Below are 113,297 nucleotides of genomic sequence, written 5' to 3'. Positions count from 1 at the left end.
CAGTACCAGTTTGATTTTGGTCTTCGCCCGGTGGTTTCTTATTTACAGTCGAAGGGTAAAGACTTGGGTAATGGCCAGAGCGATCAAGATCTGGTTAAATATGCTGAAGTCGGCGCAATCTATTACTTTAATAAAAACATGTCCACCTACGTTGATTATAAAATAAATCTACTGGATGAAGATAACGCGTTCTATAAAGACAATGGTATCGGCACCGATGACATCCTTGCCGTAGGTTTGGTTTATCAGTTCTAATCTTTGCAGCCCGCATTCATATGCGGGCTTATTTAATTGTTGCAGACACGAACGACATAATACTTTTGTCTTGCATAAACAGGCCATCCTGATGGATGATAAATCTCCTGTTACAAGCTGTAAGGGACACCATCATGGTCCATCACCCTGTAAGATCGTCACGCATTGCATCCATTGGCTATGATGAGCGTAGCGCGACGCTGGAAATTCGCTTTCTCGATCGCCGCACTCTGCGGTACCAACATGTTCCCGCCCGCGTCTACAACGATTTTTTGCAGGTGGTATCAAAAGGCCGTTTTTACGATGGCGTGGTTAAAGGGAAATTTAACGAAGTCAAAGTGTAGCAAAGACAACGTTCTCAGCGATTACTTCTTCGCCGCTCGAAAAGACAAATAACCCATCACACCATCGCTCGCCCCATCCTTTGGATGATTGACGCCATCCATCACTTCAATCTCGGCAAAATCAAAAGGTGAAACGCCTTCAATGCAGGCGACATTGATACCGTACTGATCCGGGTTGGATCGGCGCTGGTGGAAAGTATAAATACCGCAGACGGAGCAGAAAAAATGACGTGCTTCCTGTGTGTTAAAACGGTATTCCGTAAGTTTGTCCTGGCCTTTTGTCACTTCAATTCCCGACAGCGGAGCAGAAACCACAACCGCCCCGCGCATCCGACAAAACGAACAGTTACAGCGCCGGGCTGTGTTAAATCCATCAGACAGTTCAACCGTAAACGCAACCGCGCCACAATGGCATTGTGCAGCTAGCTTTTGGGTCATACATTTTACTCCTGAGAGAAACTGCTGTTTAGCATGGTCCGAAACCGAGAAATGTTCAATATTCTCTCAATGCCCCGGCTGATTAAGAGCTTAAACGTACTGACAATCAGGCCAGGAATCCACACCATACCCGCCATCAGATATCCATCGGATGGCTGGAACATCTACCGACACAGGCGGTCCATAAATCCCTATCGTGGCTCGTGATAAACCGCCTCAATATTGTATCCATCAGGATCAAGGATAAACGCGGCGTAATAGCCAGGGTGATAATGGGGCCTGTATCCCGGCGCACCATTATCTTTTCCACCAGCCAGTAAAGCTGCGCGGTAGAATGCATCCACTTCCTCTTTGTTTTTTGCACTGAAAGCAAGATGCATCCGGGGCGTAGAGGGGGTGCCCAGTGTTAACCAGAATGCACCTCCAGGATCTCCCCTTTCATCAAGTACAGCGGGGCCAAAACCTACCGCCTTATTCGGGAATTCAAGCCGGATAATATAACCAAGACTTGCAAGAACGCTCGTGTAAAAGAGTTTACTGTCTTCAAGATTTGTGACGCTGAATCCGGTGTGATCAATCATGTTTATACTCCTGTCAGCAAAGAAGAGTATGCAGTAAAGCACTCAACAATCGAGCGATGTTTGATTTGGTGTAAGAATGGGTGATATTGCATGACACCTCGGCGACACCGAAGCTAAAGATCCCCCTCGAGTCGAGTATTCACTCACCGAACGGGGAAAAGCTTTTGAGCGGTCAATAGCTGCCCTACAAGACTGGGCTTTACTACGCAGGGAAACGCCTGGCATAAGAAAACACAAGTAATTGATACGTTAAACGTGTATCGTAGACGTCCCTTATATCAGGAGATGCCTATGTCAGTTCGTAAAAACACACAATCCCGCCGTAATTACTTAGTCAAATGCCCGTGCCCAAACTGTTCAAAAGATTCAGAGCATAGTTTTAGCCGAGTCCAAAAAGGTTCTCAACTCGTCTGCCCATTTTGCAATACTTTATTTAAACCATTAAAATGATTGCAGAAACATTCCTGAAGATATGATAATCGTTAAATAAATTAGCGACCCCGCCTTAAGCTACGTTTTAGGGGGGGGGAACCAAATAGACTCTACACAGTGATGCTACTGTAGGCAGTCTAATTAGAGGCGCACGTGACTGTTTGTACAGCACGTCCACACCTGCTAGTTATCACAAAGTATTACGTTAGAAGCTGCGGGACCTTTGGTACGATTGAAAATCGTATACTCAACTTTCTGTCCTTCAAACAGGGTTTCTAAATTATCCCCCCGAAGATCGGACACGTGAACAGAGATATCTTTGCTTCCATCAAGAGGAGAGATGAAACCGAAACCTTTGTCTTCCTTATACCACTTTACCAGGCCTCTGATTCTTGAGGACATACTGACTCCAGTTATATCTGACGGGAAGGGTAATAAACGTATTATAATAAAGTATAGACTCAAAAGGAGGGATATCAGCGATAACACCTGGTAATGAGGACTGCCCAATAAAATGTTTACGTTCGCTTGTAGATCGAACTGATGAGCACATTAAGGCACGGACAGTGACAATAAGCAAAGTATTCTTTACCTTTCGGCACTCCCGCTCTGGTAGTGGTCACTGTCCTTGAGGACAACGCTTGAAACGAGGGTTGCTTTACTCAGGCCGCTTTCATAGGGTTTGTATGCCAAACCAATGACACAGAATGAATTCTTGTGGGGGTAATAATGATAATGGGTTTTGTCTGTGATTTGTGGGTAAAACTCACACCCAAAGGGTATTTGAGTAATCTTAAAAGCCCTGACCATTGCAGCCAGGGCTTTTAAGGTACTACAGACTTCAGATTTGACATTAATGGACTTAATAGAGTGATACTGCTATTTATACTGCTTTTAAATGCACCCGTTTACTACAGATAATATTGGGTATTAATACTAAAAAACCTCCCTCTATTTATCTCGTTATATACACACCTGCGCTTTCAAAAATTAAGCGTGGCAATTTAAACAAGTACATCCCCCATCGCGACATATACTCTTTGATGCGTTGCCCTTTGCTGGTACAGTTATAAAAAACAAACTAAACCGCCAGCATCAATTAGAAAAACAAGGCCTTACATCGTCGCGCAAACACTACCATTTTGCGAACCAGCACAAACACTTCGAGACCTTAAAGCACACTACATCCCAAATAACAAACTTCGTGGCCCGTTTAGCAAAATGGTTTTACCCAGTACTTTTTACTGCTCACTAACTTCTTTCATTGTGCGGCTAAGTGCTAATTTACTCATTCAAGATTTGAAGTCAATACTGTTTTTTAAAACATGTTTTTATTAACAGCAACATACCACTTCAAGAATAAACCTGTTGACCACTGGTTCTGTCACCTGAAGCTGCAAGGGAATAGATGAGGCAGGATGTTAGCGGTAGAGAAGCAAAAGATATTATCTCTGACGGTACTGTGCAGGCGGACAACTTCATTTGGCACGCGGTTTCGCGCTCGGTGGGGAATGTGAAAAATCAATGTCCAGCGCTAATCGAAGCTGCCCACTGAAACGCAACCAGACTAAGCGTTCAAGTCTGCTTTGAGCTGTGAGTTCAACCGATTGATGCAACACACTTATCGAACCGTTCTGCGGGTGATTCATAGTCTCGCACTTTTCTCGGCCTTTCGTTGAGCTGACTGGCAACACTGTTAAGCCTTTGTTGGCTGTGAAAAGATAAGTCGTCCGATCGGTTACGACGTGACCTACCGCATCGGCGATCAACAGGGTAAAATCCGGATGGATAAAGACCCCGGCACGCAGCCCCACTGGATGAGAAAGGCCAGTTAGTTTTGAATAAAATTTAACGGCTATATTGACACCCCGTGATTTTTTATAATCGGGGTGTGTTTATCTTCAGAACCTATTAACTCCAACCTTTTTTACTGCGACGGATATAAGGTAATACGGATAATAGAGCCAGTACCGCTAATGCCATTCCAATCCATAAAGCTGAACGTAAACCGAATCCTGATGAAATTGCCATCCCACCTAAATAAGAACCGCCACCTAATCCAATATTGATAACGGAAGTATGAACGGCATTGACCATTGGACCTGGATGTGCCACGCTGACAATTCTTGCCATCATTGCCGGATTCATTGGAACCCCTGATAAACCGATAAGTATGACAGCCAGAATAGCAATAACCTGATATTGAACAAATAGTGCCATGCCGAGCAAAGAAATACTCAATATTGTTAATCCGACAACCATAACAGCTAAACTATGGCGATATGCAAGACGTCCCGTTACCATATTTCCGATGATATTGGCTAGTCCATAAAGCATCAGAATGAAGGGAACCGTCTGCATTGTAAATTTACTGACATCAGTCAGCACGGGAACAAAATAGCTGAATGCCGCAAAACTTGCGCCCAAAATCAAACAGCTGGTTGCACAGGCTTTCCAATAGGCCTTATTTTTAAATGCCTTAATCTCTTCAGCCATCTTGATAGCACAGCCGCCGCTCATATGTGGCAATAAGCGTACTAATGCTAACAGGCATATGAAAACCAGGACGGCGACCAGCCCAAAACTCATTTTCCAGCCCCAGTGCTGGTCAATGATTGTCGCGATAGGTACACCAAAGACATTGGATACCATAAAACCTGCTATCACTATTGATGCGGCACGAGGGCGATTTTCTACAGATACAAGAGCCATACTTGTCGCGAGTGAAAGACTTAAACACCCTGCACACAAAATACCTGTCACGATTCGAATAGCAACTAACACATTGTAATCAGAGACAAAAATACTTAACCCTTGTACGATAACATATAACCCTAACAACCATAATAACGTTGATCGATAGGGTGCTTTAAACTTAAGAAAGGCGTAAGTTAATACCGGGCCACCTAGCATTACACCGAATGCATAATATGAAATCAAATGACCGACTTCGCCGACTGTAACACCAAATGCTTCAGATAGCGTGGTCATCATACCCGCCACCATTAACTCTGCTGTACCTAATGAAAAAATGGCTAACCCTAAAATATATACGACTAATGGCATGGTTTTTTATTCCCCTCCGTATTGGAATGATCGTTACAAAAATGAATGAAAGTAATTAATGACCTTTTTCGCTTAAATTTATAAATTGATTAACAGACCAGCGACGACATCTTCGAGGATTTTTCTATCTGAAATGTTTTTATTCAGTACACGTAAACCGTAATAGCCTGCCATAAAGCCTCTCGCCATTTCGACGGCTGATGCTTTATTGTTTAGCTCACCGCTTCGTTGACCTTCGATAAATACCGCCACCAGCGTTTGTTCTAAATGCTGACGATATTCATTATTCAGCCTTGCAACGGCTTCATCTTTACTACCCATCTCCAGGGCTGAAAATAAGACCATCGCATCATGCTGTTCTGGCTGAGAAAGATCTTCGGCAATACCCCAGAGCAGAAGGGTATGCAATCGCTCTTTTACCAGACCTGATTGTGTGAGTATTGCTAACTGTGCTGACATAGTTTGTTCATGGCTGCGCAACAAAGCTTGCTCGTAAAGGGCTTGCTTGCTTCCGAAGGCATTGTATAAGCTTCCCCGCCCTAATCCCGTACCATTGCATAAATCTTGCGCAGAGGTGCCTGCATAACCATTGGCGCTGAAAACAGCGACGGCAGCATCAATGACATCCTGATCTTCGAACTTTCGTGGACGACCCGGAAAGGTTGGTTTTTCAGCACTCATAGGGATGTGGGACTTGAAATGAGTTGAGGCGGCATAGTATTGATTATGGAACGATCAGTCAAATAATTTTCATAAATAAATCAGCGGTGATGCGCAGACAGAGTAGAAGGCGTAAATTTTGGGTTGAGGTAGTGAACCGTAAGGCGAGCTATGTGGCTACAGCGATGACCGGCATGCGTCGACTCCGTTCCCTACCCGGCCAGGCCTCCTGATATCGGAATATCAATTTTCTTTAACCGGCATCCTTTTCAGAGCTATGTGAATTTTGGACGAGCATGAAAGAGACTGAAATTACCGCAAATGCAATTCTGGTCATCGAGTTATCGCTCTATTAGAGCCAGCACTTGAGGCCCTTAAAGCACTGTGTAAGTTGACAGCGCTACAGCCTAAAACCGAGATTGTTTTTCATCATCGCAAGTATGGCGCGATAGAACATCATGGCGTGCGATTTGTTTTCATGCCCCGGATGCGCAAGGGTGAACAAAAAGCCGACTACTCTTTATCGAGTGTCGGCGCGAGATTTAACGCCGCCGTAAAACGTGCTGGTATTCGCCGTCGGAATCCGTACCATACGCGGCATACTTTTGCCTGCTGGCTTTTATCCGCCGGTGCTAACCCGTCTTTACATAGCCAGTCAGATGGGGCATGGAAACGCGCAAAGGGTTTATGAAGTCTACGGTGCGTGGATTGAAGAAATGAATGGCGAACAGGTGCTGATGCTGAACGATAAGCTGGCACGCTGAAAAAACTTTGCCCTATTATGCCCTTACTGGTTCCAAAGGTAGTAATAAATGCAACAAAATCAAGAGATTAACAAGAAAGAACAATACAACCTAAACAAGCTGCAAAAGCGTTTGCGTCGTAACGTGGGCCAGGCCATTGCAGATTTCAATATGATTGAAGAAGGCGACCGGATTATGGTTTGCCTTTCGGGTGGAAAAGACAGTTTCACCATGCTTGAGATTTTGCGCAATCTTCAGCAGAGCGCACCGGTTAATTTCTCACTGATTGCGGTCAACCTCGATCAGAAACAGCCGGGCTTCCCTGGGCATATTCTTCCGGAATATCTTGAGCAACAGGGTGTCGAATATAAGATTGTTGAAGAAAATACCTACGGCATCGTAAAAGAGAAGATCCCAGAAGGTAAAACAACCTGCTCGCTCTGCTCTCGCCTGCGTCGCGGCATTCTCTATCGCACGGCAACGGAGTTGGGTGCCACTAAAATTGCGCTCGGCCACCATCGCGACGACATTCTGCAAACGCTGTTCCTGAACATGTTCTATGGCGGCAAGATGAAAGGTATGCCACCAAAGCTGATGAGTGATGACGGAAAGCATATCGTGATTCGCCCACTGGCTTATTGCCGTGAGAAAGACATTGAGCGATTTGCCCAAGCGCGTGAGTATCCCATCATCCCTTGCAACCTGTGCGGCTCTCAGCCTAACCTTCAACGTCAAGTCATTGGCGACATGTTGCGCGACTGGGATAAACGCTATCCGGGACGGATCGAAACCATGTTCAGCGCGATGCAAAACGTAGTGCCTTCACACCTGAGCGATGTTGAACTGTTCGACTTCAAAGGGATTCAGCACGGTTCTGAAGTGGTGGACGGCGGTGATTTAGCGTTCGATCGCGAAGATATCCCGATGCAGCCAGCGGGCTGGCAGCCGGAAGAAGATGACTCTCAACTTGATGAGATGAGACTGAATATCGTCGAAGTGAAGTAATATGTTAGCGTCTCAGAGATAAGCTCTGAGACGCTTTAAAAGTCCTATTTCAGTAAACGTACCCGGCACGTCTTCCCTTTGATTTTACCGTTCTGCAACTGCTTCCAGGCCTTGTTCGCTACCGACTGGCGCACCGCAACATAAACATGCGCCGGATGCACCACGATTTTGCCTATATCAGCGCCATCGAGACCAATATCACCGGTCAAGGCTCCTAAGATATCGCCTGGACGCATTTTGGCTTTTTTACCGCCATCAATGCACAGCGTGACCATTTCGGCTTTCAGCGGGACAATCGCCACATTAACCGGTGCGCTTATCCAGTCCAGTTTCAACTGTAGCATCTCAGACAAAATGTTAGCGCGCTGCGCTTCTTCTGGTGCGCAGAGGCTAATCGCCAGACCGCTATTACCTGCACGAGCAGTACGACCAATGCGGTGAACGTGAACCTCAGGATCCCACGCCAGTTCAAAGTTGATGACAAGCTCTAGTGATTTGATATCCAGGCCGCGCGCCGCAACATCCGTCGCAACCAGGACACGGGCGCTTCCATTTGAGAAACGTACCAACGTCTGATCGCGATCGCGTTGTTCAAGATCGCCATGGAGTGCAAGTGCGCTCTGACCTGCCGACTCAAGTGCGTCACAGACGGCCTGACAGTCTTTTTTCGTATTACAGAACACCACGCAGGATGCTGGCTGATGTTTGCTGAGCAGCTTTTGCAGCAGTGGGATCTTGCCGTTCTGCGAGGTTTCATAAAACTGTTGTTCAATGGCCGGGAGCGCATCCACTGAATCAATTTCGATGGTGACCGGGTTTTGCTGCACTCGCCCGCTAATGGCGGCGATCGCCTCAGGCCAGGTCGCAGAAAACAGTAGCGTCTGGCGAGAAGCCGGTGCAAATCGGATAACTTCATCAATCGCATCGGTAAAGCCCATATCCAACATTCGGTCGGCTTCATCCATCACCAGAGTTTGCAGCGCATCCAGAGAAACGGTGCCTTTCTGCAAATGATCAAGCAATCGGCCAGGCGTCGCGACGATGATATGCGGTGGATGTTGCAAAGAATCGCGCTGTGCGCCGAACGGTTGCCCGCCGCACAGGGTTAAGATTTTAGTATTTGGCAAAAATCGCGCCAGACGACGTAGCTCACCAGCGACCTGATCGGCCAGTTCGCGGGTAGGACAAAGGACCAGCGACTGGGTCTGGAATAAACCCGCATCAATGCGCTGTAAAACGCCAAGACCAAATGCAGCCGTTTTTCCACTGCCGGTTTTTGCCTGCGCACGAACGTCGCGTCCTTCCAGGATCGCCGGAAGCGCGGCAGCTTGTACAGGGGTCATCGCGAGGTAACCCAACTCGTTAAGGTTATCGAGTTGGGCAGCGGGCAAAACATTCAGAGTCGAAAAAGCGGTCACAATATATTCTCGTGGTAAAAGTCACAGTCAGTTGGCGCGTATCCTCGCAGATCTGAGTGACCGATGCGACAATTTAATCGGTTCTTCATCAGGTGGCGGATCCGGCATCGGCTGTGGACGAGGAATAGGATCGGGGACAGGCACCGGGTCGGTTGGGATCGAGTTTGAAAGCGGCGGTTGCCACTGAAGCAATGCATGTAGACAGCTCATGTTACCCTCCGGGTGATCGGAATGACTCTATTAGGGTAGACGCTGTGATTCTACAGGCAAAAAAAAGCCGACTAATTTAGTCGGCGTCGTACGAATCAATTGTGCTATGCAGTAATTCAAAAAAGGAAGTAAGACAATATGGAGCGCAACGCCCATCGCTTGACGTTGCATTCACCTGCGGGAGTAATACTGCACCGAACGAGGTAGGTGTTTATTGACTTCGCTCAAACAAAATAGCGTTTTGAAGCGTGAGTTCACCGAAAATAGTGTAAATTTACAGCCATTTACTACGATGCAACCACCACGCAACACCACCAATCAAAACAACTAACATGATGCAAAAAGCGGAAAAGCCGAACCGATAAGCACCTCCTGGGATCCCCCCCAGATTAACGCCGAATAACCCTGTCAGAAAAGTGCTGGGCAAAAAGACCATGGCCATCAGTGACATGGTGTACGTTCGACGTGACAGTGACTCCTGCATCACCTGGGCGATTTCATCGGCCATTACCGCCGTACGGGCAATGCAGGAGTCAATTTCATCTAGCCCCCTCCCCATACGGTCCGCAATATCCTGCATTCTGCGACGCTGATCGTCGTTCATCCAGGTTAGCCGCTCGCTGGCAAGACGCGCATAAACATCACGCTGTGGCGTCATATAACGGCGCATCACAATGAGCTGTTTGCGCAGCAGTGCCAGAAAACCCCGTGGCGGAATTTGCTGATCGAGCAAGTTATCTTCAAGATCGATAATTTTGTCGTGCAACTCTTCTATAAATTCACTGGCATGATCGGTTAAGGCATCACACACATCTACCAGCCAACCGCCGCAGTCAACGGGACCGGTGCCTTCCTTTAAATCATTGACGACATCATCCAGGGCCAACACTTTACGCTGGCGCGTCGAAACAATCAGACGTTCATCCATATACAGCCGCATCGCGACTAACTGGTCAGGACGCTCGTCCGTGCTGCCGTTAATGCAACGCAACGTAATGAGCGTGCCGTCACCCAGTCGACTAACCCTGGGACGCAGGCTCTCACCCGCCAGAGCATCGCGCACATTGTTAGGCAACAGCGGCGTGGATGCGAGCCACTGCGCGCTCTCCGGCTGCGTGTAGTTCAGATGCAGCCAGCACGGATGTTCACTATCAATAAGATCGCTATCTTCCAGCGGCGCCGCCCCGCCCTTTCCGTCCAGTAACCACGCAAACACCGCGTCCGGAACGTTAACCTCGGACCCTTTAATGCCTTCCACAGCGCCTCCACCATTTCGCAATCATGGTTGTCAGTCTAGCCATCGCCCAATGTTAATCAACATTTAACCGTGGCAGCGCGCTGAATTTGTTAAGGAAATGTTTATCAAAAAGTAAAAAGCCTGGCGAACCAGGCTTTAATCTCCACTATCAGAATACGTGCTCAGTGCGCCGGGAGTAGATGGCGGAATGTTGTCGAAGGCGTTCTTGTCCAGCAAACTCAACGCTATCGTCAAGCCTGAAATTACGGGTGCGGGCCTGAAGTTCAATAACCTGATTTTTCAGTACATCCGATGAACCGGATAACTCGTCTACCATCGCAACGTTACTTTGCGTCACGCGTTCTAGCTCAGAAAGTGCCTGAGTGATTTGTGAGATACCTTTTTCCTGTTCCGCCGTTGAGGCAGAAATTTCATCCATCAGCTTACTGACCTGCCCGGAACCGTTGACGATTTCATGCATGTTCTTTTCCGCTTCAGCCACGACCGTCACGCCCTGGGTCACGTTATTAGTGGTGACATCAATCAGCGTTTTAATACTTTTTGCCGCTTCTGCACTGCGATGTGCAAGATTGCGTACTTCACCCGCAACGACGGAAAACCCTTTGCCGTGGTCTCCGGCTCTGGCCGCTTCAACGGCAGCATTCAACGCCAGAATATTGGTCTGGAAAGCGATGCCATCGATCAGCGTGATAATCTCTGTCATCTGCTGCGCACATTCCGTAATGGACTGCATATTGTGCGCAACCTGCCCCATCAGCTCGCCCCCTTTACTCGCCTGAACCGTGGCACGGTTTGCCCGATCGCTGGCCAGACGCGTATTGTCAGCATTATTTCGGGTACTCGCTGCCATCTGTTCCATACTGGCAGCGGTCTGGATAAGTGAGGCCGACTGCTGTTCCGTTTTTACCGACAGTTGCGCGCTACGGTTAGAAAGTTGTTCAGAAAGGGTCATCGCCGTTTGTGAAGAGGCTCTGATTTCGCGGACTAATGTGGCTATATTGCTCGACAAACTATTGATCCCGGGAATCAATCTTCCGGCACAGTTATTACCAAACTCAGGAATAGAAACGGCAAGGTTGCCTGAAGTGACTTCTTCAATACTTTTTTTCACGGTATTGATCGGCGTCACAAGATATTTTGTCATGTAGGTCCAAAGTAACAAAACCGCAAGCACATTAACAATATTAACCAATATAAAAAGCATTGTACTTTTTGAAAAAGCCAAAACCAACCCATCAATGATTAAAAGTACGACGAGTAGAAAATAAAGTATAAAGGTCCTTACGCTGACATTTCTGAGCATAATTTATCCCGCACAACGAATTGCATTAGGTATTATGTTTATAGCATTCGCAAATACTTTTTCCAGTACATTTTTAATAGCCTTCTTGTTTCGCATGCCGCTCTTTTCAGTTTTACTTAAGTGCGAACTTCGCACCGCCAAAAATCCAACGGCAGAATATAATATCGTTTTATCTCAATCCCTCACCTGACAGCAATGACATCTCTGCTATTATTCTAATATCCAAATGGCCTTTATTCAGGCAAGATACAGCCTTAGCATAATAATGTTTAGCGGCGCTTAACTCATTAATTGAAGAATATATCCTGCTAGCATTTTATGCCGTAGAAATTAACACAACATCTCAATTTTTGAGCGTGGGATTGCATAATGCTGGATGTATCGTGGGACCCTGTACTTATCGCCATCTCGTTCCTGGTGGCCTTTATCGCATCATTCGTGGCATTGGACAGCGCGGGCAAAATCACCGGCGCCAGCCGAAAAGCGGCGCTGTGCTGGCGCGTTGCAGGAGGCGCAACCTTAGGTATAGGGATTTGGTCCATGCACTTCATTGGCATGCTGTCGATGAAAATGCCGATGGTGATGAGCTATGACCTGTGGCTAACCATTGGTTCGCTGGCTATCGCGGTTGTGGCGGCCACGATGGCTATCAACATCGTTGTTCCTGGAAATACCCTTTCTCTTGTTCGGCTGTTTTTCGCGACGCTGATCCTCAGTGCAGGCGTGGTTTCCATGCATTATGTCGGTATGGCGGCGTTAATGCTTCACAGCGGTATCAGCTGGAATATGACCATCGTATCGTTGTCTGTCTTAATCGCCGTCGTGGCCTCCGGTACGGCACTGTGGCTGGCATTCCATTTACGTCACAGCCACAAAGGCGTATTTATTAATCGTATTGCAGCCGCTGTGGTGATGGGTATCGCGATTTGCGCGATGCATTACACGGGCATGTACGCTGCCAGTTTTCAACATACGATGCCCGCGATGCCCAACGAGGTAAGCGAGCATGGGTTGTCAATATGGGTCTCAGTGACAACATTGGTATTGCTCGGGATCATGCTTATTATTTCTCTCGTGGATTCCCATTACCGCACCAGTCGCCTGACCGAAAATTTGCGCCAGTTGAATAAACAACTGGAATTACAGGCACGCTTTGATGCACTCACCGGTCTTGCTAATCGTCACCAAATGGACCTCAAGCTACAGGATTGCCTGCACGGTGCGCTGCTAAACAAAAAGCAGTTTGCGGTAATGTTTTTAGACATTGACCATTTCAAGATGACGAATGATACCTGGGGTCATCATGTCGGCGACGAATTGCTGATCAACATTGCACAACGCCTCACCGCCAGGTTGGTCCCGGGGATGACGCTTGCAAGGTTAGGTGGCGATGAATTCATTCTGCTGCTTACCGACAGCGATGATGAGAAACTCGCTACGCTTGCCACAACAATGCTTGAGGATATTCGCCGTCCGTTTTCTATCTGTGGACATACGCTCAATATCACGATGAGTGTCGGGGTCAGCCTCTACCCTCAGCATGGTGAAACGCTGCACGAACTTAAGTTTAAAGCGGACGCGGCGATGTACCACATCAAACAGGAAGGCCGTAACGGTTGGGCTATTTATCGCCCGGAGATGTCAAAAGCTATCTCCGCAGAGCCAAGCTTCCTGCAGGACCTGAGCCAGGCACTTGAACGCGAGCAGTTCGAGCTTTGGTATCAACCAACCTATATCGTTGAGCCGCATGAAATTCACGGATTTGAGGCGCTGCTGCGCTGGCATCATCCTGAACAAGGCGTGCTGTTGCCGAACGTGTTTTTGCCGTCACTCGAAAAAACCGGACTCATCATTCCGGTAGGGGTTTGGGCAATTGAACAAGCCTGCCGACAGTTGCGTTTCTGGACCGAGCAGGGATTTAGTCAATGGACACTGTCGATTAATTTGTCACCTATTCAATTTGAGCAACAGGATATATTCAACGTTGTCTCCGCTGCGATGCAAAAATATAATCTTGATCCTTCACGATTGATTCTTGAAGTCACTGAAAGTACTGCGCTTAAAAACCTGGAACGCAGTATTGAATTGTTAAACGAATTTAATCAGGCAGGCTACATCGTCTCTATTGATGACTTTGGCACCGGCTATTCAAACCTGTTGATGCTCAATGTTCTTCCGGTGAAAGAACTTAAAATCGACAAAAGCTTTATTGACTGCATGTTTGAAAATGAAAAGAGTAAGAAGATCATTGAAACCATTATTCACGTAGCGCGGACCATGGATATGGTCGTGGTTGCGGAAGGCATCGAAACAGAAGAACAACGGCAGATACTTGCTGAGCTGGGATGTGATTACTTACAAGGTTATCTTTTTTCTCGTCCACTTCCTGCGGAGCAGGTGCCGTGGCTGGTCTTACAAAATAAATCCGATAAACAAATTATACCGATCGGTAAAAATCACGTGGAGTACCCCGTTAATTCACAAAAAAATCATGCCTGAATTGGCGAACTGGAGTATGTTTCAAAGAAGACCACGCGTGCAGATTCCGGCGTGACTATCAGGCACAGAAACCGATGAACGGGAAATATCCATGTCGCTACACAGTTTCGATGCGCTGAATCTAATCAAAACGCCTGTATGGCTGGTATCCCCCGTTTCTGAACAGGTTATTTTTGCTAACGTCGCGGCTGAAGTTCTGATGCTTGAGAATTCATTGGATGACATGCGCAAAGGGATCTTTTCCGCCAGTGCGCAAACTCAGCTTTCAATGTATGTATCCGATCTGAAGTCAGATCTCGAAATCGTTGAAATCTGGACTATTCTGCGAGGGAAACATCATACCACCCTGAGTTGCCGTCTTTCAGTGACCCACTATGACAGCATAGGTGACGTGATTGTTTTTGAAGGCATTGTTTCTCAGGTGCCGTCGGGGCTCAAGGCAACGCGATCAGCGAACTATCAACGTAAAAAACAGGGTTTCTACGCGCGTTTCTTTTTGACTAATAGCGCACCGATGCTGTTAATCGACACCGCAAGAGACGGTCAAATTGTTGATGCCAATATGGCCGCACTGAATTTTTACGGCTACAACCATGACGATATGTGCAGTAAACATACATGGGAAATTAATACGTTAGGACGCGATATACTGCCGATCATGACGGAAATTGCGCGCTTACCTGGCGGACATAAACCGCTTAATTTTGTCCATCGTCTCGCGGACGGTTCTACGCGGCATGTACAAACTTATGCGGGTCCAATCGAAATTTACGGCGATAAATTGATGCTCTGCATCGTTCACGATATTACCGAACAAAAACGGCTTGAGCAGGAACTGGAACATGCCGCAATGCGTGATTCGATGACGGGGCTGTTAAATCGTCGTCAATTTTATCGGATAACTGAACAAACCAACCCTTCTTATTTACCGGTCCAGAACCAGTTCAGCTTATTGCTGGTGGATACCGATCATTTCAAAAATATCAATGACGTATTCGGACACCTCAAAGGCGATGAGGTTTTAATTTCGCTTTCCCGCACGCTGGAAGCCTGTAGCCGGAAAGATGATTTTGTTTTTCGCTGGGGCGGAGAGGAATTCGTGATTCTGCTGCCACGTACACCGCTGGATACAGCGATGCAGGTCGCTGAGACCATTCGTGCCGCTGTGGCGCGCATCGCTATTCCTGGTCTTCCCCGCTTCACGGTGAGTATCGGCGTTGCGCGACATAACGCAGAAGAAAGTATCGACGAGTTGTTTAAACGCGTGGACGACGCGCTCTATCGCGCCAAAAATGATGGACGTAATAAAGTGCTGGCGGCCTGAATACTGGTTAATTAATCAAAGCCTCGTTACAATGCCCGACGCTATGATACATATTTGAGATGGGTAACAGTTTGCTATGGGAAAAACGGAATTTGTACTCATCTTGATTATTTCATGCCTAATGATATTTGGTTTGTGGTTTATTTTGAGTGGAGAGATGTGGCATCTGGTGAGTTATCTCGAAAACCGTCTTTATCCTTCAATTGATGCCCCATAGACTAAAATAAACCCGCGCTCAGGCGGGTTTTTAAGATTAATGTTTTTCGATATACATTGTCCGGCTGTAGGCAACATCTTCTGCATTATTAATCGGATACCCTTTTACCCACGGCTTGATCAAGCGCCCGTTGGTGTATTGGTAAATGGGCGCGATCGGTGCTTTTTCAGCAAGGATTTTCTCCGCCGAATTGTAATCGTCATTACGCGCCTTAGCGGTGGCTTCTAGCGACGCCTGATTGATAATTTTATCGTAAGCAGGATCGTTAAAACGTGAAATATTACCGCTGTGTGTTGACGTTAGCAGCGACAGGAACGTAGATGGCTCATTGTAATCGCCCACCCAGGATGCGCGGATAACATCAAAATTCCCGGTGTTACGGCTATCAATGTAGGTTTTCCATTCTTGGTTTTGCAACTTCACATCGACGCCAAGATTTTTCTTCCACATCGAGGCGACGGCAATCGCGATTTTCTGATGGTTCTCAGAAGTGTTGTACAGCAGCGTCAGTTTAAGTGGACGTTGCGGACCATATCCCGCCGCCTGGAGCAACATTCTGGCCTGAGCATTTAGCTCATCCTGAGACATTTGTTCGAACGGAGAAACCTCTGGCGTGAAGCCTGCCGTCACATCCGGAGTGAAATGCCACGCTGGTTTTTCACCGGTACCCAATACCTTCTCGGCCATGATCCGGCGATCGATGGTCATACTCAGCGCCAGACGCACGCGTGAATCTGCCGTTGGTCCTTTCTGTGTGTTGAACGCGTAGTAGTACGTCCCGAGCTGTGGCGGCGTATACACTTCCCCAGGAATATCTTTCATCAGCTTTTGATACAGGTTTTTTGGGAAAGACTCTGTTATATCAATATCACCCGCGAGATAACGTTTGGTCGCCGAGGATTCCTGATTGATGGGAATAAACGTCACTTTTTTCAACACCGTTTTAGCATTGTCCCAGTAGCTGGCGTTGGGTTCCACAACCAGCTTTTCATTTACCACCCGGTCCTTCAGAACATATGCTCCATTGCCGACCAGCGCACCAGGGCGAGTCCAGTCTTTGCCGCTTTCAACATTCGCCTTCTGCACGGGATAAAAAGCAAAACTTACCGTCAGGTTAGCAAACCACGGCAGCGGCTTATCCAACTGCACTCGCAGCGTTCGGGCATCCACTGCGGTCACGCCAAGCGTATCGGGCGCGGCTTTCCCGTCGATAATGTTTTGCGCGTTGGTCATACCCGCCAGCGCAGCGAACCAGGCAAAAGGTGAAATGGTTTTCGGATCGACCAGACGCTGCCAGCTATAGACAAAATCCTGCGCGGTAACTGGCGAGCCATCTGACCACTTCGCGTTATCGCGCAATGTAAAAGTCCAGACGCGATTGTCGTTACTCTGCCATTTCGTTGCCACGCCAGGAATCAACGCCCCTTTTTCGTTCTGATTAACCAGCCCTTCAAATAAATCGCGAATGACCTGAATTTCGGGCAGGCCAACGGCTTTGGCCGGATCCAGCGATGCCGGTTCGTCTTTAATATGACGAACCAATTCCTGTTGCTGCGCCAGCACGGTTCCCGCAGGCACGTCGGCAGCATAAGAGAGTGAAGAAAGTCCGCACAGCCACAGCGCAGAACAAAGCAGCGAAACAGGATGCTTCATGGGATCCCCTTTAAGATGATGGGTAACGAGCAGATGCGTAATTATTTGTTTCGAAACGGAGAAATGCAAATATCTTAGGCCGAAAAGTTGATATCTCGCCGTTTTCTACCAATGCTGAAACTATTTGATTAAGCGCGGTTTTTACACAACACTGGCATGAAAGCACTCATTATCAGGATTTCGTATGTCACCGACCCGACCAAGAACGGAGCGTGGAGCATTCCCGCCCGGTGCCGAACACTATGGCCGCTCTTTTTTAGGTGCCCCGCTTATTTGGTTTCCGGCACCGCAGGCCGATCGCCACAGCGGTTTGATCATCGCAGGCACACATGGTGATGAAAACTCATCAATAGTGACCCTTTCCTGCGCTTTGCGCACGCTTAAGCCGGAACTGCGACGCCATCACGTTGTCCTTACGGTCAACCCGGATGGCTGTCAGTTAGGGTTACGCGCCAACGCGCGTGGAGTCGATCTCAACCGTAATTTCCCGGCAGCAAACTGGCGCGAGGGAGAGACGGTTTATCGATGGAACAGCGCAGCGCAAGAACGGGATGTGGTTTTACTCACGGGCGATAAGCCCGGCTCAGAACCGGAAACGCAAGCACTCGCCAAATTAATCCATCATCTTCATCCTGCATGGATCGTGTCGTTTCACGATCCTTTAGCCTGTATTGAAGATCCTGGTCAAACGGAATTAGGACAGTGGCTGGCGGATGCGTTTACGCTGCCGCTGGTAAGTAGCGTCGGATACGAAACGCCTGGCTCGTTTGGCAGCTGGTGTGCCGACCTGGGCTTATACTGCATCACGGCAGAATTCCCGCCTGTGTCATCCGATGAAGCGAGCGAGAAATACCTGAGAGCAATGACCGACCTGTTACGCTGGCAATCTCACAGGTGAAGTGAGCCGGTTGTAAAATTCAGCGCTGGCGAGACATCGACCGCCAGCCAGGTTGGGCCATCGAGATCGGCGAAGCTCACCTGGCCCGTCAACGGTAGCGCAGCGTTAATCGCTCTGGAGGTGCAGAGCATACAGCCGAGCATTAGCGAAAATCCTTCTTCGCGGGCCTGCTTAGCCAGCGCCAGCGCCTCGGTTAGCCCGCCCGTTTTATCGAGCTTAATGTTGACCATTTCGTAGCGCCCTTTCAGGCTGGACAAGCTCTCACGCGTATGACAGCTTTCATCTGCGCAGATGGGTAGTGGATGAATAAAGTTCTCCAGAGCAGCATCATCCTTTGCAGGCAGCGGCTGCTCAAGCATCGCCACATCCAAATCCGCCAGCAGCTGGCAGCGCGCCGCCAGCCCTTCTATTTGCCAGGATTCGTTCGCATCGACAATGAGGGTCGCCAGTGGAACGGCGGAGCGTATAGCCACCATACGTTCGCTCAGGAGATGATCGTCGAGTTTAACCTTGAGCAATCGCGCGCCGGCGTCGTATAACGCTTTTGCGCTGGCGGCCATCTGAGCAGGTTCACCGATGACCACGGTTTGCGCGGTCACGATAGTCTGCGGTACCACCACTCCCAGGAAACTGGCGATACTTTGATTTTTTTGCTGCGCTTCGAGCGACCATAACGCGCAGTCAACGGCATTACGCGCTGCCCCTGCCGGTAAGGCTTGTTGTAAAGCATCGCGCGAAAGTCCTTTTTCGAGCTCGGGCAAGATAGTCATAATTTGCGCCATGACGGAAGCAAGGTTCTCACCGTAGCGCGGATAAGGGGTGCACTCCCCTACGCCTTTTATACCGTCCTCTTCTATCTCAACCACCACCACGCAAGCCTCGCTACGACTGCCGCGAGAGATCACGAAGGGGGAATGCAATGGCCATGCTTCTTCATAGACTTTGACGGTTCTCATCACTTGCTCCCGTACGCGAAAAATTGGTTTGCCGTGTTATCCGCTGATGTCATACACTAGCTGCGACGTTAACTATTTGTAAACAGGAAGATATCTATGTCACAACTCGTTCATTTTCAGGGCAACCCGGTTTCTGTTGCAGGTTCAATTCCGCAGGCTGGCAGCAAAGCGCAGGCTTTTACCCTCGTGGCAAAAGATCTGTCTGACGTTACCCTGAGCCAGTTTGCTGGCAAACGCAAAGTTCTGAACATTTTCCCAAGCATCGACACCGGCGTATGCGCGGCATCCGTGCGTAAATTCAACCAACTGGCCACCGAAATGGATAACACAGTCGTGCTGTGCATTTCTGCTGACCTGCCGTTTGCCCAGTCACGTTTCTGCGGCGCAGAAGGTCTGAGCAATGTCGTAACCCTTTCCACCCTGCGTAGCCCGGATTTCCTCGAAAACTACGGCGTGGGTATTTCTGAAGGCGCACTAAAAGGCCTGGCAGCACGTGCAGTGCTGGTTATTGATGAAAACGATACCGTTGTTTTCAGCGAACTGGTTAACGAAATTACCACCGAGCCAGATTACACTGCGGCTCTCGATGTACTGAAAGCCTAAGTGCGAAAAAAGCCTCTACTCAGAGGCTTTTCCTTTTCTACTCTTCCGCTTTTTTCTGGTTTAGTCCGTACTCACGTAATTTATTGGCAATCGCGGTATGCGAAACGCCCAGGCGTTTTGCCAGCTTACGCGTGCTGGGATAGTTACGATAAAGCTGCGTCAGAACCGAGCGTTCAAACCGACTGGTAATGTCGTCAAGCGATCCTTCCATCGCCTCTTCGCCAACAGAAACCGAGCCTGCGTCATAATCCGGCAACAGCACGTCCTGAGGGCGGAGTTCGTATCCTTCAAGCTGCGTCAATGCACGGTAGATAGCATTTTTGAGCTGTCTGATATTTCCCGGCCAACCGTAGCGCGTCAGCATTGTCCCCAGGTCAGAGGAGAGTTTTGGTCGCGGAACGCCCTGCTCGTCGGCAAAGCGCGCAACGAAAAGCTCGGTTAACGGCATGACGTCCTGTGGGCAATCACGCAGCGGCGGGATATTGAGCGTCAGTACGTTTAAACGATAATAGAGATCTTCGCGGAACACACCCTTTTGCACCAGCTCAACCAGGTTTTTCTGCGTGGCGCAAATCACACGAACATCGACATGCACCTCATGATCTTCCCCCACGCGGCGGAACGTCCCGTCATTGAGGAAACGCAACAGTTTGGCCTGCATGCGGGGTGACATTTCGCCGATTTCATCCAGCAGCACGGAGCCGCCGTTGGCCTGTTCGAAGAACCCTTTTTTGCCTTCAGGCGCATGACCAAAAAGCTCGCTTTCGACGGCATCTTCCGGAATCGAGGCGCAATTGAGCGCGAGATAAGGCTTAGCCGCGCGCGGGCTGGAAGCATGTACTGCATGTGCAAGTAAATCTTTGCCCGTCCCCGTATCGCCGGTAATTAACAGCGGCGCGGTGAGATTAGCCAGCTTACGCGCCTGATCGACCACGTGACGCATTTTCGGGCTAACGGCGATAATCTGGCTAAACGCCCCCACATCCTGGCTGGACAGATTTTGTAACTGACGGCCCATACGAACGGTTGAGCGCAGCATGATCACCGCGCCCGTCAGCACGCTAACGCCGTTTTCGCCCTGCAAATGGACCGGGGTAATTTCCATCAGGAAGTTTTGTCCGTTTATCACCACATGTTCGCTGTGCGTGCCTTGCGGATTACTGTCGATCCAGCGCTGGAAGTTGAACCCAGGGATGAGCTGCGAAGCAAGATGATTGCTCAGCTTGTCCTGGCTTTGCCCAAAAAGCTGGCAGCTCGCCAGGTTGGTTCGTTCGACCTTACCTTTAAGATCCAGGGACAGGAATGGCTCTGGCATCGCTTCAAGCAGCGCGCTCAGCGCCAGATGCTCCCGCTCTGAGGGCATCCACGGCACGGTACGCACATCCGTAACGCCAGCGATACGGCGTATTTCCGCCATCAGGCTGCTAAAGGTATTAAATTCAATTTCGGCAAAATTGAGGTAAATTCGCCCGATAGGATCGATGTCGATGCCGCGTAAATCAATATCACGCAAAACAAGGAGATCGAGTAACTCGCGAGTCAGACCGATACGGTCCTGACAGAACACTTCCAGACGCATGGGAAAACCACTCTATTAGCCAGTAACCCTAAAATAATAAGTCAGATATCGTCTGGCTGGAAGCTCGCTGTCAACAAATATTGACAGCGAGACGATTTACCAGGCTTTTACTGCGGTTTTTTGCTGAGCGTCTCTTTCAACTGGCCGATTAATTCGCGACGGAAGTCCCCAAGACGGGGTTTATCGTTATCGATCCACGGCAGTGGACGACAAAGCTCCATGGCCTTGATGCCCAAACGCGCAGTGAGTAAGCCAGCCCCTATTCCCTGTGCTGCACGAGTCGACAACCGCGCCGCGAGATCCTGAGACATCCAGTCCATCCCCACTTCACGCACCAGTTCGCTGGCCCCGGCAAACGCCATGTTCAACAACACCAGGCGGAACAAGCGTAAGCGGCTGTAATAGCCCAATTCAATTCCATACAGCGTGGCAATACGATTAATCAGACGCAGGTTGCGCCAGGCGATGAATGCCATATCCACCAGCGCCAGCGGACTGACAGCAATCATTAACGTAGATTCTGCGGCGGAACGACTGATTTCCCGACGCGCTTGCGAATCGAGGACCGGCTGCACAATATGCGCATATAACGAGACGATTTCGCGGTCATTTTGTGTTTCATGAATGGCGGCGTACCAGCGCTGCAATGCCGGATGGGACTGGTCAATCCCCGCCTGACTTGCCAGCTTCTCACAAAAAGCACGCCCTTTACCGGTGGCATGGCTGTGCAGTAACTCGCGCGCGTCGTCTCGCTCATCGGCCCGCTGGCGCAATCGCCATAGTCGACGCCATTCTGTCGCAATCGACCCCACGCCTGCGCCCACAATCAGCGCACCCGCGGCACAACCCCCCAGTGCAATCCAATCCTGCGTTTGCCAGGCATTCATGGTCCACTGAACGCCTTGTCCTACTACGCTCACGCCAAATAACGTCAGCCCCGCCATGACCATCCTGCGCCACAGGCTGCGTTTTGGACGCAGCGCAGACTCAACGACCGCTTCCGCTTGCCCTTCGTCCGAGAGCAGTTCTTCGGTGACCGCTGGCGCAAAATTGTCAGCCTGAGGGCCGGTGAACGCCTGAGCGGTCTTCAATGCTTCTGCTCGTTCCTGCTCAAGCGTGCCGGTAAAATCAATTCGTGGCTTCAAAGGTTCCGTCATCGCAGCTTATCTCCAATCAAAAATTCCAGCGCCGCATCCAGCCGAATATGCGGTAAAGGCTGGTCAACGTTCATTGCTTGCGGGCGAAATGCCTCAAACTGGAAGCCCTGCTGTTGCCAAAATGCCTGACCGGGCAGACGAGCGGGCACTTCGCCAGGATAAACCGTTAAAGGTTCACCATCGCTCAGGCGATGCCCGCGAAGTGCCGGGATTTTTTCCCCGTTCACATCAATCAGCCCGCTTTGCGTCGCCTGCACCGAAGCCAGCCCCAGACAATCCATACTGATGCCTTCAAAAGCCGCATTTTGCCAGGCATCCTGAACCAGCTGTTGCAGCAGAGAAACCATATTGGCGTGTTGATCCACCGTTACGTGGTCAGCCTTAGTGGCAGCAAAAAGCAGTTTATCGATAACCGGAGAGAACAGTCTGCGAAACAGCGTGCGCTGCCCGTAGTGGAAGTTCTGCATCAGTTGGGTCAGAGCAAGACGCATATCGTTGAACGCCTGTGGACCGCTATTCAAGGGTTGTAAGCAGTCAACTAACACGATCTGTCGATCGAAGCGGAGAAAATGATTTTTATAAAAACCCTTCACCACTTTCTCGCAATAATAGTTAAACCGTTCGCGCAGCATTCCCGCGTTGGTATGTTTATCCGCCTGCGCCAGTTTCGATTCGCCCCAGGCATCCACATCTGGCCATGGGAAGAATTGCAGCGCAGGCGCGCCCGCCATATCGCCCGGCAGGACAAAGCGGCCTGGCTGGATGAAATGCATCCCCTGCTGCTTGCAGTGATGAAGATAGTCAGTCCAGGCTTGTGCAATAGCCGCAAGACGATTCTCGTCAGCAGGTGCCAGCGGGTCCAGCCCAGCGCATAATTCTCGCCATTTTGCCGACCACTCTGCTCGCTGCCCTTGTAAAAGCCCAGTCATTTGCCGGGACCAGGTTAGATAGTCCTGCGCCAGCATGGGCAAATCGAGGAGCCATTCACCTGGATAATCCACAATCTCAAGGTATAACGTAGAGGTATCCTTGAAGTGGCGCATCAATGAATCATTAGAGCGAAAACGCAGCGCAAGACGGATTTCACTGACACCCCGCGTGGGGGTCGGCCAGGTCGGCGGTGACCCGTACAGCTGTGCGAGTCCTTCATCATAGGTAAATCGAGGGATACCAAAATCCCGCTGCGGCACGCGCTTCACGCCGAGCAGCCGTTCTTCGCGTACTGCGCTTAGCAACGGCAAACGGGCACCGGCGTGGAGATTAAGTAACTGGTTTACCATCGCGGTAATAAATGCCGTTTTACCGCTGCGGCTCAAGCCCGTCACCGCCAGCCTCAGATGACGATCGACGCCACGATTCACCAGGGAATTCAGTTCGTTTTTAAATCGCTTCATAGCCATCCTTCATTGCCCAGAAGACCGCAAACACCCACTTCAGAATACAATACGTTGGGGCAGATCGTTGATTATCAATTCATAATTATTGCTATTGCCGAATTTTCTCCAGTAAGATATGCATCATTGCCGTTATGATGGAGCTCGTAAGGTGTATGTCACCCACCATTTATGATATTGCACGCGTTGCTGGTGTTTCTAAGTCAACCGTGTCCAGGGTTCTGAATAAGCAAACCAATATTTCGCCTGAAGCTCGTGAAAAAGTGCTAAAAGCGATTGCGGAATTAAATTACCAACCTAACAAGCTCGCTCGTGCTCTGACCTCCTCCGGCTTTGATGCGATCATGGTTATTTCCACTCGTTCTGCAAAAACCACCGCTGGCAATCCCTTTTTCTCTGATGTACTGCATACCATAACCGCAAAAGCAGAAGAGCAAGGTTTTGACGTCATTTTGCAAACATCCAAAAGTAGTGAAGATGATCTGCATAAATGTGAAAGCAAAATAAAACAAAAGTTAATCAAAGGGATTATTATGCTGAGTTCACCAGCAAACGAATCCTTTTTCCCTAGCCTGGATGCATGGGGAATTCCCGTTGTGGTGATTGGCAAAGTTGAAGGTGATTTTAAGAATATCTATTCGGTCGATACCGATAATTTCAGTGACAGTATCACCCTGACCGATACCTTTATTAAACACGGTCATCGTAAAGTCGCGTGTTTACATGCTCCGCTGGATTATCATGTTTCCATTGACCGCCTGGCGGGTTATAAAGCCAGTCTGCAAAAACATGATATCGAGCTTAATCCTGAATGGATCGTTGATGGCGGATATTCTCACGAAAGCGCGTTATCCGCAGCGTGTAAATTACTGTCGTCGGCACAGCCACCCGATGCTGTATTTGCAACCGATACGATGAAACTCCTCGCATTGTATCGCGCAGCGGATGAGTTAAATCTGATGATACCGGAACAACTTGCTGTCGCCGGATACAGCGACCCAATGCTTTCCGTTATTTTGACACCCGCTCCGGGCGGTTTTGATATCCCGACGCGTAAACTGGGTGAAGAGAGCTGCGATTTACTGTTTAAACGTATCGCAGGCAAACCCGTTCCTCAGCGCGTTATTGTTGAAACACACCTTTCTTTAACGGCCTCTCTGCGGTGACAACCAGGGGCGAATGAGCGCCCCTGGTGTAAAAACGATTAAAATGCGTAATTCACGCCGACGCCAGCGTAGTGGAATCGATCGCTTTCACCCTCGTCATGATTTTCCCATTCGTAGGCGTATTCCAGCGTCATGGACAGGCCATTGGTAAAATCGTAGGCGTACAGCATGCCGAGACGATTGAAATCATGACCTTCGCGATCGGGATCATCCTGCCAGTCCCAGTTTGACCAACGATCCAGTCCGAGGCGGGTGTAAGGGGTTAACGTGGTATTACCCAGCGAGATCGGCAAGTAAGCACGAATTTCCTGCGTTGAAAATTCCCCGTTATTTCGCCCGCCGTCCATATTAAAACCGCGTTCTAAGTAGTAGTTCGTTTTAACGGAAAACGTGTCGTTAATCTTCCAGGTAAACCCTGTTTCAGTTTCAACGCGGCTATCAGAATAACCGGTTTTATCCAAATCGTTAGCGAACTGATACATGGCAAACCAGCCGCTAAAACGCCAGTCATCGCTGAGTTTAAGATCCCAGTCTGGCTGCACCTTATAACGCTGCATATTGGCGCTACCGTCTTTAGCACCGTGATCGTCTTTAAAATGGTAGCCATAATTACGGAACCCACCGGTCAAGCCAAGCGTGAAATCGTCCGTTCCGATAAACCGGTAGCGCAACTCAAATTCTGGGCGATCAAAATAGGTTCCGCGGGTCATGCTGCTGTAATCTACCGGACCTTCCTGGTACATTGCCAGCGAAAGCGTCCAGGCGTCATACGTAGCATTAAACCAGACGGAGGGTTCATATAAACCATCTTTATCATCGCCCTGGCCTTCTACATTTTCAATTTCGTACATGGCACCAATATTGAAATTCCACTTATGTTCATCTTTAGCGGCGTGGGCGGACGTGATGCCTGCGCACAATAAGAGCGCAGCACTTCTTAGTAGAGTACTCATTAATATATTCCTTTATAAAGAAACAACTAAAAAGCCGGAAAAGAACATTCCCGGCGGCTAACATTTTTTATCTAATAGCGACTTCGGTATCAGCATCAAAGAAATGACACTTATCCATTTCAAACTGAATAGCCAGATTATCTCCGGCGTGATAATCATTGACCGCACTGGCGCGAACCACTAATTCATGCCCACCCACGGTGGCATAAAGCATAAACTCCGCGCCAGTCAGTTCTGCGACACTCACTTTTGCCGGAACAGAAACGGATGTCATTTGCGAGGTGATAATATCTTCGGGTCTTATTCCAAAAACGACAGCCTTACGCTGGTAACCCAACGCATTAAGAGCCGCAAGTTTATTTTGCGGAATTTCTAAGCGTAAGGTCTCCGTGACAAAATAATTCCCGTCGATCGCCCCACGGATAAAGTTCATCGCAGGCGAACCGATAAACCCGGCGACAAACATATTAGCAGGTTCGTTATAGACATGCTTCGGCGCCCCCACCTGCTGAATAATGCCATCCTTCATAATCACAATCCGCGTTGCCATCGTCATGGCTTCGGTCTGGTCATGAGTGACATAGATCATGGTGGTATTGAGTTTTTGGTGGAGTTTGCTGATTTCCGCACGCATCTGGACGCGTAATTTTGCATCCAGATTCGACAGAGGTTCATCCATCAGGAACACCCCTGCCTCACGTACGATGGCGCGGCCTAACGCCACGCGCTGGCGCTGCCCTCCTGACAATGCCCCAGGCTTGCGCTTTAAATAATCGCGTAATCCCAGAATTTGTGCCGCCCAGTTAACCCTTTCTTCGATTATCGCTGGCGCGATTTTTTGCATCTTCAAACCAAACGCCATGTTGTCGTAAACGGTCATATGCGGATAAAGCGCATAGTTCTGGAATACCATGGCGATATCCCGCGCCTTGGCGGGGACATCGTTCATGCAGACACCATCAATGATGAGTTCGCCTGCACTGATCTCTTCCAGCCCGGCAATCATGCGTAAGGTGGTGGATTTCCCGCAGCCTGACGGGCCAACAAAAACAATGAATTCTTTGTCCGCAATTTCGAGGTTGAAATCCTTCACCACATGGACCTGATTGTCATAGATTTTTTGAATGTGTTTAAGGGAAAGCTGAGCCATTGTGGTCTCCTTATCAATACGAATTCGGGCGAGCCTGCGTGGCCCAAAAATCGGATAAACATTGCCAGGTCAATTCACGCGTTGAAGCGAGTTGCAGACCGGCATTTTTCAAATCACCGCCAATACCCACCGACACCATGCCAGCGGCATTGATCGCCTCCACGCCCGCCTGTGCATCCTCGATACCTATCGCCCGGTCAGGACGGATACCTAAGCCATCGCATGCCGCGAGAAAGATTTCCGGATCGGGCTTCGAATGCGTTATCAGCGAAGCATCTGCGCAAAAATCAAAAGCATCCTCTATCCCGAGAGCCTGTAAGATCGTGGGCGCGTTAAGCGATACCGAAGCCAGACCAATTTTCACGTTGGCCGCGCGTATCTCTGCCAGTACCTCACAGATGCCAGGGAGTAGCGCGTTCCGGGTTATCGACGCTAAAGAATCGACGTATAACCTATTTTTTGCTGCGGCAAGCTGGCGACACGCTTCAGGACCGTACAACTCCTGCACACCTGCGTGATGAAGGATCCGCTGCAACGACTCCATGCGGCTAATCCCCTTCAGCTCGTCATTGAACGCTTCGTCAATGGTTATCCCTATCTCGCTCGCGATAGTCCGCCATGCCAGAAAATGCAGATGTGCTGTATCGGTGATCACGCCATCCAGGTCGAAAATGACTGCCTTAAACATGACGTGCACCCTCGCTGGTAGCGGTCCCATTAACGGGTAAATCAAAGTCGCTCATAGCGAAGGATTGCCGGCCAGATATAGTCAGGCTTTTGCCCCATATTGTTAGCGCTACCGGTGCGGTTGTTGTCACGACCAGACGCTGTGGTTCTACCGCTATCTCGATATCGGTATTCTTCCATCTGAGCGGGAAATGAAGCCGTTGCCACTGGGCAGGTAATTTCGGAGACAGATGCAGTTCACCGTTCATCATTTGCAGACCCGCAAACCCCTGCACCACGCCTGACCAAATTGCGCCAGTGGCCGCAGCATGAATACCGTCGTCACTGCTGTGCGGATCGTCGCCAAGATCGATTGCCACCCCATCACGCCAGAACTGATACGCACACGCGGTATCACCGCAACGGGCGGCGACGATGCCATGGATAGCTTTACTGAGTGAGGAATCATGAATCGTTCGAGGCTCATAGAACGCCAGGTTCGCGGCGCATTGTTGGAGGGTGAACTTTTCCGGCAGCAGATAGTTAAGCATGACCACATCAGCCTGCTTGAGGATCTGCATGTCATTGACTTCAGCCCGCGAGTAATCGAGCAAAATCGTCTGCTTTCCCGCTTTCGCTTTGTAACGACTGAGATCGATCGCCGGTTTGCTCAGGAACGTATCATCCTGCGCAATGACGCCTGCGGCATTTGCTTCGGGTAACCATAAGCGCTGCAAAAAGTGCTCTGCGGCGTTGCAGAAAGCGTCGTTCTGTCGCTCAAACTGATGCATAAATTCAAGCGCATGCGCCACGTTATACCAGGCCATGTAGTTGGTATAGGCGTTGTTATTGACATGCTCGGTGTACTCATCCGGGCCGATAACGTTATGGATTTCCAGGCGGCTATTCACCTCCGTTGTACGCCCCATCCAGAAAAGTGCGGTTTCGACAAGCAGCGTTAGCCCTTCGTTGCGCATAAACGCATCGTCCTGCGTCGCATGCCAGTAAGCCACCACGGCCCATGCGATATCCGCCACCAGATGATGCTCCGCCAGCGCAGAGGCGACCTTCTGCCGAACTCCCGTGCGGATGTTAATCGCAGCGAACTCTGGCGTTTCTTCCTGACCGCTGGCTGCACTTTCCCAGGGGAATAACGCGCCAGGCCAGCCGTTGCGCCGGGCTTTCTCCCGCGCACCCGCAAGGTTCAGCCAGCGATAGCGCAACAAATTTCGGGCCGTCTGCGGGCGGGTCAACAGATGGAAGGGTAAAAGGAAAATTTCGGTATCCCAGAACACATGCCCCTTATAGCCTTCTCCCGTCAGCCCTTTTGCCGCGATGCTACACCGATCATTGTTGATCGGTGTCATCCCCGTCAGGTGCCAGATGGCATAATCCAGCGCAAGCTGATCCTGGTTATCGGTCGATTGCACCTCAACCCGGCATCTGTTCCAGACATCTTCCCACGCCAGGGAGGTTTGTTCCCGTAGCGCTTCATATCCCCTCGCCGCGCAGATTTTCAGCTCGGTCATGGCGTTGCGGGCAAAAGACTCCAGCGAAATCTCTTTTTCGCTGCGATGTGTCACCCAGACGATTTTCTCGAGCATCACCGTCTGCCCTTCCTCTGCGTTGACCGTATGGTGGCAGTTCAGACGGCGGTTTTTGGCTGTAAAACAGCTCTCACTGTCGGTACTCAGTCGACAAGAGGCGGAAATGACCACCTCTGACGCGCTATCCTGCGTTTCATACGTGCCCTGCAAATAATGCTGATCGAACACCCGAACCGACAGTTCGTTCAGATGCTGCCGACCACTGTTGGTTTGCGTCGCATCGATACCGGTTGTCAGGCTAATTTGTGCAGGGCCATCTAAAGGGGTAACGGCAAATTGCAGTGCGGTTAAAGGCAATTGCTCCAGCGAAACGAAGCGGCGGCTTTCGATACGAAAGCGTTTCCCCTGTGAAGAACGCCAGACAACATTGCGGCACAACTCGCCGTTAGAAAATGCGAGTTCTCGCTCCCAACAGAGGATTTCACCTGCAAGCAGCGTAAAATTGTCACCGTCCAGTTGCAGTTCTATTCCCATCACATCGGGCAGATTCACTAACTCGTTGGTTTCATTGCGTCCCGCGCGGTGATAAAGCCCCGCAAGATACATGCCGCGAGTTTGTTGGGTATAGTTCTCCTCGTGCGTGGCACGAATACCCATGTAGCCATTGCCACACGCCATGATTGAAGCGTATTTGTTCAAGCCATGCGGATTGAATACGGGTTCGGTTAAAACGGAAAAAGTTAACATAACGACACGCTTTCCCCTTTTTCCGCAGACTCATAGAGTGCCGCGACAAGCTGCTGAATAACCAGCCCCTGCTCTGCATCCGCAATCATGACGGGCTCGCCCATCACGTGGCGAACAAACGCATCCATGCTGCGTACATGCCGCTGGTCGTCAGCCTCTTCTCGCTCTATCAACGTGTGCAGTTCGCCGTCGATATCGTTGTAAATGTGCGCTGGGAAAAGCGTCGCACCAGCGCTCTCGCCGCAAAACGAAACGTTCATAATCGATTGCTCACGGATGTTAAGAGCAAACGAGGTTTCAAGACGCAATATGCCGCCATTACAAAATTCGATGGTGCCAAAAAGCGCGTCCTCGACCGTGTATTGACTCGGGTCCCACGCCCCAAATTGACCGCTGCATTTGCGCGTTCCTAGCTTCTGGAAACTGTGCGCCGTGACGCGTTTTACCGCCGGAAAGCCCAGGACATACATCGCCGCATCCAGCATATGAATACCGATATCTATCAGTGGTCCACCGCCCTGCAAGGATTTATCGGTAAAGACGCCCCAGCCTGGCACGCCACATCGGCGTAAAGCCTGCGCACGGGTAACATAAACCTCACCCAATGTGCCGTCCTGAACCGCTTCTCGCAGCAGTTGAGCATCCAGCGCAAAACGATGATGAAAATCGTATGCCAGCACTTTTCCAGCCTTTCTTGCTGCCAGTCTCATGGCATCGGCCTGCTGCGGTGTCATCGCAGGTGGTTTTTCACACATGACGTGACACCCAGCCTCAAGCGCCGCCATCACATGTTCAAAATGAAAACGATTCGGTGAACAGACGCTCACGATGTCCGGTTTGGCGTCCTGCAACATCTGCCGCGTATCCTGAAACGTCGCGGGGATAGCGTGACGTTCAGCAAATGCCTGCGCGTGCGCAAGGTGACTGTCTGCGACAGCCACCATGTGTAGATCGTTGCGCGTGGCGTAATACGAGGCATGCACTTTGTCCGCCACCTGCCCGGCACCAATAATGGCGACGCGCAGCGGCGAAGGTGTTGAAGCACTCATCACGCTCGTCATCCTTAGCATTCACGTAAGAAGTTGAGCGACGCTTGATAGGCCTCCGCTAAATTATCAGCACGCACGCGGCATTCATACACCACATAGCCCTGATAGCCATCGGCACGCAGCTGATCAAATAAAGTGGCGAAATCCAGACAACCGCTGCCCGGTTGATAACGGTGATTATCAGCGATGTGAACGTGGCCAAGCAGATCGCGGTTGTTGTGAAGTGCCTCAGTCAATGAATCTTCTTCGATATTCATATGATAGAAATCACCGATGATCTGAACGTGCTTGAGGTCGTTCTCTTCAATGTAACGACGCGCATCGGCCAGCGTGTTGATCATGTGATCCTGATAGCGGTTAAGCGGCTCCAGGTACACCGTTGTACCCGTACGCGCAGCCACCTCGTCAAGCCAACGGAGGGAGTCACTCACGGCTTTACGATCGCCTTCAAGACTACGCGGTGACACCATCGGCGGCAGACGGAAGGTGAACATGCCCCAGGCCGCAGGTACAATAATGCCCTTGCCACCCACTTCGCTCAAAGCTTCGAGAATGCCTTCGATCTGCTGTAAGCCATTGAGACGACGCTCCTCAATAAAGTCGCCTGGCCAGCCATCGTAACCACCGCATGCTGTGGTCACCGGCAAACCGGTTTCTTTAATGGCGGCTTTCACTTCTGCCAGATTATCGACCAGAAGCTTGCCATCAATTTCATAACCGTCGAAACCCATGGCCTTAATAAATTTGAATTTTTCGAGAATAGTGGCCGGGAAAAAGGCCTGGTTTTGCGTTGCGATTTTCATTAGTGCTTTCCTTAGCTTAAAAAGTGACGCCCATTTTGATGCTGAGTTCTGGATGCTGGTCGACAAACTTCATGTAACTTTCGGCGCTGTCCTGGAAAGTCACCACCGGATCGATAAGATCGTCGCATTGCAGATAACCATTCATCAGAAGTTCCCAACAGGTTTCTTCGATACGCTTGCGGCTCCAGCGCGGGTAATCCGGGTTTGGCTCGCTACAGGCTCGCGAGAACACGATCTTCGCATTGTTAAAATGCGCTTCGCGTCCCAGGTTGAAGCCCTCGCTGAAAGGTTTAGCAAAAGCGACGTAGGAAATGGTTCCGCCGTACGCAAGACCGCGCAGGGCAGATTGCAACGCATCGGCATAACCGCTGGTTTCGATGAAGATATCAGCGCCCTGCTTACCCGTGATTCTTTTAACCTCAAGACCCACATCGGTACCGATCGGATTAATACAGTGATCGGCACCATGACGGCGGGCAATCTCACAGCGATGCTCGATAGGGTCAACGCCGATAACAATGGAAGCACCGGCTTTTTTCGCCAGCTGAATGGCTATCTGGCCAATCGCCCCTAAGCCCACCACCACCACAAAATCACCCACCCGAACGTTGGCATCACGCACGCCGCTCATCGCGAACTGCGCCGGGTCGTAGCACACTGCATTTTTCCAGGAAGCACCCTTCGGCATTTTGCGCAGTTTGTAGTTGTTGACCGCATTAACAATGACGGTCTCCTGCAACGGGCCATAGCAACATACGCTGTCGCCGAACTGATACTCGGTCACGTCTGCCCCGCACTCGACTATCTCGCCGACAATCATATTGCCGAGCTGGAACTTCCCGAATTCAATCCCACGGGCAGTCCCTTCTTCACGCGGGGAGAACATCTGCCATTCCGCGTTAAACTCTTCGTCGATAAACGGGCTGGCGGCGCGAAAATCGACCACTTCAGTACCGTGTTTCGGCGCACCAAAGCGAGCGCGAATCTTGACTTCATTTGCTGCAACGGGACGATCTTCGTATTCCACTAATGCCGCCACACGCGGCGCTGTCGCTACTAACTTCTTCATGACTGACTCCTTGTTAAAATTGGCCGCCTCAGCCCTTTACGCCACCGGCGGTCAAACCACTTTTAATGAAACGTTCAGAAAGCGCGTACATGATGACCACCGGTAATGCGGTTGCCAGCGATGCCGCCATCATGCGACCCCAGATATAATCCGGCGTACTAAAGAGCGTGTTTAACCCCACCGGCAAGGTGAAATTGCTGGCGCTGGAGAGGAAAATCGAGGCAAACAGATAGTCGTTCCAGGCCACCATAAAGCAGTAGACAAAGACCGATACCAGACCAGAGATCGCCAACGGCACCGTGATACGGAAGATGATTTGCAGGCGATTCAACCCATCCATCATCGCCGCCTCTTCGATTTCATCCGGGATCGTGTCGAAATAGCTGCGCAGCATGAAAATTGCCGTCGGGAGTGTTTGCGTCACCATGGTGATAATCAGCGCCAGCTCCGTGTCATAAATGCCAAGCGCGGTGATGATTTTGAAAAGCGGCACCACCAGCAAAATGCCGGAGAACATGTAGACCGAATAAAAACTGGCGTTAATGGTGGTACGGCCTTTGAAGCGAAGCTTGGATAACGCGTACGCACCAAGCGTTCCGAGAAAGACCGCAATCACCGATGAGCTGAGTGAAACCACCATGCTGTTTCTGAAATAGTCCACGAACGGGAAGATCAACGGGTTAAAAATGTCGACATAATGCTGTAGCGTCCACGCCTGCGGCAGGATGGTCGGGTTGAGCGAAATAGCCTCTTTCGCGCTCTTGAACGAGGTCATCAGCATCACGAAAAACGGAAACAACGTAACGATCAGAAACAGCATCAGGCCGACGTAGAAGCCTATCCGCGCTAAGGGGCGTTTATTTATTGCCATTGAGGTTTACTCTCTTTCTGGTCAACAGAATGACGGCGAAGATAATCACAAACAGCACCACGGATATCGCCGCAGCTTTACCTAAATCATTGAAGGCAAATGCCGTTTTGTAGAGGTAAACGCCGAGGATATCGACCTTGGTTGTCAGCAGATAAACATCTGCAAACATGTAGAACATCCAGATAGTGCGCAACGTGACGACCGTCGCCAGTACCGGCATGATGGCGGGAAGCGTCACAATACGAAAACGCTGCCAGGCATTTGCGCCATCCATTTCAGCGGCTTCATACAGGGATTTATCAATGGTCTGTAAAATCGCCAAAAACGAGATAAACGCGTACGGGAAGTAACGCCAGATAGCAAACAGCACCACCAGCACAAAGCTGCTGCCTGGGTTGTCAAACCACAACGGCGCCTGCTCGTAAAGATGCAGTAAATCCACGCCGAGGTAGTTCACAATGCCGTAGCCATTGTTGAACATGTACTTCCAGGCAAACACCAGCGATATGGACGGCGTGACGTAAGACAGGATCACCAGTGAACGTGCCGTTTTACGCAGACGAAACTCACGGTTAAAAAAGATAGCAACCGCCAGCCCTAATCCCGTACTGCCGAGGACAACCAGTGCCGTATACCAGAATGTCATCCACAATGAGTGCCAGAACGCCCCATCGCTCAGGATGCGAATATAGTTATCTATCCCGACAAACGTGGCGTTAATACTCGGGTTTAGCGGCAGACGTAAAAAACTGATTTCAATGTTGGAAATCATTGGCCAGGCTACAAGGCCCCCCAGCAATAGCAGGCTGGGGGCCAACAGCAACATGGCGAAAGGCATATCTGAACGGCCAGAAAACAACGTCTTCATAATTCCCTTCGCGGTGCGCTCCTATCGTTGAGAAATCAGGTCAGCCAAACGCTTCTGGCTATCGCTTAACGTGCCGGTGAGGTCTTTCTTGCCCACCGTGACGTTATGCACCATTGAACTGATGATGCCGGAGCCTGTCACGTCGCCCATCCGCGTAAAGTTTTTGTCACCCACTGCGCCAAAGACCTGAACATTTGGGAACTGCGCAATCAGCTCATAAGGCAGTTGACCGAAGGCTTTGATCACGTCGTTCTCTTTCCACGAGGCGGTCTCTACAACCAGTTTGTTCACCGGTAAGGCCGCGCCCGGCGACATCATGACCCAGTCAGCCGCGTTTTGAGCCTGCTCCATCCAGGTGACAAACTGTTCTGCCGCTTTGGTTTCGTCTTCGGTCTGGCCCGTTGTAATGGTGAGCGAGGTAACCATTCCGTAGACCGCCGATGATTTCTCTGTCGGGACCACAAAGCCCAGGTTGGCAGGATTCCCCTCTTTGAAAACGGCTGGAAGAATGTAAGTCGAGTAGATCGCCATTGGCGCGGAGCCGTTCATGAACGCATCTTTAATTTCCATGACGTCGTTCGAGCCAGGCATGGTCGTAGCAGAGAGATCGCGATAGAACGCCAGCGCTTTTTTCATTTCGGGGGTATCAATGACCACCTCCCCTTTGGCATCGAACACATTCGCACCGCCAGAGAGCGCAAACTGTGAAAATGCCTGCTCGGTCATGACGCTTTCAGCCGTAGGCAATGCTATGCCGTAATGTTTTTTCGCCGGATCGTTGAAGGCCTGACTTGCCTTAAGCAGCGCTTCCCAGGTATGAGGTTCGCTAATCCCTGCCGCAGCCAATGCATCTTTGTGATACCAGACACCCGACAGCCATGCACTCACCGGAACGCCCGTCCAGGCCTGACCATCTTCAGTACGAACAACGCGCAAGATGCCATCGTAGAAGGTGCTTTGACCGACCGCGCCGATAGCATTGCTAATGGCCTGACGATCGAGCAACTGCTCCTTGTCCATGACTTTGGCATAGTCATGACTGACCTCGATCACCTCTGGTAACGCCCCGGTTCGGGCCAGCGTGATAACTTTGGTGTTATACGCATCCTCTTCGACAGGAACCTGTTTGATCTTGATGGAAGGATTCGCCTTCTCGAAACGTTCAATCAGCTGTGTGATAACGGCCTGACGTTCTTGTTCCACCGAAGAGTGCATAAATTCGATAGTCACAACCGATTTTTTATCATCCTTGCACCCCATTAACAGGGCGCAAGAAACCAGTGCTGATATCAGCACGACTTTTGGCATTTTCATTTATTTCGTCCTTTTAGTTTTCTTTAATCCACATGACTTGCCACGGATTAAGGGTCAGAGTATTCCCGTTAATATCACCGTTTGTAATAAGCTCTTTTGCTGAATGAATGTTCACAGAAAGGGTTTGTGGATGTTCACAGAAGTTAAATAACGCAATAACTTTCTCACCATTATTGGCTGCGCGAGTAATTTTAAGAACATGTTCACATGGGTTCTCAAAAGATGCCTCGCTGTCTGGGTGAAACGCTTTATTTTCACGACGAATGGCTATCAGGTTAATCATGGCTTGATAGATCCTTTGACGGAGACTATTTTCGTCACTTAGCTCAGAATCAATTTGACCTTCTTGATATTTCCGACGATTTATCGCGCGGTTATAGCCCAATCGCTCCACGCCTGCATAATCATTGCGTGAACCCAGAATACTTTGAATATAAATGGCAGGCACGCCCGGGAAGCTCAACAAAACGGCATGAGCTAAAACAAATTTCGCCACGCGGTCATCATCGTCACTATCGCGATGACTTAACGCATCAAGATAGGTGACATTTATTTCATACGGGCTTCGCGTACCGTCGGGATTATTTTTCCAGTTAACCAAGGCCCCTTCACTTTGCAGCTTTTCTACAAGCGTGAGGATATCCGACTCGGGTAAAATGCCCCGCTGCGGATTCAACCCGACACCATCATGAGATGCCAGGAAGTTGAACCAGGTTGTCTGTGAAGATGGGAGGGATAATCCCTGCGCCCACTGACATAGCGCCTGTACGTTACCGCTGTGAACGGTATGCAGCACCAGTGGCGGGAGCGAGAATTGATAAACCATCTGGGCTTCATTATCACCCTCACCAAAATAGGAAATGTTGTCCTTATGCGGGACGTTAGTTTCCGTGATAATGACCGTACCAGGGGCGACAGCGTCTGTGATAGCGCGGAACAGCTGAATCAGACGATGGGTCTGTTCAAGGTGGATGCAGGAGGTGCCTGGGATTTTCCACATGAACCCCACCGCATCAAGTCGAATGTAATCCGCACCTTCAGTAAGGTAGTGAAGCAGGACGTCGACCATCGCGATCAAAACCTGTGGACTGGCAAAATTCAGGTCAATCTGGTCATCGCTGAACGTCGTCCATAAATGACGAACCGAGCCATCGGCAAGGGTAAAGGGTGTGAGCAACGGTAAAGCACGAGGCCGCGTAACAGCCGACAAATCCGTTTCAGGATCAACCGCAATAAAGAAATCTTCGAATTCAGGATCCTGATTAAGATAATGGTTGAACCACTGGCTTTTTGCAGACATGTGATTGCAAACAAAATCGAACATCAAATTTGCCGATTTTTTTAATTCAGCCACATCCCCCCACTCACCTGTTTCTGGTGAGACGCGATGATAATCAACAACAGAGAATCCATCGTCAGAAGACCAGGGGTAAAAAGGCAATAAATGAACGTGTGAAAATGAGGATGACAGCCAGCGATTATAGAATCGCGTAAAAGCGGGTAATGATTTTTGCCCATCAGAGATAAATTGATCAGCATAGGTGATTAATACAATATCTTGCTCATCCCAGCTTGCTTTACGCGGGTGTTGAATATTATTTGCCGCACGGGATATTTTTTCTTCCAGCGTATCGTAGTGCTCTGGAGTAAAAGTATTGCCATACACAAGATTGATTAACTGTTTTATTTTTCCGTTCACTTTAATTTTCCATGGTAGCGGTCCCACGAAGGGCAATCTACTCCCATAGAAAATGTCTGTCAACGAACCAGAGGGGTGAAAAATAGCCTGATAAAGCAACTCAATTGTGTATTTGTGAGCTAACGCAAAGAATGGATGAAACTAGTACAACGACATCTTAGTGAGGACAGGAGCGCTCTCTCAAAGGGAGAGAGCGCAGGAAAAGCGGTGTGTTATCAGGAAAAATAGCGGCGTGAAAAGCGATTTGCGACCTTTTTCAGTAAAGGCTCCAGTGCAACGGCCAACAGCATGCGAACGGGTTTACGGGCAACAGATTTTATCGCCCACCCGGCAACACCTGCCGGGCCGTAGCGTAATGCGGTCAATAATACGAATTTACCTGCGATTTTCAGACCGGGTTTCATCTTCTGACCCGCCTGTTGCCAGTTTGCCTTCATTAGTAGTTCTCTCTTTTTAAAGCTGACGGAAACGACTTCTCAGCGTGAACGTATCTGACGTCACGTAACGTTCCATTTCACGTAAACGCTTCTCTCCTGCGGCCAGTTCCGCGTCAGCGGTATCTAACAAATCCTGGCTGGAGGGCGCCTCTTCTGAAGAGAGCGCGCTATCAGGGATCGGGTCGAGCACAAACGATAAAACGATGTAGGCCACAAGGGTAAAAAATGCCAGACCAAAGAAGATAGAAAGGACCGTCACGACGCGCACAAGCTTAACCGGTACATCCAGGTAGTGCGCCAGTCCAACGCAGACCCCGCGTACCATCCCCTGCTGGGGAATACGGTACAGTTTTTTATTCAGATTTAATCCAGCCATTAACGCTCCCTCCAGTTCGGATGTTCCGCATCCAGAATAGATTCCAACGCCTGAATGCGATCGCGCATTCTTTTCGCTTCGTCAGTAAGCTGCATCAGGCGCTGTTGCTCGCTCTGAGAGAGCTCTCCCCGGGAAGAACGGTTGCTGTAATGCAGCCATAACCAGATCGGCAGAACAAACAGCACGAAAATGGTTAACGGAATTGCCAGAAAAAGCGCACTCATATGTACTCCTTGTCTTACGATGCGTTGCGGCACGCAAAGGTGCCGCTTCAATTATTATTGGTTGTCTTGCTTCATTTTGGCTTTCAGAGCTTCCAACTGCTCACCGATAGCATCATCGGCTTTAAGATCGGCAAACTGCTGATCCAGCGTTTTTTGTTTGCCAAAGCTATGGCTCTCTGCTTCTGCTTCCATATGGTCGATACGACGCTCAAAAGATTCGAATCGAGCCATCGCTTCATCCAGTTTACCGCTATCCAGCTGGCGACGGACGTCGCGCGAAGAGCTTGCAGCCTGGTGACGCAGCGTAAGTGCCTGTTGGCGAGCGCGGGTTTCGCTCAGTTTATTTTCCAGCTCAGCGATTTCTTTTTTCATGCGGGTGAGTGTTTCATCCACCAGCGTGACTTCGTGCTCGAGAGACGCCACCAAATCGGTGAGTTTCTGTTTTTCGATCAACGCCGAACGCGCCAGATCATCTTTCTCTTTACGCAGCGCCAGCTCCGCTTTTTCTTGCCATTCGTTCAGCTGTCCAGTAGCCAGCTCAATACGACGTGAAAGCTGTTTCTTTTCCGCCAGCGCACGCGCTGAGGTGGAACGTACTTCGACCAGCGTATCTTCCATTTCCTGAATCATCAGACGCACCAGCTTCTGCGGATCTTCCGCTTTCTCAAGCAGTGAGTTGATGTTGGCGTTCACGATGTCGGCAAAACGAGAAAAAATACCCATAATTTGATCCTCACATTTCTGTTATCGGGCGATGCCCTGCTAACGAGATAATACAATTCTCATGCCAACTTTTTATCTTGTTGATTTATAAGATTGTGGTTGATTTTAAAGCAATGAGAACCTACTCTCACCTGGTGAATATCGCTAACGAGTGGTTAATTTCATCATGGCTGAATTTAAAGACAATCTGCTGGGCGAAGCCAACAGTTTTCTGGAAGTGCTGGAGCAAGTTTCGCGCCTGGCTCCACTGAATAAACCGGTGCTGATTATTGGCGAGCGTGGCACTGGCAAAGAGCTTATCGCCAACCGCTTACACTTCCTTTCCACGCGATGGGACGGGCCGTTTATTTCGCTTAACTGTGCGGCGCTTAACGAAAATTTACTGGATACTGAACTGTTCGGCCATGAAGCAGGTGCGTTTACAGGGGCGCAAAAACGCCATCCCGGCCGCTTCGAACGTGCTGATGGCGGCACGCTGTTCCTTGATGAACTTGCTACAGCGCCAATGCTAGTGCAGGAAAAGTTACTGCGGGTCATTGAATACGGCGAACTTGAACGCGTTGGCGGCAGTCAGCCCCTGCAGGTCAATGTGCGTCTGGTTTGCGCTACCAATGCTAATTTGCCGGAAATGGTGGCCGAGGAGAAATTCCGCGCCGATCTGCTCGACAGGCTGGCGTTCGACGTGGTTCAACTGCCGCCACTGCGGGAGCGTCGCAGCGATATCATGCTGCTGGCTGAACAATTTGCGATTCAGATGTGCCGCGAGCTCGGCATGCTGCTTTTCCCGGGCTTTAGCAATAACGCGCGCGAAACATTATTAGGCTACGGTTGGCCCGGCAATATTCGCGAACTCAAAAACGTAGTGGAACGATCTGTCTATCGTCACGCCAGCATCGAGACGGAACTGGACAACATTATTCTTGATCCTTTCCATCGCGCCGCGCCCTTACCGTCAACACCCACGCCTGAAACCAGCACGCCTTCCCTGCCGCTTGATTTGCGTCAGTTTCAGCATATTCAGGAGCAGCAGTTGCTTGAGCAAAGCCTGAAGGACGCGAAATATAATCAGAAGCAGGCAGCCGAACTGCTGGGTCTGACCTACCATCAATTAAGGGCATTGCTCAAAAAGCATCAAATGCGCTGACATTATCAGCACTTACCCGCAGACATTTTTACGAAGCAGGTGTAAGTGCGATACACTTTGCAGATCGAACCTAAAAATCTTAAAAATTATGCGTCTGGTTTTATCGTCCCTGTTTGCACTCGGTCTGTTTAGCAGCCTGGCCTTTGCTGCGCCTGAACAACGCGCTGTTCCTGATATACGTGATAGCGGCTTTGTCTATTGTGTCAGCGGGCAAGTCGACACCTTTAACCCGCAAAAAGCGGGGAGTGGCCTGATTGTCGATACCCTCGCCGCTCAGCTTTACGATCGCCTGCTAGATGTCGATCCTTATACCTATCGCCTGGTGCCAGAGCTGGCCGAAAGCTGGGAGGTGCTGGACAACGGCGCCACCTATCGTTTTCATCTGCGCGATGATGTTGCCTTCCAGACGACGGACTGGTTTAAACCGACGCGTAAACTCAACGCGGATGACGTTGTATTTACCTTCCAGCGCATTTTTAATCGCGACCATCCGTGGCATAACGTCAACGGGGGTAACTTCCCCTATTTTGACAGCTTACAGTTCGCTGATACGGTTAAAAACGTTCGCAAGATCGATAGCCGGACGGTGGAGTTTAATTTGGCCCGACCAGATGCCTCATTCCTATGGCACCTGGCGACGCATTATGCGTCGGTCATGTCCGCCGAATACGCCGACCAGTTGACAAAGCGGGACCATCAGGAGCTTCTCGATCGCCAGCCGGTGGGAACGGGGCCGTTCCAGGTAGCAGAGTACCGTTCAGGGCAGTACATTCGTTTGCAACGTCATGAACACTTTTGGCGCGGTAAACCGCTCATGCCACAGGTGGTTGTCGATCTGGGCTCTGGCGGGACGGGGCGGCTTTCTAAGCTGTTGACCGGAGAGTGCGATGTGCTCGCGTGGCCTGCCGCCAGCCAGTTAACGATCCTGCGTGACGATCCGCGATTGCGCCTGACCCTGCGTCCGGGCATGAATATCGCTTACCTCGCGTTTAATACCGATAAGCCGCCGCTGAATAATCCCGCCGTTCGTCACGCGCTGGCGCTGGCCATTAATAACCAGCGTCTGATGCAATCCATTTATTATGGCACTGCGGAAACGGCGGCATCGATTCTGCCGCGTGCTTCATGGGCGTACGACAGCGAAGCAAAAATTACCGAGTACAATCCAGCAAAAGCCCGCGAACAGCTAAAAGCCCTAGGTGCTGAGAATCTCACCCTTCAGCTTTGGGTGCCGACAAGTTCTCAGGCCTGGAACCCTAGTCCGTTAAAAACAGCAGAACTGATTCAGGCCGACATGGCACAAATTGGCGTCAAAGTGGTCATCGTCCCTGTCGAAGGACGCTTCCAGGAAGCACGCCTGATGGACATGAATCACGATCTCACCTTATCCGGCTGGTCTACCGACAGTAATGACCCGGACAGTTTCTTCCGTCCGCTGCTGAGCTGCGCGGCGATTCGCTCACAGACCAACTACGCTCACTGGTGTGACCGAGAATTTGATGCGGTGCTGCAAAAGGCACTCTCATCACAACAGTTGGCGTCACGCATCGAGGCCTACGACGAAGCGCAAAATATTCTGGCGCGGGAATTGCCGGTGCTGCCGCTGGCCTCGTCATTACGTTTGCAGGCCTATCGTTATGATATTAAGGGCCTGGTGCTCAGCCCGTTCGGCAACGCGTCGTTTGCTGGCGTGTCGCGTGAGAAAAAAGATGAGGTGAAAAAGCCATGATCATTTTTACCTTAAGACGGTTGCTATTGCTGGCGGTGACGCTGTTATTCCTCACCTTTGTTGGCTTTAGCCTGAGCTATTTTACCCCGCACGCTCCGCTACAAGGCTCGTCATTTTGGGACGCCTGGCTGTTTTGGTTTAACGGGGTGCTGCACTGGGATTTTGGCGTTTCAAGTATTAACGGTCAGCCCATCTCCGAACAGCTCAAAGACGTTTTCCCAGCGACAATGGAGCTGTGCATCCTCGCCTTCGGGTTTGCACTCATGGTCGGTATTCCTGTCGGCATGCTGGCGGGGATCACTCGTAATAAATGGCAGGATAAACTGATCAGCGCCATCGCCCTGCTTGGCTTCTCGATTCCCGTCTTCTGGCTGGCACTGTTATTAACGTTGTTCTTCTCGCTGAATCTCGGATGGCTGCCCGTTTCTGGTCGTTTTGACCTGCTTTATACGGTGAAAAGCGTGACGGGTTTTGCCTTGATTGACGCCTGGCTTTCGGACTCCATCTGGCGTCATGAAATGATCGTCAGCTCATTACGGCATATGGTGCTGCCGGTGCTGACGCTCGCCGTTGCGCCAACGACCGAAGTCATTCGCCTGATGCGCACCAGCACTATCGACGTTTTTGAACAGAACTATGTGAAAGCCGCTGCTACACGCGGCTTGTCGCGCCTGACAATACTTCGTCGGCATGTGCTTCACAACGCCCTTCCCCCGGTGATCCCGCGTCTGGGATTGCAATTTTCGACCATGCTGACACTGGCAATGATCACGGAAATGGTCTTTAGCTGGCCTGGCCTGGGACGCTGGATGATCAACGCGATTCGTCAGCAAGATTACGCGGCTATTTCCGCTGGCGTAATGGTGATTGGTTCACTGGTCATTATGGTGAACGTGATTTCTGATATTTTGGGCGCCATGGCTAACCCGTTGAAACATAAGGAATGGTATGCCTTACGATAGCGTTTACAGAGAAAAGCGCACTCCCGGCGTACTACGCACCGTGTGGAGTAAATTCTATGGCGATCCCACGGCGATGATTGGCCTGTACGGTTGCGGCGGGTTAGCGTTGCTGTGCATTTTTGGCGCATGGTTTGCGCCTTATGGCCTCGATCAGCAATTTTTAGGCTATCAACTGCTGCCCCCATCCTGGTCACGTTACGGCGAAGTCTCTTTCTTCCTGGGCACTGACGATCTTGGGCGCGACGTATTGAGCCGTCTGTTAAGCGGTGCCGCGCCGACGGTCGGAGGAGCCTTTGTGGTCACCTTCGCGGCGACCTTTTTTGGTCTTGCGCTGGGCGTTTTCGCAGGCGCAACGCACGGTCTGCGTTCGGCGGTACTGAATCATATTCTGGATACGTTGCTGTCCATTCCGTCCCTGCTGCTGGCGATTATTGTCGTCGCTTTTGCCGGCCCGCATCTGTCGCATGCGATGTTCGCCGTGTGGCTGGCGTTACTCCCGCGAATGGTTCGCTCGGTCTATAGCATGGTGCATGACGAGCTTGAAAAAGAGTACGTTGTGGCCGCCCGTCTGGACGGGGCAACCACGATGAATATTCTGTGGTTTGCCGTGATGCCTAACATAGCCTCCGGTCTGGTCACAGAAATTACCCGTGCCCTGTCCATGGCGATTCTGGATATCGCCGCGCTTGGGTTCCTCGATTTGGGTGCGCAGTTACCTTCTCCTGAATGGGGTGCCATGCTGGGGGATGCCCTTGAGCTCATCTATGTTGCCCCGTGGACGGTCATGCTGCCAGGCGCGGCCATTATGGTCAGCGTTTTGCTAATCAACCTGCTGGGCGATGGTATTCGCCGTGCTATTAACGCGGGGGTGCAATAATGCCGTTACTGGACATTCGTAATCTCACCATTGAATTTAAGACTGGTGAAGGCTGGGTGAAGGCCGTCGATCGCATCAGCATTACGCTTGCGGAAGGTGAAATTCGTGGGCTGGTGGGTGAATCCGGCTCGGGCAAGAGTCTGATTGCCAAAGCAATCTGTGGCGTCGCCAAAGACAACTGGCGCGTGACCGCTGACCGTATGCGTTTCGATGATATCGATTTATCGCGGCTATCGGCCCGCGAACGACGCAAGCTGGTAGGCCACAATGTGTCGATGATCTTTCAGGAGCCACAATCCTGTCTCGATCCTTCTGAACGCATCGGGCAGCAACTCATGCAAAACATTCCCGGCTGGACCTACAAAGGTCGCTGGTGGCAACGGTTTGGCTGGCGCAAGCGCCGAGCGATAGAGCTTTTACACCGGGTGGGGATAAAAGATCATAAAGATGCGATGCGTAGCTTCCCTTATGAATTGACCGATGGCGAATGCCAGAAGGTGATGATTGCCATCGCGCTGGCCAATCAGCCGCGTCTGCTCATTGCCGATGAGCCGACTAACGCCATGGAGCCGACAACGCAGGCGCAGATTTTCCGATTGTTAACCCGTCTGAATCAAAATAACAACACCACTATTTTGTTGATCAGCCATGACCTGCAAATGCTGAGTAAATGGGCGGATAAAATTGACGTCATGTATTGCGGCCAGACGGTGGAAACCGCCGTCAGTGAAGACCTGGTCAACGCACCGCATCATCCGTACACGCAGGCGTTGATTCGCGCGATACCCGATTTTGGCAGCGCCCTGCCGCATAAAAGCCGCCTGAATACCCTCCCGGGGGCGATCCCGCTGCTTGAGTCTCTGCCTATCGGCTGTCGTCTTGGGCCACGTTGCCCCTACGCACAGCGAAAATGTATCGAGACGCCGCGTCTGGTCGGGGCTAAAAATCATCTGTACGCCTGTCATTTCCCGCTGAACATGGAGAGAGAGTGAAATGGTCGAAACCTTGCTGGAAGTTCGCAACCTGAGTAAGACCTTTCGCTACCGTACGGGCCTGTTCCACCGTCAGAACGTCGAAGCGGTAAAGCCGCTGAGCTTTACCCTACGCGAAAAACAAACGTTAGCGATTATCGGTGAAAACGGGTCCGGGAAATCCACGCTGGCGAAAATGCTCGCCGGAATGGTGGAACCCACATCGGGAGATGTCCTGATTGACGACCATTTTTTGTCTTTTGGTGACTACTCTTTTCGCAGCCAACGTATACGCATGATTTTCCAGGATCCGTCGACGTCTCTAAACCCGCGTCAACGTATCTCGCAAATCCTGGATTTCCCGTTGCGCCTGAATACCGACCTTGAGCCTGAAGCTCGCCACAAACGCATCATTGAAACCCTGCGTCTGGTGGGATTATTGCCAGACCATGTGAGCTATTATCCTCATATGCTCGCCCCTGGGCAGAAACAGCGTCTTGGGCTGGCCCGCGCGTTGATCCTGCGACCTAAGGTGATTATCGCCGATGAAGCGCTGGCATCGCTGGATATGTCGATGCGCTCGCAGCTGATTAACCTGATGCTGGAATTGCAGGAAAAACAAGGTATCTCTTATATCTATGTGACCCAGCATTTGGGCATGATGAAACACATCAGCGATCAGGTGTTGGTGATGCATCAGGGTGAAGTTGTCGAGCGAGGAAGCACGGCCGATGTGATGGCATCCCCCCTGCACGACCTGACAAAACGACTCATAGCCGGGCATTTTGGCGAAGCCTTAACCGCAGACGCCTGGCGAAAAGATAAGTGACCGCCCCGATATAAAGTGGTCGGATTAACTCTGAACGCGACACGTGATATTATCGCCGCGTTTTAACGACGATCGTCACAATGAGATGACGATCGCCATAACAATGAATATAAGGATTAGAGCTATGGGTTTTCTTTCCGGTAAGCGCATTCTGGTAACTGGCGTCGCCAGCAAACTGTCTATCGCCTACGGCATCGCACACGCAATGCACCGCGAAGGCGCTGAACTGGCGTTCACCTACCAGAACGACAAGCTGAAAGGCCGTGTTGAAGAATTTGCCGCGCAGCTGGGTTCCAACATCATTCTGGAATGCGACGTTGGTCAAGACGAAAGCATCGATGGCATGTTTGCTGAGCTTGCAAAAGTATGGCCGAAATTCGACGGTTTCGTGCATTCTATCGGTTTCGCACCAGGCGATCAGTTGGACGGCGACTACGTGAATGCGGTTACCCGTGAAGGCTTCAAAATCGCTCACGACATCAGCTCTTACAGCTTCGTTGCGATGGCAAAATCGTGCCGTACTATGCTGAACCCAGGCTCTGCGCTGCTGACCCTGTCCTATCTCGGTGCCGAACGTGCGATCCCTAACTACAACGTAATGGGTCTGGCTAAAGCCTCTCTGGAAGCCAACGTCCGCTATATGGCGAACGCGATGGGTCCTGAAGGCGTGCGTGTCAACGGTATCTCTGCGGGTCCAATCCGTACTCTGGCAGCATCCGGTATCAAAGACTTCCGTAAAATGCTCGCACATTGTGAAGCCGTTACCCCGATTCGCCGCACTGTGACTATCGAAGATGTAGGCAACTCTGCCGCATTCCTGTGCTCCGATCTGTCAGCGGGTATCTCCGGTGAAGTTGTTCACGTTGACGGCGGTTTCAACATCGCTGCCATGAACGAGCTGGAAATCAAATAAGTTCTCTACCTTCCCGCAAGTCGGGAAGGTTTTCCCCCCTTCGTTATTCCGTTCTGCTATTTGTTATCACCTAACATTCTTTTTCCCCTTTACAGCCATGCGCCAGGATATTGATCGCCATTTGAGATCAAGGAACGCACATGGAACAACGCCGTTTTTCCGGCAAAGGCCACTGGTATCATGAAACCCAGACCAATCACCGTCTGGATGATGTCCTGCCACTGGTTCCCGAGGCCGCTAACGTCGACGACCGTTTTTTGCTCGATTTAGCCCTGCCCGAAAAAATTGTCGTCTCATGCCACGGTTGGCTTACCCCCGCCCGAGCATTATGCGATCTACTGTTTCCGCTCCATACTGCGGTGAATCGCCTGCATACGCTTAGCGCGTATGACCGGTTAAGTACTGCGCTCACGGTTGCCCAGGCCTGCGGCGTCCAGCGTTTGTGTAATCATTACGCGGCCCTGCTTACCCCGCTTCCCGGCCCTGACTCCTCACGTGAAAGTAATCGTCGCCTCGCTCAAATCACCCAGTACGCCCGCCAGCTTGCCAGCTCGCCCGATGTCATCGACTCCAAAGCACAACAGCAGCTTGATGAGGTGGGTCTGACGATTTACGACATCGTATTGATCAACCAAATTATCGGTTTTATTGGCTTTCAGGCGCGGGTCGTGGCGATTTTTCAGGCGTTGCTGGGCCAACCTGTTCGTTGGTTGCCAGGGCATCACATACCGCCGCATGCACAGGTAAACGACATAAGCCAGGGTACCAATCCATGGATACCTCTCTTTGCTGGCGTTGAGTTGCCCTACGCCAGCGCTCATCAATTAGAATCACTGGCTCGCTGGCAAGCAGAACCGTTTTTGCAATCGCTCACGCCGGTGCTCTGTCATGAACCCGCGATCCTTGACCGTACTGGCGACATTCTCATCAGTGTTATTCAGGTTGCCGGAGGTGATGACTCAGCCCAGAGCGTTATTTCCGCCGCCGTTGAGCTGTTGACCCGTTCTCCCGATCGATTTAGCGCCGCGCAATTTACACCGCTTACCGATGCCGGAATTCCTGCCGTTGATGCCATAAATATGTTGGCCTGGAGCGCATTTTGCGGTTGGATTAACCGACTCAAAATCGCCCTTGCTCATCGTGAATAACCCTACTGATGACCTAAAGAGCGCTTGCTGTAGCAGTGAGATTCGCGTAAAACTGTCAGCCGCTCAATGGCTACTAAAATAGAACACTATGCTTCAGGATAACCCGCTGCTAGCGCAGCTTAAACAGCAACTGCATTCCCAGACGCCACGTGCAGAAGGGGTAGTAAAAGCCACGGAAAAAGGCTTTGGCTTCCTGGAAGTTGACGCACAAAAAAGCTACTTCATCCCGCCTCCGCAGATGAAGAAAGTCATGCACGGCGATCGTGTGACGGCTGTGATTCACACCGAAAAGGATCGTGAATCTGCCGAGCCAGAAGAACTTATTGAACCGTTCCTGACACGCTTTGTGGGTCGGGTGCAGAAAAAAGACGACCGTTTATCCATCGTGCCGGATCATCCTCTGCTGAGAGATGCCATCCCTTGTCGCGCTGAACGTGGCGTTGAACACGATTTCAAAGAAGGCGACTGGGCTGTTGCTCAAATGCGCCGCCACCCGCTTAAAGGCGATCGTGGTTTCTATGCAGAATTGACGCATTTTATTACCTTTGGTGACGACCACTTTGTACCGTGGTGGGTCACGCTTGCGCGTCATAACCTCGAAAAAGAAGCACCTAACGGCGTTACGACCGAGATGCTGGACGAAGGTCTTGAGCGCCGCGACATGACGGCACTTAACTTCGTCACTATCGACAGTGCCAGCACTGAAGATATGGACGATGCGCTATACGTTGAAGAAGGCCACGACGGAAAGCTGCATTTGACCGTGGCGATTGCCGATCCGACCGCATGGATTGCTGAAGGTAGCCAACTGGATGAGTCCGCCAAAGTGCGCGCCTTCACCAACTATCTGCCGGGCTTTAATATCCCTATGCTGCCGCGTGAGCTCTCTGACGATCTCTGCTCGCTTCGCGCAAATGAAGTGCGTCCCGTCCTCGCCTGCCGTATGACGATTGCTGAAGATGGCACCATTGAAGACGATATTGAATTCTTCGCCGCTACCATCGAATCCAAAGCGAAACTGGTTTATGACGAAGTATCAGACTGGCTGGAAAATACCGGTAGCTGGCAGCCGCAAAATGAGGCCATTGCCGAACAGATCCGTCTGCTGCAGCGTATCTGCCTCAGCCGGAGCGAATGGCGTAAAACCCATGCGTTGGTCTTTAAAGACCGCCCTGATTATCGCTTCGTGTTGGGCGAAAAAGGTGAAGTGCTGAATATTGTTGCGGAGCCTCGTCGCATTGCTAACCGCATTGTCGAAGAATCCATGATCTCTGCCAACATTTGTGCAGCGCGCGTACTGCGCGACAAGCTGGGCTTCGGCATTTATAACGTGCATACCGGTTTCGACCCGGCAAACACTGAAGCCCTGGCAGCCCTGCTGAAAACGCATGATGTTCATGTGGATCCGCAGGAAGTGCTGACGCTGAATGGCTTCTGCAAACTGCGCCGTGAACTGGATGCTCAGCCTTCGGGTTTCCTGGACAGCCGCATCCGCCGCTTCCAGTCTTATGCCGAAATCAGCATCGAACCTGGCCCACACTTTGGTCTTGGCCTTGAAGCGTATGCGACCTGGACTTCACCTATCCGTAAGTACGGCGATATGGTTAACCATCGTCTGCTCAAGGCTATCGTTAAAGGTGAAACCATCTCGCGGCCACAGGACGATGCGACTATTCAGATGGCAGAGCGCCGCCGCCTGAATCGAATGGCAGAACGCGATGTAGGTGACTGGCTGTACGCTCGTTTCCTGAAAGACAAGGCAGGTACCGATACTCGCTTCGCCGCCGAAATCATCGATGTCAGCCGTGGTGGTATGCGTGTGCGCCTGATTGATAACGGCGCGGTGGCGTTTATTCCCGCCCCATTCCTGCACGCTGTGCGTGATGAACTGGTATGCAGTCAGGAAAACGGCTCAGTACAGATCAAAGGTGAGACGGTCTATAAGGTGACTGATGTGATAGATGTGAACATCGCAGAAGTCCGAATGGAAACACGCAGCATTATTGCGCGCCCTGCGGCCTGATAACCCACTTAAATGTCGGTCGTTTCCTTTTTGGGAACGCCGACATTTTTCTTTCCCCGATAAATCTCGCATTCATCACTTTTTCTTAATATATTCCGCCATAAACCCACAAAAGCCATCACAATTATCTACAGTAAAAGATAACTGTCATCTTTGGTTACTGGAATTTTTATCCACGTTGTATCCTTTTAATCAATTCTCGTTTTAATATAAGAACATAGGGAAAAACAATAAGTTCACTTCGGTGATGCCGCTGTTTTACGACGGAAAGGTCGCATGCAAATGAATTATTTTGCGTTAATTAAGCAGGTTCGGGAGAAAGCATGATTGACGACTTGGAGCAGAATTTGCTGTTTCGCTACATGGGTACGCACAGCCCCTGGTGGCGACTAACCGCAGACAGCAATGCACTGCATTTGGCCGCCAGCGAAAACGCTGATATTACCCAGGTCGTTGCGTTGAGTGACGAACAGGCTGAGCGTATCCGCCAGTTAACCGTCATCACCTCCAGTATTACCATGACACTGTCTCTTTATGGCACGGATGTGCCTGTGCATCTGGTCGGACGTAAAATTCATAAGACAGAATGGGCGGGCACCGCTTCTGCCTGGAACGATACGCCTTCCGTTGCACGCGATCTGGTACAAGGATTATCCTTCGCGGAGCAGGTGGTATCCGAAGCCAACTCGGTTATTGTGATTCTCGATCAGCGCGGCAATATCCAGCGATTTAATCGCCTGAGCGAAGAATACACCGGCATGAAAGAGCAGGAAGTCATTGGGCAAAACGTCTTCAAACTGTTTATGAGCCGTAGCGAAGCCGCAGCCTCAAGGCGCAATATTTCTGGTTTTTTTCGCAACGGCAGTTCTTACGAAGTTGAACGCTGGATTAAAACGCGTAAAGGCCAAAGATTGTTTCTGTTCAGAAACAAATTCGTTCACAGCGGAAGCGGCAAAAATGAAATTTTTCTTATTTGTTCCGGTACGGACATTACCGAAGAACGCCGCGCTCAGGAACGCCTGCGCGTATTAGCCAATACCGATACGATCACCGGCCTTCCCAACCGTAACGCAATCCATGAATTAATCAGCGACGCGATTTCAACGCGCGGTGAATCTCAAGTCGGCGTGGTTTATCTCGACCTTGATAACTTCAAAAAAGTGAATGATGCCTATGGGCATATGTTTGGCGATCAGCTTTTACAAGCCGTTGCGCTGGCTATTCTGAGCTGTCTGGAAGAAGGTCAGATCTTAGCGCGCCTGGGTGGCGATGAATTTATCGTGCTGGCCACCGAAACCTCACAAAGTACGCTTGAGGCGATGGCTTCGCGTATATTAACGCGCCTGCGCCAGCCTTTTCGCATCGGTCTTATCGAGATTTACACCGGCTGCTCTCTTGGGATCTCCCTGGCACCACAGCACGGTATCGACCGCGAAAGCATTATTCGTAATGCCGATACCGCAATGTACACGGCAAAAGAGAACGGGCGCGGTAAGTTTTGCGTGTTTTCCCCAGAGATGAATCAGCGTGTATTTGAATATCTGTGGTTAGACACCAACCTGCGCAAGGCCTTAGATAAAGACCAACTCCTGATTCACTATCAGCCCAAAATGACCTGGCGCGGAGAAGTCAGGAGCGTTGAGGCATTAGTGCGCTGGCAATCTCCAGAGCGCGGATTAATTCCACCTCTGGAGTTTATCTCGTATGCCGAAGAGTCAGGTCTGATCGTTCCGCTCGGGCGCTGGGTTATGCTGGACGTGGTTCGCCAGGTTGCTAAATGGCGCGACAAAGGCATCAATCTGCGCGTTGCGGTGAACGTCTCCGCGCGACAACTTGCCGATCAGACTATTTTTAGCGACTTAAAACAGGCGCTGAAAGATTTGAATTTTGAATATTGCCCTATCGATGTGGAGCTCACAGAAAGCTGTTTGATTGAAAACGAGGAGCTGGCTCTCTCAGTTATTCAACAGTTCAGCCAGTTGGGTGCGCAGATTCATCTTGATGATTTTGGCACCGGATACTCTTCGCTCTCGCAACTGGCCCGCTTCCCTATTGATGCGATTAAGCTCGATCAGGTTTTTGTTCGTGATATTCATAAGCAGTCGATTTCGCAGTCGCTGGTTAGAGCTATCGTCGCCGTTGCGCAGGCACTCAATTTGCAGGTGATCGCCGAAGGTGTTGAAAGCGCGAAAGAAGACGCCTTTCTCACGAAGAATGGCGTCAACGAACGGCAGGGATTTTTATTCGCTAAGCCAATGCCCGCTGCCGCATTTGAGCGGTGGCTGAAACGTTATCAAGCGAGGAAAATGCGTTAGCTGGCTTTACGTATTCCCGCCGCGTGATGACGGTCTTGCAGCATGACTAAACGTTCCATATAGGCAATGTCTTTAGGTTCATGACAAAATGCTGCATCAACCCAGTCTTCAGTGATGTCCATCAGTTCACTGCGCGGGAGTTGCATGACTCGCGTGCGGGCTCGCAACATCGCTCTTACGCCGTTCATCTTCGGCTGGAGGGTATCGATGAACGTCCGCACCGCCACGTAACTTTGGCCCGGTTCAAACAGGACATCGACAAGTCCCTGCTGTTCATGCCATTCAGCTGTATGTGACTCCCCCCGGTAGATAAGCTCCTCGGCCAATTTCATGCCCGCGCGGCGTGCGACCAATGAATAGCCCCCCATACCGGGAAACAGGTTAAAAGCAATTTCAGGGAATCCCAATCGAGCGTCGCGCTGCGAAAGAATAAAATGATGGGCCAGTGCGGCTTCAAAGCCCCCACCGAGTGCGCTGCCCTCCACCATAGCCAGCGATATGGCCCCGGTATCAAAACCGCGTGAAGCGGCGTGGACGCAGTCTACACACGCACGAGCATAGGCTCGTAACGCTTCGCGACGGCCATTCTGGATGCATTCAACAAAAAAGCGTAAATCACCGCCTGCGTTATACATGTCCGGTACCAGCGAACCCGTTACCCAAAATTCCACCGCAAAACCTGACTGTCGAACCAGCCATGAGAGGTTCATGATCTCTTCGATTAATGCGTGATTGAAACACGGGCGCGGCTGGGCGCGTAACATCATCCAGACAGTGCGTCGTTCTTCTTCGTAGTAGCCTGCAAGCTGGGTGAAACGTGCAGTATCGGTAAACAATTTGCAGGTTGCTTGGTTGATAACTGACATAGTCCAATTCCTCATATAAAAAAGCGCCTTGCGCGCAGAATTAGACTAATCCACTCCCCAACTCCTCAGTGTATGAAGGGTTAAAATTATTACTTTCATTTATGTAATTTCGTTAGCGCATTTTTTCCCTTCTCTTTTGTTGGCAATTTCTGCATCATTGAAATAATTAACTTTTCGCATTAAGGGTGACATGATGGCTGAGATTGACGCGCAGACAGTAGCGCAACGTATTGATACCGTGCTGGATATCCTGGTGGCTGGCGATTATCACTCTGCTATCCGTAATCTTGAGATTTTAAAAACCGAATTATTGGACCAGACTGGTGCAGGAAATACGCCAGATCCAGCCCAACCTAAAGCGCCGTGGGAAGTGTAATTTACCCCCCTCAATATATTGTGATGTATTTTTAACCAGCGGTACTTGCCGCCTTAATATGGATGCTATGAATTCCCGACAACAAATCATTCTGCAGATGGTGATCGACAAAGGACGCGTCAGCGTTGTCGACCTCTCCAAAGCCACCGGTGTTTCCGAGGTGACTATCCGTCAGGATCTTAATCTGCTGGAAAAACAGAGTTACCTTCGACGCGCGCACGGTTACGCCGTTCCTTTGGATAGTGAAGACGTCGAAACGCGCATGATGACTAATTTTGCGCTGAAACGTGAGCTGGCAGAGTTCGCCGCCTCGTTAGTCAATAACGGTGAGACGGTATTTATCGAAAATGGCAGTAGTAACGCCCTGCTTGCCCGAACGTTGGCGGAGCAAAAAGACATCACGATTATCACGGTGAGCAGCTATATTGCGCATCTGCTGAAGGAAACCCAGTGCGAAGTGATTCTGCTTGGCGGGATTTACCAGAAAAAAAGCGAAAGTATGGTTGGCCCACTGACCCGACAATACGTACAGCAGGTTCATTTTAGCAAAGCGTTCATCGGGATTGACGGCTGGCAGCCCGAAACCGGATTCACGGGTCGCGATATGATGCGCTCTGATGTGGTCAACGCGGTGCTTGAGAAAGGCTGCGAAGCGATTGTCCTGACCGACAGTTCAAAATTCGGCGCCGTCCATCCTTACATGATGGGCCCTGTGACCCGATTCAACCGCGTGATAACCGATGAACGTCTCAGTGATGAACATCGCGCACAGCTCCAGCGTGACGGCCTGCTGGTGGATATCGTCAAAAATCCTGCCTGACCCCTATCCGATGCCCGCATAAGCGGGCGTATGCTCTCTTGCTGCCTATCTGAGAGTATTCCGAGCATCCCTTTAAGATTATTTACCTGTTGTTTCAAAGCTAAAAACTTAGAATTAATGTTAGCGATATAACAGGAAGTAACTATCACCTGCGTGATTTTGTAACACCTGCGCGAACAGGTTTCACGGAAAACCGCTCCTGAGTATTCAAATTAGCTATACTTAAGGAGAACTTCTTTCCGTGAATCGATAATTCAGGAGAAAGTATTATGATCTTAACCAGCAAAAAATTAACCGCAGCAGTTTTAGCAGTCACTCTGGCAATGTCTCTGAGCGCATGTTCAAACTGGTCTAAACGTGACCGTAACACCGCCATCGGTGCTGGTGCGGGTGCTCTGGGCGGCGCGGTATTAACTGATGGCAGTACGCTGGGTACGTTAGGCGGTGCTGCTGTTGGTGGTATCATCGGCCACCAGGTGGGTAAATAATATATCTAATATCAACCACTGGTTTATTTGATCAATTCAGAACGATATTGTCTGACTTACGCACCTAGAAAAAAGCCACGGTAGATTTGGATTTACCGTGGCTTGTTATTATTTTATCCACCCGCTAATTTGACTTTCATTCCTTTGGCTTCAAGCAATGATTTAATTAAATCGCGGTTGTCGCCCTGAATTTCGATAACGCCTTCTTTTACCGCCCCACCGCAACCACATTTCTTTTTCAGTTCGGCAGCAAGCTTTGCGAGCGTAACGTCATCTTCGTCGATACCGGTAATCAGGCAAACGCCCTTTCCTTTACGTCCACTAGTCTGGCGCTGAATGCGAACAATACCGTCACCTTTAGGACGCTGTGCCTGTGCTTTCGGCTCATCGATGCGTCCGCTATCCGTCGAGTAGACTAACCGGCTATTCGGATCCTTCATTACACCTCCTTTCTCAACGAGGCATTGATCGCCTTAAGCGTTTGCGCGGGGTCGGCCGATTGCGTTACAGGCCGACCAATGACCATATAGTCGACACCTGCCGCCAGCGCTTGTTCCGGCGTCATGATACGGCGCTGATCGCCAACGTCGCTACCCTGTGGACGAATACCCGGCGTAACCAGCTTGAAGTGTTGTCCCAGTTCGGCCTTGAAACGAACGGCTTCCTGAGCGGAACAGACTACCCCATCCAGACCACAGTTTTGCGTCAGTCGCGCGAGACGCTCCGCGTGTTCAGCAGGTGACAACGTCACGCCGAGGTCCAGCAGGTCGCTTGCTTCCATACTGGTGAGTACGGTAACGGCAATGAGCAACGGCGCATCTTTTCCGTAAGACACCAGTGCTTCACGGGCCGCCGTCATCATGCGAGCCCCACCCGATGCATGGACATTGACCATCCACACACCAAGGTCCGCTGCCGCAGCAACTGCGTGCGCGGTGGTATTGGGGATATCATGGAATTTCAGGTCGAGGAATACGTCGAAGCCACGCTGCTGAAGATCGCGAACCAGCTGTGGTCCAAATAACGTGAACATTTCTTTGCCCACTTTGAGTCGGCAATCACGCGGGTCGATGCGATCGACAAAGGCAAGTGCGCTGTCACGGTTGTTGTAGTCGAGAGCGACAACAACAGGAGATTCAATCACTACGGAGGAAGATGAGGAAGCAACAGACGTCATGACCAGCCCTTTTCGTCTATGGGCGCCGCAGCGGCGCGGGATAGATAAACGGCGAGCATTCTACCTGCCCACATCCAAAATGAACAGGAACCATTTTCATCCTGGACGACTGCAAATCGCACGATTCTGATGAGAATGTAAAAAACATCAATAGTATGTTGTAACTAATATGAGGGGTTTTAAAAAGATTATTGCCCGTCCAGCCCTCTAATCGGTTTGACCGTTGACCACGCCCGGCATGATGGGCAATGCCAGTAGAGCGTATAGGCGGTGAATCCACACTTTTGGCAACGATAACGAGGCTTGCTGCGGGCTTGCTCACCCACCATTTCTCGCAGCGCCATCAGGCTCTCTTTTGCGCGCCCTTCTTCTGCATCGTTCAGATGGTAATCCATTAGTTTATGGAAGACACGCATCGTCGGATGTCGCTGTAACTGGCGGGTAATAAACACCTGAGCGGTGTCGGTACCTTCATGCTGCTCGACCACATCAGCCAGCATCAGTTCTGCGGTCGCGCCGGTATTCTCTTCGACACAACGACGCAGGAACGTCACCCACTCGTCGGGTTTGCCAAGCTGCTGATAGCAGGTTTGCAGCATTTCCAGCGTTTCGCTAACCAGTTCTTTGTCCTGATCGATAACGCGCAGCAGGCATTCGACGGCCTTCGCGAATTCCCCTTTCGCCATGAACACACGTCCCATCATGATAGAGACACGAGCACTGTTGCGATCGGCAGAAGCCCCCTTTTTCAGCAGCGTCATGGCTTTTTCCATGTCATCACTGCCCATCTGCTGTAAAGCAAGCTCACAATAGAAATGGGCAATTTCACCACGCTGTTTATCTTTGCCCAATTTAACCAGACGTTCGGCGGTATCAATGGCTTTTTGCCAGTCGCTGGTTGCCTGGTAAATTTGCAAAAGCTGCTGTAGTGCGCTCACGCGAAACTCGGTTTCATCCACCAACTGACTGAACATATCCTCAGCACGGTCATACAGGCCGGCAGCCATGTAATCACGGCCCAGCTGCTGGACTGCCAGCAGTCGCTGATCGTAGGTGAGCGACGCGCTTTCCATCAGGGTTTGGTGGATACGGATGGCTCGGTCAACCTCGCCGCGAGAACGGAACAGGTTACCCAGGGTGAGATGCGCCTCAACGGTACCGGTGTCCTCTTTAAGCATATCGAGGAACAGGTCTACCGCTTTATCCTGTTGGTTGCTCAGAAGGAAGTTAACCCCTGCGACGTAGTCGCGAGACAGGCGATTTGCTTCATCCTGTTTTGTTTGTTGCGCACTTCTGCGGCCCATATACCAGCCATAGGCTGCGGCGACAGGCAAAAGCAGAAACAACAACTCCAGCATAGTCGATTATTCCTTTGTGACCGGCACACCCGGGTTAACCGGAACATCAGTCACTGGCGCGATTTGGTTTTCAAGACGTTTAATTTTACGTTCGGCGCGCGCAAGAGAAACACGAACTTTAAGCCAGAACAGACCACAAATTAACCAGCCGATGGCAAAGCCAGCCGCAAATAAGACGGCAAGCAGGCTCGAGATGCGATACTCGCCTTGCGCCAACAGATAATTAAATGTCACCAGTTGATCGTTTTGCGCACCTAATGTTATCGAAATGACAAAGATCGCCAACACCAGTAAGAAAATGAGTAAATATTTCACATGACTTCCCGTTATGTGGTTCAAGCGAATAAAGTGTGTCCAACCCGCCGCAATCAGCCTTATAAACTACCATTTTAGCGGCGAGCGCGAAACGGAAATAGTTGCGCGCGTCCATAGGATCTATGGGCGAAACGCGCAATATCAACCGTCAGGGATCGTCCTGCTGTCTTTCAGCGATTTCCTGCTTCTCTTCTGGAGGCGGCGTCAGTGGTCCACACAGTCGCTGCGCGAGCCAGGTGGCAAGGGTCACCAACAGCAAGGAAATCAACGTAGCCACCACCAAATCGCGTGGCCAGTGCATTCCAAGCAACAGACGACTGCCCATCACCCCCGAGGCCCATACCAGCAGGACGGCAATAGTGACCGTCCGACGGCGCGGCCATAACAACCCTACGCCTAACAACGCCCAGCTCGCGGCAAACATTGTGTGACCGGAAGGGAAAGCAAAACCGGTCTCTTTTTGCCAATGCTTGCGTAGAAACGTGGGAATGGCCTGTTCTTCTGCCAACTGCTCTTTGACCAGATGACCGCGATCTTTACGCTTTAAATTGTAGAAGGTATCTACCGGAATATGATGCGTATTTTCAAGCCAGACGACGAATGGGCGCGGTTCCTGAACATTATCTTTCACCCACGACTTTATACCTTGCCCGGCCATAATGGCGCAGCCGAGAATAACAAAAAGCATCAGAGCCGGACGCCAGCGAAAACGCAGACACCACATGAACCAGGCGCAGAGAATGCCGTGGGTGATAATGCCCCAGGGCTGAGTGACCGTTTCCGTTATCCAGTACAACGTTTTCAGCCACAGTACATTTTGCCCCGGCTGCCAGGCCCAGCCAGAAATCCATACGGCCATGGGCATAATCAGCAAGAGGGCGGCACCTGCTGCAGTACGACGGGCAATTGAAAGCATGTTCTCTCCTTTTTCGCTAAGCTCAGCAATCATAACCGAAATTTGCCAAATGGGTGAAAATGTCGGATTGTGCGTTTAACGCGCGTATAGCATGGCGGCAACTAGGTGAACGCTGGCTGCTTGTGGCAAAATAGGCGGATACTAAAGCCGAAGGGCGACTGGCACGAAGCGTGTCAGCATACTCTGGAGAATCACATGCAGCTTAAACGTGTGGCAGAAGCCAATCTGCCAACCCCATGGGGCGATTTCCTGATGGTGGGTTTTGAAGAAGTGGCAACCGGGCAAGACCATGTCGCGTTGGTTTTTGGCGATATTACGGGGCAAACACCGGTACTGGCGCGTGTCCATTCAGAGTGTCTTACAGGTGATGCGTTATTCAGCCTGCGTTGCGACTGCGGTTTCCAGCTTGAGGCTGCGCTTTCTCATATTGCAGAAGAAGGCCGTGGGATCCTGCTCTATCACCGTCAGGAAGGCCGTAATATCGGTCTACTGAATAAAATCCGCGCCTATGCGTTGCAGGATCAGGGTTATGACACCGTCGAAGCCAACCACCAGTTAGGTTTTGCCGCCGATGAACGTGATTTCACGCTGTGCGCCGATATGTTCAAACTGCTGGGCGTTGATGAAGTTCGCTTGCTGACTAACAACCCACGCAAAGTTGAAATTCTGACAGAAGCCGGCATCAACATCGTTGAGCGCGTTCCGCTGATCGTGGGGCGTAATCCGAAAAACGAACATTATCTCGATACCAAAGCCGCGAAGATGGGCCACCTTCTAAGCGAGTAGCTTGAAATACCCGGCAGCACAATGTCTGCCGGGTCACCTCAGTTAGTTCAACATATTACGTATCACATAGTGCAATATGCCATCGTTCTGGTAGTAGGTCAGTTCAGTAGCCGTATCAATTCGACAGCGGCACTGGATTACTTCCTGTTTACCGTCTGCCCGCGTGAGCTGTACCGGCACCGTTGCGCCTGGCTTGAGATTCTGCAAATCGCTGATATCAATCCGCTCCTCTCCCGTCAGCCCCAACGTTTTACGCGTCACGTCCTGCGGAAACTCAAGAGGCAAGATACCCATCCCAATCAGGTTTGAACGGTGAATTCGTTCAAACGACTCGGAGATCACCACGCGAACGCCCAGTAAACGCGGCCCCTTAGCAGCCCAGTCGCGACTGGAACCAGAACCGTATTCTTTACCAGCAATCACAGCCAGCGGCGTGCCTTCTTGCTGATACTTCATTGCCGCATCGTAAATCGATAACACGTCACTATTCGGCAGATGTCGCGTCATTCCCCCTTCCACGCCTGGAACCATTTCGTTTCGAATACGGATATTCGCAAACGTTCCGCGCATCATGACTTCATGATTACCACGGCGTGAACCGTAAGAGTTGAAATCCCGACGCTCCACGCCACGGTTTTGCAGATAACGTCCTGCCGGACTATCGGCTTTAATGCTACCTGCAGGAGAGATGTGGTCGGTAGTCACGGAATCACCCAAAATAGCGAGGATCCTTGCTCCGTGAATATCTTCCAGCGGTTTAGGCTGAGCCTCCATATCGTCAAAGAACGGTGACAGACGAATGTACGTCGAATCCTCCTGCCAGCCGTAGGTGTCGGAGCGCGCAACCTCTATCGTCTTCCACTCCGGCGTTCCTTCAAACACTTCGGCATACTCTTTACGGAACATATCAGTAGAAACCTGTTCTACCGCAAGGGCAATCTCCTGAGCCGAAGGCCAGATATCTTTCAGATAAACAGGGTCACCTTTGCGATCGTGTCCGAGAGGGTCACTCGCCAGGTTAATATTCATATTGCCCGCCAACGCGTAGGCTACCACCAGCGGCGGTGAAGCCAGCCAGTTGGTTTTTACCAACGGATGAATACGTCCTTCAAAGTTTCGGTTTCCCGACAGCACTGCACCTACGGTGAGATCGCCCTGCTTGATGGCCACTTCAATAGGGTCCGGAAGCGGACCAGAATTACCAATACAGGTTGTGCAGCCATAGCCCACCAGATTAAAGCCCAGTTCATCGAGATACGGCGTTAATCGCGCTTTGGCCAGGTAATCAGAGACGACTTTCGAGCCCGGTGCCAGCGAGGCTTTCACCCACGGCTGACGCTTGAGCCCTAACGTAACGGCTTTTTTCGCCAGTAATCCAGCGGCCATGAGCACGCTCGGGTTTGAGGTATTAGTACACGATGTGATGGCCGCAATAACCACCGCGCCATCGGGTAACTGGTACTGATGCCCGTTCATAACATAATCAACCGGACGACGGTCCTTCTGAGTCGCATTCAGCTCAAGTTCATTGCTGGCGGCAAAAGCTTTTGGCACGTCATTAAGGGAAACGCGATCCTGCGGACGTTTCGGCCCCGCAAGACTTGCTTCAACATCGCCCATATTCAGTTCCAGCGTGCTGGTAAACACAGGCTCATCACCGGTGTTACGCCACATACCCTGCGCCCTGGCGTAAGTTTCTACCAGCTCGACCTGCTCATCGCTTCGCCCGCTTAAACGCATATAGTCCAGCGTGACGCCATCAATAGGGAAGAAGCCGCAGGTGGCGCCGTATTCAGGCGCCATGTTGGCGATAGTCGCCCGATCGGCCAGCGGCAGCGAATCTAACCCGTCACCGTAGAACTCGACAAACTTGCCGACAACGCCGTGCTTACGCAGCATTTGCGTGACGGTCAGCACTAAATCGGTGGCAGTGATGCCTTCCGCTAATTTGCCGATGAGTTTGAATCCGACAACATCGGGTATTAGCATCGAAACCGGTTGACCGAGCATGGCCGCTTCGGCTTCAATTCCGCCAACGCCCCACCCCAGGACGCCAAGGCCGTTGATCATGGTGGTATGAGAATCGGTACCGACCAGCGTATCGGGATAGGCTACCCATTCTTTGTCCTGCAGTTCGCTCCAGACCGCTTTTCCCAGATATTCCAGGTTAACCTGATGGCAAATCCCGGTGCCTGGTGGGACCACGCTGAATCGACTAAACGCCTGCTGGCCCCATTTCAAAAAGACGTAGCGCTCATGGTTACGTTCCATTTCCAGGCGTACGTTTTCTTCGAAAGCGTCGTCATCGCCGAAATGGTCAACGGTAACAGAGTGGTCGATGACGAGGTCAACAGGAGAAAGTGGGTTTACTTTGGCGGTGTCTCCGCCGAGACGCTTAACGGCTTCGCGCATTGCCGCCAGATCGACGACGGCGGGCACGCCGGTGAAGTCCTGCATAAGCACTCTGGCTGGACGGTACGCGATTTCCCGATCGGCATGAGCGTTTTGCAACCACCCCGCCAGGGCATGGATATCATCGGCAGTCACGGACTCGTCGTCCTGCCAGCGTAAGAGGTTTTCCAGTAATACTTTCAGCGACTTGGGTAACCGCGAAATGTCTCCGAGCGTTCTGGCGGCCAGCGGCAAGCTATAGTAATGATAAGTTTTATTCTCTGCCTGCAACGTATCCTTACTGGCTTCGCGTAGGGTTAACGACATAAGCTCCTCCTTAATTACAGGGATACCCCGACAATCATCGGGGCTGTAATTAAAGATAACACAAAGATGTCGTAACGTTTTGATAACAACCCAAATGGATAAATCCGCTGAAAGGATGCAGGAAGTGCGGGGACAAAAAACCTCGCCGAAGCGAGGTTTTCTTTTAGTGGATAGTCAGCCAGATAAGCTGACACCAGAACAGGATGGATACCGTAAAAGCACCTATCCATGACCAATATTTAACGTTCTGTAGGGTATTCATCATCGTGACACCAGACATTTTATTTATAGGGTTGGCCTGGGCATTCGCCCGCTCTTTATTGCTGATGTGTATTTATTAAAGAGTACAAAAGCGCATGGGCTATTAGCTGATATTTAGCAAAATAACCATAATGCGAATTATTGTTTTTTGGGTTCGTCTTCTGCGAAGATATCAATAAAGGCCTGCTGCTGTGCAGACAGCTTCCATGAGGCTGGCACACTGGTTTCGGGCTCTTTACGAGCCTTAGCGCTGCTGTCACCTGGTTGACACATTTTTTTTACTGGTTCAATACGCATCTGAACTGCCATATTCACCCCCAATATTTCCAGACCAGTAATGCCACAACCACCCAGAACAGGGCTGAGCCAAGAAACACCGCCAGCCAGGCTTTACGCTTAAGCGCTGGGTTCCTCTGCGGTTCTTCACTTCCTGACGGCATTGCTAACCTCATACAATCGACTTCGCTTATCATTTCGATACCAAACAATCGGTACAAGTAATCATGAGTTGAGATAAATCCTAAAGAAACTTTAGTCGAAAAGCCAGTGAATTTACGAACGTTTTCCAGGGAAATATTTAATCTTTTGACCTGAAATAAATAATTGATACGAGGAATTTGCGAAGCGGGAATTTACTTTCTACTTTTGTCGCAAATTCGCGACACTTTTCCAATAAAGTTGCAACGTTTATCAGGTTATATGAGAGGAAGAACCGAGATGATGATAATTCTAATTTAGCTTTAAGCCATTATTTCGGTATCTTTCCTGATGGAAAGATACCGGGTGTGATTATTTTTCAGGAAGCTTAATGTCTTCAAACATCGCTTCAATATCTTCATTTGATCGCAAAGCAACGGCAGTGTCGACCACGTCACGAGTTAAATGCGGTGCGAAGCGTTGTATGAAATCATACATATAGCTGCGAAGGAAGGTGCTACGGCGAAAGCCAATTTTAGTCGTGCTGTGGCTAAAGACGTCGTGAGCATCCAGACGCACCAGATCGGGGTCTGATACCGGATCAACCGCCATACTGGCGATAACACCGACGCCCAGTCCAAGGCGTACATAGGTTTTAATCACGTCGGCATCAGTGGCCGTGAACACGATACGCGGCGTCAACCCGGCGCGGTTAAAAGCGGTATCCAGTTCGGAGCGCCCCGTAAAGCCAAAGGTGTAAGTGACCAGCGGATATTGCGCCAGCTCTTCAATCGTCACCGATCCCTTCCCTGCCAGCGGGTGATCCGGCGTCACGACGATGGAACGATTCCAATGGTAGCAAGGCAACATCACCAGATCGTCATAGAGATGCAGCGCTTCCGTCGCAATCGCAAAATCCGCGTTCCCTTTTGATACGGCCTCTGCAATCTGGGTTGGAGAACCCTGATGCATATGCAGCGATACGCGTGGATAGCGCTCAATAAAACCTTTGATCACTCCAGGCAATGCGTAGCGAGCCTGAGTGTGCGTCGTGGCAATGTACAGAGAACCTTTATCAGGCCAAGTATGTTCACCCGCGACAGATTTAATAGCGTCGACTTTGGAAAGCACTTCTCGGGCGATACGAATGATTTCCTGGCCAGCGGGCGTGACCTGAGTCAGATGCTTGCCACTGCGGGCAAAAATCTGAATACCCAATTCATCCTCAAGCATACGAACCTGCTTACTGATACCGGGTTGAGAGGTATAAAGACCTTCTGCGGTGGAAGAGACGTTAAGGTTGTGGTTGACCACCTCAACGATATAGCGAAGCTGCTGTAATTTCATTCCAGACCATCCGATTGAGCGCACACGGGCAATCGCTTAAGACGATTTAATAATAAGAAATAGGTTAACTATAACCACTATATCATTTATATCCTGGCTGTATAGTACGGAACAAAAAATAATAACGGCGTATAAAAAAGGGCCGGAAATCCGGCCCTTTTAAGGTAAGTTACGGTAAAAACAGGTTATTTCTTGCCTTCAACCCATTTACCTTCAACAAAGAATGCGGACCAACCGGTCGCCTTACCTTCTTTTTCCGCTGCAACATACTGCTGCTTGGTTTTACGACTGAAACGAACAACCGTTTTGTTCCCTTCAGGATCCTGCTGCGGAGCATCTGCCAGATAACGCAGTTTTTCCGGCAGACGATCGCGGAAGCGGTAGAGTTCTTCTACCAGCGGCGCGCGCGTTTCTCGCGATTTCGGGAAGGTGTTCGCGGCAAGGAAGACACCTGCGGCACCGTCACGAAGCACAAAGTACGCGTCAGACTTCTCGCATGGCAGTTCTGGCAGCGGAACCGGGTCTTCCTTCGGCGGTGCGACTTCACCGTTACGCAGGATCTTACGCGTGTTCTTACAGTCGTCGTTGGTACAAGACATGTACTTACCGAAACGCCCCATCTTCAGGTGCATTTCAGAGCCACATTTCTCGCACTCTACGATTGGACCGTCGTAGCCTTTAATGCGGAATTCGCCCTCTTCAATCTCGTAACCATCGCACGTCGGGTTATTACCGCAGACATGCAATTTACGTTTCGGATCGATAAGGTAGCTGTCCATCGCGGTGCCACATTTCTGGCAACGACGCTTCGCGCGCAGGGCGTTGGTTTCTGCATCGTCACCTTCCAGTACGTTGAGGACTTCGTTCTCAGGTACCAGGTTAATGGTGGTTTTGCAGCGCTCTTTCGGCGTTAACGCATAACCCGAACAACCGAGGAATACGCCAGTAGTCGCGGTACGAATACCCATCGGACGGCTACAGGTTGGACAGTCAATGCTGGTCATCACCATCTGATTAGGCAGCATGCCGCCTTCCTCAGGGTCCTTCTCTGCTTTTTCAAGCTGCTGCGTGAAATCGCTAAAGAAGTTATCGAGCACTTTTTTCCATTCGGCCTGGTGATTAGCCACCTGATCGAGACGGTCTTCCATCTGCGCGGTGAAATCGTAGTTCATCAACTCGCGGAAGTTGCCTTCCAGACGGTCGGTCACGATCTCGCCCATTTTTTCTGCGTAAAAACGACGGTTCTCAGCGCGGACATAGCCACGATCCTGAATGGTCGAAATAATCGACGCATAGGTAGAAGGACGACCGATACCGCGTTTTTCCAGCTCTTTAACCAGTGATGCCTCGCTGAAACGCGCTGGCGGCTTGGTAAAGTGCTGAGCTGGCATCAGCTCGGTCAACGCAAGCTCATCGCCTTTGTTTACCGGAGGCAGGATACGGTCTTCATCACCTTTGCGCAGAGCAGGCATGACTTTGGTCCAGCCGTCAAAGCGCAAAATACGTCCACGCGCTTTCAGGCGGAAGTCTCCAGCACCCACCGTCAGCGTCGTTGAATCATACTTCGCTGGGTTCATCTGACAGGCGACAAACTGACGCCAGATCAGCTGATAAAGCTTCTGCGCGTCGGTTTCCATGTCGCCCAAGGATTCTGACACGACGGAAACATCAGAAGGACGAATCGCTTCGTGCGCTTCCTGAGAGTTCTCTTTGCTGGCGTACTGATTGGCATTTTCCGGTAAATACTTCTTACCGAAATTGTCGCTGATGTAGTCGCGAACCATGCTCACCGCGTCCTGACTCAGATTGGTTGAGTCCGTACGCATATAGGTGATATAGCCCGCTTCATACAGCCGCTGCGCCATCATCATGGTTTTCTTCACGCCAAAGCCCAGACGCGTGCTTGCCGCCTGTTGCAGAGTTGACGTAATGAATGGCGCGCCAGGCTTACTGCTGGTCGGTTTGTCTTCGCGATCCAGCACCTGATAACGGGCCTTCTCAAGCAAAGCCACCGCAGCCATCGTCTGATCGCGGCTAACGGGACGGAACGGTTTTTCGTTCTCGTGCGTCACCTGAAGCGGCAGAGCATCGCCGCCTGGCGTGGTCACGTTAGCGTCAATTTCCCAGAACTCTTCTGGCACAAACGCTTTGATCTCACGTTCACGTTCGACAACCAAACGCACCGCTACCGACTGTACACGTCCAGCGGAAAGACCGCGGGCAATTTTCTTCCACAGCAGCGGAGAAACCATGTAACCCACAACGCGGTCCATAAAACGACGCGCCTGTTGAGCATTAACACGGTCAATATTCAGTTCACCCGGCTTTTCGAAAGCCTGGCGAATCGCATTCTTTGTAATCTCGTTAAACACGACACGGCTGTAACGTGTTTCATCGCCACCGATAATTTCCCGCAGGTGCCAGGCAATGGCTTCCCCTTCGCGGTCAAGGTCGGTTGCGAGATAGATATGGTCGGCTTTTTCTGCGAGCTGCTTCAGCTCGTTTACGACTTTTTCTTTGCCTGGGAGCACTTCGTACTGTGCTTCCCACTCGTGCCATGGATCGACACCCATACGATTAACGAGCGCGCTACGTTCATCCTTTTTAGGCTTTTTAGCCCCTTTGGTGGAGGTAGAGTCTGCGCTCTTTTTACTGGCTGAGCCACTGGTCGGCAAATCGCGGATATGACCAACGCTGGATTTGACCACATAGTCGTTACCCAGATATTTATTGATCGTTTTGGCTTTTGCCGGGGACTCAACGATGACGAGAGCTTTACCCATATTCACCTTTACCTAATTTAATTCTTCCAGGAATACGCCGCACGTTGATTTCCCTTCCGCTGGCGACAAGCCTTTCATATTGCGTCGTTGCCAGGGGATATCAACCCCTATTACTGACTGAACGTTAAAACAAACGCGCCCAGGTAGTTGAGTTATCGGGTATTTTTACTTGCATCAAAATGACTATGCGACGAGTTTTCGGTCGAATGTCAAGCAATTCTGTTGCCAGAATGACGAAAGCGCACACTGTACCTGATAAAATCTGTTACGCAACTTTATTAGCATGCAAAAACAAATCACGCCAGCTTTAGCCCTGAAACGTAGCTTCCCGATAAACAGGGAAAATTTGCCCACGAAGCACGTCAAGCGTAGACTAATGTCACTGTTTAAGGAGTGGATTATGCAGCAAACGACCCAACCTATTGACCGCGAGACTCTGCTCATTGAAGCGAATAAACTCATTCGCAACCATGACGACACCTTAGCGGGCATTGAAGCCACCGGTGTGCAACAACGCAACGGTGTGCTGGTGTTCAGCGGAGAATACTTTCTCGATGAACAAGGCCTCCCGACGCCTAAAAGCACCGCGGTATTTAACATGTTTAAATATCTCGCGCATGCACTCTCGGAAAAGTATCACTTAGTTGATTAAAGCAAAACGCGAGGCAGATGCCTCGCGTTTTTGTCTATCGCTTAGAGAAGTGGCTTCTGCCCACGCTGTAGCCAACGCAGCATAAGACGGTCAGCACTTTCTGCCGCACTGTTAGTAAACCTGTCCAGCAGTCTTTTACGCTGTGTATAACGCACACCAACCAGATCGCGTCCTTTCATCAGGCCGAGCAACAGGTCGTCGCTGGTGCCGACCTCGTCTACCAGACCTTTCTCCTGAGCCTGAATTCCGTACCAGTGTTCACCCGTCGCGACCTTATCAATATCCAGTGAAGGACGCATACGCTTCACGAAATCCTTAAACAGGTGATGGGTTTCATCCAGATCTTCACGGAATTTCTGCCGCCCTTCTTCGGTATTTTCACCCAGCAGCGTCAGAGTGCGTTTGTACTGACCTGCGGTATGCAGTTCAATATCAATCTCTTTATTTTTCAGGAAACGGTTAAAGTTGGGGATCTGCGCAACCACACCAATCGACCCTAAAATAGCAAACGGAGCGGCAACGATTTTGTCGGCCACACAGGCCATCATATATCCGCCACTTGCAGCCACTTTATCCACGGCAATTGTCAAAGGGATGTGATTGTCACGCAGGCGCTGTAGCTGTGACGACGCCAGGCCGTAACCGTGAACCACGCCGCCGGGACTCTCAAGACGAAGAACCACCTGATCCTGTGGTTTAGCAACCGCCAGCACGGCAGTGACCTCTTCACGCAAAGAGGAGACTTCATGCGCATCCATACTGCCCTTAAAGTCCAGCACGTAGACACGCGGTTTGTCGGTGTCCTGGTGCCCTTCTTTGGCTCTTGCTTTTGCCGTTTTAGCCTCAAGCTTGAGCTTTTTCTTTTGTGACTTATGCCATAGCTTTTGTTGATGCCCATCCAGCAAGGCCACCGACATGTCTTCCTGCATCTCTTTATATTGCTCGCTTAAGCGAGTAATGCGTAACTCGCCACGCTGACGCTTTCGTTGCGTCAGGTTCACGATCAGGATGGTGACCGCTGCAATAGCGATCACTACCGTCGCAATTTTGGCCAGAAACAAACCATATTCAGAAAGTAATTCCACGCGTTCCACCTTGATTTAACCACGAATCTTTCATGCCCAGTGTACAACAGCCTTCGCAAGGCGTCTCGCTTGTGACATTACACATGCGAGCCGCTTTCAGGAATGACTGATTGTGGTTGAAATATTTGCAAATTGTTAATTTCACAGCAAAGTCTCCTGTAGACTGATTGAAATCTCGCGCTGTTTCGGGCATAAAACCGCAAAGCAGGCGCACCAGGCGCGTAATACGCCACAGGAGTCACCGTGCACTATCAACCGAAAAAAGATTTACTACAAAACCGCATTATTCTGGTCACCGGTGCCACAAACGGTATTGGTCGTACTGCCGCTCTGACCTACGCACAGCATGGCGCAAGCGTAGTTTTGCTGGGGCGAAATGAGGAGAAACTCCGCGACGTCGCGCAAGAGATCGCAGAGGCGGGCGGCACTCTCGCCCGATGGTATACGCTCGATTTGTTAACCTGCACGCAGGCTTCCTGCGTCGAGTTGGCCCAACGTATCGCCGCTGATTATCCGCGTCTCGATGGGGTTTTACACAATGCCGGTTTACTCGGTGAAGTGCGCCCAATGGATGAGCAGGATCCTGAAGTCTGGCAGCAGGTAATGCAGGTAAACATCAACGGCACCTTTTTCCTCACCCAGGCATTGCTTCCTTTATTACTCCAGTCCGATGCGGGTTCACTGGTCTTTACCTCATCAAGCGTGGGCCGACAGGGCCGGGCAAATTGGGGGGCTTACGCGGTTTCCAAATTCGCGACCGAAGGCATGATGCAGGTCCTTGCCGAGGAGTATCAAAGCCGCCATCTGCGCGTGAACTGCATCAATCCGGGCGGTACGCGCACAGATATGCGCGCCAGCGCGTTTCCCAGCGAAGATCCTCAAAAACACAAAACGCCTGAGGATATTATGCCGCTTTATCTGTGGTTGATGGGTGACGACAGTCGCCGCAAAACCGGTATGACCTTTGATGCCCAACCGGGCCGTAAGCCAGGAATTTCTCAATGAGTGAAGAACGTCATCAGCAACGCCAGCAGCGCCTGAAAGAACAGGTTGATGCCCGCGTGGCCGCAGCACAGGAAGAACGTGGAATTGTGATAGTGTTCACCGGCAATGGCAAAGGAAAAACCACCGCAGCCTTTGGTACCGCCACTCGCGCAGTCGGTCACGGGCAGAAAGTGGGCGTCGTGCAATTTATCAAAGGGGAGTGGCCAAACGGCGAACGCAATTTACTGGAGCCGCACGGCGTTGAGTTTCAGGTGATGGCGACAGGTTTCACGTGGGATACGCAAAATCGGGAAAGTGATACAGCCGCCTGTCTGGCCGTGTGGGAACACGGAAAGCGGATGCTGGCCGATCCGCAGCTCGACATGGTGCTGCTCGACGAGATTACCTATATGGTCGCGTATGACTATCTTCCACTGGAAGAGGTGCTGGACGCCCTGAAAAACCGCCCTTCTCATCAGACAGCTATCATCACGGGACGCGGATGCCACAGGGATATTCTTGATTATGCGGATACCGTCAGTGAACTTCGCCCCGTTAAGCACGCCTTTGATGCCGGGATTAAAGCTCAAATCGGGATCGACTACTAGATAAGAAAAAACCCGGAATTTCCGGGTTTTATTTTTTTAGCCGTTGTTGTTACGACTGCCAGAGCGACGACCTGTGCTCACCTGGCTGTGTCGTTTCACCGCACGACGAATCTGATTCGCTTTTACGCGGCGACGGTCTTTTTCAACCGCGACTTTGGTCGTGGTTTCTGCTTTCAATTCCACCAGCTCGCGCAGGTAGTTGGTTTGAGTAAGATCCAGTTCCGTATAGCCGCCACGCGGCAGCCCTTTAGGCAACAGGATATCGCCGTAACGCACACGAATAAGACGGCTAACCTGAACGCCAACGGCTTCCCACAGACGACGAACCTCACGGTTACGACCTTCGGTCAGCGTCACGTTGTACCACTGGTTAATCCCTTCACCGCCGGTAAACTTAATCGTTTTAAACGCTGCAGGACCATCTTCAAGCTGAACGCCGCGCGACAGATCGCGGAGTTTGTTTTCATCAATCTCGCCGAATACACGAACAGCGTACTCACGTTCTACTTCACGGCTCGGGTGCATCAGGCGGTTAGCCAGTTCACCGTCGGTGGTGAAGAGCATCAGGCCACAGGTGTTCACGTCCAGTCGACCCACAGCAATCCAGCGCGCTCCGCGCAGTTTTGGCAAGCGGTCGAACACGGTAGGACGGCCTTCAGGGTCGCTACGGGTACATAGCTCACCTTCCGGTTTGTAGTAGGCCAGCACGCGGCAAATTTGTTCAGCGGACTCTTTCACCGAGATGACATGTCCGTCAAGACGGATCTTCATCCCAGCAACGACTTCCACACGATCGCCCAGCTTGGCAATTTTGCCGTCTACGCTGACACGACCCGCTTCAATAATCGTTTCGATTTCACGACGTGAACCATGACCAGCACGCGCCAGCACTTTTTGTAATTTCTCGCTCATTGAGCATCCTTCAGGTGTCGCCTTCACAGGCGTCTGGTATACTTTCTAAAATAACGAGTTAGCTAAAACTTCAACTTAACTCACTGATCTGTAACTCTTTCATGGTACACAGCATGGCAAACAACGTGTCACACAAGCTGTCACACACAATGATTCGTGGACGCACATACTACACTAACTTTAGACTAAATGATTCAACAAGTTTTGTGCGCTTAAGTCTCGGTATTGATAGCCGAAAGTAAGCAGAAGTGATAATGAACCAGATCCGCCCTTTCATTCCCCTTGTGCAGAATGGAACGATGAGCCTCGAAGAGTTCAAATGCAAAATACAGGGCTACCGCACTGCCACTAAGCAGGACTTTGATGAATATCTTTTGAATTGGCTTAAAGGTGGCCATGAAGAGGCTAAACGGTTACCAGAATTAGGCAGGTATCACAAACAGATTACAGGTGAACCTTTATCGCCCTTAGACACTGCAAACGAGGCGCAAGGCTACGCCAATTACCATATGGGACATATGTATAACGGTAACGATTTTTCCGCCAGGATAATGACTGCCGCACTCAGAATGAAGATGTTAACAGTTAATGAATCCGACCTTGATCAGGTTCACCATGTCGCCAGCCAGATAGATATGAATCAGGCCCTAATGTTACAGGCTTATGAAGCATTCTATTCTGGTGACCTTACACGATACCAGCAGATCATTGACTCGATGGGGTCAGCTTTACAAAATGCAGTCCCGCCAGTTAACTAAGCGTCAGCAGAGCAAGATACAGTAGCAAGTGCTGAGATTGAGCCAGCACAAAGTCCTAGATTGTTGGATACATGGAGCGACTATATAAAGGATAAAGGTCAAAAGTGGCGTAAGCAGACAGCTAACGAAAATCAACGATTCTTTGACGTGCTCTATCACGTTGTTGGTGACATTCCCGTCGATAAAATATCTAAACCACATATAAGGGAAGCTCTAAAGGTCGCCGAGAACCTGCCTACTCGAACTAAACTACCCTATTCCAGAATGAGTCTTACCGAGTGCATTGATTACGATGTGTAGTGGTCAAGCAAAACTGGCCACGGTTTTAGAGTTTTTCCAGAACAACCGTTCTGATTCATTCGGCGTCAAACCACCATTATATTGATGAGGTCTGAGCTGGCTGTAATACCCTGTGATGTAATTCGTTATTGCCGTGCTGGCTTCGCTAAAATTCACGTAACCATTATCCGGCACCCACTCTGTTTTCAGGCTTCTGAAGAACCGTTCCATTGGGCTGTTATCCCAGCAATTCCCCCGGCGACTCAGGCTTTGCTTTATCTGATACCGCCACAGTAACTGCCTGAAATTCCTGCTGGTATAGTGGCTGCCTTGATCCGAGTGATACAGTAAATTAGTCGGCTTTCCTCGCGCTTCCCAGGCCATTGACAGCGCTTTAACTGTCAATGCAGAATCCGGGAAAAATGACATAGCCCAGCCAACTGGTTTACGGGAAAAACAGATCAAGCACTACGGCCAAATAAGCCCAGCGTTTACCCGTCCAGCTATAAGTCACATCACCGCACCAGACCTGATTCGGCTCTGTTACAGCAAACTGGCGTTCCAGATAATTGGGGGTCTCAACGTGTTCCTTAGACGCCTTTTTATATCGATGACCTGGCTGCTGACAGCTGATGAGACGAAGCTCTTTCATCAGTTTTGTTGCTCGCCAGCGGCTAAGTTTTACACCTTTGTTCGTGACCATCGCTGCAATATTACGTGCGCCTGCGGAGCCGTTACTTTCGCGATAACTCTCACGAACAAGACTGAGTAATGTCACTCGCGTGGCATCAGGTTTTTTTGGCTGCCGCCAGTATTTATAACTGCTGCGGTGAACCCCAAACACGTTGCACATAACGGCAACAGGAAACCGCGCCCTGAGTTTCTCAACTAATGAGAACTGTTCAGGGAGTCTGACATCAAGAGCGCGGTAGCCTTTTTTAATATATCCCTCTCCATTTCAACGCGTTGAAGTCTTTTCTTCAGCTCGCGTATTTCAATCTGCTCAGGTGTCATGGGGGACGCTACGGGTGATTTCCCTCCTCGTTCTTCTTTCAACTGCCGGACCCACTTATCCATCGTGGATTTGCCGACATTCATTGCCGTAGCAGCGGCTGCAACGGTGTAATGCTGATCGAGTACAAGCTGGGCAGCTTCGAGGCGAAACTCGGGGCTAAAATTACGTCTGTTACGTCCGTTCATAATGTCACCTGTTTTGACTATGAGGCGATGATATCACCTCTATTCAGGTGGCCAAATTAACTATGCCACTACAGTCTCAATTAGGACACACGCATAAACGTGACCTGATATAATACATGAACTTCGAAAGGAATGCTTCTCCACGTTTCATTTGTTTAAGTCCAACTGCTGATAATCTGGGCCAGGGCTCAGTGATAATGAACCCGGTTTCTTGAACATCCTCTTATCCGAAAGAGTGAACGAGCCTTTGATACAATTTCACTTTAGTTCGACCATTATTGCTCATGAAATAATTGTATGTAAAATAGTCGCCTCAACTTTATCCATCTAAAATAGAGGGATTTATGGCAATGGGTTTTTACCTACGGGTGGGTGATCCGACTACCTGCAAAGGGAAGATACTGACCGGGGATGAAACGCTAAGTTGGTATGGTGTCGCCGGGGCGCGAGAAGGTGACCTTGTGTCATGCGGCAATTATCCGGGGACATATCAAATATTGGGGGGCACATCTGATATATGGGACGATGGTAGAAGACTGGCGGGAACGCTGGACAGCGTCAGTTCCTGCCCGTGTAAGGCCAGGTTCATCCCTACTATTCCTGACTGTTATGAACAAGAAATTGTCTCTTCATCAAAACATTCAGATATGGCAGCAATACCGCTAACATCATCATTTCTGCCAGAACCCGATACTGAACAACACGCACAGGCAGCGAAAAAGAAAACAGGTATAGATGCAGGTTTTGCCGTTCTCCCTTATGGCGGTACTACGGAAGCGTGGCAACGTCTGCTATTCACTGGCACCCCACCAGCGGGAGCAAAGGAACTATTCGCTACGCTGAACGGCCCGGATGAAAAATACAAAGCTGGTTCGATTATGCTTCTGGTTGATCCTGAAAAGCAGGACGACGAACAAATCGCCCACATGAAAGCCGCGAAAGCGCGAGTCGATGCGGCGTTAGAACCGCTGACAATCCAGGAAGCTAACTTCCTGCATAAGAACAAAGACACCATTGATCTGTTTACTTCCCGCGCCAGTACGACTACTGGAATCGCCGCTGAAGCGGAGGGGAAATACTTTGAGAAGATCGAAAGTGTTCTGACTCAAATCCAACATGCATACAAAAATCAGTACATTACCAGTGGATCACTGATCAGCGAGCAGTTCTACGTTGAGAGGCGGCAGCTTTTCAGCGAACTCGATAGTATCCTCACTGATTTCACCCGTCACAAACTCGCCTTGCAGGACTACCCGGACATCAAGCGGGCATTAGGACTTTCGACCAGTTCTATCACTCACCGCTGGAATCAGACGGGGGTGGCTGACATTGAGGGCTACGCCACCTTCATCGAGAGGGCTGCAAAGTATGTGAAAATGATGAAAACGGCTGGCTATGTCGGTATTGCTCTTGATGGTGTGAACAGGCTGGATAAAATTTATGAAGCCTGTACCGTAGGTAGTGACTGCGAGAAAACTGCTTATACCGAAGTTGGTAGTTTTAGTATGGGGATAGGCGGCGGGGTTGCTGCTGGTATTCTTGCATCTGGTGGTACTTCTGCTGCTGTTTGCTCTATTGTTTTAGGAGCGTTAACTATAGAAGCTGCTGGTGCGGGGATGTTAGCCTGCGGTGTGATCTTCACTGGAGCCGCTGGTTATGGAGGGGGAGAGTTAGGGGGAAAACTCGGAGAAAAATTAGGAGAAAAGGTTTATGAGGTAACGAAATGACCATTTCAGCATCTGATATTTTTCTGTTTACCATTTCAGGTGTAATGATGGTTGCTATCGTAACGATGGTGGTCATTTCTATTTTAAACAAAAAGCGTTTTCTTGAAGTATGTCGATTATACGAAGCGGAGTTTGGCTCTTTACCACTTGCTGCCGCAGTGTTAAAAGATGCCGACGTAATCGGTTTCACGGCAGGATACTCAACAAAAATAAACTTCATCATCCATCCGTTGATCTACGGGAAAAAGTCTGCGTATAGCAAATGTGATGATGTTGCATTCATCAGAGGGCTACCAGCAAAAATCAGATACTGGTTTATTGCTGAATTCGTATGCTCGGCGGTAGGTTTTGTTGCCCTACTTCTTGGTGGTGTATGGCTTTGGGTCAACAAATGACCAACTTGTCATCAGACCTAATCATCTGCGGATTCGCGGGGTTAAGCCTCTGCTGTGGTATCGCGGTCGCATTGCTCTCATTTCTCAACAAAAAGCGTTTCTCCGCGATCTGCACGCTGTATAAAGAAAAATTTGGTTCTCTCCCTGCTGGAGCGATTATCTTCGATAACGCCGATTCTATAGGGTTTAGCTCAGGTTATGCAGCGAAGATCAACTTTATCGTAAACCCTTTGATCTTTGGTAAAAGCTCAGTTGACAGTACAAATGATGATGTTGCATTCATTAGAGACCTGCCACCTCACCTCAAAAACTGGTTTATCGTCGAGTACGCTTTCTCTGCTTTAGGATTGATATCAATCGTTATCGCCGGAGCAGTGTTGTACTTTCAATAGCATCCCCAGAATAAGCCAGCAGCAATGCTGGCCTCCCCTTGAAACGTCTCAAAAATCCCCGTCAGTTCCACCTTTCTCCCCCTTCCGCAGATTTTGTACAACAGAAGATCTATTGCCGATTTGGAGCAAAGTAACGCGAAAAATCGTTGGACGATTTCATCAGGCTTATGCCTGATAATGAAGCCTGCCACAGGCTCGAAAATGGTGTGCATAAAAGCAGTGATACAAAGCGCTGTTAAAGCTGTCACACAACATGATGACAGCCATAAGTAACAGCGACTCAACACATTGATTTAAAAGGTGTTTTTATTTTAGCTGTGCGCCTTCACAGGCGTCGAATTAGGGTCAAAAAAGCGGTTTTCCGCTATTTTGATGGCCGCGTAGTATATCTGCTTATACCCTTACAAGAAAGGCTTAACGTCGCCCACGCCTTCACGAATCACTTCTGGGGCATCATCCGTCAGGTCAACCACGGTAGTTGGCTGCTGACCGAGGTAGCCACCGTGAATAATCAAATCCACCAGTTTCTCCAGGCGGTCCTTGATTTCTTCCGGATCGGATTCGGTAAATTCACTTCCAGGCAGCATTAACGACGTCGACAGCATTGGCTCGCCGAGCGTTTCGAGAAGCGCTTGCGCAATCGGGTTTGACGGCACGCGCATACCAATAGTTTTACGCTTTTCCTGCAGCAGACGACGTGGAACTTCCTTGGTGCCTTTCAGGATAAAAGTATAGTTGCCTGGCGTGTTGTTTTTGATCAGGCGAAACGAAACGTTATCGACATAGGCGTAAGTTGAGATTTCCGACAGATCGCGACACATCAGCGTAAAGTTGTGACCGTCCGGCAGATGACGAATGCGACAAATACGCTCCATCGCCCCTTTATCTTCAATCTTACAGCCCAGCGCATACCCGGAGTCTGTCGGGTAAACAATGACGCCACCCTTGCGAACAATTTCCACAGCCTGATTAATCAACCGCGGCTGCGGGTTATCCGGATGAATATAGAAAAACTGACTCATACTTCCCTCTCTTCAATTTGTTGCTGTGGCTGTTCCCAGAGCTGCCAAACCGGCTCGACGCCAGCGGGTAACCAGAGCTTTCGCCCCAGTTCAATCCACGCACAAGGCTGATGAAAATCCGAGCCTTGCGAGGCAAGCAAACCAAACTGGCGCGCATAGGCCGCAAGTTGGCTGCGCTCATTGGGCGCCTGCTGGCATTGGGAGACTTCCATCGCTTCACCACCGTGTTCGGCAAAGTGAGCCAGCAGTCTTTTCAACCATTTAGCAGAAAGTCCGTACCGCCCGGGATGGGCTAATACCGCTTTACCACCAGAATGATGAATGACATCAATAGCTTGTTCTATTGTACACCACTGTGGCGGAACGTATCCGGTTTTACCGCGCGCCAGATACTTTTTGAACACATCGGCAAAGTTATTAGCTTTACCTGCTTCCACCAGGAAACGGGCAAAGTGTCCACGGGTAACGGCTCCCCCCTTTGCGAGACGTTGGGCCCCTTCCAGCGCACCTGGAATCAATGCTTTCTCAAGCCGCTCCCCAATCAGCACGGCGCGCTGATTTCGCCTCTCCTTTTGTTCTTCCAGGAATGCACATAATGCTGGGTTTTCGATATCGATATTTAACCCCACAATGTGGATTTCGTGGTTCTCCCAGACCGTGGAGATTTCAACGCCAGTAATCAGGTTGAGTGGTAATTCGCTGCGGGCAATTTCGGCCCGTGCAGCGGCAATGGCATCCGTGGTGTCGTGATCGGTTATAGCCAGCGTACCGACACGCATCTCAACAGCCCGGTGAACAAGTGCTTCCGGCGTTAACAACCCATCGGAAGCCTGAGTATGGCTGTGTAAATCATAAATCACGGCGTATGTTGTCTCGCTCAAAGCGGTTCCCGTCACAGGTCTACATTATTCAAAGGCGCTATGATAACGGCTTGTGGTGAAATTCTGAAATCAAGGGTTGACATTACGCCATCGAACTAGTTAACTAGTACGCAAGTTCACTCAAGAAGGTATCTGGAAATGAAAGCATGTTTTTCTCTGCACGGCTGGTGGCGCACTTCCTGAAGAACGGGCAAGTGTCACTCGTCTGCGAAATGCAAACAGATACCGGGCCCGCGATGAAGCGGGCTTTTTTATGAACAGAATAAATGAGAACAACAATATGCAAACCGCCAAAACAAACCTTGAGTTGCTAACCTGCGAAGCGGCTTATCGCCACAATCCTACTGCTCTGTTTCATCAGTTATGCGGCGCGCGCCCGGCCACGCTGCTGCTTGAATCCGCTGATATCGACAGCAAAGACGATCTTAAGAGCCTGCTGTTGGTTGACAGCGCGCTGCGTATTACCGCTTTAGGTGACACTGTCACTATTCAGGCGTTATCAGATAACGGTGCGGCGCTGCTACCACTTCTTGACGCGGCGCTGCCGTCAGGAATCGAAACCGAGCGTCGCCCTGAAACACGCATTTTACACTTCCCACCGGTCAGTCAACTGCTGGATGAAGATGCTCGCCTGCGTTCCCTGTCGGTATTTGATGCATTTCGTCTGCTGCAAAACCTGGTGGATGTCCCTGAGCACGAACGCGAGGCCATGTTCTTCGGCGGTCTTTTTGCGTACGACCTGGTTGCCGGTTTTGAAAATTTACCCGAAACAGAACAAGGCAACCGCTGCCCGGATTATTGTTTCTATCTTGCCGAAACCCTGCTGGTCATCGATCACCAGAAAAAAAATACCCGCATTCAGGCCAGCCTGTTTACTCCAATGGCGGCTGAAAAACAGCGTCTTGCAAACCGAATTGAACAGCTGAAACAGCAGATGACAGAAGAACCTGCGACCTTACCGGTGCAGCACATCGCACATATGCAGTGCGAATGTAATCAAACTGACGATCGGTATGGCGCGGTTGTACGCCAGATGCAAAAAGCGATTCGCGCCGGTGAAATTTTCCAGGTTGTTCCTTCACGTCGATTCTCGCTGCCCTGCCCATCCCCGCTGGCAGCTTACGACGTACTGAAGAAGAGTAACCCAAGCCCGTACATGTTCTTCATGCAGGACAATGAGTTCACGCTGTTTGGCGCATCGCCAGAAAGCTCGCTGAAGTATGACGCGACAAATCGTCAGATTGAAATCTACCCTATTGCCGGAACGCGCCCACGCGGTCGTCATGCTGATGGCTCGTTAGATCGCGACCTCGACAGCCGCATTGAGCTGGAGATGCGTACCGATCACAAAGAGCTTTCTGAGCACCTGATGCTGGTGGATCTGGCACGTAACGATCTGGCGCGCATTTGTACGCCCGGTACCCGCTACGTTGCTGATTTAACTAAAGTCGACCGCTACTCGTTTGTCATGCACCTGGTTTCCCGCGTGGTAGGTGAACTGCGAAGCGATCTCGACGTGCTGCACGCCTACCGCGCCTGTATGAACATGGGCACGCTGAGCGGCGCACCGAAAGTCCGTGCGATGCAACTCATCGCCGAGGCCGAAGGCCGTCGCCGTGGAAGCTACGGCGGCGCGGTGGGTTACTTCACCGCCCACGGCGATCTGGATACCTGCATCGTTATTCGTTCCGCTTACGTTGAGGACGGTATTGCGACAGTCCAGGCGGGCGCGGGTATTGTTCTGGATTCTGTTCCGCAGTCTGAAGCTGACGAAACTCGCAGTAAGGCTCGCGCGGTTTTACGCGCCATTGCCACCGCACACCACGCACAGGAGATTTTCTGATGGCTGACATTCTGCTGCTCGATAATATCGACTCGTTCACTTACAACCTGGCAGACCAGCTGCGTGCAAATGGCCATAACGTGGTGATTTACCGTAACCATGTACCCGCACAAACGTTAATCGAACGTCTGGAAACCATGCAAAACCCGGTGCTGATGCTGTCTCCTGGTCCTGGCGCACCAAGCGAAGCGGGCTGTATGCCTGAGCTGCTGACGCGTATGCGCGGCAAACTGCCTATTATCGGAATTTGTCTCGGCCATCAGGCGATTGTTGAAGCCTACGGCGGTTATGTTGGACAGGCGGGAGAAATCCTGCACGGTAAAGCCTCGAGCATTGAGCATGACGGCCAGGCGATGTTTGCCGGCCTGCCGAATCCGCTTCCGGTTGCTCGTTATCACTCGCTGGTCGGCAGCAATATCCCGGCAGGCCTGACGATCAACGCCTCTTTTGAAGGCATGGTGATGGCCGTTCGTCATGACACGGATCGCGTATGTGGCCTGCAGTTCCATCCCGAATCCATTTTGACCTCCAATGGCGCACGCCTGCTGGAACAAACGCTAAACTGGGCATTGCAGAAACTGGAGCAGGCCAACACCATCCAGCCAATTCTGGAAAAACTGTATCAGGCTCAGACCATGACTCAGCAAGAAAGCCATCAGCTTTTCTCGGCCGTAGTGCGTGGTGAACTTAAACCTGAGCAGCTGGCAGCTGCGCTGGTGAGCATGAAAGTTCGCGGTGAGCATCCGCAGGAAATTGCCGGTGCCGCAACGGCGCTGCTGGAAAACGCCGCACCATTCCCCCGTCCTGATTATCAGTTTGCCGATATTGTGGGAACCGGTGGTGATGGCAGCAATAGCATCAATATTTCGACCGCCAGCGCATTTGTGGCGGCGGCGTGTGGAATGAAAGTGGCAAAACATGGCAACCGTAGCGTCTCCAGCCGTTCAGGCTCTTCTGATCTGCTGGCCGCCTTCGGTATCAATCTGGAGATGAACGCCGAACGCTCACGGGAAGCGCTGGATGATTTAGGCGTCTGTTTCCTCTTTGCGCCGAAGTATCACACCGGTTTCCGCCATGCCATGCCGGTTCGTCAGCAGTTAAAAACGCGCACCCTGTTTAACGTGTTAGGCCCACTGATCAACCCGGCGCATCCTCCGCTGGCGCTTATTGGTGTCTACAGCCCCGAGCTGGTCTTACCGATTGCGGAAACGCTGCGCGTGCTGGGCTATCAACGCGCCGCCGTTGTTCATAGCGGCGGGATGGATGAAGTCTCACTGCATGCGCCAACGCTGGTTGCTGAACTGCGTGACGGTGAAATTCAAAGCTACCAGCTCGACGCCACGGACTTTGGTCTGACGCCTTATCGCCAGGAGCAGTTGGCAGGCGGCACGCCGGAAGAAAACCGTGACATTCTGACACGCTTGCTACAAGGTAAAGGTGAAGCCGCCCATGAGGCCGCTGTGGCCGCCAACGTCGCAATGCTCATGCGTTTGCACGGTGAAGAAGACCTACAGGTCAACGCGAAAAAAGTGATGGACGTATTGCGCTCGGGCGCAGCTTACGACCGCGTAACCGCACTTGCGGCAAGAGGGTAAATAATGCAGACCGTTTTAGCGAAAATCGTTGCCGATAAGGCCATCTGGGTAGAAGCGCGTAAAGCACAACAGCCGCTGGCCAGTTTTCAGAATGACGTGGTTCCCAGCAATCGTCGTTTTTACGATGCCCTGCAGGGTGCCCGTACCGCCTTTATCCTGGAGTGTAAAAAAGCCTCTCCTTCTAAAGGCGTGATCCGCGACGATTTTGACCCTGCAAATATTGCAGGGGTTTATAAACACCATGCTTCGGCCATCTCCGTTCTGACCGATGAAAAATACTTCCAGGGAAGTTTCGATTTTCTGCCGATTGTCAGCGGGATCGCGCCACAGCCGATTCTGTGTAAAGACTTTATTATTGATGCATACCAAATCTGGCTGGCGCGTTTTTATCAGGCCGATGCCTGTCTGCTGATGTTGTCCGTGCTGGAGGACGAGCAGTACCGCCAGCTTAGCGCCGTCGCGCACAGCCTGAATATGGGCGTACTGACGGAAGTGAGCAATGAAGAAGAGCTGGAACGTGCCATTGCATTGAACGCAAAAGTGGTTGGGATCAACAACCGAGACCTGCGCGATCTCTCCATCGACCTGGACCGCACGCGTCAACTTGCTCCACGTCTGGGTGCTGGCGTCACGGTGATCAGCGAATCCGGCATTAACACTTATGCGCAGGTACGCGAGCTGAGCCACTTTGCCAACGGCTTTTTGATTGGTTCAGCGATGATGTCGCATGACGATCTGAATGTTGCCGTGCGCCGCGTGCTGCTGGGCGAGAATAAAGTCTGCGGGCTGACCCGCGCCCAGGACGCTGCCGCCGCTTTTGAAGCGGGTGCAATTTATGGCGGACTGATTTTTGTTGAGTCTTCTCCGCGCTATGTCTCAGACGCACAAGCACAAGACGTGATGGCAGGAGCGCCTCTCAGCTATGTGGGTGTGTTCCGTGATGCGCCGATTAACGCGGTTGTGTCCAAAGCCGAAAGCCTGTCCCTGACTGCCGTTCAACTCCACGGTAGCGAAGATCAGCACTATATTGACGAGCTACGCCAGCAACTCGCGCCGCAGGTGCAAATCTGGAAAGCACAAAGCGTGGCGAATGCCCTGCCTGCTCGCAATCTTAACCATGTTGATAAATATGTTCTGGATAACGGCCAGGGTGGTAGCGGCGAACGTTTTGACTGGTCACTGCTGAACGGTGAGAAACTGGATAACGTCCTGCTTGCCGGTGGTTTAAGTCCAGATAATTGCGTTGAAGCCGCGAAAGCGGGCTGCGCAGGCCTCGATTTCAATTCAGGCGTAGAGTCCCAACCGGGAATGAAAGATGCCAGCAAGCTGGCCTCGGTATTCAAGACGCTGCGCGCATATTAAGGAAGAGAAAATGACAACATTATTAAATCCCTATTTTGGTGAGTTCGGTGGCATGTACGTGCCGCAAATCCTGATGCCTGCTTTGCGCCAGCTTGAAGAAGCATTCGTTAGCGCTCAGAAAGATCCTGCGTTCCAGGCCGAATTTACCGACCTGCTGAAGAATTATGCAGGCCGCCCAACGGCGTTGACCAAATGCCGCAACCTGACCGAAGGCACCAAAACCACGCTGTATCTTAAGCGTGAAGATTTGCTTCACGGTGGCGCGCACAAAACGAACCAGGTACTCGGCCAGGCGCTGTTGGCAAAACGCATGGGTAAAACCGAAATCATCGCCGAAACAGGTGCGGGTCAGCACGGCGTTGCGTCAGCGCTTGCCAGCGCGCTGCTCGGCCTGAAATGCCGTATTTACATGGGTGCTAAAGATATCGAACGTCAGTCGCCAAACGTGTTCCGCATGCGACTGATGGGCGCAGAAGTGATCCCTGTGCACAGTGGGTCCTCTACGCTTAAAGATGCCTGTAACGAAGCGCTGCGCGACTGGTCTGGCAGCTATGATACCGCTCACTATATGTTGGGTACGGCGGCAGGCCCGCACCCCTTCCCGACTATCGTGCGTGAGTTCCAGCGAATGATCGGCGAAGAGACTAAAGTGCAGATCCTTGAGAAAGAGGGTCGTCTGCCGGATGCGGTTATCGCCTGCGTCGGCGGTGGTTCCAATGCTATCGGCATGTTTGCTGACTTTATCGATGACACAAGCGTTGGCTTAATTGGCGTAGAACCTGCGGGTCACGGCATTGAGAGCGGCGAACACGGCGCACCACTCAAACATGGTCGCGTAGGGATTTATTTCGGTATGAAATCACCGATGATGCAAACCGATGAAGGTCAGATTGAGGAGTCTTACTCCATCTCTGCCGGGCTCGATTTCCCGTCCGTTGGGCCACAGCATGCGCATCTGAACAGCATCGGGCGTGCGGATTATGTTTCGATCACCGATGACGAAGCGCTGGAAGCTTTCAAAACGCTGTGTCGTAGCGAAGGGATTATCCCGGCGCTGGAGTCGTCCCATGCATTGGCTCATGCGTTGAAAATGATTAAAGAAAATCCGGAAAAAGAGCAGCTGTTGGTGGTTAACCTTTCCGGTCGCGGTGATAAAGATATCTTCACCGTTCATGACATTCTTAAAGCTCGAGGGGAAATCTGATGGAACGCTACGATAACGCATTTGCAGAACTGAAAGCCCGCAAGGAAGGCGCGTTTGTTCCCTTCGTCACGCTTGGCGACCCAGGTCCTGAACAATCACTGAAGATTATCGATACCCTGATTGAAGCCGGAGCTGATGCCCTGGAACTGGGGATCCCGTTCTCCGATCCACTGGCCGATGGCCCTACCATTCAAAGTGCGACGCTGCGCGCATTTGCCGCAGGCGTAACGCCAACGCAGTGTTTTGAGCTGTTAGCCACGATTCGCCAAAAATATCCCGCGATCCCGATTGGCCTGTTGATGTATGCCAACCTGGTGTTCAACCGCGGAATCGATGAGTTTTATGCCGAATGTGCGCGCGTTGGCGTTGATTCCGTCCTGATTGCTGACGTGCCGATTGAAGAGTCCGCGCCGTTTCGTCAGGCTGCAATGCGCCATAACGTGGCTCCCATTTTCATTTGCCCACCCAATGCCGATGACGAACTGCTGCGTCAGATAGCCTCTCATGGTCGTGGCTACACCTATCTGCTCTCCCGTGCTGGCGTGACGGGCGCGGAAAATAAAGCTGCCGTTCCGCTGCATCATCTGGTGGAAAAACTGGCTGAGTATCACGCAGCTCCTCCTTTGCAAGGGTTTGGTATTTCGTCTCCAGATCAGGTTAGCGCCGCCGTTGACGCCAAAGCCGCGGGTGCGATTTCGGGTTCTGCAATCGTCAAAATCATTGAGAAGAACGTCGATAAGCCTGAGCAGATGCTGGCAGAGCTGCATGAGTTTGTCACAGCGATGAAAGCCGCCACGCGACACGCATAATATCTGCGCCGTTCAGCAGATCCGCTGAACGGCGTCATTTCTCAGTCTACCGCTATCGCGCTCCTGACTTTTTGTTTGGGGTAGTTCAGAATTGATCTGTTCGAGCTTTTCCCTCTTCCACGCTTTTCAAATATCTTCTGCGGCGTATCATCCGGTCTTCTTAATGCATTAACACCTTCTGAGTTCAGAGGCCTCAACATGTCCTGGCAACACTTCAAACAGGCGTACCTGATTAAGTTCTGGTCACCCGTTCCTGCAGTCATCGCTGCGGGGATCCTCTCTACCTACTATTTTGGTATCACTGGCACATTCTGGGCAGTTACCGGCGAATTCACCCGCTGGGGTGGACAGCTCTTGCAGCTCGGCGGCATCCACGCTGAAGAATGGGGCTACTTCAAACTTATTCATCTGGACGGTTCGCCGCTCACCCGCATCGACGGCATGATGATCATCGGCATGTTCGGCGGGTGTTTTGCGGCCGCGCTGTGGGCGAATAACGTCAAACTGCGCATGCCGAAAAGCCGTATTCGCATCGCACAGGCTATTACAGGCGGTATTATCGCTGGATTTGGCGCACGCCTGGCCATGGGCTGCAATCTCGCCGCTTTCTTTACCGGCATTCCGCAGTTTTCGCTTCACGCGTGGTTTTTTGCCGTGGCGACTGCCATTGGCTCTTATTTCGGTGCGCGTTTCACCCTGCTACCGATGTTCCGTATTCCCGTCAAAATGACCAAAGTCAGCGCGGCATCACCGCTGACACAAAAACCAGATCAGGCGCGTCGTCGTTTTCGTCTTGGCATGCTGATATTTTTCACCATGATAGCCTGGGCGCTTTGTACCGCGATGAATCAGCCTAAGCTGGGCCTGGCCATGCTCTTTGGCGTAGGCTTTGGTTTGCTGATTGAACGCGCGCAGATCTGTTTTACCTCTGCTTTTCGCGATATGTGGATAACCGGGCGGACCATGATGGCCAAAGCGATTATCGCCGGGATGGCCGTCAGTGCCATCGGCATATTTAGCTACGTGCAACTGGGTGTCGAACCCAAAATCATGTGGGCGGGTCCGAATGCCGTGCTTGGCGGATTGCTGTTTGGTTTTGGCATTGTGCTCGCTGGCGGGTGTGAAACCGGGTGGATGTATCGCGCAGTCGAAGGCCAGGTACATTACTGGTGGGTCGGTCTGGGCAACGTGATTGGCTCAACCATCCTAGCGTATTATTGGGATGATCTGTCACCTGCCTTAGCCACCAGCTGGGACAAAGTTAACCTGCTCAATACCTTTGGTCCTCTGGGTGGACTGCTGGTGACCTATGGCCTGCTACTGGTCGCTTTTTTATTGGTTATTGCCCAGGAAAAACGTTTTTTCCGTCGCGCAGACCGTAAACCCGAAACACAGGAGAATGCCGTATGAAAGAGATCGTTCCCGATTATCGTCTCGATATGGTTGGCGAGCCGTGCCCCTATCCGGCTGTCGCCACGCTTGAGGCGCTGCCGCAGCTCAAAAAAGGTGAAATCCTTGAAGTCGTGAGCGATTGTCCTCAATCGATTAATAACATCCCACTGGATGCGAAAAATCACGGCTATACCGTTTTAGACATTCAGCAAGATGGCCCCACCATTCGCTACCTGATTCAAAAGTAAATACGCCAACCAGGTAACGCCCCTTAACGGGCGTTGCCTCAGCAAATGAAATGAATAAAAAACAACCAATACGTTGAGTTGGCTCTCATTTTCTTTTCAGGGGCAGGAATACTGTATCCTTAGTTTATATGAGGATATTCTGATGAAAAAATTACTGATTTGTTGTCTGTTTGGCAATACAGCAAATTCACTCGCGAAAAAAATGCAGCATGCTGCTGATGCTCGCGGTATTAAGCTCCTGGTGAGCGCCGTTGGGCTGGATAATTTCGCGAGCGTCGCACCGGCTTTCGACGCGTTTCTGGTCGCCCCACATGTACAGTACAAGCTTGATGAGCTGATTAAGGAAATTGGAGAAGGACTTCCTATTACCGTGATTGAGAGCTATCCGTATGCTTCACTGGACGGGGAAAAAGTGCTGATGTTTGCCCTTGAACATATGCCTGAACTGACACAATAACGCAGGCGGATCTTAAGAGAAAACTGTGTTGTCCGGTTTTCTCTTAATCAACTTCATACAGGATGAAATGCATCGGTAAATCATCATCTGGCAGAATACTTTCTGCAAAAATTCCGCCAGTGAACTGACCAATAACCGATCGCCAGAACGTTAGTGCGCCTGTGTTTTCGAGCATCACTCTGGTTTGCCACAGTCCCGGTCTCATTGACACCGCCAGACGAAACGCCTCCTTGCCCACACCCATGCCTTTAAATCGGCGCAGGATAAAGAACTGGTCAATATCATAGCGTTCAACATGATAGGGATAGCGTCGGATTAAGCAGAAACCGGCGAGTTCATCACCATGATAAATCAGATAAGGCCAGTGATCGTCACGGCTCCAGTGAGGGTCCAGTAACGAAACGTTAAAGCCGTAGTTCCCATCACTCCCGCATGGCCACTTGCCAGATTCTGCGAGATCGTAAACATAGTATCGGAACAAATTCTCAACAATATGACGATCGTGCGTCGCGGGTTTAAGACTGATCATGTTGACCATTCCCTGTAAAAAAACAAAACAAGACGTTAGGTATAAAAAGGATATCACCCCGATACAAACTGGCCGCGACTTTAACCAATTTATATCGGGGAAAACAAAATGATTAGAAGCGGTAACCCGCCGAGAACATAAACACCCACGGATCCAGACGGGTACTCACGCTCTGCTGCTCCCCACCGGCTTTAAAGCGCACATCGGTGTCGATATCCATGTACCACACAGACATGTTCAACAGCCAGTCACGGTTGATGAGATAGTCCATCCCCACCTGTCCGGCTACACCCCATGAGTCTTTCAGGCTGAGATCGGTAAGCCCTGCTTCTTTACCGGTATCGTTGAATTTCTCGTCAAAGAAAGTGGTGTAGTTAACACCTGCGCCAACGTACGGACGCACCTTACTGCTGGCATCGCCGAAGTACCATTGCGCCATTAACGTTGGGGGAAGTTGATGAACCGTTGCAATATCACCCGTCGGTCCTGTTCCTACCCGATGACGGAAAGGTGTTGCCGCCAGAAGCTCAACGCCGATGTTATCCGTCGCCATATAAGTGAATGTCAAACCTAACTGCGTGTTATTGCTGACGTTAAAGCCACCGAGACTTCCTAATACGTTATCTGAACCTTCTGTCGGACGCACCGTCGCCGAACCCGCGCGAATGAAGAATTCGCCTGCTTCGTGGGCATACGCGCCGCCAGAGAGACTGCTTAATACAAGGGCTGCCACCGCTAATTTTTTCATATCCGCTCCATCGTCGTGGTTTTATTGGCGCGGAGAATATACCCATAAATGAGTAACAAGTGATCCAACGCAGATCACATTAGAGTCAGTAATTTAACATTCATTGATCCAGATTAATTTTCTATGCTTCATTGAGTTGCAGTGGAACGAATCCAGGTCAAATTTCATTGTTTGGGTTTGCTTTACAAAGATATGCTTTTCCATACAAGCGTTGGTGCTGCCACGACAGAGTTATCCAGGGTACAATTGCCCGCTTATTAATACCTGCAATACTCAAGGAGAGTGCATGTCTATCACGGCGAAGTCCGTCTACCGTGACACGGGGAATTTTTTCCGCAATCAGTTCATTACTTTTTTACTGATCGCCTTGCTATGCGCGTTTATCACGGTGGTGCTTGGCCATGCGTTTTCGCCGAGTGATGATCAAATTGCGACCCTCAGCCAGGGCGATCATCTCGCCGGAAGCGTTGGTCTCTTTGATCTTGTTCAGAATATGACGCCTGAACAGCAACAAATCTTGCTGCGCGCTTCTGCTGCCTCGACCTTTTCTGGGTTGATTGGTAATGCGATTCTCGCAGGTGGGGTACTGTTGATGATTCAGATGGTTTCAGCTGGGCAACGTATCAGCGCACTTCGCGCTATCGGTGCTAGTGCGCCAGTATTGCCAAAACTGTTTATCATGATCTTTTTGACCACCATGCTGGTGCAAATGGGCATTATGCTGGTTGTGGTGCCGGGTGTGCTGCTGGCGATTGTCCTTTCTTTTGCTCCGATCATGCTGGTGCAGGATAAAATGGGGATCTTCGCGGCGATGCGCGGTAGCGTGAAACTGGCATGGTCGAACATGCGTCTGGTCGCCCCGGCGGTCATTAGCTGGTTGCTGGCAAAAACGCTGTTGCTCCTGTTTGCGCCTAACTTTGCGATACTCACACCAAACGTGGGTGCAGTGGTGGCGAATACGGTCAGTAACCTGCTTTCCGCAGTGTTGCTGGTCTATCTGTTCCGCCTGTATATGCTGATCCGCAAGTAGTTTTCCTGATGGCAGAGCACAACTTTTTGCTCTGCCCAACGCAGAAGATGGAATCGAAGAATGAAGCAGTTTCTTGATTTTTTACCCCTCGTCGTTTTTTTCGCATTTTATAAGCTGTACGACATTTATGCCGCCACGACGGCACTGATAGTCGCGACCGCCGTAGTGTTGATCTACAGCTGGATACGCTATCGCAAAGTCGAAAAAATGGCGCTGATCACCTTTATTCTGGTGGCGGTTTTCGGCGGGCTAACCGTTTTCTTCCACAATGATGAGTTCATTAAATGGAAGGTGACGGTCATTTATGGCCTGTTTGCAGGGGCTCTGCTGTTCAGCCAGTGGGTGATGCACAAGCCTCTTATCCAGCGCATGCTGGGTAAAGAGATTACCTTGCCGCAAGAAGTCTGGTCACGCCTGAATCTCGCCTGGGCCGTGTTCTTCATTCTTTGCGGGGTAGCGAACATCTATATTGCCTTTTGGATGCCGCAGAATATTTGGGTCAATTTCAAAGTCTTTGGTCTGACCGCGTTGACGCTGATTTTCACCTTGCTCAGCGGCGTATATATCTATCGCCATATGCCCCAGGACGACAAGCAGTGATTCTTTCGGGCCAGACGCTTCTGGCCCGCTATTCTGTGAGTGAAATAACAATGACAACAACAAATGACGCCCCACAGGGCGAACTGGTTTTACGCACACTTGCAATGCCTGCCGACACCAATGCTAACGGAGACATCTTCGGCGGATGGTTAATGTCACAGATGGATATGGGCGGCGCAATCCTCGCAAAAGAAATCGCGCATGGACGTGTCGTAACCGTGAGAGTCGACGGTATGACGTTTTTACGTCCTGTCGCGGTGGGCGACGTCGTGTGCTGTTACGCGCGTTGCATCAAGCGCGGTAACACATCGATATCGATTAATATTGAAGTGTGGGTGAAAAAGGTCGCTTCTGAACCTATCGGTCAGCGTTATAAAGCAACTGAAGCCTTGTTCATCTATGTTGCGGTAGACAATCAGGGCACACCTCGCCCGCTGCCTCAGGTGTAAAAAAAGCCTCCACATTTGGAGGCCTTTCTATTTATTCCATCTGCGCCCCGCCATTCATGCGGAATACGATGTTAACGATAACGCCTTTGCCAGGTTTCCCTGCCTCGTAGCGCCATTTACGCATCGCTGTTTTGACGTCTCGTTCAAACATATTTGCCGGTTGAGCAGAGAGCACTTCCACATTTTCTACCCTTCCTTCTGCCGTCACATCAAATTTGACTCGCAGACGGCCCTCAATGCGCAGGGCCTGCGCGCGAGCCGGATAGACTGGCTGAGTACGGCTGAGTACACGTGGGCCAGAAGGCGCGCTGATGACAGGCTTTGCCGTAGCCGGCGAGTTATTCATCACTGGTTTCGCTGGCGCGGTATTTTGCACCGACTGTGTCGTACGCGGCTCGACCGGACGCTCTTCACGCTTAGGACGTTCTTCCACTTTCTTAACCGGCTTAGGTTTAGGCTTCGGCTTTGGCTTCGGTTCCGGTTTGTGAATCACGACCGGCGCTTCCTTAGGCGGCTCAGGAATTGGCTCAGGCTCTGGTTCAGGCTCGACAACCGGCTCTGGCGGAGGCGGAACGACCTGAGGCTCAAGATCGGCAGGTGTGACCATGGTCACCGAGATCGGCTGCGAGGGCGCTGGCATTTCGATAACCTGATGCACCGAAGTAAAAAGCAGTGCCGCCACTACGGCGCCATGAATAACGACGGACAGCAGCGTCGGCCAGGGGAAGCGGCGAGGTAAATCCAGAGTCATCGAAGTCATAATCGCTACAGTTAAAAAACCAGGCACTGATTTTAAATGCAAATAGCAATCATATTCAATAAGACACGCCATCTTCTTGCATTTAAAGTTCAAGGCGGAGCAAAAAAGGCGCGAGATTGCTAAGGTTTTAACAAGGTCGTTATCTTTACATTGCAGTCATCGATGCTTTCACATAACGTTAATAACACTTTTAATGGCTAAGGAGCTTCGCCGTGCTTTACGTGATTTACGCTGAAGATGTTGCTGATTCCCTGGAAAAAAGACAGTCCGTGCGCCCTGCCCATCTGGCACGACTGCAACTTCTACGTGACGAAGGAAAATTACTGACCGCAGGGCCGATGCCCGCTGTTGACAGCAACGATCCTGGTGCCGCAGGTTTTAGCGGTTCAACTGTCATTGCCGAATTTGAATCACTCGAAGATGCACAATCGTGGGCCGAAGCCGACCCTTATGTCGCGGCTGGTGTATACGCAAACGTCACGATTAAGCCGTACAAGAAAGTGTTTTAAGAGGGTAAGAAGGCTCCCGCAGTAGCCTTCTTTAAAACGTAGCAATACCTTTCAGAATCCCGGATATCGGCTACAACGAGCAATTTATTTCAAGAATGCCCGTCAGTGTAGCGACGCCAGTCGCGCAGCAAATCCCACAAACAGCAGTCCGATTAGACCATTCCCCAGCTTTGCCAGTTTCTTTTTTGTCTTGAGGTAACGCGTGACAAACGCACCGGAGAAAATGAGGAAGCTCATATAAACAAAGCTTATCAGTTCAAGCGTTGTGGCCAGAATTAAGAAAGAAGTACCGGTATTCTTCGCGTTCACGTCGATGAACTGCACGAAAAACGAAACATAAAAGAGGATCGCCTTTGGATTGGTCAGGCTTAAAACCAGGGATCGTTTCATAATCATACTTGCAGGCTCTGCCCCCGCTTCATGTCCGTGATTTTTACGCGTCAGGACTGACCAGAGCATTTTGCCGCCCAGCCAGAGCAGATACAGGGCACCTAAATAGCGAACGATATTGAACAGGACGGGAGTAGTCTGAATCAGAGCCGCCACTCCGGCCCACGCCAGAAACATCAGCACGGCATCACCGATAAATACGCCCGTAGCGGCCAGGTAGCCTTTTTTAACGCCATGACCAATGCCTGTTTTTAGCACAAATAATGTATTTGGGCCGGGAACCAGAACGATAAAGAACGCGCCGACGAAATATGTCCAGAAATTAAGTACACCAAACTCCGCAAACACAACTTACTCCTTATATAAAACATAATGAAAATGCCGCAGCTAAGCGGCATTTTCTGAGAACTCGGTATCTATTGTACGCCGTTATAGCCGTCAAGATAAGATGCAGCGAGCTCGTTCCCGAACAGGATCGCATCTTTCAGTTCCATATCCGATGTCCATTTATCACTCGCATTACCAGTAAAGCTGTGATTGGTTGTGACGTTTTGCTTAACCTGGTCGCGGATACTTTGTGCGTATTCAGCCGCCTCGGAGAATGTTCGACCTGCGGCACGGTCAGCTTTCCCCTGGGCGTAAATCTCGCGGAACTGCGGCACGTTCAAACGATAATTCTGCTGTTGGTTATTGGCAAAATTGCCACCGACAAAATTCGATTTATGTCCAATGAAGTAATAAGCATGTCTTTCTGGCGCGGTTTTTGTGTTAGCACACCCTGTCAGTACAAGAATCCCCATCATCACGGCAACCCGTTTTCCTTTCATCCCTTTTTCCTTTTTCCTTTATGAGAGCCACTGCATAATCCACGCGCTGATATATTCAGCTAATGCACGAAACGAAGACAGTTCCAAACTTTCTCTGAGCGCATCCAGCGCAAGAAACACCACTAATACCCAGAGGAACGGATTCATATTTTAAATTCGAGTTATTCTTTGTGCGCATTATATCGTTAAAGACGAGGAAAAAGGATACTGCGAAGATTGATAGTTATTCAGAAACATCAGGCACCTGTAACGGTGCCTTCAGGATGATCAGAGTTCGCGGACGGCAAACACCAGCGCATTGCGATGGCGACTCAGCCCACATTTCCTGATAGCGTGGATACGCATGTTGCGGCGTGATTGTGCTTCCAGCCAACGCGCCTTGCGACGACTCATCTGTCGCAACATACGCCAGCGCCCTACTTCGGTTCTACTGCGCTTCATGTTTACAACTCTTTCCTTAACAGAAACGCCATTATAAACCGTTGATAGCGGCAAACCAGCCTTTATCTCCCCTTTTTATTTGCCAGATGAATCCTGATGCGTAAACTCATAACAATACGCTTTCAAAAAGGATTTTTTATTTTATGACAACCTTCTACTCCGTGGTGAGTTGGCTAGTCATTCTGGGATACTGGCTGCTCATCGCGGGGGTCACACTTCGCATCCTGATGAAGCGCAGGGCCGTTCCATCAGCCATGGCCTGGCTGTTGATCATTTACATCCTGCCGCTGGTCGGGATCATTGCGTATCTCTCATTTGGTGAATTGCATCTGGGCAAACGACGTGCCGAGCGTGCTCGCGCCATGTGGCCCTCGACGGCGAAATGGCTCAACGATCTTAAGTCCTGCAAACATATCTTCGCCGAAGAAAACAGCAGCGTCGCCTCGTCGTTGTTCAAACTCTGTGAACTGCGCCAGGGCATTGGCGGGGTGAAAGGGAATCAGCTACAGCTGCTGACCACCTCAGAAGATGTTATGCAGGCGCTGATCCGCGATATTCAGCTCGCGCGCCATAATATCGAAATGGTCTTCTATATCTGGCAACCCGGCGGTATGGCCGATCAGGTCGCGGAATCATTAATGGCCGCCTCACGCCGCGGTATCCATTGTCGTTTGATGCTCGATTCCGCAGGCAGCGTGGCTTTCTTCCGTAGCCCATGGGCCGCCATGATGCGTAACGCGGGCATTGAGGTCGTCGAAGCGTTGAAGGTTAATCTCCTGCGCGTATTCCTGCGCCGTATGGATTTACGCCAGCATCGCAAAATGGTCATGATCGACAACTATATTGCCTATACGGGCAGTATGAATATGGTTGATCCGCGTTTCTTTAAGCAAGATTCCGGCGTTGGGCAGTGGGTTGATTTGATGGCTCGCATGGAAGGCCCCGTCGCCACCGCCATGGGGATCGTATATTCCTGCGATTGGGAAATCGAAACGGGAAAACGCATTCTTCCACCCGCCCCTGACGCAAACATTATGCCGTTTGAAAGGGAAAGTGGTCACACGATCCACACCATCGCCTCAGGGCCTGGCTTCCCGGAAGATCTCATCCACCAGGCGCTACTCACTGCCGCCTATTCGGCACGCGAGTATCTGATAATGACCACGCCCTACTTCGTCCCCAGTGACGATCTGCTGCATGCGATTTGTACCGCTGCGCAGCGTGGCGTTGATGTCAGCATTATTTTACCACGCAAGAATGATTCGATGCTGGTTGGCTGGGCGAGCCGCGCATTCTTTACTGAACTGTTGGCCGCAGGCGTGAAGATTTACCAGTTTGAAGGTGGGCTTTTGCATACCAAGAGCGTGCTGGTCGACGGTGAGCTTAGCCTGGTCGGTACCGTAAACCTGGATATGCGCAGCCTGTGGCTGAATTTTGAGATTACGCTGGTGATTGACGACGTTGGGTTTGGCGGCGATTTGGCGGCGGTACAGGATGATTATATCTCGCGCTCACGCCTGTTAGATGCTCGCCTGTGGGTCAAGCGCCCGATGTGGCAACGAATTACCGAACGACTGTTTTACTTCTTTAGCCCGTTGCTGTAAAACGTGGCCAACGTTGATAAACAGGTAACCATCATGGAAATGGATCTGAATAATCGCCTGACTGAAGACGAAACGCTTGAGCAGGCTTATGATATTTTTCTCGAATTAGCCGTCGATAATCTCGACCCGGCGGATGTCATTCTCTTCAACCTGCAGTTTGAAGAGCGCGGCGGTGCCGAGCTGTTTGACCCGTCGGAAGACTGGAACGAGCATGTTGATTTCGATCTTAACCCAGACTTTTTTGCCGAGGTTGTTATTGGCCTGGCGGATACCGACGGTGGCGAACTCAACGACATCTTCGCTCGGGTGCTGTTATGCCGGGAAAAAGATCACAAGTTGTGCCATATCCTCTGGCGCGAATAGTAAAAAGGCTGCGAATGCAGCCTTTTTATTTAATCAGGTAACGAACTGCCGCAGCGATTGCAAAAACGCGCGCTGTGTTCGTGGTTACTTTGCTGACAATTTGGACACTTCCGCTGCTGCTGACGATATTGAAACGCCGCGCTCATATGGGTGGTGATAAGTCCCGTCGGAATCGCAATCACGGAATAACCAATCAAAATCAGCACCGAGGCCACGATCCTTCCGAGCGGCGTGTGCGGCGTAATATCGCCATATCCCACCGTTGTCACCGTCACAATGGCCCAGTAGACCGATGCATTTAGCGTCGTGAATCCATATTTAGGCCCTTCGATTAAATACATCAGCGCGCCGAAAACAATCATCACAATCGCAATAAATGAGTAAAAGAGGATTAACTGATGGCGTGCGCTATAAATGGCTTTCCAGAACACCCGTAACGACGGCATAAAACGTAATAGCTTCAGCACACGTAATACACGGATCGCCCGCATCGCGCGCCAGGCGAAAACATAGTCGACGCTTATTTCAGGCCATAACCACATCACATACAGCGGCAAAATGGTCGCTAAATCGATAAAACCCCAAAAACTAAAAACGTATTTCGCCGGATTTGGCCAACAAAATATACGCAGCAAGTATTCAAAGGTGAAGACAAGCGTGACGGCTAACTCCAGCCAGACGAACAGGTGCCATTCATCAATACTGAGATGATATTGGGTCCCCAGCCCTGACTCGATAAAGATAATTAACACGCTGAGCAGTGCGAAAAGACCACAGAGCCCTTCGAACCGACGTCCAGAGCGGTTGTTTTGATCGAATAAAAATCGGTAAAGCTGACGTCGTACTGAAGAAACGGATAGCGACACGTTAACCTCGCAAAAAATTAAGGGCTGACATCATGTCAGCCCTTGCGATTATAACGGGTCTACTTTCAGGCAGGAAACCGCGTGACGGAAACTTCCTTCAAGAACGGGCCGAGTTTGCGCGCATTCCGGGCCCGCGATAGGACAACGAGTGCGGAAAACACAGCCCGACGGCGGATTGATAGGCGAAGGCAGTTCTCCTTCGAGAAGCTGTATTTTTTTATTCTTCTCCAGATCCGGGTCAGGAACCGGTACCGCAGACATCAGAGCTTTCGTATAAGGGTGTAGCGGATTGTGATACACCTCATCATAAGTGCCCAGCTCAACGGCATGGCCCAGATACATCACCAACACGCGGTCGGAGATGTGCTTAACCACCGCCAGGTCGTGTGCGATGAAGATCAACGACAGCCCCATTTCACGCTGCAGTTTTTGCAGCAGGTTCACCACCTGCGCCTGGATAGAAACATCCAGTGCTGAAACCGGTTCATCACAGATGATCAGCTTCGGTTCAAGGATCAGCGCACGCGCAATACCGATACGCTGACACTGTCCACCAGAAAACTCGTGCGGATAACGGTTAATGAGGTTTGGTAACAGCCCCACTTTCAACATCATCGCTTTCACACGATCGCGAGCTTCCTGGCGCGTCATCTTAGGATGATAGGTGCGCAGTGGTTCCGCAATAATTTCACCGATGGTCATACGCGGGTTCAGCGACGCCAGTGGATCCTGGAAAATCATCTGGATATCACTACGCACTTCGCGCCATTCGTCCGGCTTCATACCGAGCAAATCTTTACCCAGCCAGGCAACTCGACCTTCCGTTGCTTTTACCAGGCCGATAATGGCACGGGCAAACGTCGATTTACCACAGCCAGACTCCCCCACAACACCCAGCGTTTCGCCTTCGTACAAACGTAACGTTACGCCGTCGACAGCCTTCAGGGTTTTGGAGGGTTGCCAGAACCACTGTTTGCCATCTTTGATATCAAAATGAACCTTTAAATCGGCAATTTCGAGCAGCACATTTCTTTTTTCATCAATGGCGTTCATACCAGCTCCTCGTACGGCTTAAAGCAGGCGCGAAGACGGCCTGGTGCAAACGCGTCCAGTGGCGGAGCGCTGTTACAAATTTCCATCGCATGCGGACAACGCGGCTGGAAAGGACAGCCTTTAGGCAGACGCAACAGATTGGGTGGGTTACCCGGGATTGTCAGTAGTGCTTCGCCTTCTGCGTCGAGACGCGGAACGGCATTCAGCAGGCCGATAGAGTATGGATGCGCAGGATGATAAAACACGTCGCGCGCCTGACCATATTCCATCGTGCGACCGGCGTACATCACCAACACTTTGTCACAGATACCCGCTACAACGCCCAGATCGTGGGTAATCATGATTATTGCCGTGTTGAACTCGCGCTTGAGTTCATTCAACAACGTCATAATCTGTGCCTGGACCGTCACGTCCAGCGCGGTAGTTGGCTCGTCGGCAATCAGTAATTTTGGCCGGCACAGCAGCGCCATCGCGATCATCACACGTTGACGCATACCGCCAGAGAATTCATGTGGATACATGCGCATACGCTTACGCGCTTCCGGCATTTTGACCGCATCCAGCATTTTCACCGACTCTTCAAAGGCTTCGGCTTTATTCATCCCTTTGTGCAGCATCAGGACCTCCATCAACTGCTCGCCCACGCGCATATACGGGTTAAGCGACGTCATTGGATCCTGAAATATCATCGAAATCTGCTCGGCGCGCAGCTTGTTCAGCTCTGGCTCAGGCAGGTTAAGAATATTTTTACCGTTAAAGTTGGCCGTTCCACCAATACGTCCGTTTTGCGCCAGCAAGCCCATCAGCGCGAAGGCCGTTTGCGATTTACCAGAGCCTGATTCACCCACGATACCCAGCGTTTCGCCCGCACGCAGGTCAAAGTTGAGATCGTTAACTGCCGTCACATCGCCATCAGGGGTCTTAAAGGTGACTCGCAGATCTTTAACGTCCAGCAGGACATTTTTCTGCTGTTGCGACTGCGGCGCGTTTGCCGTTTCAATAATAGTCATGGCGGCACTCCTTAACGGTCTTTCGGATCGAGGGCATCACGCAGGCCATCGCCGATAAAGTTGAAACAAAACAGGGTTACCACCAGGAAACCAGCCGGGAAGAGCAATAGCCACGGAGAAACTTCCATCGAGTTCGCGCCATCGCTCAACAACGCGCCCCAACTGCTCAACGGCTCTTGTGTACCCAGACCGAGGAAGCTCAGGAAGGATTCAAACAGGATCATGCTGGGTACCAGCAGTGAAGCGTAAACCACCACCACGCCAAGGACATTCGGAACGATATGGCGAACAACGATGCCGCCGACAGATACACCGCCAACCTGCGCCGCTTCGATAAACTCTTTGCGTTTCAGGCTCAGGGTCTGACCACGCACGATACGCGCCATATCCAGCCAGGACACCATCCCGATAGCGACGAAGATCAGCAGAATATTTTGACCGAAGAAGGTGACCAGCAAAATAACGAAGAACATGAACGGGAAGGAGTTGAGGATCTCAAGCAGTCGCATCATGACGGAATCGACTTTGCCGCCAAGGTAGCCGGAAAGCGAGCCGTACAGCGTACCGACAATGACGGCCACCAGCGCCGCAGCAATACCGACCATCAAAGAGATACGGCCACCAATCGCCACGCGCACCAACAGATCGCGTCCTGAAGAGTCGGTACCGAAGTAGTGCCCTGACGCCATATCAGGCGCATTGGACATCATGCCCCAGTCCGTATCGAAGTAGGTAAACTGCGAAAGCAGCGGTGCAAATGCAACGAATACTGCGATAAAGATCAGCACAACCAGGCTGGCGACGGCCGCACGGTTATGCATAAAGCGACGACGGGCGTCTTGCCACAGGCTGCGCCCTTCGACTTCGAGTTTCTCACTGAAGTTTTCCAGCGCCTCGCTGTTTTTCTTACTTAACATCATGGCAAGCTCCAGTGCTAGTAGCGGATTTTCGGGTCGATAACGGCATACAGCACATCGACAACGGCGTTAAAGAGAATCGTCAGCGCGCCAACGAGGATAGTCAGGCTCAGCACCAGAGAATAGTCGCGGTTCAACGCGCCGTTCACGAAGAGCTGACCAATACCCGGCAGGCCATAAATAGTCTCGATAACCATAGAACCCGTAATGATACCGACGAAGGCTGGCCCCATGTAGGAGAGCACCGGCAGCAGCGCAGGTTTCAATGCATGACGAATGACGATCCGATGCATCGGCAACCCTTTTGCTCGTGCAGTACGAATGAAGTTCGAATGCAGGACTTCAATCATCGAGCCACGGGTGATACGCGCGATGCTCGCAATATAAGCCAGCGATAACGCCACCATCGGCAGGATCATGTACTTCGGTGCCCCGCCGTTCCAGCCGCCTCCGGGCAGCCACTTCAAGGTGATGGCAAATATCATCACCAGTAACGGCGCGACCACAAAACTGGGTATCACGACCCCCGTCATGGCTATCCCCATCACGGAATAGTCCCACCGGGTGTTTTGCTTGAGCGCAGCGATAACGCCTGCCGTGACGCCAAGGAGGACGGCAAGAATAAATGCCGCGGCACCTAATTTGGCCGAAACGGGGAAGCTTGATGCCACCAGATCGTTAACGGAATAGTCTTTATATTTGAATGACGGCCCAAAATCACCGTGCGCCAGCTGCTTCAGGTAATTGAAGTACTGGGTGGAGATAGGATCGTTTAAATGATATTTGGCTTCGATGTTCGCCATGACTTCAGGCGGCAGCGCTCGCTCGCTGGTGAAAGGACTACCGGGAGCGAGACGCATCATGAAGAACGAAATGGTAATAAGAATAAAGAGCGTCGGTATCGCTTCAAGACAGCGACGTAGGATAAATTTCAACATTGCCCGTACCTTCTGGCGTGTGCCTTTTACACATGCTCGCTCAGTGTGACCTGAATGATGCCGTGTAGTTAGTGCGATGAATTAAGACACAGTGGGGCAAATTGCTTTGCCCCACGGATTGCCATTAATGCTTAATGATGTACAGATCTTTGGTGTAGATGTTATCCATCGGATCTTTGCCGGTATAACCGCCAACCCATGGTTTCACCAGACGCGCATTCACGTAGTAGTAAACAGGGACGATGGCAGAATCTTTACCAAGCTGCTGCTCTGCTTTGTCATAAAGCGCGCTACGCTGCGCTTCATCCGTGGCTTTAAGCGATTCTTTCATGATCGCATCGAATGCCGGGCTCTTATAGTGCGCGGTGTTCATTGAGCTGTCAGAAAGCATTGTGTTCAGGAAAGAGGTCGGTTCGTTGTAATCCGCACACCAGCCAGCACGCGCTACGTCATAAGTACCCTGATGACGGGTATCCAGGAAGGTTTTCCATTCCTGGTTAACCAGTTTCACATCCACACCCAGATTTTTCTTCCAGATAGATGCGGCAGCGATTGCCAGTTTTTTGTGCAGATCGGAGGTGTTATACAGCAGGTTAAACGTCAGTGGTTTATCAGCGGTATAACCCGCTTCAGCCAGCAGCTTTTTCGCTTCTTCGTTACGTTTTTCCTGAGTCCAGCTGAACCACTCTGGTTTAGTCAGTTTTGCACCATCAGTATACGGCGGCGTGTAACCGAAAGCGGCCAGATCGCCCTGCGCTTTCACTTTGTTCACGATGATGTCGCGATCCAGACCCAGCTTCAGCGCAGTACGAACGCGAGCATCGGTGAAGGGTGCTTTCTGGTTGTTGATTTCATAGTAGTAAGTACACAGATACGGATCGACGTGTACTTCTGCCGGGATCTCTTTTTTCAGTTTCTGGAAGAGTTCAATCGGCAGGTTGTTATAGGTCATGTCGATCTCACCGCTGCGATAGCGGTTAACGTCTGTCACTTCTGAAGAGATCGGCAGGAAGGTAATCTGGTCTACAACCGTTTTTGCGTTATCCCAATAATGGGTATTACGCTCCATCACGATACGTTCGTTGACAACCCAGTCTTTGAGTTTGTACGCGCCGTTAGTCACGATATTGGCAGGCTGGGTCCACTTCTCACCGAATTTTTCGATGGCAGTTTTATTGACCGGGGACATTGCCGGGTTAACCAGCAATTTGTAGAAATACGGAACCGGCTCGCTCAAGGTGACTTCCAGCGTATGGTCGTCAATGGCTTTTACGCCAAGCTCGGAAGGTTTCTTTTTACCGTCGATGATTTCATCAACGTTAGTGATATGGCCGTACTGCGGGTAGCTTGCATAAGGTGACGCGGTATTTGGGTCAACCAGACGTTGCCAGCTATAAACGAAATCTTGAGCGGTAACAGGATCGCCATTGGACCATTTAGCATCTTTACGCAGATGGAATGTCCAGACTTTAAAGTCCTTGTTATCCCAGTTCTCAGCAACGCCCGGAATGGGGTGACCGTCTTTTGTAGAAGTAATCAGCAGGCCTTCGAACAAATCACGGCTGATGTTTGCTTCTGGAACACCCTCAATTTTGTTCGGATCCAGCGACTGTGGCTCAGCGCCGTTGTTGCGGATCATGGTCTGCTTTTCTGCCAGCGTAACTCCAGCGGGAACGTCGGCAGCCATTGCCATATTACCCGCGATCAGCGCAGTGAAAATCCCCGCGGCAATCAATCTTTTTTTTGTGATGATGGACATTGTGTTGGTACTCCACTCATTATAATTACTGGTTTTATTACCAGCCTGTTTAATTATTCCCCTTAAGGGATCCTGAGCAACGCAGGAGTTTTTGCTGCTGTCAGGTCGTTTTACTGCTTGCTATCACCGACTGTACTTATTACTGGTGTCTCGTTTGGCCACCTTGCGTCGATTCTTAACACGCCTACCCTGTCTGGCGACGTGCATTATCTCTCTGAGATGAGCGCTATATATGAAAACCATTCTCATCTGCGTGAATACTGGAGCAAAATATAAGGCCGGAAAGTACCAAATGGCTTAATTTCACGCCAATACATTTTGCAAATTTGTTAAGCAATTCTCTTTTACGGTGATTACCGTTTCGGTGAGGGCTGTCCTGCCGTACATCAAACGCAACTAAAAGGCTCTGCATTCAATGTGATAGAGAGATTTTGCTCTCTTTACGCTTCACTGCGCATTCATCGACTGGTTTTTGTACAAAAATTTAACAATTGATTATTATCTAGCACATTCTTCTAAGGTAATGTTGAATTTACTAATATCATTTCAGTTATCCCACAGCAAGCCCCAGAGTATCGTGTGAGTAAAATAACAGAGCGTTTGCGCGGATTATGTGCAGGCAGTTGAACCGATAAATACTAAGTTACTGAAATGTAAAGGAAGTGGTTTATTAGCGGAATTTATTATTTCTTGTGAAGATTTCAACTTTATTTATATGATTTGCTGATAGTAACGAAAAAAAACGGAGCCAAAGGCTCCGTTCTTTCATTTGAAATCTAATTGACTAAGCCAGGGAAAATACTTTTCAGCCCGGTCACGATAAATTCAATCCCTAGTGCCATCAGTAGCAACCCCATTATGCGGGTGATAACGTTGATGCCCGTTTGGCCCAGCAAACGAACGAGCCAGGGGGCAATACGAAAAACGCCCCAGCAACACAAAGCGAAAAGCGCAATAGCGACGGAAAACCCAATGAGATGTACCACATTGTGATACCGCGTTCCCCAGACGATGGTAGAACTGATAGCACCCGGCCCTGCCATAAGCGGCAATGCTAATGGGACGACCCCAATGCTTTCGCGAACGGCTGTTTCCGTTTTCTCTTGCTTGTTCTGTTTATCCTCACCGAGTTTTCCACTGATCATCGACATTGCGATGGTCACAACGAGGATGCCACCCGCGATACGGAAGGAGTCGATGGAAATACCGAAGATTTGCAGAATCGAATCACCGAGAAACAGCGATGTCAGCAATATTATGGCGACCGACAAGTTTGCAGTCAGGTTGGTCTTGTTCCGGGCAACCGCCGTTTGGTAACTGGTCATACTAATGAAGACCGGAATAATACCTACCGGGTTAACAAGCGCGAACAAACCGATAAAAAACTTAAAATAGGTTGAAAAATCAAAGAGCAATGGGGTCACAATTAGCTCCGTAAATCAGCATGGCCCAGACGACAAAAGAAATGAATAAAAGCCGCGCTGAAGATACGCTGTTTATCAGCATACTTCACCAGAAATCTGCGACAAAACGCTATGATTTTCATGTGTTAAACATTTGTGCAACCAATGCTAGTATAGGCTTCATTACTTTTGTAATTATTTAACACTTGATATTAATGTTCGAAATACCGGTGCTGAAAGGTATCAGCTTCGGTATAAATTGATGCAGATCATGTTTTCCGTACTCAGAAGTGAGTAATCTTGATGACACTGACAGGGAGTTGACCTGACAAAAAGGGATGATGCTAAAGTAAGGCTCTTTTAGTAAGTTAGTGCTCAGCAGTAGAGAACATCCACAGTAAACCTTTGTTTTATTGTGTGTTAAGCAAGTGCTGGTACCTCGTCTATAATGTTGTCGTATCGGGCGCTGGTTTACTAAAAGAGTTTAAACATTATCAGGAGAGCATTATGGCTGTTACTAATATCGCTGAACTTAACGCACTCGTAGAGCGCGTCAAAAAAGCCCAGCGTGAATATGCCAATTTCACCCAAGAACAGGTTGATAAAATCTTCCGCGCCGCCGCACTGGCAGCTGCAGATGCTCGAATCCCTCTCGCTAAAATGGCCGTTGCCGAATCTGGCATGGGTATCGTTGAAGATAAAGTGATTAAAAACCACTTCGCTTCAGAGTATATCTACAACGCCTATAAAGATGAGAAGACGTGTGGCGTTCTTTCTGAAGACCACACTTTCGGTACCATCACGATTGCTGAACCCATCGGCATCATTTGCGGTATCGTTCCGACTACCAACCCAACTTCTACTGCAATCTTCAAATCACTGATCAGCCTGAAGACCCGTAACGCGATTATCTTCTCTCCACATCCGCGTGCAAAAGATGCGACTAACAAAGCGGCAGACATCGTTCTGCAAGCGGCAATCGCAGCTGGTGCGCCTAAAGATCTGATCGGTTGGATTGACCAGCCTTCTGTTGAACTGTCTAACGCATTGATGCATCACCCTGACATTAACTTGATTCTGGCCACTGGTGGCCCGGGTATGGTTAAAGCAGCATACAGCTCCGGTAAACCAGCAATCGGTGTTGGTGCAGGTAACACACCTGTGGTCATCGACGAAACCGCCGATATCAAACGTGCTGTTGCATCGGTTCTGATGTCTAAAACCTTCGATAATGGCGTTATCTGTGCGTCCGAGCAGTCTGTCGTTGTTGTGAGCTCAGTATACGATGCCGTTCGCGAACGTTTCGCAAGCCACGGCGGCTACATGCTGCAGGGCAAAGAGCTGAAAGCCGTTCAGGACATCATTCTGAAAAATGGCGCGCTGAACGCGGCTATCGTAGGTCAACCGGCTTATAAAATTGCTGAACTGGCGGGCTTTACCGTTCCGGTCTCCACCAAAATTCTGATTGGTGAAGTTTCCGTAGTGGACGAAAGCGAACCATTTGCGCACGAAAAACTGTCTCCTACCCTTGCCATGTACCGTGCGAAAGATTTCGACGATGCAGTAGTAAAAGCAGAGAAACTCGTTGCCATGGGTGGTATCGGTCATACTTCTTGTCTGTATACCGACCAGGACAACCAGCCTGAACGTGTGGCTCACTTTGGCCAGATGATGAAAACCGCCCGTATTCTGATTAACACCCCTGCTTCTCAGGGTGGTATCGGCGATCTGTATAACTTTAAACTCGCGCCTTCCCTGACTCTGGGTTGTGGTTCATGGGGTGGTAACTCCATCTCTGAAAACGTTGGTCCTAAGCACCTGATCAACAAGAAAACCGTTGCTAAGCGAGCTGAAAACATGTTGTGGCACAAACTTCCGAAATCTATCTACTTCCGCCGTGGCTCACTGCCAATCGCGCTGGATGAAGTGATTACTGATGGCCACAAACGTGCGCTCATCGTGACCGACCGTTTCCTGTTCAACAATGGCTATGCTGACCAGATTACTTCTGTCCTGAAAGCGGCTGGCGTAGAAACCGAAGTGTTCTTCGAAGTTGAAGCAGATCCAACGCTGACCGTCGTGCGCAAAGGCGCAGAGATGGCGAACTCGTTCAAACCAGACGTCATCATCGCACTGGGCGGCGGCTCCCCGATGGATGCGGCTAAGATCATGTGGGTCATGTACGAACATCCAGAAACCCACTTCGAAGAACTGGCACTGCGCTTTATGGATATCCGTAAACGTATCTATAAGTTCCCGAAAATGGGCGTGAAGGCGAAAATGATTGCCGTCACCACTACCTCCGGTACCGGTTCTGAAGTAACACCGTTTGCCGTTGTGACTGATGACGCAACAGGTCAAAAATATCCGCTGGCAGATTATGCTCTGACTCCAGATATGGCGATCGTTGATGCAAACCTTGTCATGGATATGCCGAAATCACTGTGCGCGTTCGGTGGCCTGGATGCAGTCACTCACGCCCTGGAAGCTTACGTTTCCGTACTGGCTTCTGAGTTCTCTGATGGTCAGGCTCTGCAGGCACTTAAACTGCTGAAAGAAAACCTGCCAGCATCATACAATGAAGGTTCTAAGAACCCAGTAGCGCGTGAGCGCGTCCACTGTGCTGCAACCATCGCAGGCATCGCGTTTGCTAACGCCTTCCTGGGTGTATGTCACTCTATGGCACACAAACTGGGTTCTCAGTTCCACATTCCTCACGGTCTGGCGAACGCCCTGCTGATTTCAAACGTTATTCGTTATAACGCTAACGATAACCCAACCAAGCAGACTGCTTTCAGCCAGTACGACCGTCCGCAAGCACGTCGTCGTTATGCAGAAATCGCTGACCATCTAGGCCTGAGTGCTCCTGGTGACCGTACTGCAGCGAAGATTGAAAAACTGCTGGCATGGCTGGATAGCATTAAAGCTGAGCTGGGTATTCCTAAATCTATCCGCGAAGCTGGTGTGCAGGAAGCTGACTTCCTGGCTCACGTTGACAAACTGTCTGAAGATGCCTTCGATGACCAGTGTACTGGTGCTAACCCGCGCTACCCACTGATCTCCGAACTGAAACAGATTCTGCTGGATACCTTCTATGGACGCGAATTCAGCGAAGCTGAACCAGCAGCTGTAAAAGTTGAATTACCAGTAGTGAAAGCCGATAAGAAAGCGAAGAAAAACGCTTAATTGTTAGCAAAATAAAAAAACCCGCTTCGGCGGGTTTTTTTATGGCTATAGAGAACAACAGGCAATATTTACGAGGAATTCTACTTTCGGTTTTCTTCCTGAATCGCCGACAGAGATCCTGTTTTCAGTGCTTCTTTATAATGTTTACGACAGACAGAGACATAACGCTCATTGCCGCCAATAACGACCTGCTCACCTTCAGCGTAGGGCTTACCCTCTTGATCAAGACGAAGAACCATACTGGCCTTCCGACCGCAAAAGCAGATGGTTTTCAGTTCAACGAGCTTATCTGACCACGCCAGCAAATACTGGCTTCCTACAAAGAGCTCTCCGCGGAAATCCGTGCGTAATCCATAACACAGTACCGGGATATCCAGCTCATCAACCACGTCAGAGAGAGCATGTACCTGCTCGCGCGTCAAAAATTGGCATTCATCTACCAGAACGCAATTCACCGGCTGAGAAGCATGCTCATTACGGATTTCATCAAGCAAATCGGTTTTAGTGTTAAAAAGCTTTGCTGGTGAAGACAGACCGATACGCGAGCTCACTTTACCTGCACCGAAGCGGTCATCAATTTCAGCGGTGTAAACAACCGAGCGCATCCCCCTTTCTTGATAATTGTATGAGGATTGCAGCAGCGCCGTGGATTTCCCCGCGTTCATTGCGGAATAGTAGAAATAAAGTTGTGCCATTGGTCGTTAAACCCTAATCAATGTGTAATATTCCCGATGTCCGATTGTACCATATTTTGTCTTGTTTACCGCGACTCGAAGCACAGACTATACGTCAGGAAGTAACATATACATTGAAAACAAAAGAGAAAATAATGCGTTAAAACAGGCAGTAAAGGCTACTACCGCACCTTAATGACATGGCTTTAGCTATCGTGCTCCGCCGAGTTTGAAACTAATATGCCAGGGGATGAAAAATCAGTTTCCATTAACTATTTTTGCTATTTAGTGTCTTTATGAGAGTAATACGAAAGGTTGATATTTATCCTTCGCAACTATAATTGATGCGAAATTTGTCACAAAGGTAAACTCATTGACGGTAGGTTGTAGGGGTTTGTATGGATAACTAGCGGCCGCGCGAGCAGTCCAATTTAAGTTAGCGTAATTAATAATAGCGTCTGATATTTCGTATTTTTTGAATTCCTTACATTCCACCCTATTGCACATCTCAAATTATCACTCTATTATTAGGACAACAAACCACCCCATTATAAGTTTGAGATTACTAAAATGAGCGAAGCACTTAAAATTCTGAACAACATCCGTACTCTTCGTGCCCAGGCAAGAGAATGCACTCTCGAAACTCTGGAAGAGATGCTGGAAAAATTAGAAGTTGTTGTACACGAGCGCCGTGAAGAAGAAAGCGCTGCAGCAGCTGAAATCGAAGAACGCACGCGTAAACTTCAGCAATACCGTGAAATGCTGATTGCAGACGGTATCGATCCTAACGAATTACTGAATAGCATGTCTGCTGCTAAAACCAGCACTAAAGCAAAACGTGCTGCTCGCCCTGCTAAATATAGCTACGTTGATGAAAACGGCGAAACTAAAACCTGGACCGGTCAGGGTCGTACGCCAGCAGTAATCAAGAAAGCAATGGATGAGCAAGGCAAACAACTGGATGATTTCCTGATCAAGGATTAATGCTCGCGCCTTCTGGAAAATCCCGCTATATGCGGGATTTTTTATGCCTGTCATTTATATCGAGACATCTGCTTACACCCTGTCATTTTATGAAAAAGGATAATGTAGACTTCCTGACATTAACCTTTCCCTAAGGCCAGGGTTTTCCGCAGGCATAAAAAAACCGGTGCAGCGTAAAGCTATCACCGGTTTTGTTAATCTGGTGTATCAGATTAGTTTTTAACGCCCATGGTATCTTTCAGCCAGGCTTTAAATTCTTCGCCCAGCGAGTTATGGCGAATACCATATTCGACGAATGCGCGCATGTACCCGAGCTTATTACCGCAGTCGTGGCTCTTGCCTTTCATATGGTAGGCTTCAACGGTCTCTTTCTCGATCAGCATATCAATGCCATCGGTCAACTGGATTTCGTCACCCGCGCCCGGAGGGGTCTTAGCCAGCAGTGGCCAGATCTCAGCGCTCAGAACATAACGACCCACTACAGCAAGGTTAGACGGCGCAACGTCGGCCTTTGGCTTTTCAACCACGCCAACCATTGGTACGCTCTCGCCAGGCTTAAGCCCAACGCCTTTGCAATCAACCACACCGTATGCGGTAACATCATCCACTGGCTCAACCATAATTTGGCTGCTGCCCGTTTCATCAAAACGTTTAATCATCTCCGCCAGGTTATCCTGAGACAGGTCTGATTCGAACTCATCCAGAATAACGTCAGGCAGAATAACCGCCACTGGCTCATCACCTACTACCGGGTGCGCGCACAATACTGCATGACCCAAACCTTTTGCCAGACCCTGACGCACCTGCATAATGGTGACGTGCGGTGGGCAAATAGACTGAACTTCTTCTAATAGCTGACGTTTAACACGTTTTTCCAGCATGGCTTCAAGTTCAAAACTGGTATCAAAATGGTTTTCGATAGAGTTTTTGGATGAATGCGTCACCAGCACAATTTCGGTAATGCCCGCGGCAATACACTCGTTGACCACATACTGGATTAATGGCTTATCAACCAGCGGCAGCATTTCTTTTGGAATTGCCTTGGTTGCTGGCAGCATCCTGGTTCCCAATCCCGCCACCGGGATAACGGCCTTTGTAACTTTCGAATTTAGGGCAGCCATTGAAATCTCCTGAACTGTTCAAGTTTTGAACTTTATGCAATTAATAACGCATCGAGTATATCAGCCACTGCTTGTAAACCGGGTCTGAAAAGGGTGCGTTACCGATCAATTAGGATAAATACGTATGAAACTGGCAACGATAGTAGCACTGCCAGTAAAACGACGGTAAAGCTATCTGAAGAATAAACTTCAACTGCTTATTACGTGGACAACATTAAGCGTAAGCGCCCGCCTGCCCCCCAAATTTGGCATTGCCATGATGAACAGCGGTGGCTTATTTGATTCAAATAGGTTGTTCCTAACGTCCCCAACGGAACGCCATTACTTACCTGAATATGATGCTCGCCAGTATTAAGGGTTGCGTTAAGACCTGCGGATACCAGGATAAGGTTTTTTAATCCACTGTGGTAATAACCGACTAACAGCGGAAATTGTCCAGGCAAATTGGCTTGACGAAAGAGATGGTTAACTTGTTTAAGTAAAGCCCCCAATTCTGGCAGCCGCTGACCTTGATGAGACAACTGTTCTTGCAGTAAGCCATTGAACAGCGCACGTAATAATAACGCCGCTAACACACCGTTATCACCTGCTCGCGTGACATCCAGGCAATAGAAGGCGAGATCCGTATCGGAGAGCGGGGCAATATCGAGCACTAATCCGTGCTGGTCAGCGGCAACCAATTGACGATAATTCACCCGGCAATGCGACATCGTCTGCTGAACGGGCGGCTGAAGCTCCTGTAATAGCTTAGCAGCAGCATGAGGATTGCTAACCAACGCATCCCAGTCCTGAAAAAGACGTTCTTCTTCCTCAACCCGTGAATTAAACATATGGGGATAGAGACAAGCGAACACGGTTTCACGTAGCCGATTCAGATCTTTAACGGGTTTCAGGAGAACATCCTGCACGCCCAGGCGCAATGCTTTGGCGATATCAGCCATATTTTCAGTGGCCGAAATGACCAGAACAGGCATCTGATCACCATTGCTACGCAGATGCTCCACCAGTTTGAGACCGTCCATACGTGGCATATCGAGGTCACAGATCATCAGATCCGGCGCGATATCGATCATTATTTCAAGTGCTTCCAGGCCATCAGCAGCAAGTAGAGTAGTGGCACCCAGCGAAGTTAACCACGAATCCAGCAGCGAACGGAAAACGGGCTCGTCTTCGACAATGAGGATCTGTTTTCCGGCCAATTGCTGCGTCATGTTTTCTCCCCTGGATGACGATAAGTAAATAGTGGCATGCTATTGCTCCCGTCGCCTGTCAGAATTTGCTGAAGTCGTCAAAAAAGAGTGCTTAGACGCTCGTTCGCACTAAAGGTAAAAGTTCATCCATTTTCTTCTCGACGGCAAGCGCACCGGCAGCGATAGCCGCCTCAGCACGATGAAAATCGAGCGTTGATATTTGCGGACAGAAGGGTTGAATCAGGATATCAGGGGGATCGCCCGCCATTCGATTACGTTTAAGACGGTTTTCGAGCACCTGAATAGATGTCGTCATGATCTCCATCGCCGTAGGCGCAGAAATCAACTTTTGGGACGCCACTCGCCCTAACCGCCCGCGCAGGCGTTCATGCCAGGCGAGCTTATCATTATCTGCCGCTTCGTTTTGAACGTTTATCGGCATTAAATCTTGCTGCATCAAATGAGCATCATGCTGGAGATCCACGGCAATAACGATATCAGCCCCCATTGCACGAGTCAGCGAAACGGGCACAGGATTAACTACCCCGCCATCAACCAGCCAATAACCGTTATGGGGAACGGGTGCCATTAAGCCTGGCATACTGCAAGAGGCACGAACAGCAAGATGGAGATCCCCTTCGGTGAACCATATCTCTCTGCCCGTGCTCAGATTCGTTGCCACCGCGCCAAACGGCATCTGGCAATGCTTGAAGTCGTCTAATGGCATTATTTCTCGGAACCGGTTGAACACCCGTTCCCCGCGCAGCAGTCCGCCGCGTTGCCATGAGAGATCCATGAGGCGGAGCACGTCCCAGTAGCTAAAAGAACGTACCCACGTTTCCAGTTCCGGCATTTTACCGCACGCATGTGCGGCTCCTACCAGCGAACCGATGGAACAACCTGCAACCAGATCAACGTCGACACCGAGTCGTTTTAACGCGTTTATCACGCCAATATGTGACCAGCCCCGGGCTGCACCTGAGCCCAACGCCAGACCAATTTTAACCTTTCTCATTAGTCCTGTTTTACTTCCCCTGGATTCCCGGCGTAGCGTCATAGCTACCGCTCAGTTAACATAGTGCTACCCAGGCGTTATACGCCGTTACTTTTTTATTCCAGGAAGAGAATTGTGTCTCAACTCTGCCCCTGTGGTAGCGCTCTGGAGTATAGCCTATGTTGCCAGCGATATCTTTCTGGCGAGCAGGTTGCTCCAGACCCGTCACACCTTATGCGTTCCAGGTATGCTGCTTTTGTGACCAAAGACGCAGACTATCTCATTAAGACCTGGCACCCATCCTGCCACGCTGCTGATTTTCGCCAGGAGATAGAAGCCGGTTTTGCCAACACGCAATGGCTCGGTCTCACCCAGTTTGAAACCTCTGAAGGCAGTGGTCCTGACGAAGGATTTGTCAGCTTTGTCGCTCGTTTTCACGAGCAGGGCAAGGCAGGCGCAATAATAGAACGCTCGCGGTTCTTACTGGAAGGTGGTCAGTGGTACTATATTGATGGTACTCGTCCGCAGTTTGGTCGTAATGACCCCTGCCCTTGCGGATCGGGTAAAAAATTTAAAAAGTGTTGCGGGCAATAACGCCTGACCACAAATAACAAGCAAACACTCAACAGGATTTCCTCGCGATGCAATCATCACAACGCAAAATACTGCGTACTATTTGCCCGGACCAAAAAGGTCTGATCGCTCGTATCACCAACATTTGTTACAAGCATGAACTGAATATCGTGCAGAACAATGAGTTCGTCGATCACCGTACCGGCCGCTTCTTTATGCGTACCGAGCTGGAAGGTATTTTCAACGACACGACGCTGTTAGCCGACCTGGACGGCGCGCTGCCAGAAGGTTCCATACGTGAGCTAACTCCAGCCGGACGCCGTCGCGTGGTGATTCTGGTTACCAAAGAGGCACACTGCCTTGGCGATCTCCTGATGAAAGCCAACTACGGTGGACTGGACGTTGAGATTGCGGCTGTCATCGGTAACCATGACACGTTGCGTACGCTGGTAGAGCGATTCGATGTCCCGTTTGAACTGGTGAGCCATGAAGGCCATACCCGTGAAGAGCACGACGAACTCATGGCTCAGGCAATCGAAGCGCACAATCCGGATTATGTCGTGCTTGCCAAATACATGCGCGTTCTGACACCGACTTTTGTTTCGCGCTTCCCGAACAAAATTATCAACATTCACCATTCGTTCTTGCCTGCCTTCATTGGCGCGCGACCTTATCACCAGGCTTATGAGCGCGGCGTGAAGATCGTTGGAGCAACGGCGCACTACGTCAACGACAACCTGGATGAAGGCCCAATCATTATGCAGGACGTTATACACGTCGATCATACCTACACTGCAGAAGATATGATGCGTGCCGGACGTGACGTCGAAAAGAACGTGTTAAGCCGTGCGCTGTATCAGGTACTGGCACAGCGTGTCTTTGTGTACGGTAACAGAACGATCATTCTTTAATCCTTTATAAAATGAATTGATTAGCTTTACACCTTTACGGATAAAAAGCAGACAAACGATTCATTTTTCACAAAGGAACGCTTTACAGGGGCGTGTCATTTGATATGATGCGCCCCGCTTCCAACAGGAAGCAGGCCAGTAATAGCATTACCCCGTGGTGGGGTTCCCGAGCGGCCAAAGGGAGCAGACTGTAAATCTGCCGTCATCGACTTCGAAGGTTCGAATCCTTCCCCCACCACCATCTCTCAGCTTTACCTCAATAGTAGAATTACCCCTGGTGGGGTTCCCGAGCGGCCAAAGGGAGCAGACTGTAAATCTGCCGTCATCGACTTCGAAGGTTCGAATCCTTCCCCCACCACCATCTCTTCAGAAATATCCATTCTCAGTATTTCGTCATTTTCAAATATTCTGCCCCACGGGGAAGGATGAGAAGCTTCGACTAAGGTTCGATTCGAGCGTAGCGAGAAAG

The 113,297-nt window shown here is 50.4% G+C and carries 113 protein-coding genes, 2 tRNA genes, 1 other RNA gene, 8 pseudogenes and 1 other annotated feature (1 of these 125 running past the window's edge); of the genes and pseudogenes, 59 read left to right on the top strand and 65 right to left on the bottom strand.

Annotation, left to right across the window (positions count from 1 at the left end; genetic code table 11):
* Together ompC and AC6EMZ_RS15215 are read left to right on the top strand one after the other, a co-directional pair.
* Positions 1–255: the 3' end of a porin OmpC gene (gene ompC, locus AC6EMZ_RS15220; RefSeq protein WP_498403412.1), read on the top strand. Its footprint begins 855 nt before the window's first position; the window shows 255 of its 1,110 coding nt (coding positions 856–1,110); its start codon lies beyond the left edge, outside the window; its stop codon occupies positions 253–255.
* A gap of 134 nt (positions 256–389) precedes the next feature.
* Positions 390–599: a KTSC domain-containing protein gene (locus tag AC6EMZ_RS15215; RefSeq protein WP_498403411.1), complete on the top strand. Its 210-nt coding sequence runs from the start codon at positions 390–392 to the stop codon at positions 597–599.
* 21 nt (positions 600–620) lie between these two features.
* On the opposite strand, the gene AC6EMZ_RS15210 is transcribed toward AC6EMZ_RS15215, so the two are convergent.
* Both AC6EMZ_RS15210 and AC6EMZ_RS15205 read right to left on the bottom strand, forming a co-directional pair.
* Complete coding sequence (locus AC6EMZ_RS15210; RefSeq protein ID WP_498403410.1) at positions 621–1,037, bottom strand: GFA family protein; 417 nt, start codon at positions 1,035–1,037, stop codon at positions 621–623.
* 191 nt (positions 1,038–1,228) lie between these two features.
* Positions 1,229–1,618 (bottom strand): VOC family protein, encoded by a 390-nt coding sequence (locus tag AC6EMZ_RS15205; protein ID WP_498403409.1) that lies wholly within the window; start codon positions 1,616–1,618, stop codon positions 1,229–1,231.
* A 124-nt stretch (positions 1,619–1,742) separates the two neighbouring features.
* On the opposite strand from AC6EMZ_RS15205, the pseudogene AC6EMZ_RS15200 reads away from it, so the two are divergent.
* Together AC6EMZ_RS15200 and AC6EMZ_RS15195 are read left to right on the top strand one after the other, a co-directional pair.
* Positions 1,743–1,859 (top strand): annotated as a pseudogene (locus tag AC6EMZ_RS15200) (winged helix-turn-helix transcriptional regulator); the annotation flags it as partial.
* Positions 1,860–1,903: 44 nt separating this feature from the next.
* Positions 1,904–2,068 carry a YnfU family zinc-binding protein gene (locus tag AC6EMZ_RS15195; protein ID WP_498403408.1) on the top strand — a complete coding sequence of 55 codons (165 nt, stop codon included), beginning with the start codon at positions 1,904–1,906 and terminating at the stop codon, positions 2,066–2,068.
* Positions 2,069–2,233: 165 nt separating this feature from the next.
* Here the strand turns inward: AC6EMZ_RS15195 and AC6EMZ_RS15190 are convergent, their stop codons facing one another.
* Complete coding sequence (locus AC6EMZ_RS15190; protein WP_498403406.1) at positions 2,234–2,452, bottom strand: cold shock domain-containing protein; 219 nt, start codon at positions 2,450–2,452, stop codon at positions 2,234–2,236.
* Positions 2,453–3,422: 970 nt separating this feature from the next.
* Here AC6EMZ_RS15190 and AC6EMZ_RS15185 point away from each other — a divergent pair.
* Positions 3,423–3,605, top strand: a pseudogene (locus tag AC6EMZ_RS15185) (SOS response-associated peptidase); the annotation flags it as partial.
* 44 nt (positions 3,606–3,649) lie between these two features.
* On the opposite strand, the pseudogene AC6EMZ_RS15180 reads toward AC6EMZ_RS15185, so the two are convergent.
* A pseudogene (locus AC6EMZ_RS15180) lies at positions 3,650–3,787 on the bottom strand (IS30 family transposase); the annotation flags it as partial.
* Between AC6EMZ_RS15180 and AC6EMZ_RS15175 the strand changes: the two are divergent.
* Positions 3,784–3,902, top strand: a pseudogene (locus AC6EMZ_RS15175) (glycine zipper 2TM domain-containing protein); the annotation flags it as partial. The pseudogenes AC6EMZ_RS15180 and AC6EMZ_RS15175 overlap by 4 nt on opposite strands.
* Before the next feature lie 59 nt (positions 3,903–3,961).
* Here AC6EMZ_RS15175 and AC6EMZ_RS15170 read toward each other — a convergent pair.
* Positions 3,962–5,116, bottom strand: a complete 1,155-nt coding sequence (locus AC6EMZ_RS15170) for an MFS transporter (protein WP_498403405.1) — start codon at positions 5,114–5,116, stop codon at positions 3,962–3,964.
* A 78-nt stretch (positions 5,117–5,194) separates the two neighbouring features.
* Entirely contained in the window at positions 5,195–5,797 is a 603-nt protein-coding gene (locus tag AC6EMZ_RS15165; protein WP_498403404.1) for a TetR/AcrR family transcriptional regulator, read from the bottom strand.
* 113 nt (positions 5,798–5,910) lie between these two features.
* Between AC6EMZ_RS15165 and AC6EMZ_RS15160 the strand changes: the two are divergent.
* The 3 genes and pseudogenes from AC6EMZ_RS15160 to ttcA all read left to right on the top strand — a co-directional run.
* A pseudogene (locus tag AC6EMZ_RS15160) lies at positions 5,911–6,009 on the top strand (DUF4060 family protein); the annotation flags it as partial.
* A gap of 86 nt (positions 6,010–6,095) precedes the next feature.
* A pseudogene (locus AC6EMZ_RS15155) lies at positions 6,096–6,540 on the top strand (tyrosine-type recombinase/integrase); the annotation flags it as partial.
* 48 nt (positions 6,541–6,588) lie between these two features.
* The gene (ttcA, locus tag AC6EMZ_RS15150) at positions 6,589–7,524 is read left to right on the top strand and encodes a tRNA 2-thiocytidine(32) synthetase TtcA (protein ID WP_498403402.1); all 936 of its coding nucleotides are present in this window, start codon (positions 6,589–6,591) and stop codon (positions 7,522–7,524) included.
* A 44-nt stretch (positions 7,525–7,568) separates the two neighbouring features.
* On the opposite strand, the gene dbpA is transcribed toward ttcA, so the two are convergent.
* The 4 genes from dbpA to AC6EMZ_RS15130 all read right to left on the bottom strand — a co-directional run bounded on the left by dbpA (position 7,569) and on the right by AC6EMZ_RS15130 (position 11,614).
* Positions 7,569–8,942 carry an ATP-dependent RNA helicase DbpA gene (gene dbpA, locus AC6EMZ_RS15145; RefSeq protein ID WP_498403401.1) on the bottom strand — a complete coding sequence of 458 codons (1,374 nt, stop codon included), beginning with the start codon at positions 8,940–8,942 and terminating at the stop codon, positions 7,569–7,571.
* 27 nt (positions 8,943–8,969) lie between these two features.
* Positions 8,970–9,152 (bottom strand): proline-rich small protein YnaL, encoded by a 183-nt coding sequence (ynaL, locus tag AC6EMZ_RS15140; RefSeq protein WP_498403400.1) that lies wholly within the window; start codon positions 9,150–9,152, stop codon positions 8,970–8,972.
* 274 nt (positions 9,153–9,426) lie between these two features.
* The gene (gene zntB, locus AC6EMZ_RS15135; protein ID WP_498403399.1) at positions 9,427–10,410 is read right to left on the bottom strand and encodes a zinc transporter ZntB; all 984 of its coding nucleotides are present in this window, start codon (positions 10,408–10,410) and stop codon (positions 9,427–9,429) included.
* Positions 10,411–10,558: 148 nt separating this feature from the next.
* Positions 10,559–11,614: a methyl-accepting chemotaxis protein gene (locus AC6EMZ_RS15130; protein WP_498403582.1), complete on the bottom strand. Its 1,056-nt coding sequence runs from the start codon at positions 11,612–11,614 to the stop codon at positions 10,559–10,561.
* A gap of 468 nt (positions 11,615–12,082) precedes the next feature.
* Here AC6EMZ_RS15130 and AC6EMZ_RS15125 point away from each other — a divergent pair, with 468 nt between their 5' ends.
* The 3 genes from AC6EMZ_RS15125 (at position 12,083) to AC6EMZ_RS15115 (ending at position 15,753) form a co-directional block, all read left to right on the top strand.
* Positions 12,083–14,212 (top strand): putative bifunctional diguanylate cyclase/phosphodiesterase, encoded by a 2,130-nt coding sequence (locus tag AC6EMZ_RS15125; protein WP_498403398.1) that lies wholly within the window; start codon positions 12,083–12,085, stop codon positions 14,210–14,212.
* A gap of 91 nt (positions 14,213–14,303) precedes the next feature.
* Positions 14,304–15,536, top strand: a complete 1,233-nt coding sequence (locus tag AC6EMZ_RS15120; RefSeq protein WP_498403397.1) for a diguanylate cyclase — start codon at positions 14,304–14,306, stop codon at positions 15,534–15,536.
* 76 nt (positions 15,537–15,612) lie between these two features.
* Positions 15,613–15,753 carry an Ecr family regulatory small membrane protein gene (locus tag AC6EMZ_RS15115; protein ID WP_498403396.1) on the top strand — a complete coding sequence of 47 codons (141 nt, stop codon included), beginning with the start codon at positions 15,613–15,615 and terminating at the stop codon, positions 15,751–15,753.
* Positions 15,754–15,789: 36 nt separating this feature from the next.
* Here AC6EMZ_RS15115 and AC6EMZ_RS15110 read toward each other — a convergent pair whose 3' ends face one another.
* Entirely contained in the window at positions 15,790–17,406 is a 1,617-nt protein-coding gene (locus AC6EMZ_RS15110; protein WP_498403395.1) for a peptide ABC transporter substrate-binding protein, read from the bottom strand.
* 184 nt (positions 17,407–17,590) lie between these two features.
* Between AC6EMZ_RS15110 and mpaA the strand changes: the two genes are divergently transcribed.
* Positions 17,591–18,304, top strand: coding sequence for a murein tripeptide amidase MpaA (mpaA, locus tag AC6EMZ_RS15105; protein WP_498403394.1), 714 nt, complete (start codon positions 17,591–17,593; stop codon positions 18,302–18,304).
* Here mpaA and ycjG read toward each other — a convergent pair.
* The gene (ycjG, locus tag AC6EMZ_RS15100) at positions 18,295–19,260 is read right to left on the bottom strand and encodes an L-Ala-D/L-Glu epimerase (RefSeq protein WP_498403393.1); all 966 of its coding nucleotides are present in this window, start codon (positions 19,258–19,260) and stop codon (positions 18,295–18,297) included. The genes mpaA and ycjG overlap by 10 nt on opposite strands.
* A 96-nt stretch (positions 19,261–19,356) precedes the next feature.
* On the opposite strand from ycjG, the gene tpx reads away from it, so the two are divergent.
* Entirely contained in the window at positions 19,357–19,863 is a 507-nt protein-coding gene (gene tpx / locus AC6EMZ_RS15095; RefSeq protein ID WP_498403392.1) for a thiol peroxidase, read from the top strand.
* Between the two features lie 37 nt (positions 19,864–19,900).
* On the opposite strand, the gene tyrR is transcribed toward tpx, so the two are convergent.
* The 3 genes from tyrR to AC6EMZ_RS15080 form a co-directional block, all read right to left on the bottom strand.
* Positions 19,901–21,442 (bottom strand): transcriptional regulator TyrR, encoded by a 1,542-nt coding sequence (gene tyrR / locus AC6EMZ_RS15090; protein WP_498403391.1) that lies wholly within the window; start codon positions 21,440–21,442, stop codon positions 19,901–19,903.
* A gap of 107 nt (positions 21,443–21,549) precedes the next feature.
* Complete coding sequence (locus AC6EMZ_RS15085; protein ID WP_498403390.1) at positions 21,550–22,599, bottom strand: TIGR01620 family protein; 1,050 nt, start codon at positions 22,597–22,599, stop codon at positions 21,550–21,552.
* The gene (locus AC6EMZ_RS15080) at positions 22,596–23,993 is read right to left on the bottom strand and encodes a YcjX family GTP-binding protein (RefSeq protein ID WP_498403389.1); all 1,398 of its coding nucleotides are present in this window, start codon (positions 23,991–23,993) and stop codon (positions 22,596–22,598) included. Before AC6EMZ_RS15080 ends, AC6EMZ_RS15085 begins: the two co-directional genes overlap by 4 nt.
* 155 nt (positions 23,994–24,148) lie before the next feature.
* Between AC6EMZ_RS15080 and AC6EMZ_RS15075 the strand changes: the two genes are divergently transcribed.
* Entirely contained in the window at positions 24,149–25,159 is a 1,011-nt protein-coding gene (locus AC6EMZ_RS15075; RefSeq protein WP_498403388.1) for a LacI family DNA-binding transcriptional regulator, read from the top strand.
* A 38-nt stretch (positions 25,160–25,197) separates the two neighbouring features.
* Here the strand turns inward: AC6EMZ_RS15075 and AC6EMZ_RS15070 are convergent, their stop codons facing one another.
* The 15 genes from AC6EMZ_RS15070 to pspA form a co-directional block, all read right to left on the bottom strand.
* Entirely contained in the window at positions 25,198–26,112 is a 915-nt protein-coding gene (locus AC6EMZ_RS15070; protein WP_498403387.1) for an OmpG family monomeric porin, read from the bottom strand.
* Positions 26,113–26,179: 67 nt separating this feature from the next.
* Positions 26,180–27,262 carry an ABC transporter ATP-binding protein gene (locus AC6EMZ_RS15065; RefSeq protein WP_498403386.1) on the bottom strand — a complete coding sequence of 361 codons (1,083 nt, stop codon included), beginning with the start codon at positions 27,260–27,262 and terminating at the stop codon, positions 26,180–26,182.
* Positions 27,263–27,275: 13 nt separating this feature from the next.
* Positions 27,276–27,950, bottom strand: a complete 675-nt coding sequence (gene pgmB / locus AC6EMZ_RS15060) for a beta-phosphoglucomutase (protein ID WP_498403385.1) — start codon at positions 27,948–27,950, stop codon at positions 27,276–27,278.
* Positions 27,943–30,222: a glycoside hydrolase family 65 protein gene (locus AC6EMZ_RS15055; protein ID WP_498403384.1), complete on the bottom strand. Its 2,280-nt coding sequence runs from the start codon at positions 30,220–30,222 to the stop codon at positions 27,943–27,945. Before AC6EMZ_RS15055 ends, pgmB begins: the two co-directional genes overlap by 8 nt.
* Complete coding sequence (gene ycjS / locus AC6EMZ_RS15050; protein WP_498403383.1) at positions 30,216–31,274, bottom strand: D-glucoside 3-dehydrogenase; 1,059 nt, start codon at positions 31,272–31,274, stop codon at positions 30,216–30,218. The genes AC6EMZ_RS15055 and ycjS overlap by 7 nt, the downstream gene beginning before the upstream one ends.
* Before the next feature lie 11 nt (positions 31,275–31,285).
* Entirely contained in the window at positions 31,286–32,074 is a 789-nt protein-coding gene (ycjR, locus tag AC6EMZ_RS15045) for a 3-dehydro-D-guloside 4-epimerase (protein ID WP_498403382.1), read from the bottom strand.
* Between the two features lie 16 nt (positions 32,075–32,090).
* Positions 32,091–33,143, bottom strand: coding sequence for a D-guloside 3-dehydrogenase (gene ycjQ, locus AC6EMZ_RS15040; RefSeq protein ID WP_498403380.1), 1,053 nt, complete (start codon positions 33,141–33,143; stop codon positions 32,091–32,093).
* Between the two features lie 28 nt (positions 33,144–33,171).
* Positions 33,172–34,014 (bottom strand): carbohydrate ABC transporter permease, encoded by an 843-nt coding sequence (locus AC6EMZ_RS15035; protein WP_498403379.1) that lies wholly within the window; start codon positions 34,012–34,014, stop codon positions 33,172–33,174.
* Positions 34,001–34,882: a carbohydrate ABC transporter permease gene (locus tag AC6EMZ_RS15030; RefSeq protein ID WP_498403378.1), complete on the bottom strand. Its 882-nt coding sequence runs from the start codon at positions 34,880–34,882 to the stop codon at positions 34,001–34,003. The genes AC6EMZ_RS15035 and AC6EMZ_RS15030 overlap by 14 nt, the downstream gene beginning before the upstream one ends.
* Positions 34,883–34,903: 21 nt before the next feature.
* Positions 34,904–36,196, bottom strand: coding sequence for an ABC transporter substrate-binding protein (locus AC6EMZ_RS15025; protein ID WP_498403377.1), 1,293 nt, complete (start codon positions 36,194–36,196; stop codon positions 34,904–34,906).
* A gap of 13 nt (positions 36,197–36,209) precedes the next feature.
* The gene (locus tag AC6EMZ_RS15020) at positions 36,210–37,895 is read right to left on the bottom strand and encodes a sugar phosphorylase (protein WP_498403376.1); all 1,686 of its coding nucleotides are present in this window, start codon (positions 37,893–37,895) and stop codon (positions 36,210–36,212) included.
* A 215-nt stretch (positions 37,896–38,110) separates the two neighbouring features.
* The gene (gene pspD / locus AC6EMZ_RS15015; RefSeq protein WP_498403374.1) at positions 38,111–38,332 is read right to left on the bottom strand and encodes a phage shock protein PspD; all 222 of its coding nucleotides are present in this window, start codon (positions 38,330–38,332) and stop codon (positions 38,111–38,113) included.
* Between the two features lie 16 nt (positions 38,333–38,348).
* The gene (pspC, locus tag AC6EMZ_RS15010) at positions 38,349–38,708 is read right to left on the bottom strand and encodes an envelope stress response membrane protein PspC (RefSeq protein ID WP_498403373.1); all 360 of its coding nucleotides are present in this window, start codon (positions 38,706–38,708) and stop codon (positions 38,349–38,351) included.
* A complete protein-coding gene (gene pspB / locus AC6EMZ_RS15005) occupies positions 38,708–38,932 on the bottom strand; it encodes an envelope stress response membrane protein PspB (protein WP_498403372.1) in 225 nt (74 codons plus the stop codon). The genes pspC and pspB overlap by 1 nt, the downstream gene beginning before the upstream one ends.
* A 54-nt stretch (positions 38,933–38,986) precedes the next feature.
* Positions 38,987–39,655 carry a phage shock protein PspA gene (gene pspA / locus AC6EMZ_RS15000; RefSeq protein ID WP_498403370.1) on the bottom strand — a complete coding sequence of 223 codons (669 nt, stop codon included), beginning with the start codon at positions 39,653–39,655 and terminating at the stop codon, positions 38,987–38,989.
* 166 nt (positions 39,656–39,821) lie between these two features.
* On the opposite strand from pspA, the gene pspF reads away from it, so the two are divergent.
* The 10 genes from pspF (at position 39,822) to pdeR (ending at position 52,566) form a co-directional block, all read left to right on the top strand.
* On the top strand, positions 39,822–40,799 hold the full coding sequence (gene pspF, locus AC6EMZ_RS14995; RefSeq protein ID WP_498403369.1) for a phage shock protein operon transcriptional activator: 978 nt from the start codon (positions 39,822–39,824) through the stop codon (positions 40,797–40,799).
* 88 nt (positions 40,800–40,887) lie between these two features.
* Complete coding sequence (gene sapA / locus AC6EMZ_RS14990; RefSeq protein WP_498403368.1) at positions 40,888–42,528, top strand: ABC transporter substrate-binding protein SapA; 1,641 nt, start codon at positions 40,888–40,890, stop codon at positions 42,526–42,528.
* Positions 42,525–43,490 carry a putrescine export ABC transporter permease SapB gene (gene sapB / locus AC6EMZ_RS14985; RefSeq protein ID WP_498403367.1) on the top strand — a complete coding sequence of 322 codons (966 nt, stop codon included), beginning with the start codon at positions 42,525–42,527 and terminating at the stop codon, positions 43,488–43,490. The genes sapA and sapB overlap by 4 nt, the downstream gene beginning before the upstream one ends.
* Positions 43,477–44,367, top strand: a complete 891-nt coding sequence (sapC, locus tag AC6EMZ_RS14980; RefSeq protein ID WP_498403366.1) for a putrescine export ABC transporter permease SapC — start codon at positions 43,477–43,479, stop codon at positions 44,365–44,367. The genes sapB and sapC overlap by 14 nt, the downstream gene beginning before the upstream one ends.
* Positions 44,367–45,359 carry a putrescine export ABC transporter ATP-binding protein SapD gene (sapD, locus tag AC6EMZ_RS14975; protein ID WP_498403365.1) on the top strand — a complete coding sequence of 331 codons (993 nt, stop codon included), beginning with the start codon at positions 44,367–44,369 and terminating at the stop codon, positions 45,357–45,359. Before sapC ends, sapD begins: the two co-directional genes overlap by 1 nt.
* Position 45,360: 1 nt before the next feature.
* The gene (gene sapF / locus AC6EMZ_RS14970) at positions 45,361–46,167 is read left to right on the top strand and encodes a putrescine export ABC transporter ATP-binding protein SapF (RefSeq protein WP_498403363.1); all 807 of its coding nucleotides are present in this window, start codon (positions 45,361–45,363) and stop codon (positions 46,165–46,167) included.
* 124 nt (positions 46,168–46,291) lie between these two features.
* Positions 46,292–47,080, top strand: a complete 789-nt coding sequence (fabI, locus tag AC6EMZ_RS14965) for an enoyl-ACP reductase FabI (protein WP_498403362.1) — start codon at positions 46,292–46,294, stop codon at positions 47,078–47,080.
* 140 nt (positions 47,081–47,220) lie between these two features.
* Entirely contained in the window at positions 47,221–48,228 is a 1,008-nt protein-coding gene (locus tag AC6EMZ_RS14960) for a CMD domain-containing protein (RefSeq protein ID WP_498403361.1), read from the top strand.
* Between the two features lie 88 nt (positions 48,229–48,316).
* The gene (locus AC6EMZ_RS14955) at positions 48,317–50,251 is read left to right on the top strand and encodes an exoribonuclease II (protein WP_498403360.1); all 1,935 of its coding nucleotides are present in this window, start codon (positions 48,317–48,319) and stop codon (positions 50,249–50,251) included.
* 323 nt (positions 50,252–50,574) lie between these two features.
* Positions 50,575–52,566, top strand: a complete 1,992-nt coding sequence (gene pdeR / locus AC6EMZ_RS14950; protein ID WP_498403358.1) for a cyclic di-GMP phosphodiesterase — start codon at positions 50,575–50,577, stop codon at positions 52,564–52,566.
* Here pdeR and AC6EMZ_RS14945 read toward each other — a convergent pair.
* A complete protein-coding gene (locus AC6EMZ_RS14945) occupies positions 52,563–53,432 on the bottom strand; it encodes a crotonase/enoyl-CoA hydratase family protein (RefSeq protein WP_498403357.1) in 870 nt (289 codons plus the stop codon). The two genes, pdeR and AC6EMZ_RS14945, sit on opposite strands and share 4 nt — an antisense overlap.
* 193 nt (positions 53,433–53,625) lie before the next feature.
* On the opposite strand from AC6EMZ_RS14945, the gene AC6EMZ_RS14940 reads away from it, so the two are divergent.
* The 3 genes from AC6EMZ_RS14940 (at position 53,626) to osmB (ending at position 55,116) form a co-directional block, all read left to right on the top strand.
* Positions 53,626–53,808, top strand: coding sequence for a YciZ family protein (locus AC6EMZ_RS14940; RefSeq protein WP_498403356.1), 183 nt, complete (start codon positions 53,626–53,628; stop codon positions 53,806–53,808).
* Positions 53,809–53,875: 67 nt separating this feature from the next.
* Positions 53,876–54,628: a DNA-binding transcriptional regulator YciT gene (gene yciT / locus AC6EMZ_RS14935; protein ID WP_498403355.1), complete on the top strand. Its 753-nt coding sequence runs from the start codon at positions 53,876–53,878 to the stop codon at positions 54,626–54,628.
* A 269-nt stretch (positions 54,629–54,897) separates the two neighbouring features.
* The gene (gene osmB, locus AC6EMZ_RS14930) at positions 54,898–55,116 is read left to right on the top strand and encodes an osmotically-inducible lipoprotein OsmB (RefSeq protein ID WP_061709010.1); all 219 of its coding nucleotides are present in this window, start codon (positions 54,898–54,900) and stop codon (positions 55,114–55,116) included.
* Between the two features lie 113 nt (positions 55,117–55,229).
* On the opposite strand, the gene yciH is transcribed toward osmB, so the two are convergent.
* The 5 genes from yciH to pgpB all read right to left on the bottom strand — a co-directional run bounded on the left by yciH (position 55,230) and on the right by pgpB (position 58,882).
* On the bottom strand, positions 55,230–55,556 hold the full coding sequence (gene yciH / locus AC6EMZ_RS14925; RefSeq protein WP_498403354.1) for a stress response translation initiation inhibitor YciH: 327 nt from the start codon (positions 55,554–55,556) through the stop codon (positions 55,230–55,232).
* Positions 55,556–56,293, bottom strand: coding sequence for an orotidine-5'-phosphate decarboxylase (gene pyrF, locus AC6EMZ_RS14920; RefSeq protein WP_498403353.1), 738 nt, complete (start codon positions 56,291–56,293; stop codon positions 55,556–55,558). Before pyrF ends, yciH begins: the two co-directional genes overlap by 1 nt.
* Before the next feature lie 188 nt (positions 56,294–56,481).
* Complete coding sequence (gene lapB, locus AC6EMZ_RS14915) at positions 56,482–57,651, bottom strand: lipopolysaccharide assembly protein LapB (protein WP_498403352.1); 1,170 nt, start codon at positions 57,649–57,651, stop codon at positions 56,482–56,484.
* A gap of 6 nt (positions 57,652–57,657) precedes the next feature.
* Positions 57,658–57,966 (bottom strand): LapA family protein, encoded by a 309-nt coding sequence (locus tag AC6EMZ_RS14910; RefSeq protein ID WP_498403351.1) that lies wholly within the window; start codon positions 57,964–57,966, stop codon positions 57,658–57,660.
* Between the two features lie 148 nt (positions 57,967–58,114).
* The gene (gene pgpB, locus AC6EMZ_RS14905) at positions 58,115–58,882 is read right to left on the bottom strand and encodes a phosphatidylglycerophosphatase B (RefSeq protein WP_498403350.1); all 768 of its coding nucleotides are present in this window, start codon (positions 58,880–58,882) and stop codon (positions 58,115–58,117) included.
* 195 nt (positions 58,883–59,077) lie between these two features.
* Between pgpB and ribA the strand changes: the two genes are divergently transcribed.
* Complete coding sequence (ribA, locus tag AC6EMZ_RS14900) at positions 59,078–59,668, top strand: GTP cyclohydrolase II (protein WP_498403349.1); 591 nt, start codon at positions 59,078–59,080, stop codon at positions 59,666–59,668.
* A 42-nt stretch (positions 59,669–59,710) separates the two neighbouring features.
* On the opposite strand, the gene acnA is transcribed toward ribA, so the two are convergent.
* The 6 genes from acnA to topA form a co-directional block, all read right to left on the bottom strand.
* Positions 59,711–62,386, bottom strand: a complete 2,676-nt coding sequence (acnA, locus tag AC6EMZ_RS14895) for an aconitate hydratase AcnA (protein WP_498403348.1) — start codon at positions 62,384–62,386, stop codon at positions 59,711–59,713.
* A 163-nt stretch (positions 62,387–62,549) separates the two neighbouring features.
* A complete protein-coding gene (gene ymiC / locus AC6EMZ_RS14890) occupies positions 62,550–62,648 on the bottom strand; it encodes a small membrane protein YmiC (RefSeq protein ID WP_498403580.1) in 99 nt (32 codons plus the stop codon).
* A gap of 137 nt (positions 62,649–62,785) precedes the next feature.
* Positions 62,786–62,956, bottom strand: a complete 171-nt coding sequence (locus AC6EMZ_RS14885; RefSeq protein ID WP_498403346.1) for a YciX family protein — start codon at positions 62,954–62,956, stop codon at positions 62,786–62,788.
* A gap of 2 nt (positions 62,957–62,958) precedes the next feature.
* A complete protein-coding gene (locus tag AC6EMZ_RS14880) occupies positions 62,959–63,099 on the bottom strand; it encodes a YmiA family putative membrane protein (protein ID WP_498403345.1) in 141 nt (46 codons plus the stop codon).
* A 337-nt stretch (positions 63,100–63,436) separates the two neighbouring features.
* On the bottom strand, positions 63,437–64,411 hold the full coding sequence (gene cysB, locus AC6EMZ_RS14875) for an HTH-type transcriptional regulator CysB (protein WP_498403344.1): 975 nt from the start codon (positions 64,409–64,411) through the stop codon (positions 63,437–63,439).
* A 185-nt stretch (positions 64,412–64,596) separates the two neighbouring features.
* A complete protein-coding gene (topA, locus tag AC6EMZ_RS14870; RefSeq protein ID WP_498403343.1) occupies positions 64,597–67,194 on the bottom strand; it encodes a type I DNA topoisomerase in 2,598 nt (865 codons plus the stop codon).
* A 400-nt stretch (positions 67,195–67,594) separates the two neighbouring features.
* Between topA and AC6EMZ_RS14865 the strand changes: the two genes are divergently transcribed.
* Complete coding sequence (locus tag AC6EMZ_RS14865; protein WP_498403342.1) at positions 67,595–67,846, top strand: YciN family protein; 252 nt, start codon at positions 67,595–67,597, stop codon at positions 67,844–67,846.
* A gap of 41 nt (positions 67,847–67,887) precedes the next feature.
* Here the strand turns inward: AC6EMZ_RS14865 and sohB are convergent, their stop codons facing one another.
* The gene (gene sohB / locus AC6EMZ_RS14860) at positions 67,888–68,931 is read right to left on the bottom strand and encodes a protease SohB (RefSeq protein WP_498403341.1); all 1,044 of its coding nucleotides are present in this window, start codon (positions 68,929–68,931) and stop codon (positions 67,888–67,890) included.
* Positions 68,932–69,174: 243 nt separating this feature from the next.
* Here sohB and AC6EMZ_RS14855 point away from each other — a divergent pair, with 243 nt between their 5' ends.
* The gene (locus tag AC6EMZ_RS14855) at positions 69,175–69,936 is read left to right on the top strand and encodes a YciK family oxidoreductase (protein WP_498403339.1); all 762 of its coding nucleotides are present in this window, start codon (positions 69,175–69,177) and stop codon (positions 69,934–69,936) included.
* Positions 69,933–70,523 carry a cob(I)yrinic acid a,c-diamide adenosyltransferase gene (gene cobO, locus AC6EMZ_RS14850; RefSeq protein ID WP_498403337.1) on the top strand — a complete coding sequence of 197 codons (591 nt, stop codon included), beginning with the start codon at positions 69,933–69,935 and terminating at the stop codon, positions 70,521–70,523. Before AC6EMZ_RS14855 ends, cobO begins: the two co-directional genes overlap by 4 nt.
* 36 nt (positions 70,524–70,559) lie before the next feature.
* Here the strand turns inward: cobO and rluB are convergent, their stop codons facing one another.
* Positions 70,560–71,435 (bottom strand): 23S rRNA pseudouridine(2605) synthase RluB, encoded by an 876-nt coding sequence (gene rluB / locus AC6EMZ_RS14845; RefSeq protein ID WP_498403336.1) that lies wholly within the window; start codon positions 71,433–71,435, stop codon positions 70,560–70,562.
* Between the two features lie 254 nt (positions 71,436–71,689).
* Here rluB and AC6EMZ_RS14840 point away from each other — a divergent pair, with 254 nt between their 5' ends.
* Positions 71,690–72,193, top strand: coding sequence for a hypothetical protein (locus AC6EMZ_RS14840; RefSeq protein ID WP_498403335.1), 504 nt, complete (start codon positions 71,690–71,692; stop codon positions 72,191–72,193).
* Between the two features lie 303 nt (positions 72,194–72,496).
* Here the strand turns inward: AC6EMZ_RS14840 and AC6EMZ_RS14835 are convergent.
* Positions 72,497–73,672: pseudogene (locus tag AC6EMZ_RS14835) on the bottom strand (IS3 family transposase).
* Between the two features lie 344 nt (positions 73,673–74,016).
* Here AC6EMZ_RS14835 and AC6EMZ_RS14830 point away from each other — a divergent pair.
* Genes AC6EMZ_RS14830 through AC6EMZ_RS14820 form a run of 3 tightly spaced genes read left to right on the top strand, consistent with a single transcriptional unit; the run spans position 74,017 to position 76,186 of the window.
* Positions 74,017–75,399, top strand: a complete 1,383-nt coding sequence (locus tag AC6EMZ_RS14830) for a PAAR domain-containing protein (RefSeq protein WP_498403334.1) — start codon at positions 74,017–74,019, stop codon at positions 75,397–75,399.
* Complete coding sequence (locus AC6EMZ_RS14825) at positions 75,396–75,794, top strand: hypothetical protein (protein ID WP_498403333.1); 399 nt, start codon at positions 75,396–75,398, stop codon at positions 75,792–75,794. Before AC6EMZ_RS14830 ends, AC6EMZ_RS14825 begins: the two co-directional genes overlap by 4 nt.
* Entirely contained in the window at positions 75,773–76,186 is a 414-nt protein-coding gene (locus AC6EMZ_RS14820) for a hypothetical protein (RefSeq protein ID WP_498403332.1), read from the top strand. Before AC6EMZ_RS14825 ends, AC6EMZ_RS14820 begins: the two co-directional genes overlap by 22 nt.
* 401 nt (positions 76,187–76,587) lie before the next feature.
* On the opposite strand, the gene AC6EMZ_RS14815 is transcribed toward AC6EMZ_RS14820, so the two are convergent.
* Both AC6EMZ_RS14815 and rnm read right to left on the bottom strand, forming a co-directional pair.
* Positions 76,588–77,208 carry an L-threonylcarbamoyladenylate synthase gene (locus AC6EMZ_RS14815; protein ID WP_498403331.1) on the bottom strand — a complete coding sequence of 207 codons (621 nt, stop codon included), beginning with the start codon at positions 77,206–77,208 and terminating at the stop codon, positions 76,588–76,590.
* On the bottom strand, positions 77,205–78,089 hold the full coding sequence (gene rnm / locus AC6EMZ_RS14810; protein ID WP_498403330.1) for an RNase RNM: 885 nt from the start codon (positions 78,087–78,089) through the stop codon (positions 77,205–77,207). The genes AC6EMZ_RS14815 and rnm overlap by 4 nt, the downstream gene beginning before the upstream one ends.
* Before the next feature lie 138 nt (positions 78,090–78,227).
* Here rnm and trpL point away from each other — a divergent pair, with 138 nt between their 5' ends.
* The 9 genes from trpL (at position 78,228) to AC6EMZ_RS14765 (ending at position 86,999) form a co-directional block, all read left to right on the top strand.
* A complete protein-coding gene (gene trpL, locus AC6EMZ_RS14805; protein ID WP_498403579.1) occupies positions 78,228–78,272 on the top strand; it encodes a trp operon leader peptide in 45 nt (14 codons plus the stop codon).
* Positions 78,249–78,344 (top strand) — a sequence feature (Trp leader region). (Overlaps the previous gene by 24 nt.)
* 25 nt (positions 78,345–78,369) lie before the next feature.
* Positions 78,370–79,932 carry an anthranilate synthase component 1 gene (locus tag AC6EMZ_RS14800; RefSeq protein ID WP_498403578.1) on the top strand — a complete coding sequence of 521 codons (1,563 nt, stop codon included), beginning with the start codon at positions 78,370–78,372 and terminating at the stop codon, positions 79,930–79,932.
* Positions 79,932–81,527, top strand: a complete 1,596-nt coding sequence (gene trpD, locus AC6EMZ_RS14795) for a bifunctional anthranilate synthase glutamate amidotransferase component TrpG/anthranilate phosphoribosyltransferase TrpD (protein ID WP_498403328.1) — start codon at positions 79,932–79,934, stop codon at positions 81,525–81,527. Before AC6EMZ_RS14800 ends, trpD begins: the two co-directional genes overlap by 1 nt.
* A 3-nt stretch (positions 81,528–81,530) precedes the next feature.
* Positions 81,531–82,889, top strand: a complete 1,359-nt coding sequence (trpCF, locus tag AC6EMZ_RS14790; RefSeq protein WP_498403327.1) for a bifunctional indole-3-glycerol-phosphate synthase TrpC/phosphoribosylanthranilate isomerase TrpF — start codon at positions 81,531–81,533, stop codon at positions 82,887–82,889.
* A gap of 10 nt (positions 82,890–82,899) precedes the next feature.
* Positions 82,900–84,093 (top strand): tryptophan synthase subunit beta, encoded by a 1,194-nt coding sequence (gene trpB / locus AC6EMZ_RS14785; protein WP_498403326.1) that lies wholly within the window; start codon positions 82,900–82,902, stop codon positions 84,091–84,093.
* The gene (gene trpA, locus AC6EMZ_RS14780; RefSeq protein ID WP_498403325.1) at positions 84,093–84,902 is read left to right on the top strand and encodes a tryptophan synthase subunit alpha; all 810 of its coding nucleotides are present in this window, start codon (positions 84,093–84,095) and stop codon (positions 84,900–84,902) included. Before trpB ends, trpA begins: the two co-directional genes overlap by 1 nt.
* Before the next feature lie 198 nt (positions 84,903–85,100).
* On the top strand, positions 85,101–86,312 hold the full coding sequence (gene yedE, locus AC6EMZ_RS14775; RefSeq protein WP_498403324.1) for a selenium metabolism membrane protein YedE/FdhT: 1,212 nt from the start codon (positions 85,101–85,103) through the stop codon (positions 86,310–86,312).
* Positions 86,309–86,542, top strand: a complete 234-nt coding sequence (gene yedF / locus AC6EMZ_RS14770) for a sulfurtransferase-like selenium metabolism protein YedF (protein ID WP_003856774.1) — start codon at positions 86,309–86,311, stop codon at positions 86,540–86,542. Before yedE ends, yedF begins: the two co-directional genes overlap by 4 nt.
* A 142-nt stretch (positions 86,543–86,684) precedes the next feature.
* A complete protein-coding gene (locus AC6EMZ_RS14765; protein ID WP_498403323.1) occupies positions 86,685–86,999 on the top strand; it encodes a PTS sugar transporter subunit IIB in 315 nt (104 codons plus the stop codon).
* A 43-nt stretch (positions 87,000–87,042) separates the two neighbouring features.
* Here the strand turns inward: AC6EMZ_RS14765 and AC6EMZ_RS14760 are convergent, their stop codons facing one another.
* On the bottom strand, positions 87,043–87,528 hold the full coding sequence (locus AC6EMZ_RS14760) for a GNAT family N-acetyltransferase (RefSeq protein ID WP_498403322.1): 486 nt from the start codon (positions 87,526–87,528) through the stop codon (positions 87,043–87,045).
* 112 nt (positions 87,529–87,640) lie between these two features.
* Complete coding sequence (gene ompW, locus AC6EMZ_RS14755; protein ID WP_498403321.1) at positions 87,641–88,276, bottom strand: outer membrane protein OmpW; 636 nt, start codon at positions 88,274–88,276, stop codon at positions 87,641–87,643.
* A 180-nt stretch (positions 88,277–88,456) separates the two neighbouring features.
* Between ompW and AC6EMZ_RS14750 the strand changes: the two are divergent.
* From AC6EMZ_RS14750 to yciA, 4 genes and pseudogenes are all read left to right on the top strand, one after another.
* A pseudogene (locus AC6EMZ_RS14750) lies at positions 88,457–88,537 on the top strand (YkgJ family cysteine cluster protein); the annotation flags it as partial.
* A 25-nt stretch (positions 88,538–88,562) separates the two neighbouring features.
* Positions 88,563–89,306 (top strand): YciC family protein, encoded by a 744-nt coding sequence (locus tag AC6EMZ_RS14745; protein WP_498403319.1) that lies wholly within the window; start codon positions 88,563–88,565, stop codon positions 89,304–89,306.
* A gap of 60 nt (positions 89,307–89,366) precedes the next feature.
* Entirely contained in the window at positions 89,367–89,906 is a 540-nt protein-coding gene (locus AC6EMZ_RS14740) for a septation protein A (RefSeq protein WP_498403318.1), read from the top strand.
* Positions 89,907–89,956: 50 nt separating this feature from the next.
* Positions 89,957–90,355 carry an acyl-CoA thioester hydrolase YciA gene (gene yciA / locus AC6EMZ_RS14735; protein WP_498403317.1) on the top strand — a complete coding sequence of 133 codons (399 nt, stop codon included), beginning with the start codon at positions 89,957–89,959 and terminating at the stop codon, positions 90,353–90,355.
* A 31-nt stretch (positions 90,356–90,386) separates the two neighbouring features.
* On the opposite strand, the gene tonB is transcribed toward yciA, so the two are convergent.
* Complete coding sequence (gene tonB, locus AC6EMZ_RS14730) at positions 90,387–91,106, bottom strand: TonB system transport protein TonB (RefSeq protein ID WP_498403577.1); 720 nt, start codon at positions 91,104–91,106, stop codon at positions 90,387–90,389.
* Between the two features lie 221 nt (positions 91,107–91,327).
* Between tonB and AC6EMZ_RS14725 the strand changes: the two genes are divergently transcribed.
* Positions 91,328–91,624 (top strand): YciI family protein, encoded by a 297-nt coding sequence (locus AC6EMZ_RS14725; RefSeq protein ID WP_498403316.1) that lies wholly within the window; start codon positions 91,328–91,330, stop codon positions 91,622–91,624.
* 102 nt (positions 91,625–91,726) lie between these two features.
* Here the strand turns inward: AC6EMZ_RS14725 and leuE are convergent, their stop codons facing one another.
* From leuE to AC6EMZ_RS14705, 4 genes are all read right to left on the bottom strand, one after another.
* Positions 91,727–92,362 carry a leucine efflux protein LeuE gene (leuE, locus tag AC6EMZ_RS14720; RefSeq protein ID WP_498403315.1) on the bottom strand — a complete coding sequence of 212 codons (636 nt, stop codon included), beginning with the start codon at positions 92,360–92,362 and terminating at the stop codon, positions 91,727–91,729.
* Positions 92,363–92,430: 68 nt separating this feature from the next.
* Entirely contained in the window at positions 92,431–92,841 is a 411-nt protein-coding gene (locus tag AC6EMZ_RS14715; protein WP_498403314.1) for an Exc2 family lipoprotein, read from the bottom strand.
* Positions 92,842–92,859: 18 nt separating this feature from the next.
* Complete coding sequence (locus AC6EMZ_RS14710) at positions 92,860–92,988, bottom strand: KPN_01571 family protein (RefSeq protein WP_498403312.1); 129 nt, start codon at positions 92,986–92,988, stop codon at positions 92,860–92,862.
* A gap of 120 nt (positions 92,989–93,108) precedes the next feature.
* A complete protein-coding gene (locus tag AC6EMZ_RS14705; protein ID WP_498403311.1) occupies positions 93,109–93,282 on the bottom strand; it encodes a YciY family protein in 174 nt (57 codons plus the stop codon).
* A 143-nt stretch (positions 93,283–93,425) separates the two neighbouring features.
* On the opposite strand from AC6EMZ_RS14705, the gene cls reads away from it, so the two are divergent.
* Together cls and AC6EMZ_RS14695 are read left to right on the top strand one after the other, a co-directional pair.
* The gene (gene cls / locus AC6EMZ_RS14700; RefSeq protein ID WP_498403310.1) at positions 93,426–94,886 is read left to right on the top strand and encodes a cardiolipin synthase; all 1,461 of its coding nucleotides are present in this window, start codon (positions 93,426–93,428) and stop codon (positions 94,884–94,886) included.
* Between the two features lie 33 nt (positions 94,887–94,919).
* A complete protein-coding gene (locus AC6EMZ_RS14695; protein WP_498403309.1) occupies positions 94,920–95,249 on the top strand; it encodes an HI1450 family dsDNA-mimic protein in 330 nt (109 codons plus the stop codon).
* Between the two features lie 29 nt (positions 95,250–95,278).
* On the opposite strand, the gene AC6EMZ_RS14690 is transcribed toward AC6EMZ_RS14695, so the two are convergent.
* From AC6EMZ_RS14690 to AC6EMZ_RS14660, 7 genes are all read right to left on the bottom strand, one after another.
* Entirely contained in the window at positions 95,279–96,115 is an 837-nt protein-coding gene (locus AC6EMZ_RS14690; protein WP_498403308.1) for an ion transporter, read from the bottom strand.
* 48 nt (positions 96,116–96,163) lie between these two features.
* Positions 96,164–97,168 carry a murein tripeptide/oligopeptide ABC transporter ATP-binding protein OppF gene (gene oppF / locus AC6EMZ_RS14685; RefSeq protein WP_498403307.1) on the bottom strand — a complete coding sequence of 335 codons (1,005 nt, stop codon included), beginning with the start codon at positions 97,166–97,168 and terminating at the stop codon, positions 96,164–96,166.
* Positions 97,165–98,178 (bottom strand): ABC transporter ATP-binding protein, encoded by a 1,014-nt coding sequence (locus AC6EMZ_RS14680; RefSeq protein WP_498403306.1) that lies wholly within the window; start codon positions 98,176–98,178, stop codon positions 97,165–97,167. Before AC6EMZ_RS14680 ends, oppF begins: the two co-directional genes overlap by 4 nt.
* An 11-nt stretch (positions 98,179–98,189) precedes the next feature.
* A complete protein-coding gene (gene oppC / locus AC6EMZ_RS14675; protein ID WP_498403305.1) occupies positions 98,190–99,098 on the bottom strand; it encodes an oligopeptide ABC transporter permease OppC in 909 nt (302 codons plus the stop codon).
* A 14-nt stretch (positions 99,099–99,112) separates the two neighbouring features.
* Positions 99,113–100,033: an oligopeptide ABC transporter permease OppB gene (gene oppB / locus AC6EMZ_RS14670; RefSeq protein ID WP_498403304.1), complete on the bottom strand. Its 921-nt coding sequence runs from the start codon at positions 100,031–100,033 to the stop codon at positions 99,113–99,115.
* A gap of 124 nt (positions 100,034–100,157) precedes the next feature.
* A complete protein-coding gene (oppA, locus tag AC6EMZ_RS14665; RefSeq protein ID WP_498403303.1) occupies positions 100,158–101,792 on the bottom strand; it encodes an oligopeptide ABC transporter substrate-binding protein OppA in 1,635 nt (544 codons plus the stop codon).
* A 776-nt stretch (positions 101,793–102,568) separates the two neighbouring features.
* The gene (locus tag AC6EMZ_RS14660) at positions 102,569–103,219 is read right to left on the bottom strand and encodes a YchE family NAAT transporter (RefSeq protein WP_498403575.1); all 651 of its coding nucleotides are present in this window, start codon (positions 103,217–103,219) and stop codon (positions 102,569–102,571) included.
* Between the two features lie 483 nt (positions 103,220–103,702).
* Between AC6EMZ_RS14660 and adhE the strand changes: the two genes are divergently transcribed.
* Positions 103,703–106,381: a bifunctional acetaldehyde-CoA/alcohol dehydrogenase gene (gene adhE / locus AC6EMZ_RS14655; RefSeq protein ID WP_498403302.1), complete on the top strand. Its 2,679-nt coding sequence runs from the start codon at positions 103,703–103,705 to the stop codon at positions 106,379–106,381.
* 80 nt (positions 106,382–106,461) lie between these two features.
* Here the strand turns inward: adhE and tdk are convergent, their stop codons facing one another.
* Entirely contained in the window at positions 106,462–107,076 is a 615-nt protein-coding gene (gene tdk / locus AC6EMZ_RS14650; RefSeq protein WP_498403301.1) for a thymidine kinase, read from the bottom strand.
* A 549-nt stretch (positions 107,077–107,625) separates the two neighbouring features.
* On the opposite strand from tdk, the gene hns reads away from it, so the two are divergent.
* Positions 107,626–108,039, top strand: coding sequence for a histone-like nucleoid-structuring protein H-NS (gene hns, locus AC6EMZ_RS14645; RefSeq protein ID WP_498403300.1), 414 nt, complete (start codon positions 107,626–107,628; stop codon positions 108,037–108,039).
* Positions 108,040–108,251: 212 nt separating this feature from the next.
* On the opposite strand, the gene galU is transcribed toward hns, so the two are convergent.
* From galU to rssA, 3 genes are all read right to left on the bottom strand, one after another.
* The gene (gene galU / locus AC6EMZ_RS14640) at positions 108,252–109,160 is read right to left on the bottom strand and encodes a UTP--glucose-1-phosphate uridylyltransferase GalU (RefSeq protein WP_498403298.1); all 909 of its coding nucleotides are present in this window, start codon (positions 109,158–109,160) and stop codon (positions 108,252–108,254) included.
* A 200-nt stretch (positions 109,161–109,360) separates the two neighbouring features.
* Positions 109,361–110,371, bottom strand: coding sequence for a two-component system response regulator RssB (rssB, locus tag AC6EMZ_RS14635; RefSeq protein WP_498403297.1), 1,011 nt, complete (start codon positions 110,369–110,371; stop codon positions 109,361–109,363).
* Positions 110,372–110,462: 91 nt separating this feature from the next.
* Complete coding sequence (gene rssA, locus AC6EMZ_RS14630) at positions 110,463–111,365, bottom strand: patatin-like phospholipase RssA (RefSeq protein WP_498403296.1); 903 nt, start codon at positions 111,363–111,365, stop codon at positions 110,463–110,465.
* A 114-nt stretch (positions 111,366–111,479) separates the two neighbouring features.
* On the opposite strand from rssA, the gene AC6EMZ_RS14625 reads away from it, so the two are divergent.
* From AC6EMZ_RS14625 to AC6EMZ_RS14605, 5 genes are all read left to right on the top strand, one after another.
* Entirely contained in the window at positions 111,480–111,938 is a 459-nt protein-coding gene (locus tag AC6EMZ_RS14625; RefSeq protein WP_498403295.1) for a YchJ family protein, read from the top strand.
* 47 nt (positions 111,939–111,985) lie between these two features.
* A complete protein-coding gene (gene purU, locus AC6EMZ_RS14620) occupies positions 111,986–112,828 on the top strand; it encodes a formyltetrahydrofolate deformylase (protein ID WP_498403293.1) in 843 nt (280 codons plus the stop codon).
* Between the two features lie 156 nt (positions 112,829–112,984).
* Positions 112,985–113,069, top strand: a tRNA-Tyr gene (locus AC6EMZ_RS14615).
* A gap of 35 nt (positions 113,070–113,104) precedes the next feature.
* A tRNA-Tyr gene (locus AC6EMZ_RS14610) sits at positions 113,105–113,189 on the top strand.
* A 43-nt stretch (positions 113,190–113,232) separates the two neighbouring features.
* Positions 113,233–113,297: non-coding RNA, RtT sRNA (locus tag AC6EMZ_RS14605), on the top strand; the annotation flags it as partial.

This window comes from Enterobacter sp. SCRI0065, assembly GCF_059766475.1.
This window is presented reverse-complemented; position numbering and strand designations above follow the sequence as displayed.

What these genes read in the sequence shown, in the direction of transcription:
- sapC (WP_498403366.1), top strand. Translation starts at nt 43,477, where the DNA reads ATGCCTTACGATAGCGTTTACAGAGAAAAGCGCACTCCCGGCGTACTA.
- AC6EMZ_RS15075 (WP_498403388.1), top strand. Translation starts at nt 24,149, where the DNA reads ATGTCACCCACCATTTATGATATTGCACGCGTTGCTGGTGTTTCTAAG.
- hns (WP_498403300.1), top strand. Translation starts at nt 107,626, where the DNA reads ATGAGCGAAGCACTTAAAATTCTGAACAACATCCGTACTCTTCGTGCC.
- tyrR (WP_498403391.1), bottom strand. Translation starts at nt 21,442, where the DNA reads ATGCGTCTGGAAGTGTTCTGTCAGGACCGTATCGGTCTGACTCGCGAG.
- yciH (WP_498403354.1), bottom strand. Translation starts at nt 55,556, where the DNA reads ATGAAGGATCCGAATAGCCGGTTAGTCTACTCGACGGATAGCGGACGC.
- AC6EMZ_RS15065 (WP_498403386.1), bottom strand. Translation starts at nt 27,262, where the DNA reads ATGGCTCAGCTTTCCCTTAAACACATTCAAAAAATCTATGACAATCAG.
- oppA (WP_498403303.1), bottom strand. Translation starts at nt 101,792, where the DNA reads ATGTCCATCATCACAAAAAAAAGATTGATTGCCGCGGGGATTTTCACT.
- AC6EMZ_RS15035 (WP_498403379.1), bottom strand. Translation starts at nt 34,014, where the DNA reads ATGGCAATAAATAAACGCCCCTTAGCGCGGATAGGCTTCTACGTCGGC.
- ompW (WP_498403321.1), bottom strand. Translation starts at nt 88,276, where the DNA reads ATGAAAAAATTAGCGGTGGCAGCCCTTGTATTAAGCAGTCTCTCTGGC.
- purU (WP_498403293.1), top strand. Translation starts at nt 111,986, where the DNA reads ATGCAATCATCACAACGCAAAATACTGCGTACTATTTGCCCGGACCAA.
- AC6EMZ_RS14880 (WP_498403345.1), bottom strand. Translation starts at nt 63,099, where the DNA reads ATGAGGTTAGCAATGCCGTCAGGAAGTGAAGAACCGCAGAGGAACCCA.
- AC6EMZ_RS14840 (WP_498403335.1), top strand. Translation starts at nt 71,690, where the DNA reads ATGAACCAGATCCGCCCTTTCATTCCCCTTGTGCAGAATGGAACGATG.
- trpD (WP_498403328.1), top strand. Translation starts at nt 79,932, where the DNA reads ATGGCTGACATTCTGCTGCTCGATAATATCGACTCGTTCACTTACAAC.
- ycjQ (WP_498403380.1), bottom strand. Translation starts at nt 33,143, where the DNA reads ATGAAGAAGTTAGTAGCGACAGCGCCGCGTGTGGCGGCATTAGTGGAA.
- AC6EMZ_RS15055 (WP_498403384.1), bottom strand. Translation starts at nt 30,222, where the DNA reads ATGTTAACTTTTTCCGTTTTAACCGAACCCGTATTCAATCCGCATGGC.
- pspB (WP_498403372.1), bottom strand. Translation starts at nt 38,932, where the DNA reads ATGAGTGCGCTTTTTCTGGCAATTCCGTTAACCATTTTCGTGCTGTTT.
- ttcA (WP_498403402.1), top strand. Translation starts at nt 6,589, where the DNA reads ATGCAACAAAATCAAGAGATTAACAAGAAAGAACAATACAACCTAAAC.
- AC6EMZ_RS14960 (WP_498403361.1), top strand. Translation starts at nt 47,221, where the DNA reads ATGGAACAACGCCGTTTTTCCGGCAAAGGCCACTGGTATCATGAAACC.
- yedE (WP_498403324.1), top strand. Translation starts at nt 85,101, where the DNA reads ATGTCCTGGCAACACTTCAAACAGGCGTACCTGATTAAGTTCTGGTCA.
- AC6EMZ_RS15165 (WP_498403404.1), bottom strand. Translation starts at nt 5,797, where the DNA reads ATGAGTGCTGAAAAACCAACCTTTCCGGGTCGTCCACGAAAGTTCGAA.
- sapF (WP_498403363.1), top strand. Translation starts at nt 45,361, where the DNA reads ATGGTCGAAACCTTGCTGGAAGTTCGCAACCTGAGTAAGACCTTTCGC.
- AC6EMZ_RS14825 (WP_498403333.1), top strand. Translation starts at nt 75,396, where the DNA reads ATGACCATTTCAGCATCTGATATTTTTCTGTTTACCATTTCAGGTGTA.
- pgmB (WP_498403385.1), bottom strand. Translation starts at nt 27,950, where the DNA reads ATGTTTAAGGCAGTCATTTTCGACCTGGATGGCGTGATCACCGATACA.
- AC6EMZ_RS14820 (WP_498403332.1), top strand. Translation starts at nt 75,773, where the DNA reads ATGGCTTTGGGTCAACAAATGACCAACTTGTCATCAGACCTAATCATC.
- oppB (WP_498403304.1), bottom strand. Translation starts at nt 100,033, where the DNA reads ATGTTGAAATTTATCCTACGTCGCTGTCTTGAAGCGATACCGACGCTC.
- AC6EMZ_RS14680 (WP_498403306.1), bottom strand. Translation starts at nt 98,178, where the DNA reads ATGACTATTATTGAAACGGCAAACGCGCCGCAGTCGCAACAGCAGAAA.
- AC6EMZ_RS15125 (WP_498403398.1), top strand. Translation starts at nt 12,083, where the DNA reads ATGCTGGATGTATCGTGGGACCCTGTACTTATCGCCATCTCGTTCCTG.
- pdeR (WP_498403358.1), top strand. Translation starts at nt 50,575, where the DNA reads ATGATTGACGACTTGGAGCAGAATTTGCTGTTTCGCTACATGGGTACG.
- pgpB (WP_498403350.1), bottom strand. Translation starts at nt 58,882, where the DNA reads ATGCTTTCAATTGCCCGTCGTACTGCAGCAGGTGCCGCCCTCTTGCTG.
- AC6EMZ_RS15070 (WP_498403387.1), bottom strand. Translation starts at nt 26,112, where the DNA reads ATGAGTACTCTACTAAGAAGTGCTGCGCTCTTATTGTGCGCAGGCATC.
- rluB (WP_498403336.1), bottom strand. Translation starts at nt 71,435, where the DNA reads ATGAGCGAGAAATTACAAAAAGTGCTGGCGCGTGCTGGTCATGGTTCA.
- AC6EMZ_RS14940 (WP_498403356.1), top strand. Translation starts at nt 53,626, where the DNA reads ATGGCTGAGATTGACGCGCAGACAGTAGCGCAACGTATTGATACCGTG.
- AC6EMZ_RS14705 (WP_498403311.1), bottom strand. Translation starts at nt 93,282, where the DNA reads ATGAAGCGCAGTAGAACCGAAGTAGGGCGCTGGCGTATGTTGCGACAG.
- tonB (WP_498403577.1), bottom strand. Translation starts at nt 91,106, where the DNA reads ATGACTCTGGATTTACCTCGCCGCTTCCCCTGGCCGACGCTGCTGTCC.
- trpB (WP_498403326.1), top strand. Translation starts at nt 82,900, where the DNA reads ATGACAACATTATTAAATCCCTATTTTGGTGAGTTCGGTGGCATGTAC.
- pspC (WP_498403373.1), bottom strand. Translation starts at nt 38,708, where the DNA reads ATGGCTGGATTAAATCTGAATAAAAAACTGTACCGTATTCCCCAGCAG.
- cobO (WP_498403337.1), top strand. Translation starts at nt 69,933, where the DNA reads ATGAGTGAAGAACGTCATCAGCAACGCCAGCAGCGCCTGAAAGAACAG.
- AC6EMZ_RS14955 (WP_498403360.1), top strand. Translation starts at nt 48,317, where the DNA reads ATGCTTCAGGATAACCCGCTGCTAGCGCAGCTTAAACAGCAACTGCAT.
- rssA (WP_498403296.1), bottom strand. Translation starts at nt 111,365, where the DNA reads ATGAGAAAGGTTAAAATTGGTCTGGCGTTGGGCTCAGGTGCAGCCCGG.
- cysB (WP_498403344.1), bottom strand. Translation starts at nt 64,411, where the DNA reads ATGAAATTACAGCAGCTTCGCTATATCGTTGAGGTGGTCAACCACAAC.
- mpaA (WP_498403394.1), top strand. Translation starts at nt 17,591, where the DNA reads ATGTCACCGACCCGACCAAGAACGGAGCGTGGAGCATTCCCGCCCGGT.
- AC6EMZ_RS15030 (WP_498403378.1), bottom strand. Translation starts at nt 34,882, where the DNA reads ATGAAGACGTTGTTTTCTGGCCGTTCAGATATGCCTTTCGCCATGTTG.
- AC6EMZ_RS15025 (WP_498403377.1), bottom strand. Translation starts at nt 36,196, where the DNA reads ATGAAAATGCCAAAAGTCGTGCTGATATCAGCACTGGTTTCTTGCGCC.
- rssB (WP_498403297.1), bottom strand. Translation starts at nt 110,371, where the DNA reads ATGACGCAGCAATTGGCCGGAAAACAGATCCTCATTGTCGAAGACGAG.
- tdk (WP_498403301.1), bottom strand. Translation starts at nt 107,076, where the DNA reads ATGGCACAACTTTATTTCTACTATTCCGCAATGAACGCGGGGAAATCC.
- acnA (WP_498403348.1), bottom strand. Translation starts at nt 62,386, where the DNA reads ATGTCGTTAACCCTACGCGAAGCCAGTAAGGATACGTTGCAGGCAGAG.
- topA (WP_498403343.1), bottom strand. Translation starts at nt 67,194, where the DNA reads ATGGGTAAAGCTCTCGTCATCGTTGAGTCCCCGGCAAAAGCCAAAACG.
- AC6EMZ_RS15120 (WP_498403397.1), top strand. Translation starts at nt 14,304, where the DNA reads ATGTCGCTACACAGTTTCGATGCGCTGAATCTAATCAAAACGCCTGTA.
- AC6EMZ_RS14885 (WP_498403346.1), bottom strand. Translation starts at nt 62,956, where the DNA reads ATGGCAGTTCAGATGCGTATTGAACCAGTAAAAAAAATGTGTCAACCA.
- trpCF (WP_498403327.1), top strand. Translation starts at nt 81,531, where the DNA reads ATGCAGACCGTTTTAGCGAAAATCGTTGCCGATAAGGCCATCTGGGTA.
- oppF (WP_498403307.1), bottom strand. Translation starts at nt 97,168, where the DNA reads ATGAACGCCATTGATGAAAAAAGAAATGTGCTGCTCGAAATTGCCGAT.
- ynaL (WP_498403400.1), bottom strand. Translation starts at nt 9,152, where the DNA reads ATGAGCTGTCTACATGCATTGCTTCAGTGGCAACCGCCGCTTTCAAAC.
- pyrF (WP_498403353.1), bottom strand. Translation starts at nt 56,293, where the DNA reads ATGACGTCTGTTGCTTCCTCATCTTCCTCCGTAGTGATTGAATCTCCT.
- pspD (WP_498403374.1), bottom strand. Translation starts at nt 38,332, where the DNA reads ATGAAGGCAAACTGGCAACAGGCGGGTCAGAAGATGAAACCCGGTCTG.
- AC6EMZ_RS15215 (WP_498403411.1), top strand. Translation starts at nt 390, where the DNA reads ATGGTCCATCACCCTGTAAGATCGTCACGCATTGCATCCATTGGCTAT.
- fabI (WP_498403362.1), top strand. Translation starts at nt 46,292, where the DNA reads ATGGGTTTTCTTTCCGGTAAGCGCATTCTGGTAACTGGCGTCGCCAGC.
- yciT (WP_498403355.1), top strand. Translation starts at nt 53,876, where the DNA reads ATGAATTCCCGACAACAAATCATTCTGCAGATGGTGATCGACAAAGGA.
- AC6EMZ_RS14830 (WP_498403334.1), top strand. Translation starts at nt 74,017, where the DNA reads ATGGCAATGGGTTTTTACCTACGGGTGGGTGATCCGACTACCTGCAAA.
- AC6EMZ_RS14815 (WP_498403331.1), bottom strand. Translation starts at nt 77,208, where the DNA reads ATGAGTCAGTTTTTCTATATTCATCCGGATAACCCGCAGCCGCGGTTG.
- trpA (WP_498403325.1), top strand. Translation starts at nt 84,093, where the DNA reads ATGGAACGCTACGATAACGCATTTGCAGAACTGAAAGCCCGCAAGGAA.
- cls (WP_498403310.1), top strand. Translation starts at nt 93,426, where the DNA reads ATGACAACCTTCTACTCCGTGGTGAGTTGGCTAGTCATTCTGGGATAC.
- yedF (WP_003856774.1), top strand. Translation starts at nt 86,309, where the DNA reads ATGAAAGAGATCGTTCCCGATTATCGTCTCGATATGGTTGGCGAGCCG.
- AC6EMZ_RS15085 (WP_498403390.1), bottom strand. Translation starts at nt 22,599, where the DNA reads ATGACGGAACCTTTGAAGCCACGAATTGATTTTACCGGCACGCTTGAG.
- AC6EMZ_RS15170 (WP_498403405.1), bottom strand. Translation starts at nt 5,116, where the DNA reads ATGCCATTAGTCGTATATATTTTAGGGTTAGCCATTTTTTCATTAGGT.
- AC6EMZ_RS14865 (WP_498403342.1), top strand. Translation starts at nt 67,595, where the DNA reads ATGCAGCAAACGACCCAACCTATTGACCGCGAGACTCTGCTCATTGAA.
- lapB (WP_498403352.1), bottom strand. Translation starts at nt 57,651, where the DNA reads ATGCTGGAGTTGTTGTTTCTGCTTTTGCCTGTCGCCGCAGCCTATGGC.
- AC6EMZ_RS15190 (WP_498403406.1), bottom strand. Translation starts at nt 2,452, where the DNA reads ATGTCCTCAAGAATCAGAGGCCTGGTAAAGTGGTATAAGGAAGACAAA.
- AC6EMZ_RS15205 (WP_498403409.1), bottom strand. Translation starts at nt 1,618, where the DNA reads ATGATTGATCACACCGGATTCAGCGTCACAAATCTTGAAGACAGTAAA.
- oppC (WP_498403305.1), bottom strand. Translation starts at nt 99,098, where the DNA reads ATGATGTTAAGTAAGAAAAACAGCGAGGCGCTGGAAAACTTCAGTGAG.
- AC6EMZ_RS14745 (WP_498403319.1), top strand. Translation starts at nt 88,563, where the DNA reads ATGTCTATCACGGCGAAGTCCGTCTACCGTGACACGGGGAATTTTTTC.
- sapB (WP_498403367.1), top strand. Translation starts at nt 42,525, where the DNA reads ATGATCATTTTTACCTTAAGACGGTTGCTATTGCTGGCGGTGACGCTG.
- AC6EMZ_RS15115 (WP_498403396.1), top strand. Translation starts at nt 15,613, where the DNA reads ATGGGAAAAACGGAATTTGTACTCATCTTGATTATTTCATGCCTAATG.
- galU (WP_498403298.1), bottom strand. Translation starts at nt 109,160, where the DNA reads ATGGCTGCCCTAAATTCGAAAGTTACAAAGGCCGTTATCCCGGTGGCG.
- AC6EMZ_RS15110 (WP_498403395.1), bottom strand. Translation starts at nt 17,406, where the DNA reads ATGAAGCATCCTGTTTCGCTGCTTTGTTCTGCGCTGTGGCTGTGCGGA.
- ymiC (WP_498403580.1), bottom strand. Translation starts at nt 62,648, where the DNA reads ATGAATACCCTACAGAACGTTAAATATTGGTCATGGATAGGTGCTTTT.
- osmB (WP_061709010.1), top strand. Translation starts at nt 54,898, where the DNA reads ATGATCTTAACCAGCAAAAAATTAACCGCAGCAGTTTTAGCAGTCACT.
- AC6EMZ_RS15080 (WP_498403389.1), bottom strand. Translation starts at nt 23,993, where the DNA reads ATGAAGCGATTTAAAAACGAACTGAATTCCCTGGTGAATCGTGGCGTC.
- AC6EMZ_RS14715 (WP_498403314.1), bottom strand. Translation starts at nt 92,841, where the DNA reads ATGAAAGGAAAACGGGTTGCCGTGATGATGGGGATTCTTGTACTGACA.
- pspA (WP_498403370.1), bottom strand. Translation starts at nt 39,655, where the DNA reads ATGGGTATTTTTTCTCGTTTTGCCGACATCGTGAACGCCAACATCAAC.
- sapA (WP_498403368.1), top strand. Translation starts at nt 40,888, where the DNA reads ATGCGTCTGGTTTTATCGTCCCTGTTTGCACTCGGTCTGTTTAGCAGC.
- AC6EMZ_RS14800 (WP_498403578.1), top strand. Translation starts at nt 78,370, where the DNA reads ATGCAAACCGCCAAAACAAACCTTGAGTTGCTAACCTGCGAAGCGGCT.
- sapD (WP_498403365.1), top strand. Translation starts at nt 44,367, where the DNA reads ATGCCGTTACTGGACATTCGTAATCTCACCATTGAATTTAAGACTGGT.
- ycjG (WP_498403393.1), bottom strand. Translation starts at nt 19,260, where the DNA reads ATGAGAACCGTCAAAGTCTATGAAGAAGCATGGCCATTGCATTCCCCC.
- AC6EMZ_RS15210 (WP_498403410.1), bottom strand. Translation starts at nt 1,037, where the DNA reads ATGACCCAAAAGCTAGCTGCACAATGCCATTGTGGCGCGGTTGCGTTT.
- ribA (WP_498403349.1), top strand. Translation starts at nt 59,078, where the DNA reads ATGCAGCTTAAACGTGTGGCAGAAGCCAATCTGCCAACCCCATGGGGC.
- adhE (WP_498403302.1), top strand. Translation starts at nt 103,703, where the DNA reads ATGGCTGTTACTAATATCGCTGAACTTAACGCACTCGTAGAGCGCGTC.
- pspF (WP_498403369.1), top strand. Translation starts at nt 39,822, where the DNA reads ATGGCTGAATTTAAAGACAATCTGCTGGGCGAAGCCAACAGTTTTCTG.
- yciA (WP_498403317.1), top strand. Translation starts at nt 89,957, where the DNA reads ATGACAACAACAAATGACGCCCCACAGGGCGAACTGGTTTTACGCACA.
- AC6EMZ_RS15195 (WP_498403408.1), top strand. Translation starts at nt 1,904, where the DNA reads ATGCCTATGTCAGTTCGTAAAAACACACAATCCCGCCGTAATTACTTA.
- AC6EMZ_RS14765 (WP_498403323.1), top strand. Translation starts at nt 86,685, where the DNA reads ATGAAAAAATTACTGATTTGTTGTCTGTTTGGCAATACAGCAAATTCA.
- AC6EMZ_RS14710 (WP_498403312.1), bottom strand. Translation starts at nt 92,988, where the DNA reads ATGAATCCGTTCCTCTGGGTATTAGTGGTGTTTCTTGCGCTGGATGCG.
- AC6EMZ_RS14760 (WP_498403322.1), bottom strand. Translation starts at nt 87,528, where the DNA reads ATGATCAGTCTTAAACCCGCGACGCACGATCGTCATATTGTTGAGAAT.
- AC6EMZ_RS14695 (WP_498403309.1), top strand. Translation starts at nt 94,920, where the DNA reads ATGGAAATGGATCTGAATAATCGCCTGACTGAAGACGAAACGCTTGAG.
- AC6EMZ_RS14740 (WP_498403318.1), top strand. Translation starts at nt 89,367, where the DNA reads ATGAAGCAGTTTCTTGATTTTTTACCCCTCGTCGTTTTTTTCGCATTT.
- AC6EMZ_RS15130 (WP_498403582.1), bottom strand. Translation starts at nt 11,614, where the DNA reads ATGCTTTTTATATTGGTTAATATTGTTAATGTGCTTGCGGTTTTGTTA.
- tpx (WP_498403392.1), top strand. Translation starts at nt 19,357, where the DNA reads ATGTCACAACTCGTTCATTTTCAGGGCAACCCGGTTTCTGTTGCAGGT.
- ycjR (WP_498403382.1), bottom strand. Translation starts at nt 32,074, where the DNA reads ATGAAAATCGCAACGCAAAACCAGGCCTTTTTCCCGGCCACTATTCTC.
- AC6EMZ_RS14945 (WP_498403357.1), bottom strand. Translation starts at nt 53,432, where the DNA reads ATGTCAGTTATCAACCAAGCAACCTGCAAATTGTTTACCGATACTGCA.